This is a genomic window from Dysosmobacter welbionis, assembly GCF_005121165.3.
In the GTDB taxonomy this organism is placed as follows: domain Bacteria; phylum Bacillota; class Clostridia; order Oscillospirales; family Oscillospiraceae; genus Oscillibacter; species Oscillibacter welbionis.
In genome coordinates this window covers 739,485-850,345 of sequence record NZ_CP034413.3, presented here as the reverse complement: position 1 = coordinate 850,345, position 110,861 = coordinate 739,485, and the positions used below count along the sequence as shown (strand labels likewise).

The following is a 110,861-nucleotide window of genomic DNA, read 5'->3' as shown; positions in this document are numbered from 1 at the left end:
AAAAGAACGAGCTGGTCGCCGAAGTCGGCAATACTGTTGTCTCCGGTGAAGAAACTCACAAGCCCGCCGCAGTTCGGAATGGTATTGGATAGTTCCACGAGCGCCTTACCGGCAGAAGCGGAATTGCTGACGGCACCGACATCCATTCCTTTGACAGCGAGAGAGTAATCCTTCATGGCCTTTCCGAACGGAACCAACTGCTCTCCAAACTTGTCCATGTCATTCTCACCGGCAAAGAAGCCGACTACACCGCCGCTGTTCGGCAGCGTTGTGGCCATCTCTGCAAGTGCCTTACCGGCAGTCGCCGCTTTGGAAACAAGGTCGGCGTCCATCCCGCTGATTGCGTTGCTGAACTCCGTCATGCTTTCTCCGAACGGAACGAGCTCATCAGCAAAATCAGAAAGAGAAGAACTACCCGTGAACCAGGATGCAATACCCTGCACAAGCTCGGCCTTCGTAAGCAGCAATATCGCGTCTGTCAATGCCTGCACACCGCTGAACATCGCCGGAGAGATGCTGCTTGCGCCGTCGATAAACGGCTGAACATTTGTCATAAACGCTGCAAGATCACTGCCGATCTGCGGGAACTGACTGGAAATACCACTCATGAATCCACCGACAATGCCGCCGACAAACCCACCGATCGCCGTACCGATCTGCTCCAGCAGCTTACCGCCCTCACCGATCAGCCAGGAAAGGCCGGGGATCTGTGCAAGGGTACCAACAGCAGCAAGAACGATCGCCAGCTCAGCGATAAGAGCACCAATGCCGAGCACACCTATCATAGCGCTTGGGATCAATGCGGCTACCGCACCCAATGCGACCATAATGCCGGACAGCAGACCGATGCCGGCGATGGTTTTCACCAATACACTTGTATCAAGTCCTGCCAGAGCATCAATGATGCCGGAGAAGAATGCCGCGATCACATTGACTGCCGCCTGAATGAGTTCGGGCAGCCGCTCTGCAATGCCGTTCAGCAGGTTGATCAGGAACAGCATAATAGAGTCAACGATTTCCGGAGTATAGTTTGCAAGAGAGGCGAGCACGCCGGACAGCAGTGCTAATGCACCGTCAGCGATTGCAGGGACGCACTCAACAAGTACATCAACCAGCGTAAGAACGACGGCCTTAACAGCTTCTCCAATAGCGGGAGCTCCCTGAGTGATCACGCCGCAGAACGCTATAATAGCCTCACCGAGCTTTTCGGCAACGGCAGGGATCAACGCGGCAATCCCTGTGATGATCGTGCTGAGTCCTGCCACAATAACGGTCACACCTGCGCCAAGAGAAGTAGCCAAGGCGGTAATGCCGACTGCAATAGCCGACAGTCCGGCACCGGCAGCGAGAAGACCTGCTCCGATGGCTGCGGTACCGACACCGATCAACGCAAATGCTCCGGAAAGTGCCAGGATCGTCGGAACAAGAGGAGTCAGCACAAGACCGGCCACACCGATCACGGTGAATGCACCGGCAATCGTCACAAGCCCCTTGGCGATGCTCTCCCAACTCATTGAGCCAAGAGCCAGCAGCACCGGAGTCAGAATAGCCAATGCGCCAGCCGCTACCAGCATGGCAGCAGAGCCAGGCAAAGTACCGTTCATCACATTCAGACCGATGGCAAGCTCTGCAAGAGCGCCGCCCATTGTGACGAGCCCTTTTGCAATCTCTTCCCAGGTCATACCGCCCATCTTTCCAAGGGCATTTGCCACGATCTCAAGTGCTGCACCGACAGCGATCAGACCAATGCCAACACTTATCGTGTTCTTAGGCATCACCTTCATAGCGATAGCCACTTCGGCCAATGCGCCGCCCATAGCGACAAGCCCCTTGGCGATCTGATTCCAGTCAAGGTTTCCGAAGTCGCCCATCGCGGAAGCAAAGATTTTCATAGCAGCGCCAATCCCGATCATCGCGATCCCGGTGGATACCAGACCCTTTGCATTACCGGTCAACTTGGTAAAGACCGTGATCTCCGCCAGAAGAACACCAATGGAGCCAAGCCCCTTCACAAGCTGTCCGAAATCGAGACTACCGAGATCCTTACAGGCAGATGCCAGGATTTTGATTGCCGAGGCAAGGATGACGATTCCCGCCGCTGTTGTCAAAGACTTTCCACTGAACTTTGCGGTGTTCATAAAGAGTGAGACTTCTGCCAGCAGTACACCGACACCAGTCAGCCCTTTTACAAGCCCATTCCATTCAAGTGTTGCAAGGTCTGTACAGACCGATGCAAGGATCTTGATGGAAGCCGCAAAGAGAACCATCTGTGTCGCACCCTTCATCGAAGAACCGCCGCTCATGTTAAGCAGCTTCACCGCACCGACCATCGCCGCCATCAAGGCTGTCACACCGGCAACACCTTTTGCAAGCTGTCCACCATCCAAGTCACCGATCTTTTTCAGAGCTGATGCAAGGATCAGGATGGATGTGGACATGGCGAGCATCACTGTCGAACTCTTCACCGCGCCTTTAACATCTCCGCTGATTTTGGTAAAGACCGACATGGATGCCATCAATTCGGCAAAGAGAACCGTAATAGCTCCCAGTGACGCAGATAACTTCTCACTATCAATAAGAGAAATCGCGACGATAGATGCCGCCAGAATTGCAATAGCACTTGCTATTTTCAGCAAAGTTCCGGCTTTTAACTGCGTCTGATACGCCTCAAAGCATCCACGAACCCCATCCAGAATCCCCTTCACATTGTCAAGAAGACCTCCGACTTCATCAAAGGGCTTCGTCAAACTATTAGTGAATTTGGTTATGGCAATCGCAATACCGCCGATAGAAATTCCGTTCAGCAGGTCGATGATTCCGCTAAAATCAGCGTTACTCACCGCAGTTACGATCTTATTGATGCCGTTGCCGAGCGCATCGAAAATACCCCCGCCAATTTTCTTAGCGGCAATGGATAGTGCTTGGATCAATGCGGCAAATTTCGACACATCGGTATTTCCGCCAATCTTAGAAAACGCATCGGAGATGCCATCTTTCAGACCGACAATAGCGTCTTTGACCTGACCGGCACGCTCTTTCAGCTTCTCCAGGATCGTGTGCAGGAGTTCCAGTCCAGGAACCTGAATATTCTCTTCGGCAGTACCAAAGAGTTCTTTCATAGACTCCTTCGCTTCGTCAAGCGTCGGCAGACCGAGGTATTCACGAACAGACTCGGCAAAATTCTTGATGGCCGTAACGGCACCGCTCACAAAATCAGAGATTTCCTCAATGCCTTTGCCAAAGGCGTCGTTCTTCTTGATCGCTTCGTCAAGCTTGACGAGCCATTCTCCGATAGAGCCGGTCACGCCGAGAACACCGCCGCCTAAGCCGGTTACTTTCCCAAGAAGAGAACCGACCGGACCCAGAATTGCACCGATTGCCCGCTTGCAAATATCAAGAATGGCGAACAGACCCTTGAAGGTGTTCTTCAGGTTTTCGGAAGCAGTGTCACTAAGCATCAGCTTTTCTGTGAACTTCAGCAGTCCTTCCGTCAGATTATGAAGCTGTTCCGCAGTAGTTGGCGGAAAAATATCACGAAAGGCTTCTGTGATCGGCTTGATAACTGTCCCGATCCCCTTGAGCGTGTTCTTGAGAGACTCGATCAGCTCGGTTCTGCCGCCAAGGTCTTTCCATCCCTGAAGTACCGAATTACGAGCATCAGACTGCGTATCAATAAATCCGCCGATCGCCTGACTAAGACCAGTCCACAATTCCTTGGTTTCCTCAAAGTCACCAAAGAGGATTTCCCAGGTATTCGCCCAGCCAGAGCCCGCAGCTTCCTTTAGGGTGTCTATCAACTGTGAGAATGTCTTAACATCCTGTGCAGCAGCGAATGCCTTCTTGCCGATATCGGTCGTTTCATCAGCATAATTACGAAGTGTGCCGACAAGAGCTTCCGTCGTCATCCACTGATCCTGCAAAGAATCGTTAAAGTTATGTGTGGCGTCGATGACATTTCCCTTGACGGTCTTATACATTCCGTCTGCGGTTTTCGTCAAAGTTCCGCACGCAACAGCCGACTCCAAAAGCTGCGTCTTGAATTCCACAGTTGCCATGTTCGCGTTTTCAATGGATTTCCAGTCGATCAGCTTGACATATCCTGCGGACAGGGCCTGCGCAAAGTTATACATTGCACGGGAAGCCTCGTTTGCATTTGCACCAGATACGGCAGCCACATTCGACACGCCCTGGATAGCCATAACAGCATCCTCAAGGCCGACGCCGGCATTCGTGAACTTACCGATATTGGAGGTCATATCCTGGAAAGAGTAAATTGTCTTATCGGAGTAGGTGTTCAGCTCCTGAAGATACTTGTTGACCTCCTCTAACGATGCGCCGGTGCTCATCATGATCGTCTGAATAGAGCCCATCTTGAGCTCGTATTCATCAAAGCCTTGTTTGGGAGGCTCCAATGTAAACGATTCGATCATCCGTTTTCCGGTATTGATGACCGAGTTGGTAATGTTTGAAAGGGCGGTCACCGCCATGACTTCGAGCGCCGAGAATTTCATCCGAACAGTCTCGACGGAATTGCTAAGGGTCGAAAGGTCGCACTTTTTAGCCGCGTCGCCAAGGCCCTTCAGACCTTTAGCCGCACCGTCCAGATCCAAACCCTCTTTGAGTTTGTCGAGCGTGGACAAACTTGTCTTCACACCCGCCTCGAATTGACGGTTGTCGAATCGCATTTCAACAACTCTCTCGTCGATCGTTGTGCTCATGTCTTCGTGACCTCCTTCCATGCGTCATTTGCGATTTGATCAAAAATAGGCCGGATAGCAGGATTGATGTAATCACGTCCCGCTACCCAGCCGCCGGTTCCAGTTCCATGTCCATACTGCAAAATGATGGCGATTGGAACTCCATTTTGAATATTTGAATTGTGAAACGAGATGCTCACAAAACCCTTCTTGTTCGTGATCTCGTAATACCACGATTGGGCCGTTTCTCCAGAGTCAACAGGCGTTGCAGACGCAAGAGCGGCCACTCCGGCTCGGCCATACTGATCGAGGTCTCCGAGATGCACCGTTTCTTTGGCTCTCTCCAAAAACCTCGTCAGCTTGGAGAAGTCGCCCTTTTGTCTGAACGTGATCATGTTTTCCTCCAAATTGCACTTGTTTACTTCTTCAAATACTGAGAACTGCAAAATCCGGTGTATGTGACACCCTTGTAAGTGACCTGAACATAAAGCCACTTTACATTGCCGACAAGTGTGTAGTACCCGTAGTTTGCAACTTTTGTACCTTTGGGAAGTACGGCGAGACTGGCCTTACCGGTTCCTGCACCATTACGGATATGCAGCCCAACATTCGCCGTGACAACATAAGTACCGGCCAAAGTCTTATTGAAAGACCTTGCTGCCTCAGATGCCTTTTTAGCACTTGCGGGCTTGCTTGCCGAGCCATTACTCGGCGGTGTTGCCGTGTTGGAACCTGTCGAACCAGCTTTGGCAGAATACTTGGGGAGGCAATAGCCTCGAATGTATTTGCCATTCACCCGCAAGGTTCTATACCCAACGGCATCACTCATATTTCCTTCGATGACCTTGATGGAATTTCCGGAAACACTCACCACAATGCCAACATGATCAGCGGCACCGGTATTATCACCAACGCCGTTATCTTGCCAGTCATACATAACAACATCACCCGGAGAGGGGACATAGGCATCATTCTCTTCCCAACGACCGATCTTCTTATAAAGATTGATCATTGCTCCGCATCCGCATTCGGTCGGCGCGATCTCTGTCAAGCCGGCCTCAATAAACACAGCGCTCACAAAAGTTGCGCACCAGGCGTCTGTGTATTTCACGGGGTAGCCTCGTGCAAGCGGTTTGTGACTGTTATAGAGGTCGATGATTTTTCTATGCGAGCCATTGCTTTCCTTGCATCCGAGATACTTCTCTGCAATCGAGACTACTTTGGCTCTCAGTTCTTTTTCTGTCATGGTATTACCCCCTTGTATTCCACTGCTTCCGTCGGGCAGCGTTAAGCGCTTTATACTGCGCGGCAACCTCCGCTCTCGAAAGCTTCTGAGGCGGCGACCCCTCCACATTACACACATTGATAAGGGTCAGAAGTCGGTTCAGATGCCATTTCTGGCACTCAAACGGGATACCGTAGGAGATCATCCAATAATAAATGACCTCTGCCGTGACGATTTTACGGCTTCCACCCTTTTTCTTTGCATTGGAGATGGTCGTGGCGGTCATCGGAGCGTCAATGTACTCCGTGACCGTCTTCAAATTTGATGGAGTGATCGCTTTATACACATTCGGGTCGACATTCTGTGTCAGTGTCATGCACCGGATGTAGTCGATCGTCTCTTCTATGGTCATCGCCTTGCGGGACAAGTAAGGCTTGTGCCATTTGGCTTCCCATTTTGAAAGAGAGACCAGCGAATGCTCCAACTGGAGCGTCTGCTCCTTGGTGTTGATAAAGTTTCCGACCCCGTCAAACAATTCGGTAGCCGGCACTGTGATCTTCAGCATCGCCGGTCCTCATTATCATCAGTTTTCAGGAACAGCGGGAGCTTCGGCACTCTGATCGGCCGGGGCTGCCTTTTCCGTCTTGGGAGGAACAATGCCGTTGACGAACTCGCTCGCAGCCTTAGCGTCGGTTGCCAGCTCCATGAACAGGTTGCTGTATGCCTCGGTCTGAGCGAAGGCATCGCGGACTTCCTGGTTCTTAATGAATCGACGGCCATCCGGAGACTTCTCACCGTAAGCGCGCAGAATGATGTCCTTGAAAGTCTCGATGATGACCTTGCCATTCTGCGCGGCAACGATGCGGTTGATCATTTCGACCAGGCCTCCCTCAACAGAGACCTCCAGTTCAGTCACCTCAGCCTGTGTCAGGTTGAAGTAAAAATCCTCCTTGCGAGTGGTACCGTTGTAGTCGGTATAAGCGATGGTTTTCTTAAGCATGATGCTTTCTCCTTTCAAAAATTAAAGAAAGCGGAGCCCTCAGTGAAGAGAGCCCCGCTTTAGAAGTTCTTGTACCGTGAATCAGCCGGCAGCCTTCGTCAGCTCGATGACCTTCTCGGGCATCGGAAGCATGGGTTCGGTGGCCTGGTCGCCATCGGTGCCGTACAGCATCTCCTCCAGCTTCGCAAGCTTGGCCTTGTCGGTCTTGGTGGAGTCGATGACCAGATGCGCGGTCGGCTTGAAATTGGGAACATCCACAGGCGTGGTGCTGATCTCCCAGCTCATGGTGGCAGCCTCGGGGCTGTCGTTCACGGTCTGGTTGTTCTTCTCAGAGGGAGAAGCCTGCGCACCGTACACCAGATGGAGCTTGTAGCCATATTTCGTACCAACCGTATCGTTGCCGATCAGCGTGCGATAGCAGAAGCCGAACATCTTTCGATCCTGCTGGGAGATGGTGACGCCCGGGGCGATCTCAGCGCAGCCGTTGCAGGCCTCGAACTCATCGGGATAGGTGTAAGCCTCGATGGTGGCGCCGAAGTCCTCGGCACTCATCAGGTTCAGGTACTTGATGTTGTCCGCCCATACGGCATTAGGCTCGCCGCCGGAGGGGCTCTCGTTAACGGCGCTCAGGCCGTACCAGGGCACGCCTTTGCCGTATGCATTGTCCTCGCCCATCGGGAACAGGACGCCGTGGTCGACGCCGGTCTCATACAGACGCTTGCCGGCTTCATCCCATTTGATCTTCATAGCTGTTTCCTCCTTGTAAGGTTAGAAATATAGGTTGAACACATCATGGTTCAGGTTTTCTTTGGTATAGTGGCGTTCATGGCTGCACATCGGAAGAAGCGCGATCTTGCTTGGGATCTCGCTGTCAGGATTTCTGTAAATCACAGTTACCTGATACCGGTCGTGAAGCGCATAGGGCTGATTATCAGCAAAAGTAGGTTCAATACGGCTGCGCTCGTAAACGATGCAGTCATAAATCATTTCCTTGCTGGCGGGAGGCTGAAAGTACACACGGCACTTTTCGCCTCGGTCGGGGCATCCAAGAATGTCAGATAGCGTCTTCTGAAGAAGCAGTCTCTCCATTGTAGACACCTCCGATCGTCAGGATCAATCTTGGATAATGGACTTCAACATTGGAGATTTTCCAATTTGCCCCCATAAAGCCAACATACCGCATTCGGTGGAAATTCTGGTTGGCAAACGGATCGGCGACTATGCTGATCTCATTCGCAACATTGATGTCGTCATTGAGCGTTTCCGATGACTGAAGACGCCTGGTGTTACGGGTCAAGTTTCCGAAGTACATCCGCTCCGTGATCTTTTCCACATATACACCAGGCGCCGTTTCCACCGTTTCAGCATAGCCTACCGGTCCGTAAAATTTTGCCATTTTGAATTTTCTCCCTTAGATGCCGTCGTGACCGGCATCCTCGGTCTGGCCGGAAGAGGCCTTCACGGGCTCTTCCAGTGCGATAGCAGACCACAGTCTGGTCAGCGCGCCGGACAGACGAGTCTCGATCAGGTACTTCTCCTGGTTGAAGTCGATGTCGAACTGGTTGAAGCGGGTGATCTCGCCGCCCTTGGTAGAGCCGACGGTATAGTCGCTCAGGTTGACGAAGATACCCAGCAGGTTATGCTTCTTGCCGGTCTTGTCGGTGCGGGCCAGACCCTCGAACTGCTCAGCAGTGTGCAGCTCATTGATGTTCAGCGCGGCAGCCAGATCAGCCTTGGAGTTGTAGATGCGGCGACCGTTGGTGTCGCGGGCCAGCAGCATCACATTCACCAGATGCGGCGTGCAGAAGAAGTCGGGAGTGCCGGTGCCCTTGAACTTCTCGCGGGAGTAAAGGGCAGCCGTGATGATCGCCTCGGCGTAGATGTAGTTCTCGCCGAAACGGGAAGCGGTGCCGGTACCCTGAAGCTCGTTGCGGGCAGCCTCGATGTCCACATCATAGTGAATGGTGTAGAGATCGTCGTCATTCCAGATAGAACGGACATGCTCCTCAGAGATCTTGTGCTCATCCGCCTCATCGCGACCATCACCGATCAGGATAGCAGTAGCGACCTCTTCCAGCAGAGTCTGACGCATCACACCGTACTGGTACTCGACCACATCGAAATCGGTGATATCGATGATGTCATCGCGGTGCATGGAGTCAGTGATGTAGATGGTCTGCGGATCGGTGGTGCGCTTCATCAGCTTCATGTTGCCGGAAGGAACCTTCTTCTTGCCCTTCTGGTACCCATGCGCGCGGATATCATCGCCGCGGGCATCCATGTTGCGGGTACGGATACGGCTGATAGGGCTCTTGTGGACCTTGTTCATGACCACATTGACCCAGCCCTGGTCACGGGTGATGAGCTCAGGAGCGCCGGTGCGCAGATCCTTATACTCGGGGAACAGGGCCTCGATGTCGTCGATACCGTGCTTCAGAGTATCGTTATGCTGCTCGGCGTAGAGCTTCATAGCCCCCTGAAGAGTGCCTACGCTCTTGAGCTTGGCGCTGGCGATGATCTCGGTCTGAGCGGAATGGCTCAGGGTGGTCGCCTGATTGTCCTCAGGCTTCTCGAAAACATTGTGTTTCATAGTCTTATCTCCTCCTTCGGATTTGTCAGAATGTTCGATGTGGCCGTCGTCCTTCTTCTCTTCGCCATCATCGTTGTCAGAATCGCTATGGGCCATAGCATTGGCGAGTAGAGCAACCACAACGGTCTTCTGCTTTTCGGTCAGGCTGTTGATAACATCTTCAACGGTATCGCCATCTCCGGTGTCTTTCTTGTCGCCATCGGCGGACTTCTTGCCGTCATCGGCAGAGTCATCAGCTTTGCCTTCATCTGCATGGGCGAGCGTGATAGGTTCGTTGGCACAGAAGATAACTTCCTGCTCAGCGCCCTCTCCATGAGCAAGATCGACAAAGTCGATGAATGCTCCGGGATTTGCGCCGGCGACCACAAGGCTCAGCTCCTTGATGTCACCATGCATCACATTTCCGCCCTGCTGCTTCAGGCCGTTGGCATAGATGGACAGGGAATCCACATCTCCATGCTGCACGATCAGCTTAGCAGCCTTACCGGCAGCAGTTTCGTTGAATGTGCAGTAAGCGTAAACGCCATCCTCGCGGTTTTCCAGCAGCGCATGGCCCAGAATATTGGTCGGGTCGTCATGCTGGTGATTCCATACGAGGGGGACGGTCTTTCCGTCGCAATGCGCAAACGCATCACGGCGAATGGTGCGGCCATCACTGCACACAAGGTCATTGCGCGTCGCCCAGCCGCTGAAGTCGTACTTAAGTTTCTTCTCCATTTTGATTGTTGTCCTCCTTCGGTGTTGATGCCGGCGTGCTTTCCGCCGGTGCGCTCAGATTGCTGTTGCGCAGCTCGTCCGCCTTTGGGTCGGAAGAAGGCTTCATGCCGATCTTCTGCCGGATCTCATTCGAGGTCATAACCTCATTGCGGGTGAACTTGTCAGTCATCTCAGCGATCTTATCGACAGGCACCAGCTTGAAGGGATCTCGGAAGAACAGGATGGACTGCTTTTGCGACCGAGCAGTTTTTGTGAGGAATTTCCTCTTGATCTCATCAACAATGGCAGAGAGGATTGGCTCAACGATTCGAGTCAGGTAGTTCTGCATCGTCTTATCGTCGGCAGAGCCATCCAGAATGCCCTGGGTCAAACCTAACTGGCTGTAAAGCATACTCGTTAGGTATTCGATCTGGGACATCAGGTTGTTCTCGACGGGGCGATTCAGTTGGACCACATGCTCAGTTCCGTCAGTGTATGCAACACCGTATTTGGAGCTGGCTAACTGGTTCTCGATATCTTGTCGGCGCAATTCCGCCTGTTGACGACGTGCTTCTGTCTTGATGACATACGGCAACTGAATGATGAGGTTCAGCTTTCCGGAACTGTTCTGCTCGTCAATGGCGTCCAGCAGGTTCAGCTTTCGGATAAGCCGCTGCATCGTAGAGTTCGGTTCATTCATGACAGCATAGAAAGGATTCTCCACAATGCCGACGGTACTCTTGGGGACAAGAATATCCTCTTTCTCACCGCGCTGGTCATTGTAGACGCGAACCTTTACATGCTGCGGGAACCATTCAAGAATCTTGCCGGTCCGCATCGTCTCGATGTCAATGCCGCCGGTTTTCTCAGGATCAAAGTTTGTATCGACAGGGATGATAGCAACGCAGCCCTCGTCCAGCATCGACATAACAATGTCCTGCATAAAAGCCCTTCCGGTCTGGTCAACATTGGCTTCTACCGTTAAACAGTTATTAAGCCCACTCTCGATGACCTCCTTGAATCGGTCGCTGCCATCCAGTCGCACATGCTGAACGGTCATAGATGAGACATCCAGCGCAATACGGTTATAGACCGAGGTAATGATCGAACGCTCATTTCCACGGCTGAAGAGTGGACGGTCGGGGCGATAACCGTAACTCGGCCCAATCGACATCCGAGAAACATAAGAATCTCGGTTCATGAATGTATTCCATGCGTGCTTTAGCCGCGTGGCAACTGTCATTTCCATTCGGAACTCATCACCTCCTTCATGGCATAAAAAATTCCGCAGACCGTTCAAAGTCTGCGGAGCATTGTAAATGATTTAGCTCTCCATTTTGAATTCAATAGAGACTCGGTTCGATGATGTCAAGAAGATCGACAATCGACTTGCCATCAAAGAAACCATCAAGCAGCAATTCATCGAAATCGGAATAGTCCTTAAAGCTGTCTCCATACCACATGGTAAATGTAAATATGGAATTCTGAACTTCAGGCTCAACACCACACTTTTTTCCGTTAAACTCAAAGTAGATGCCCGTTCCATTCTCCAAAATAGCGGCTTTCAGTTCATTCAAAGTCATAGAATGTCTTCATTCTCCTTTCTCTCATCATCTGTTAGTTCACGCCGTTCAATGCGTTTCACACTGCCATCCTCATTCCACTCATAGAGATCAATGTGCTCCCCATGTTCGCCAAAAGAATGATGCTTCGGATTTCCGTGGTTGCTCAAATGAATGTCTTTTGCTTTCCAACCATCTTCATCGTAAAAACTGCGTACATCGACCTTTCCGTCATCTCGAACATGATCTGCGATAGAATTCGGGGCAGCTTGCTTTGGGGTGGCGCTATGCCCATAAACAGTTGTCTTTATTATACCGGGTTCTGTGGTTTTTTCAACCATTTGCTTCGGCTTATGACCCAACTCTTCTGGTGTGCGCCTGACACCCCACTTCATTCCTTTTACACCGTAATGCATCAGAAACAAGGCCGGAGATGGCTTGTTGTAAAAATCCATGTTCCACCTCGTTTCTTATTCAAATGCTTCCGGATTCCGCTTGTAAGCGATATAGGCATCCATCATAGCCGACACAGCGTCGATTTTCTGCTCGTACCGCTTCTTCATCAGCTTCCGGTTTCCGTTGGTATCTTCCATGGCGATGCAGTTACCCATGGCATAGGTCATCAGCTCTTCGTCAAAGAGGAGCATCCGGTCTTCGGCCAGCTTCTTCAGCTCACCCAATGGAACGGACTCCGTCTTTGCGCCCTGAATGACTTTCTCAATTCCGAACGGGCCGTTCTCAGCCGCCCAGCGTTCCACAAATTCCTTGGCGTTGTATGGGTCATAGCCAAAGCAGCGGACATCATACCCACACGCAACGATGTACTCGTCCAAGTCCTCATAGACCTGCATAGGGTCCAGAACCGTTCCATCCAAAACGACAAGACTGCCCTCATCCATAAACTGCTCATACTTATTACGCATAGCAGCGGGCAGCTTATTAAGTGTTCTGGAAGTAATGTAGTTTCTGGTCTTCACACCAAAGGAACCGTTACGTAGCGGGAACAAAAAGGTGAACGAACAGAAGTCGTCACCCTGAGAAAGGTCTCCGCCAAGCGCGCAAGCCATCTGCCAGTAATCGCGTTTGCGATGCGGCAGTGTCTCTTCGTAGGTGAAGTAATAGGTATAACCCTCCATCGGCAATCCGAAACGCTTGGCAAGAATATCATTCCTTGCGGCAGGCGCTTTCTCGGCGCGTTCCACATCAAGCTGATAAGTCTCGTAACTTACCGTCTTTCCGATGTTCGGGTTTGCCTTCATCCACATCTCCGGATAGCCGACCTCGTCGACAGAGTCGAGCTTGTACCACCAGATCGAAACATGCGGGTTTGGATAATCCCTTTGAGAATGCTCATAAGCTCCATTTTGATGGTATCGCCGGCGCCGTTACGAACAGTACCCTCCGAACTGGTGGCCACGATCAGATAGTCGTCCACCTTGGAAGCGCCCTGCTCAATAGCGCCGATAACATCCTCGCGAATGTCGCCGGAGAGCCACTCGTCTACGGTTGCGATCTTGCATCGAAGACCTTGCAGCTTGTTGATCGACATGGGGCGGATCTCAATGAGAGAGCCGGTCAGAAAGTTCTCAATGCCTTTCTTGGTCGAGGCCAACTTGACGCGGTTGGCCTGTGAACCAGTCGTGTTCTGGAGCGAGCCTTGTGTCAGAAATTGGAATACGGGGCCGCGGGCTCTTGTGATGGCAGTGCGGATCGGTGACATGACCTCTTCGGCAAGCTTCATGGTCGGAGCTGTCGTGATCTGATGGGTCGTACTTGTGTCTACATTCTCAAAGAATGATTGGATGCACGAATCATAGATCGACTTAGCGGCGCCTCGTCCGACGATCAGGTATTGCTTGTTCACAAGCCGCTTCTTGATCATCTTCTTGACATAGTGCCCACCTCGTCCGTCAGCGTTCGGCTCATAGACCGTGCGCTCCACAAAGTAATACCAGCCGAATACCTGCTCGCCCCACAGCTTGAAGCTGTCAAGGAGGTGAAGATCGGAACCATCCGTCAAGGTCATCTCTGCCTCGCAATACTTGATCCAGCCCTCAACAGCTTTATCATCGTAATAGATTCCTGGATTTGCGATCAGATCGTCGATCCGGTTCATCTCCATCGAAATCTCTTTGCAGACAGGGATCTCACCCCGAATCACTGCTTCACGAAACTTTCCGTAATACCGGGGAACAGCAGTATTCGACAGGGCCATCAAGTATTACCCCGCCTTCTTCTGCAACTGCTGAATTGCGAGAGCAATGCTCAGAGCCGAGCTGCCGACAGCCAAAACCGTTCCGGCGTTGTCAAGCACATCGGAAAGATAGCGGCGGCCTTTGGACACCGACTCCTTGGCAAACAGATCGTTGTACTGCCGTTCCAAAAGCTCGCGGTTGATCTGGTCGCGAAGCTCCTTGTCTGTCTTCTTGCTCAGGTCCATCCGCTCTTTCTTCGTAGCCTTGCGGCTGTCCTGATCCATCTTCTTCGCCCGATTGACAAGTTCAGAAGTGGCATCCACAGCTTTCTTGGTCGACTCAAGCTTGGAGGGCGGGGTCGGCTTTTTAGTCAGATCCTTATATTTGTTTTCCAGAGATAACCGATTGATTGCCTTTCTAAGGTCTTCATCTTTCATCTCTTTCACAGGATCTTTCTTCTCCTGCTGAGCGCGGCGTTTTCCCTCAGAGGTGTAACTGCCGTCCGAATTCTGAAAACGGCGAACACCCCATTTCTGGCCTTTGATGCCATAGTGGCAAAGTTCATCCATTTTGACTTTCCCCCTCTCTTGCAGCATTATCGGCCGCCACGAAAAGCCGCCACTCAAACTCGCTGATCTGACGGTTCATCGCGTCAACAGCAGAGGAAGCGGTAGGCAGGTCGAAAAGCAGCCGAACTTTAAGGTGCATATAAGATTTTACAAGGGCAAGCCGACCGGGGTCATCCTCCAGAAAGTCAGACCACTTTTCATCAGCCCCTGAAATGGCAAAACCTTTCTTTGGGCCAACTCCCATCTGCCCAAGAATGGAAAAGACGGAGTTGATGTGCATGATGAGGTCGGCGTCAAAGTGAGTGTAACTCTCGTCAATTCCGAGAAGCTTCTTCACTGATGTCAGGATGCTTTCAGTCGTATCCATAGATGCACTCCTTACTTGGAAAGGGCAATGTACTTTCTCATACAAAAGCCCTCGACCCCATCAGAAGTGCGAACTTTGTAAAAGTCTTCCGTGGACGCATCCAAGTCAACGCAGACCTGTGCCAGCACGTCAATGACGACCGCAACATCTGCGTTGATGTCGGGCAGCTTACGTACATTCAGATAGAGACAATCCGTAACAATACCGGAGCCAGTGTGCGGCTCATCGACCGCTTCTGCCTCAGTGCAGAGTTCCGTCACATCCTGACGCTTACCGCGAAGCTCCTGAATGATGTCCTGCTTACGAGGATTATTCTGCATAGTCGGTTCCTCCTTTGGTTTAATGTTTCCAGGGGCAAGTATCGTTCCTTGCCCGCTGCGGTGGTTCGGTGAGCAACAGATTTTTGTCACCGTAGTGAATTGCCTGATGCGTCTCATGGGTCGTTGTGATGAGATACTCAGGGTCGAGCAGAATGTCTGTCCGTTCCAGAAGATCTCTCTGCCGAATCGGGTTCAGATGGTGAATGATGACTCGACCAAATATCTCGTGACCTTCGATGCCGAGGTCGCAGCCAAGATCTCTTGCGATCACCGTGTCTCGGATCTTCTTCCATTCCAGCGACCTGTAAAAGACCTGGTTCATATAACGGTCGAAGCCAAAAGTTGTTTCGCCGACGATGCCATCAAGCCGAAGATACTCAAAGCGATCTTCAAAGGTTGGAAGAAGAACAAGTTCTGAATAGCTTTTAATATTCATCCTCTTCATCCTCCTGCCCCTGATAGCTCTTCATAGCCTTGGCCGCCTTAAGGTACAGATCTTCCATCTTGGCGGAGGACTCGATCGCTTCGGCCTTTGCCGCGGCAAGATCCCTCTGCTTCTCAAGCAATTCTTTTTCGATCTGGGCTCTGGTGGAGCCGAGTTTCAGAAAATGGGAAATCACCTGAGAGGAAGCAGTGCCGTTGCGCATTTGCTCTTCGGCAACATCAATGGCTAAGGCGATCAGTTGCTTCTCTCTTGCTTCAGGAGTAAGAGCCGCACGGGATTTAGGTACTTTCTCAGATGATCTTGCGGCCTTTGCCATCCTTGCCACCTCCTCTCGCTGTGTTTGATCATGGTATTCGCTGTGTTTTGCATCACTTATTTGGACTTTGAGACAGGGCTTGAAAGAACCCACAGAACTGACTGGCTGAACAAGTTGAAAGGAGAAATCCCCAAATGAAAGATGGAGGTAGAGAAAGCACTTGCATGACCCGGTCGTGGCAATTCCATGGAAAGAAGAACACATCAGGAGGTGAAATATCAGCCCTGTGGGCCCGTTCAAACCCTGTCTCGTCGCCCAAAACTCCCGCCGGCTGCCCCCAACCCCGAAAAACATTTTTCAAAAATATCCCCCGGAGAATTTTCAAAGACCGCCGCGATGCAGAGGGGGTGCTGTTTTTGCGACCCCCCCTATACCTTTTAGAAAGCAAGGTAATCTCGCTAAGCAAAAGGTGACTTGGAGTTAAAACTTATCGTGTTGTAAAAGCAGAGCAAAAGATAAAGCCTCCCGATTTGAGCGAAAGAGGCTGCTAAAGCCTTTATGCACTCACGGAAGGCGAATCCTTTGTGTCTGCTTTTACTTTTTGTAGATCCCAAGGGGATCGTATTTGATGATGTCGTCAATGGCACGCTCAAGTTCCTGTTCGTTTTCAGCATCTGAAAGCTGATCGGAGGTCCTGGCTATACGGGCCAGATAGGCGCAAGAGTGATAGCCTTTGCCTTCATCAAAGCGATACCAAGCATCGTACTGGGTAAAGGGATCATACGGATTGTCTGTCGTAGTTAGCGCGCATGATTGAGCCATTTTCTCTCACTTCCTTTCATGAATTCAGATACTTTGAAACGGCAGAAGTCGAAATTCCCAAAGCTTCAGCGATTTCAGCATTTGTGTTGCCAGAATTCGCCATTGCTTTGATTCTGCTAATGCGAGCATCGGACAACTGCGTTGTTCTTCTCGGCGTTGCTCGTTCTCTGACAGTTTTCGGTTCGGCATAGCGCAAGATCTCGCTCAAGGTTGTGTCTGAAATTGCACCAGACTGAATTGCAGTCCATTCACCATCGCTGATTGTAATGCGAGTTCGCTTTCCGCTTGCGCCAGTAGAATTTCTGGCATCACTGATAGCAGCACGACGGATCTTGGAAATCTCATCTTTGTCAGTAATGTTGTTTGCCTGAACCTTTGCTTTTACACGAGCATTTGCAATTCGTTGAGCCTCTCGTTCAAGAGGAGCATTCAACTGTGCGACCTTGAGAGCAGCCATAAGGCGGTTCACTTCGGGCTCAAAGGCCTTGGCCGCACTGGCAGAGCGCTTCAGAGTAGGGGTAGCCTTGTATTCAAGACGGGCCTTGTTGGCAAGGTCTTTCATCTTATTGGCATAGTCGGCATAGGCCTCTTCCTGAAGCGTTCCAGAAGACATCGAACGAACATCATCAACCGCGAGGATGCGTTTAACCTTAGTGGTTGCTGCTACCGTCTTTCCGGTACGGGGGTCCACATAAGTTCTGCCGGACTCCTTGTAAACGACTTTTCCTGTCAGAGGATCAATGACACCGCTGCCCTGACGCTCCGGTACCTCAACATCCTGCTTTCTACGGGATAAGAGGGTAGAGGCGCCACCATGGTGACCAGTCTCGTCGTCAAAGCCTTGATACTTCTTCTTGAGCTCGGCGATACCATTGTCTTTCTCAGACTGCCGGTAGTCGAGCTTGTGCTTGGCCGCATCAATGACAACCATGCTGTGTTTGACCGCTCTTGCGATCTCAGGCTCAGTAGCGCCTTTCAGAGTCATGTCAGTAATGAGATTTGAAATCTCACCCATCTGTCTCTGTGTAGCAGCACCCTTTGCAAGGAGCCGAACGCCAGTCTTGCCCTCAGTTGAGTAGTCAGTCTTAGGATCGAAGTCCTTCAAATCCTTAAGGGCGGGGGTAGATTGGATTTTCACCCTCCCACCGGTCGGAATGACAACGACCTGGTCGCCATCAAAGTCAGCACCAGAAAGACGCTCTGCAACCTTAGGGTTGATACCCACAGCATCCCGAATGTTCTTTCCGAGAACGGAAACGGCAGTCGGGTTTTTGTTATTGACCGTAAGCTCAGGGATCTCAAAGGTACCACCATGCGGATAGCGAATTAGCACGACCTTTTCGCCATCACGATAGTTCGGGGCAAAGATCTCGGTCTCTTTCATCGCATTGAGCGGTAGTATGACCTGCGTGCTCTGACGAGGGAGAGCAGCCGCTTTCAGATGGACAGCAGCCGAGTCGCACTCATCCGCAAAGTCTAACAGGAGCTTCCGCTTTACGGTGGGATTGTTCAACGAACAGATCTCCGAGAACTCATCAGCAGCATCAGCGTAAGTCAAATCCAACTGCTTCTTAATAAGCTGGATGGGCTGCTTGGAAAGGAACTGGGAAGAAAGATTTTTACTCATCTTGTCCCAGTCGCCCTCTTCTTTCAGCTTGTTGATCGCAGAAAGCTTCTCATTGCCGTCGGCGTCGATATAGTGACTCTGGCCATTAGCCTTAATCAAGGCCCCAAAAGGGTTGTCGGGATCATCCTGAATTTTCTTCAGAACATCCATCTTAGGTGTTCCGGTATGCTTGTTGGTGTTAAAGACAATGTCTGCGCCATCAGGCATATCGTCAGAATACATCGCCATTCCTTTGAGGTAATGAGTGCCATCTACAAGGATACGAACCTGAGCATAGTGAGAGTCTCCCAAATCAAGGTCAGCAACGCCGCGACGGATCTCAATGACACCGTCTTTCAGTGCGCCACCCTCATCGCCATAAAGGATCTTCACACGGCTGGAATCAATGCTCGCCGGATACTCACGCTTGTCCCAAGACTCGCCACCATCGGTAGAATGGTAGTCGCCAACAGACTTCACCAATTCAAGGTTCTGATAAACCTCTCTCTGGTCAATCTCAGGAACGGAAATAACGGGGGTGATCGTGCGTTTCTTCGGGTCGTTTACCTGGGGAACGCCGACGCCATAGCGGTTATAACCCTCGGTTTCCAAAATGAAAAGAGCCTCTTGAAGAACACCGGTAGAAACGCCAAGCTGCCGCTCAACGCCGGTGCCTACATCAATGGCTCCTTTTTCCGCAAGCTCTTTCTTCAGAATCTCTGCCGTGGCTTGCGCCTTATTCTTATTGGCTGCCGTATTCTCATTCAGCAGTGCGCGAACAGAAGAGTCATTCGCATAACCGAGGATTGAGGCGATCTCATCCAGCGTCTTACCGTCTTCCCGCAAAGAACGGGCACGGTCTGCCTGAAGAGCACGGCGTTCATGCTTTGCGACGCGAACCTGCATCCGCAAGTCAGTCGTCGAAAGATGAAGTTCATCAGCAATCTGTTTTTCAGTTTTGCCGAGCCGCTGAAGCTCTTCAACGCGAGCAAGAAAGTCGCCGCCATGTTGGTAAGGGTTATCACCGGAACCCCACGGATAGCGCCCAGAGCGCCGTTTGACGCCATAGTGCATCAGAATATCTTCCTCTACGAGGTCCATAGCTTAACCCTCCTCTTCTCTAATTTTGTTGATGACCTTATCGGCTGTGATGATCCTGTCCATGATTGGCAGAATATCCTCAACAGTCGGCTTATGGTACAGAATTTGGTCGTGCTGGTAGATACGCAGTTCCATTTCAATGTCGGCTGGACGAATATGATACTCCAAACAGAACAGAGCGGCATAGACCTCCAACTGTTCAATGTGAGCATCAATTTCTCCGGTCTTCAAATCATGGATGCGAAGAAAATTATTTCGGAAACAAATCGCATCGGTCGTTCCGAAACAGTTCGGGGAATAGTAGAGGATCTGTTCCGGCGTCATCTTATAACCGATAGCGTCATTCACATACATGTTCAGAGTCTTCTGAGACTTGGGAAGTTTCTGCCCCAAAAGAATACACTGAGCGGCGAATGCGTGAAGAACAGTTCCTTTCTGTGTTGCCAGAAATCTCACATAGGAGTCCGCGATTTTATCATCGGTGTAATTGATCCAGTGATACTTACTTGCACCAAGGAAGGCGTGCTGACCTTCAAGGTTGGAATGCCTGTTGAAGTTCATTCAATACCTCCTCTTTATTTTCCGGACACACAAAGCGAGAGAATGACATATCGTTCATCTTCTCGACATAGTAGTCCTGATTTGGGCGCTTCTTAGCTGTCGCAGACCTCTTGCATTCGAGGGAGGCCCACTTCTCGCCATAAAGAATCAACAGATCGGGAAGTCCCTGAATTTGGTCCATCTTGAAAACCATGCATCCAGGGAACAACGCTTTCAATGACTCGATTAAACGGTCTTGAAATCCGCTCTCAAGTCTGGAACTTCTGGCCACGAAATGACCTCCTTTCGACAAAAAATAAAATGGAGAGAGGGAAATGTGTAACACATCTCTCTCTTCTCCATAAAAGACCCTGTTTTTTCTGCGGAAGCCAAAAAGGGCATAAAAAAAGCCGAGACACCTTTTCAAGCGTCTCGGTTAAATATCCAGAGGGTCAGCTATTATTTCGCAGATACCGAATGAGTATCCAAATCAGCCACAGACCTCCTGTGCAGAAAGTAAGTATCACATCGAGGATCAGTCCACCAGTGCTACGCTTTCCGTTACCTTTACTCATGCTGTCTGTCCTTTCTCATAAATCCGTTATGTTGTCATCATCAATGTTGTTGCTTTCTTTCAGTGCGATGTTACCTCCAAGACTCGAAGCCAAAGCCGCGACAATGGCAGCAGCTACGCCGCCGATAACCCCAATGAGCTTCAAACGGTTCCTCGATTTTTCAGAGTCCTTATCCGCTACCGCCGCGGCAACTTCCTGCATCTGATCGAGAATATAAGTCTTCTGCTCAAATGTCAGGTCGTCGTTATCCAGCATTTTTTCAAGAGAATCCATCACGCGGTTATACATATCGTAACAACTGCGCATACTCTCTCGATCGTCTTCCATCGCTTCCTGGATGACGCTGCGGTACTCTTTCAAAACATCAAGTGAAGTCGAAGCGAAGTTCGGAAATTGCTCAAGAGCTTTCTTTGCAACTTCGGGGTTCATCTTCGGAACCATTGTCGCAAAAGCAATGACTTTTTCTTTTGTCAAATGTCTGAAATCTGGAATATCCAGTTTCTTGAGAACTTGCTGTTCAGTGTAAGGCCGTGCCACGCTCCGTCCTCCCCTCGTAAGAGTGCAAATAAAAAAGGTGCGCCCCAACGAAGAGACGCACCCTGCAAAAGCGCATCTCTCATTGCTGCGACACAATCCTCTTACCACCACTATGGGTATAACGAGTTAAGAGAGAAACACTTGTTGCCAAGTAATTCTCCCATAGTGAAGCGGATAAGAAGATTTAATTGTGTCGCAAGCTTAGTATATCACACTCGCGCACGAAAAGGAAGTCAGAGTTTTTTGAGGAAAATCAGGCTTTGGCCAAAAACCCACTTTTTCTCGTCACTTATATATTTTTTTTATATTTTTTCTTCACACTAATTAAAGAAAAAAGTGGGAAAGTGGGCAGAAAGCCCGCAAAGCCTTGTGTACCAACGGTTTCAGCCTGCCCACTTTTCAAATAAAACCGGGCAAAAACCCACTTTTTTTGGCCAGAACCGTCTCTACAAGTCTCTCAACCCGCCCAAATATATCAAGTTTCTGAAAGAAAGTGGGCAGAAGCCCGTTTTTCAAAATAAAAGTGGCCACGATTTTTGCGCATGAAAGAGCCCCGAATTCTATCTTAGATTAGACAGAACCGGGGCAAATTCACGCAGTTTTGCTAAAATGCTCTCCGCTGATAAGGGAGATTTTTTGCCATAATCGGGATGTAGTCATATTGATTGAATGACTTTTTGGAGTGTTTCTGAAGAGATTGACCGTACTTTTTAGGCGGCATTCCGTATCGGTTTGGCCAGAGCGCATCATCGTCGAGGACGGCTGATACAGTCACGGTGACAGCTTCCCACGCATCAACAATATCAGCAGCCAACTGATTGATGGCTTCGCTAAAGGCCTCGAATGCCTTCACAATATCTTCAGTAGGAAAGTTAAACATTTTTCTACCTCCATATCCGTCCGGACCGCTTGTCGATCAGAACGACACGACCTTCGATCTCGAAGTCCGCCAAGTCACACACATCCTTGATAGACCTGAGCAACTTCTTAAAGCGAAGCTCCTCGATTTCAAGGTTCATCATGGCCTGGTAGGCTGTCGGATCTGAGTAGCCCTCCGAGTTTTTTCGGTCGCTCATTGGTCACCTCTTTCTTTCTCCCACTTTTCAAGATCACAGCCGATCTCTTTCAGCTTGTAGGTACAGAGCCAGACATCGTCGCCCTGCTCCATCTCATAACGACGGATCAAAGCCTCGATGCCGCGGGAGAAGTTGTCATAGAATTTTTTAAGCCTCTTGTTGCCGAAGCCGAGCTGTTCACGTAGCTCCCACAGAACCAGAGCGTCGATCTCTCGGATATGCTTTCGATCGTACTCTGCGAGCTGTCGCTGTATCTCCATGTCCATAGCCTTTTTCTCGGCAGCGGACATTACGGCTCCGAACACTCTTTTTCCGGCTTTCTTTACTTTCATGAACGGGTCCTCCCATGATCCAGTTTTCTTTTGCGAAGAACATCGGAACTCCGAAGAAAAGAGAAAGGAGAAGGACCGTACCATCCCTCTCCAAAATAACAACCGGCAAAGATGCCAGCACCATCAATACCGCATAGATCTTGTTGCGGATCAGTTCGCGCTTCCACATAATCATTACTCCTTTATCAGTACGATGTTGACGGAATGAACCAGATATGTAGTTCCGTCAATTTTTACCTGAATCTGATCGCCGTCATCATAGTCTTTCCAGCTCTCGATTTTCCCGCTAATGACAGAACCATCGGGAAGAGCCAGGATAGCATTGTCATAGCTGAATGTCGTGTCGATTACTTGTCTATTACAACCCGTCAGGAACATCAGCATCATGGCGACAACGAGGAGGATCGCCGCAAGCATACAAAGCGCTCTCTTAGCTTTCATCTTACTTATCCTCCCCAACAGTATAGAACGGCTTGTCATAAGCGTACATAGTCGCATGACTCTCATCTGGTGCATCCATCTCCAACACAGTCATGATGGCATAGTTTGCGAGATCGAGCAGCGTATCACGAATGGACTCATCCGTAACTTGCTGCTGGTCGCGGTCATTGCAGGAAAGGCGAGACAGGGTCTTGAAGCGGGAGAACTTATCTCCCAGACGGATACGGGCCATAGCGAGACCTTCCTCGACGAAAGTGGTATGGAAGCTGTCGCCATAGTCGTGGTTTTTGCGTGCGTAGAGCTCGTTCAGCCCATCGCAGATTTCCTTATGTCTTAGAACTTTTTCGTTCATTGTGATCCTCCTTAGTCCTTCATAGGCGACAGGCCAAGTCGTGTCCGGTAGTCATTGTGAGAGATCAGACCGCTGGCTCTCATGTTGCGGAGTATCTCCTCGTCCGGCCACGGGAAGACCGAAACAGAAACACCACCATCAGGCGAAATATAAATGGACACAGAGCGGTCACGAGCCGCCATTGCTTCATCAATGATTGAGTGGATTTTTTTCTCATCCATTTTCACAAGCTCCTTTCAAATATCATTTGCTCTGCGATGCAGACTGTGCTCGGCATCGAAGCCCTCCGGATATCGGGCCCGGAGCTTCTCGATGTTGGTCTGCATGACCGTTTCCATGTTCCAGCCGAGAGCGGTGCAAGCCTCCGCAATCATCCAGAGGCAGTCGCCCAACTCCTTTTCCAGATGCTCAGGGTCGAGCTTGTGACCCTGGTACTTCTTCTGGAACAGACCAGAAACCTCGCCAGCCTCGGAAGTCAGGCCCAGGACAGCGTGCATGAGCATATCCTTCTTCTGGTCGTAGGGGATGCTGCATGTCCGTATAGCCAGCTTCTGGTACTCGTTGGGCATCATCCGCTTTTTCTCGTTCTCATAGGCCGTGACAAGGAACTCCACGCACTTGGAGAAATCCTGCTTCGGCCCGTTACACCAGCCACTGTAGCTTGGACACTGGTCTTTGTATTGACAAGACATAATTAAACTTCCTCCTCAAAAAGAATATAAAAAGAGAAGAGCCTGTGTTTCCACAAGCCCTTCCCTCTGGGTAGAGATTAGAATTTCAGCTTTTCGTTGATCTTCGCGATTTGCTTCTCAGCCTTTTTCTGAATCTCGGTGTTCCCGGCTGCGATTGCCAGGTCAAGGATTTCCTGCCAGTCTTCTAACTGGTCAAGCAGCATACCCTTGTACTGGTTATCTGTCATACCCACAGAATCACCACCATCCAGAAGGTGAGAATCGTTGCGTTCAGCCATAGCCTAACAACCTCCTTCCATAATAGGCGATGTACTTTTTGCGCATGATTTCTTTTTTTATGATTGTATCATAACAGCCGGAGTTGTGTCAAATGGCAGTGCCAGTAATCAACGCAGAATAAGGCAGACTTTCAATCCGGTCACAAAGTGTATGCCATTCATCGAGCTTGTGATGCCGACGGGATTTGTAGATATTGGCCAGAACCTCATAGTTCAGCATGACCGTCCGCTTCTGGTTGTAGGAACTGGGGAGAAGCTGGATCATCTGCCACCAAATATCCTTGGCGGGGAGGCCGGTGTATTCCTCAGTCTTCGTCGCTGCAAGATATTTTTCGCGATAGTGATTTAGCACATCAATCGTCATGCCAAGGACTTCCATGGGCCCCGTATCTCTGTGATCGGTTCCTCCGATTTCAATACGGACATCGAGGTCATCAACCAGATGCTCGTGACTGAAGTCATCCAGTGTAAACTCCTTTGCTGCGATTTTGTGCATCGTAGAGCAGGAGTTGGCGACCGTACCGACCTTATAGGTGTCGAACTCTTTCCACCAGTACAGCGGGGCGGTGATGTCGAGATAGACGGTAATCATCCGCATGAACTTGCGATGATCCGTACCAGCGTTGCGGAGGGCCATCATGAGTTGCTTATCGTTGGGGCCAATGCAGAAATTTTGCTGGCATTCTCCGCAACATTTTTCTTTCCCATAAGGACATTCTGGGCCGCTATCACTCTTCTCCCATGAGTTCTTAGGGTTCCTCATGCCTCGAATGGCGTGTTCCCAACCGAGAACTTCGGCGTTTTCAATCTTCAGCATTTGCTTCTCCTTTCCTTAATGCCTCATGGTGCTTTGCCATCTCACAAAGTATCGCGTTCTCCTCATCACAGAATTTGATAGAAGACGGACCAACACGACGAACGCCGTCTTCGAATTCAACAATTCCAAAAACCTGCCCGTTTTGTCCGCCAGGATGACCTCCACGAAGAGGGCTTGCGTCGACAACCTTGCTCCACTGCTCCCAACGGTGAAAATATCCGAGCTTACCATTGACTTCGCAAAGGCGCGTCGGAAACTCAACATTCATTTTAATTCCAGCCATTACAAACCTTCTTTCTGTTGGCCGCGAAGAACTTCAATGCAGTCGCAGTCAACCGTAGCAGCTTCGACATTCATAGCAGAGAGCATCATCTGAAGCTCGTCTATGAGATACTTCTCGCTCTTACCAAGGCCGCCACTTGCGAGAAGACGGATGTAGTTCGTCACCGTGATAGGAACAGGAATTTTCTTACCCATCTGAGCAGCGAGCAACTGAATGTACTTGGCCATCGGATAGGTAGCCACAACGATGGTGGCGCCGGTCTTTTCAGACATTTCGATGAGCATGGTTGTTTTGCCACTTTGCCGTTCGCCGATATAAATTGTGCTCATTTGGAAGTCTCCTTCCTCGTCCGTGCCAAGACCTTCTTTGCCTGAGAAGTGGAGCCAAAGACTCGCTTCGTAACGGCAGCACAGAACCCGGCATAGGGATCATTGTGGTCACCCTCGCCACAAGAAACGATAGTCTTGGTTCCGTCGAGCCAGAACACGATCGTTTTAGGACCACTGAAAATGACCTGCTTTACGCCGAGCGATGCCCTGGGGGCTCCGAAAGTGAAGTTGAGGAAAGCCTTAGCAAGAGCCGCCGGAATGATTGCATCATTGCGCTTCGGCACATCAAAGAGTGAAGGTGTCACATTCTCTTTCTTGAACCAGAAGAGGCCGTATTTGCTTGCATGGTTTTTAAGGCCGGCAAACTCCACTCCGACCCGATCATCTGTAAACTTTTTAATGATGCCGAGTTTCCCGGTGTATTTACCACCGTACTCGTCACCGGATTTAATGCTGACTATTGTATCAATGGGGATCATATTTCTTTCTCCTTTCAAATATCAGTGGTTACTTTTTGTCGATCCTGTTGGCTTTCCGCTCCTCGTACTCAGCATGCTCGATGCGAACCATGCCGTCCGGACCATCTTTGAAATATCCGTTCAGATCAACGACCTCGCCATTGGGAAGAATAAGCTGGAGATAGCCGACGGTATCGAAGTCGCCATTTTTCTCATCGGTCAGAAACTCTTCGACGATGATCTTGAACTTCTTGTCCGCAGGGAAGTACGGAAGCGTGATGGGATACATCTTGTCGATAAGGCGAGTACCGAAGCCGTTTCTGAACGGAATATCAGGGCTTTCTTTGTTGATGAGCTGAACACGGTTGACATCCGAGTAAGTGACCGTACCGTCCTCGGCGACATCCTTAAACAGGCTGCTCATGCGCTTGCACTGGAAGTGCTGGATAGGATCGTTCTCACCAAACTCGACCTTAGTCCAAATATCAGGATCGTCCTCAATGGGGGTAAGGCATTTGCCGTCGATGAGGCGGTTCAGGATGCTCTTGGTGATCTGAATGCTCATACCGGAGTGGCCGTCGCGTTCCAAAGACCGATACGCTCTGAGGGCACTCTCATAGCACGCAACACCGTAATCCCAGTCGTCTTTATCTTCGGCACTTTCGCGTTCTTTCTGAGAAGCAATAGCAACTTCACGAGCCGCCCAATCACTCTCGTCATCCGTAAGGGACAGTACCCGCTCGACATCCTTATCGGTATGGCCGTCCCACTCAGGGGCAGTGGCCACCTCTTTGCAGTGGAACAGGTCCCAGTCCTTGTCCTCGTAATGATAGGTATAGGGCCCCTTTGGCGTGTCGATGCCAACGATGAACCAGCCTCCTCCAAAGGGAGTCTCGCCATCCGAATGCTTGTGGGATTTCCAAGCAAGCGTCGGGAAAGTGTTCACCAAGGCCGTGAAGAGGATGAGCCGCTGATGATAGAGGGAATTGAAAGTGTGGAACCCGTCAGAGAATTCTCCGATATCTTTCTCGGACATCAAGACTGCGCGATCATCCCAATACTCGTTGGCGAAGATCTTCCGGCAGTCAGTCCCAAATGCTTTTGTTATTTCGGGCAGATTCTCATTGACAGCATCGAGGTGGATGCCCTGCTCCTTGCAGAACGAGAGTGCTTTTTCCAAAGGTTCGCCGACGCGGTTCGTCCAAAGAATGATTTTGGCGCCAGCTTCCTGTTCGGCCTTAACCTTGGCGATGTTTTTTTCAATCGGCGCACCGATCTCAGGCCATTTGTTTTCAACCAAAGTGCCATCGAAGTCGACAGCAATAATTTTTGCGTTATTCATAATTTCTCCTTTTCATGTCATGCAGCTTTCGGCATCGGCGCAGTAGACCACCCAACAAAGCGACCCTCATTGAAGTTCTTCTTCTCCTTGAGTGCCTTGCTGATCGCCAGATCAATGCCGGAAAAGCTCTTTAGATGGAAGTAATAAAGGTCACTGAATGGCGTCGTCAGACGGTCGATTCGTCCGGAAGCCTGAACCATGACCTTATAGGAATAGTTCTGCGAGTAGAAGATGATCGTATCAGTGGTAATGCAGTTCCAGCCCTCGCAGCCGGCCGTGTACTGCACGAGATAAACCCATTTGTCGCCGGTCGGGATCTCTTGATGCTTGTGACCGTTCCATTCAGCGACTTCAGTCCCATCGGGGTAACCAAGATTTTTGAGAATATCAAGCTCGTAGTCGAAATTGTAGAAGATGATGACTTTAGGGTGATCTTCCATGATCTCCAGCACGGCCACGCTTCGGGACTCGTCCGAATTTACCACGCGGCGCCAGTTCATACAAAGCTCAGAAGCCGTTTCAATAGGACGGTCTTCCCAAGGGTTCCAGCGGTTTCGAGAAATATCTTTGTAGAGCGGAATGTTGTAGGAAACAGGCACATCCTGATGATGCGATGTGGTGTGCCGCTCGAACTCCATCGTCACGAGAATGCGATTGCGCAGACGGATCAGCCGTCCGGTGTTGAGGTATCGGTCAACCTTTGGATACTTCGACCTCCAGTCATAAACCACATGCTGGTCGATGAAATCGGTCTTGTTCCGGTAGAACCCATTTGCGATGAAGACGGGGATATAATCCTGCCAGGTATCCCCAGGGGTAGCTGAGAGCAAGATCCATTTGTTCACTTTCGCGATTTTCAGGAATGCTTTTGTCCAAGCTCCGTAACCGACGACACGCTGCTCGTCAAATATAAAGAAACTGTTTTTTACATCTTTGTATTTGCCGATGTTGTTCCACGAGTCGATGATGACCTTGTTCTTGTAGTAATTGCAGTCCTCATGGGTGGAGAGCAGGAATGGAGCCAACTCGTCCTCCCATTCACAGGTATCGCGCTTGCGTGCCGTGGTGATGATGTAAATATCAAGCGGATTTTTCATCGGCGCATCAGGAATATCGAGGTTTCCGCCCTGCTGAAGATAGTAATAGGCGAGAGCAGTTCTGGATTTACCGGAACCGACCCCGCCGCATAGAATGCAACCGTTCTTCATTTTTTCAAGGGCGCTGCGCTGATGATCGTACAGACTGATACTCATGACTTAGCCATCCCGATTAACGCTTCAATATCTGAAAGAGACAGCTCAAGGTCACTCCAGTCATAGTCCTCATATCCATCCTCTCCAAGATCTCTTGTCGGAGATACCATTACGGTTGCCGCATAAGCTTCGGGGCAATTCAGCGGATACTCAACACTGATTTCAGTGTGAACAGCATCAGGATAGAGGCCTTCGAGCCATTCTTTTGGCGCGATAAAGTAGAGAGTCATCGTCTCGTACTCATCGCTTTTGTATTGGTCTTCAAGAATGACTTTTTTCGTGTCAAAATCTTTAATGGTCATCGCTTTCACGTTCCTCTCGCAAAATATCCATCATTTGACTGACAACTCGACGAGTATGCCAAACATCGCTAAAATACATGGGCGTAAACCAGTAGTTCTCCAAAGAGTCACCATTTCTGATCGGATCGGTAAGAGAATTGCCGACCTTGACGAACCCGGCGACGCCGAGGAGCGATAACTGAATATAGCACATGAGCGCGACTGTCTCCTCGATGTCCTGAGCCGAGAAGAGAATATGGTTCTGGAAGTTAAAGCCGGCCTTTTCAAGGTCGTTCCGTGCTACATTGGCAGCAGCTATCAAAGTTGCACCACCTCCGCAGCAATCATCGTGAACGGTGATAAAGCCGCTTTTTTCGACCTGTTCCGCAACATTACCCATTGTCGCAAGCGCCATGAAGTGACAAACATTATAAGGAGTAAATATCTGCTTAAGTTCGTCGCTTCCGAGCCTCATCCGCATATAGACTTCACCAAGAAAGTCCTGGTCCGGATTTTTCTCCAACGCGACCGTCATTTCGGCAAGAAGCTCCGGGAATAACGCCTGCTCTTCTTTGCGGTACTTGGCGATGGCTTTCAGATAACGGTCTTCTCGCTCATCATAATGTGTCTTATCAACAGCATTGGAGAATGCGCAGGCCGTCATCAGAACGAAGTCCTTCCAAATGTCCCACGGTCGATTTCGCTCGGACACGAGCTTGTTGAATGTCTCGATGAAATACTTCTTGTCGTCCGCCCTTGGCGAGGAAGCTTTTTTCGGAGCCGGCTTTTGTGGCTCTTTTTGCTGATTTGCTGAAATATCAATTTTCGGTATCTCAGGCGGAATGAACGGCTTTGGCTCATACTTTGGGAGCGACTTAGCCGGTTTCGCCTTATGAACCGCTTTCTTCTTTTTCTTAGGTTTCCAGAAAGGCATGGGGTCCTCCTTTCAAAAAGTTAAAGGGACGCCGGCTACCTCCTAACCAGCGTCCCCGCAATGCTTATTCCTGCGGATACTCGCTCGCAGCATACTTCTCGGCGAACTCATCCTCCTCAATGGTGACATACATCGTCTTGAGGTAGGCCTTCACACCGCTCTTCTCGTTCTTGGTGCCCTCCTGAATGATCCAGTTATAGGGGCGGATGATAAGATCCACATTGCTGATCTCGGCAAAGTCGAGCGCGCCGATGGACTCCTCATCGAGAGGCGTCTGCTTGCGGCGGGTGACCATGACGACCTTGGGCGGGAAGTTCTTGAAGCTCACCGCGACCTGGAGATAGTGGCGAGGCTCGTCACCTTCCTCACGGGGAGGCATCACGCGGATATTCCAGCCGTCTTCGATCAGACGCTGAGCATCGTTGTGGTCCTCGATGATAACGCAGAAATTTCGATCACCGGCACGGTTGTACTTGTCCTCCTTACCGGAAAAGTTCCGGAAGATAATGCGGGCGTTTTCGATGATGATGTTGTCAGTAGCTTTACGACTCATAATTAAGACTCCTCTCAACTGTTAAAACGGATATTGGAATGGACTATAATGGGCTCGTTCACGAGCTTCCTTGTGTGTCAGTTCCTCTTTTTCAATGCAGTGGGTGCAGATGTTTTTCATAGGCTGCGGCTTCTTTTTCCACCGATAAATGTTCTCGCAGTTTCTCAGTCCACATCGCCTGCAAGTAAACCAGCGGAGACCATCTTTTGTGAAGTTTTTCTCCATAGAATTACCTCACATCGAACGGTGTACTGTCTTCTTCATGGGGTTCGCCGGGGCTGAACCAAGGCGGCGTGTCAGAAACATACGGGTCTTCAGAAACGAACCACTCGAAATCGCCATACTTGGAAATATCGGTGGCCGCAGCATCAACGAGAGCATCATAGTATCTCCGGTCAATGCAGTCTTCCTTTCCGAGAATTTTGACCATCTCAGATTCCATCCATAGATAGTCTTTTGTTCCGACGACGGAATCGTACTTGACATTGCCGTTCTTATCGGTGTTTTGACGAACGAGTGAACCTCCACCACAACCGGACTTAATCGGGGTAAACAGTCCGACCTTTCCGATGAACTGCAAAGTATGACCATTATCAAGTACAAGGTTATCCTCGGACTGTATTGCCATGTCCGGATTGTTGATATAGGCCGCGGCTTCATCAGGGCTTCTGTCAATATAAATAGCAGAGGTAACGGACTTCGTCTCACACATATCCTCGAAGGTGATCTCCTCATGCGAGAAGAGCTTCTTGAAGACATATGGGATCTGGAACTGAGTGCCCGTGGCTGTCCACTCGCCGGCGTGTTTACCATCCTTGTACTTGGCAATATAAACGGCATTGTTGACGAGGCACATGCGATCATAAGTCGCTTCGTGCTCGAAAATATAACCGTACATCTTGCCGTAGTCCATGACGAACTGAATGATTTCAGGTGTAGCGTCTGGGATCTTGATAGAGTCCGTCTTGATGTGAGCAACAACAAAGCCCCGTTTCTGAACCTCGTGCTTGAGGTTGATCATAAACAGGGCTCCGCGCTTGGCGACGATATTATCTTTGTTACGGTTGTCATGGAACGGATTCTCGAAGCTGGCCGAAGTCAGGCCGTAAACGGAGTTGATGGCGATTTTTAGCGCCTGTGCCAGAGCATCGGCGGCACTCTCGTCCGTCAGATACTTTGCCAGAGCACCGTTCAGCATCTTACGAGCCTTGTCGAACTCCTTATGCTTAATGGCGACACGAGCATCACGGATCTCACGAAACCGCTTCGTATAGACCGGTCCGAAGAGATCTTCTGCGATGATGCTTGAGGGATGCATAGAAGCAATATCCAGCAGAGCGATATTTCCGTACATACCAGGCTCGGCATAGACATAGCCGCCCTCGCCAACTTCTTCGCCGCGATAAGTAGACTTGCCTTTATCGAACTTGTAACCAGGGAAGATCGGACGGTCTTTCTTGTCAAACGCCGTATAGTTGTCATATTCTTCCGGCCCAAACTTGAACGGCAGATCGTCCATGCTGCAAATCTGACTGGCATCACCCATGTCACGGTAATTGAACTGATCCTGCGGCTTCTTGTTTCCACCGAAGATAATCTTGGCGGTCAAAGTGTTCGTGGTATCGTTGACGGTCATTCCAGCCACATCGGCCAGGATCTCACGAGCTATGAAGTCAGCCTTACGGGCATTGAATACTGCCTCCGTAGCAATGACATCATTGTCACAATACTCGGCAACCTTCTGCCACATGCTCTCCGGAACAGGCTGGTCCCACGGAAGGCCAAGCTCCTGATGGTGGATGCCGAGTTCAATCTCCCACTTCTTCAAGCTCTGTTTTTTCGAGCAGAAGTCGTAAACATCAGTGTAAGAGACATTATAGGCTTCGCCAAAGAAGCAGTTGTTGCTCTTGGATTTCTTTTCGCTGCCGATGATCCGCTGAGACAGGTTGTAAAGCTGCTCATTGGTATAGCCCATCAAGCGAGCATAAAGAATGTGGTTATCATACCGCCGGCAGTTGAAGCCGATGAGTCGGAACTTCATCAGGCCCTCGATGTCTTCAGAGGTCGGGTTGATCATCCGAACCACAGGTTGTGTGCTTCCTGCAAACTTCCAGTTCACGAGGAAAAGGTTCGGAAACACCTCGACATCATAAAAGACGAGGTCAGCGGTTTCGTTCTTGGCCGCAGGGGCGGCATCGGCAGATTTGAACGGCATCTTGTTAACGAGCTTGATGCAATACTCTGCCTGATTGGTGCTGTTGGCGGCAAAGGCCAGGACGGCATTGCGCATATCGGTAACATCGTAAACCATGCCGCTTTCATACGCATCCGTCAGAATCTTGTGGATAAAGTCGATACTGGGCTTAGTTGCAGGGTGGATCTCCTTGTTGAGATTTCTCTTGATTTGAACCCTAAGCCCTTTCTCGCTCTGAACCACCTTGTTGTTTACCATGCTGCTTTCTCCTTTCAATGGTAACCCAGAGCTTATGGTTGCAATAGGTAGGTTGTTGAACTTAGTGAGTTTCCGGCGCAGCGAGCTTTTTCCAGTGAAGACCTTCACCTCAATATGGTCGTCATAGATACGGCTCAGCCTTGTCGGATCGCCGGTGTAAATATAATGTAGATGGATACCCTGACCACCCTTGCTGACCTCGGCATAGGTTGGAGGCCACTTACTCGCCTCTGCCAGGTTCAGGTCAAAGCACTTATTGCCGTTCTCGTCCGGAATATCAAAGTCGATGACGATATGGTTCTCAGGCACCTTGACATAGTGGAGCTTAGAGGTATCCAACTGCGAAAGAGTCTTCGTGACTTTTTTCCATTTCTGCGAGGGCGTTTCTTTAGATGTGGCATATTGAGCAGGACAGTCCGCACAATCTTTGTCGAATGCGGATACTGTTCCATCAAACTGAATCAGCCGAGTTGTGGGCTCCGGCTTATCAATGATGGTCTGTTCCTCAAATTTTTCAGTTCTGAAGCCACTGTAATAGCTCCGAACACGAGTGCCATCTTCCATACTGAAGCGCTCTGTGTAGTCATGGAAATAGTTCTTCAACTCTTCCTTGAACGCTCGTTGGCTGAGGGGGTACGAGACCTTTGCTTCCTCATTATAGGTCTTATACATCTCCCAAGCAGCCTTGAGGGACGTTCCGTCTTCACGCTTGAAGACTGGGTAGGAATCAACGATGTAGTTGTAGAAGTCATTGGAGGCCCCCAACATAGCAATCGGAATATAACCGTCATAGTAAGCTGGATCTTCCAGATAGACCTCTTGACAGTGGTAAGCAATCGGGCCAAGTTCAAACGGGATGTGCTTCATGATGGTCTTGTACTCGTTCGGCTCGACCTTATCTCCTGTTGGGGAAACATCAATCAAACGTCGAATCAGACCGGATTTAGCGTCCGTAATACGAACCGGTTTGTTTGTGCCCATAAAGAGGAAAGCCTTAAAACGGTTGGCGTAAGTTGATTTGAACTTCTCGTTGACCGTCATTAGCTCATGCGAAACAAGGCTGTTAAGTCTCGTATTATCCTCAATACGGGACAGGTCACCATCATGTTGAATAGCAACCAACGGGTTCGTCTTGAACGCCTCCAGCGCAAATGCATTGCTTGAAGAGCCGAGAGCCTTAGCATCGAATACAGAGTAATAACCATCAAAGAGCTGCTGAATGATGTTGAGCACCGTGGACTTACCAGTACCAGCGGCGCCGTAAAGCACCATGAACTTTTGCAGCCTCTTGGAGTCACCGGACACGACTGAACCAATGGCCCATTCGATTTTGTGCCGCTCGGCAGGAGAGTACAGAACACTCATGAGCTTGTCATAAGAGTTCGCCTCACCCTGCTCAAGCGGATAATTCAGCATCTTGCTGGCATAGTCTTTTTTCCCGTTTTGCTGTTTGAAAATATCAGTTTCTCGTCGAGCATATGGAACTGGTCCTTCATCTGCTTCTGGCAGTATTTGTGCCAGGTGTCGATCATTCCGGTTTCCGCGTCCCACATGTGCATGACTCGATAATTGTCATCAAAACGCTTACAGTTTTCCTCGGCGTATCGGTCCAGTTCGCGGTCGATCAGGTCAACCGCATCCTGTTCATCAGTCGACCACAATCCCCGTTCCTCAATCCAGATAGCGTAGAAATCGCCGCCTCTAATCATGAGGTCGCTGCTTTTCTTGATGATAAACTTGGGATAGATCTCGATGATACCACGCTTGCCACTGCGCGTTGCAATCACCAAGAAGTCTAACATTGATTACTCTCCTTCGCTGCGCTCCAACTTCTTTACTCGAACAGAGAGCTGATAGACCTGCTCCTCCAGCTTCCTGCGCTCCACCTCGGTTGCTGCGGCAAGAACCATCGCCCCTACCGCAATCAACTTGAACATCTTCGTGCTGCGAGCCTGCCGCTGCATCTGCTTGCAGAAATTCTTAGACGGCATGACCGTCACGAAAATATCATGCGTGATCGTATTCATGTTAAACTCCCTTCTCTGATGATCTCGTTAAGATAGCAATTCATCTGATACCAGATTTCCATAGACCGCATATCAAACCGAGGGTTACGGATTGTGAACAGACCGCCCTTACCATCCGGTGCGTAGTCATGATCCATAAAACGGTCGAGAATCTCGTCGACCCGAACAGGATCAAACCGAACATCGCTCATGGAACCAAGGCCCAAACTGACAAGCATACTCCAGAACCACTGTCCGGTGCGGTTGCCAATATCAGGGTCTTCCATGATGTGTTCTTCACATCGAATGGCAAGGGCGATCATCATTTCAAGGATGCTGCAAGGCCGAATATCAAGGCAGTTGGCAATTACAGCATCACGATAGCCTTGCTCGCGACCGAACCGATACCTAAGCTCGATGCCATCCTCGGCCCGGTTGCCGTCCATCGGGATTGTGTATGCAAACTCCGTGTCGTGGAGCTTGTAGAACAGTCGCCGGTAGGACTTATTAGAATATCGGTCGTCGACCACGAGCCGGTACATCCACTCGAAATATGGATCATTAAGCTCGTTTTTGGTCAAGGTCAGACCTCCTCGTCATTATTCGGAGGAAAGTTTTTCTTCTTGAAGTCGCTGAAATCACGCAGATCCTTGAGAATCTCGTAGTCACAGCGCTTTGCATCACTCCTTACGAACACCGAATCGTCTTCGTATTCGCCGAAGTGGTCCAGCCCATCGCCGATGATTTCCTCCACATCATCAACGATTTCACCGCACTCATCAGCCAAGATGCCATCAGCGAAGTATGTCAGGCTAACTTTCGTATAGTCTTCAAGTTCTCCGAATTCATCAGGAGAGATGACATACGGAACTTCACCAGGCGTTCCCGAGGGCTTCTCGTCAATCGTTCTGGAGTAGTCCTTATAACCAGCCTCCTGCAAACGCTGAGTGTACTCGGTAATGCTACCCTTATCCATGTTCTTGGCAGCATTTACAAGCGAGACAGTTTTTTCTTCCGTTGTCGGTTTCTCACGCTTGGTGTATGCTGCTTTGACCGAGGCAATCTCTTCCTCGGCGAGTTTTGCGTACTTATCCTTCAGATAGTACCAGGCGCCTGCTGCGCCGATAGTAAGGCCTGCCACAAAGGCAAAGCCGGTAGATGCTTTACTCATCTTCGTCCTCCTCGTCATCTCGGATGCTCATGACGGTCATAGCCAGACCGCCAAAGAGTAAAGCGCCACTCAACAGCAATCCTCCGGTGATGTGACGCTTACGCTTTGTGTCAAGAACATAGTCGAGCATGGAAATGAAATTCGCAATTCCCTCCATGTCAGTCACTCCTTGTAGCTGAGGACTGCTGCTCCGCCCACCAGGCAGAGGCCGGACATAGTCGCCAGGGTATAAGAGAGCAGGGAAAGCATGATCTTCTTCATAATTGTTCCTCCTTTTAATCATAGCTTGAGAAGTAATGGTTTCCGACCTGGAACATAGGAACTCCATAGTCGCTATAATGGCCCGCATTGAAGAACACGACATCGTAGTCAGTACGATTTTCAAGTTCTTCTTCAACGAGCTTTACCAGCTCGTCCATAACATAGCAGCGGGTGATACGGTCGCCGTACATACCTGCATACTGGTTTTTCTGCCAGATGACCTCAGAGATCGTGTCCGGGAAATGCGGATCATCTACACGATTGAGAACGCTGTCAATGACCAGTCGCTGGCCCTGCTCGCATTCTCCCTCGGCTTCCGCCATAGCGCAGAGAGCAAGAAGCTCGATCTCCTCCCTCGTAGCCAAAGGCTCTTGTTCGGGAGTGGGTGCAGGCTCTTCCTCTGGTAAAATATCAGTGGATGGAGCAGGTGTCTCGACGATCAGAGAGAGAGGTTCCGTCTGAATCATAGGCTGTTCCGGAACCGTTTTGGTCGTCGTTGCATTTATCACAAAGTTACAGGATATGAAAATCGCCCCGACGAAGATGAGAAGGCAGATAAGCAATTTTTTCATCGGCTTGTCCTCATGCGAGATAGTCATTCTGGTGGTCGACGATCTTGGAAGTGATGTCGCCGACAACATTGAAGTCCAGAATGAACGCGCGCTTGTACTCGTCCGAATCAGCATCGTGACGACGAATCTCGGTCATACCGAAATCAACAAAGTTGTCGCCGTAAGGCTTCTTGTCGTCATAGATCCAACCGACAACAGCGCCGGCTTTGGTGCGCTTGAAACCGAGCATATCATAAACTTCGTTCAGGAAGAGGTGACCCTGGGACTTGAGCATATCATTCGCCTGAGCCTGACGAGCACGCAGATAGAAGAGGTTCATTTCAGGGTCCTGCTTCCAATCGGAGTGGGTATCATCAAACACTTTTGCGTAAGGGCCGTAGTCAGAGCCATCCCAGTTCTCGTCTGCGACATTCACATTCTGCTTGACCTTCTTTTCCTTGCCCTTGTCGTCCGTAACGGTCTCTTCGATCTCCTGCGCCTTGATGTTGTAGCGCAGCTCCTTTTCAACCTGTTCGCCGAAACGCTCGATTACGCGGTCACGATAATCCTTGAAAGACTTATCGACAGCAGCGTAAGCAGCCGCCAGAGCGATGTTGCGCTTCTTCATGATGTTGTGGCTTGCGAGAATGCTGGCGATAGAAACTGCACCGAGCATGACCGCGGGGGCATACAGCTTTGCGAACTTCACGCCTGTCTGAACATAGGCGATGGCGAGATCTTTCCTGCGATCCTCTGCGGAGTAGGACTCACCAGCCTTGGTGACGCCGTTTTCATTGGCCTCACGAATATCAGCGAGAGAGTTCTTAGACTCCTCGACGATGGCACCTGCCTTAGTGGTAGCCTTGCAGGCCAGAACGGCACTTGCAACAGCACCTACGATGCCGACACCGACAAGAATTTCGGGGCTCTTCTTCTGGAGCCCAAAGCCGACCTTGGAGAAGGTACGCTTTGCGGAAGTCATGATTTCATTAGCTTTCATGGTAATAAATCCTTTCTTAATTGTAGTTTTCAGCTCAGTTTTTGAGCTCTTTCATGTATTCGTAATACTCGGACTCAGTCGGGAACAGCATCCATGTTCCGTCGACGAAGCCTCTGTACCCGCTTGAGACAAAATATCCGTACATGACTGCACCTCTTTTTAGGTGATTTGGATTGCTCTGGGAAGCTGCAAGATGTAGCCGTCCCTCGTTCGGGCAACTCTGGCACTCTGAATATCAGTCCAGCCGTACTTATCAGCCATGTAATTCTGGCAAGTAAGTCCGGCAAGGTCATAGAGATCCAGCACGCTGGCCATGCCATAGTTGGCAATAGCGGATTCCAACTGGTCGAGGACGAGGTCTGCATCTCCACGGTTGTCGAAGATGATGTCATCAAATTCAAACCCGGCAACAGGTCTCGGCCGCTGATTGTAGTTTCTGCGGTCATCTCTGCGAGGATCGTCATAATACCGCTGATACGATACCTTTGATCCGGCGTTCTTCCGAGTGCCGATGCGGCCGGCTTCGCCAAAGAGAACAATGCTGACAACATCGGCGATGGCGTTCTTCAAACCAGGGATAACGACATCCGTGATGATGAAGGTTTTAACATCGCCAACTTCATCAGGCATGAATATGCCGGCAAATTTCTTGACCTCGCTCTGCTTGCGGGTCTTTGCTGTGCCGTTGACAACTTTCTCCACCCGTTTGGAGGGAGGGCTTGTGTTTTCTCTCGCGCTATGCGAGTTATCAGGATATTCAGGCATTAGTGCACCTCCAAAATTTGATAAAAAGAAAAAGGGAAAGCGCCCTGTTATTGGCACTCTCCCTTGTAGAACTCCGCAATTTACTTTTCTTAGTTTTCCTCGGAATCCTCGTCTGCCGAGTCGATTTCGGCCTTGTCGGTCTTAGCGGCTTCCGCCAGCTTCTTCGCAGCGACCTTCTCTTCGATGATCACCCGCAGCTTCTTCGCCCCGCCAATCACAGCGTAAGCAATGAAACCTCCGATGACACCGGCGAGCAGGGCACCAGCATTAGAGCTGTCCTGAGTCTCGTCGACTTCCGTAGCTTCGATTTCCTCGATCTCGTTCATTTTCTTGTCTTCCATAGTAAAATTCTCCTTTTCAAAAGTAATTTTTGTTGTTTGGTTCTCCATAATAGGAGATGCAAAATCTGCGCTTACCAAAGGTAAATAGGCGGGTGGTTGTGACCGACGACAAGGCAAGGCGTTCCATCATCAGCCAACTGTGTGCTGAAATCGAGGTCTATGTAGCCTTTTCCGTTGTCAATGTCCCACCCAAGATGCTCTCCGACCTCGGCCTCGCTCAGACCGATCTCATCGTAGAAATCATTCAGCGAAACACGCATCTCGTCGCGCATTCGTTTGTTCAGCTCATTCATAGCACGCATCAGGCGGTCGCGATCGGACTTGAAATATCGGTTTGTAAGGGGGTCGAAACAGAGAATATCACCACCGCCGGTAATGATGACCTCGCGTTCGCCAAGAGGGTGCTTCGTAAGCGTCTCCTTGGCAACTGCATCACGGATCGCCTGCTCTTTTTTCTCACCGACTACCTCAACAGCCTTCTCTTTGTACTCCTTGAGAGCCGTTTCGGAGATGGAATAAGCCGTTGCAAGGGCAGTGTTGCGTCGAAGATTTGCAGAGCTGGCGCCTACAAGGCAGGCTGTGGACAGCACACCTGTAACAGCAGCCGGAACATAGCACTTCCATGTGGTGGCAACGATCTCCTTGTTGCTCAGACGCCGGTTTTCCTTGATTTCTCTGGCGTCGATGAGCTGCAAAGCCTTTGGCGTTGCTCGAACGGCGGATACAGTGGTGGCGATCATCCCGGCAATTCCGATGCCGGTGAGGATCTCAGGGCTGTGCTTTTTTATTGACTTCTGGGCGTTTTTCAACGCATTGATAATGGTTTGTTTTGTCATTTGAGTTCTCCTCTCTAAATAGTGTCAAGCATTCATCGGCGAAATCAGCGGCAATCGAAAATATCAGTCCTTCATCCGTACCATCTGCGATAGATGAGAAAATCACCATTTTCATGGTGAACTCCTCGATCACATCTTCCGGATCTTCCATAGGATGATCCATAATTGCCTCGATCATCTCCCATGCCGCCCATCTCGAAAAGCAAGATTCTTCAAAGTGATGGCGTGGCCAATAGATTTCGGGTTCATCTGATTCGTTGAGATAGTCGAGAAGTGCTTGTACAGCCGCATCATTTGTCATGAGTTCACCTCGAAAAAAGAGAAGAGCCCTGTTTAGGACTCTTCCTCTTCGTTTCTGGCAGCAAGTGCTTCGTTGACCTTCTCCTCGATAATTGCTTCCTGCTCCTTGTTGTCGGCCCAGCCGGATAACAATGTTCCGATCCCGCCAAGGACGACTCCCGCAAGGGACAGCAGCTTAAAGATATTTCTCTGGTTCATAAAGCATGACCTCCTTTCCATAATAGGCGATGTAGTTTTTGCGGGAAATCAATAATCCCACGCAGATTCTGGTTGAGGGCCGAACTCAGCATCGACGACATAACACGGAATCTCTCCGTTCAGTCCATCATCAACCATAGCCTTTGAGTTATCGAAGTCAATCCAATACATGCTATCAGACAGCAACCAGCCAACAACATCTCCGCCTTCGACATGGCTTATTCCAAGGAAGTCATAGAAATCGTTCAGAGTTACGAACGCGCCGAGAACCATATTCCTGTTTATGTGATACTCTGCTTGCAGGACTTGGCTTATGGTTGCCTGAAAATATCTTTTGGAGAAGCTGTCGTAGAAGAGTCGCTGCTCCTCGTTGGCATCTTCAAACTCCAAAGATGAATTGGAGAAGCCTCCGGTAGCCGTAATAGGAGGCATACTGCTTTTCTCTGCGGCGATGGACTCCATGATCTTCTTGTAAGCATCTTCGCCATACAGTTCCTTCAATTTATGCTTATAGTCAGAATAGGATCGGTTTACGAGCGCATAGGCACTGGCAAGAGACGCCTGCTGCTTCTTATTGAGGGTATTCGCTCCAAAGATGCAGATGATCGTAGCGACGCCAGTGGCCGCAGCCGGTATGTAGCATTTCCAGCATGATTTGACGGCTTCGAGCTTTGTTGCAGCATAAGGGTCGCCGTCGTGATTTCTCCTGCTGTCAGCCTTGATAAGACTATCCGCTTTCGGGGTTGCCTTGACAGCCAAAACCGCGGTTGCCACAACGCCAGCGGCTCCGATGCATGTCAAAATGGTGGGAGACGCCTTCTTCAAGCTTCTCCCGATCTTAGGGTCGAGTTTCATCTGAATTCTCCTTTCATTTCATTGCATTTAAGAGATCTAAAATATCAGCAGCGACCGAACTGGCAGTTTGAAAGATCTCGTGCATCTCTTGGTTCTCTCCTGAGTGATTTGAATAGCGAGCCATCTTCATGGCGAACTCGTTTGTGAATCTGATAAATTCGTCGACCGATCCATCGGAGCGATGATGGAGTCGCTTGCGAATGTAGTTCTCAAGCTCTCTGATCGCCCACTGCTTTGTACTTGCCTCCTTGAACTCTTTTTTCCATTTCCAGAGAAGCGGAGGCGACCATGCATCCATGGTGTACATGTCGCACAAGATCAGTTCAAATTGCTCGATGTTCATGCTTTCTCCTTTCGTCCAAAATAAAAAGTAAAGAAGCAGTATCGGACTCGAACCGATCACCTCTTCACTGGTTTTGTGAAGCGCTCTACCACTGAGCTAACTGTTTCTCCATAATATGAGTTGCAAAATCTGCGAAAAAAGAAAAGAGCCGCATAAAACGGCTCAATTCCTCAGATTCCAATAGTCTTCAATAGTTTGTTAAGTTCTTCTTTTGTAAGGTCCGCATCCAAATCCAGATGGACATGAGTCTTATCGTCAATGACTGTCGTCCGGAACTCATTGAGCTGAATATCTACTTCACAGCCCAATTTTATCCGAAGTACCTTCTTTACGATCCTCGATACAAGTCCTGTCATGAATTTCGATTGAATCTTCATCTCATCCATACTCCTAACCCCTTTCATAGGTATTGGTATCCATAATAGGGGCTGCTGGATTGGCGCTAAATATCACGGCGGTCAAAGACCGTTTCCCAACGCTGCTTTTGCAAAGGCTTCATTTTCAGCGCCCACATGATTTGCCGAATCGTTACAGTTGGCCAGAGCCCGTCCGTACAAGTTCCGGCTCGTTCATCAAAGAATTCCTTGAATTTCGGGTGAACATAGAGGGCATCGGTCAGCCATGCATCCACCTCTGTCCAGAATGTGGACTTTGTTTCGGCATCATACCGCTGTTGGATCACAGCAAGACCTTTATCTCCGATTTCAAACAGTGTGCAGCTATCGTAGACCGGATGGTCGCAAATGTAACGCTTTCCGTACATTGAAAGATAAATTGTAGGCTTTTCATAGTGGTATCGCATCTCCATCTCCAAAACAAAAAGAGGAAAGCCCCTGTTACAGGACCCTCCTCCGTTGATAATGCTTTAGTCGTCAAACATTTTGCATGACGCTTTGCAGTAAGGGTAGGGACCACCGCAAGCTTTACAACCTGCGGGCGGCATGTCATCCCTGAAGATCAGATACTCGTCGCCTCTTTCATCGAGTCCGAGTTCCATTTCGTCTGAACTCTCGTACTCATAATCCAATTCCTCAATTTCCCATCCACAGGACGGGCAGGCATAAATACCGCATCCGCCTTCAGGATCTTCTTTCCGATCCATCACCGCTCCGCACTTGTTGCAGATGGCGTATCCCTTATTCAGGTAGTCCATCAATTCACTACCTGCCGGTTTAATAACCTTTCTACCTTTTCTGCGCACTTTCATTACCTCCTGTTAATCTGGAAGTAGCTGCTATTATACAGTACCCCCGGTATTAAGTCGAGAGATATAAAGAGCTCTTCGGTATCTCCTTTCCATAAAGCGCCCTGCAAAATCTACGAAAAAAGCGAAGAGAGCGTGTTTTTTACACGACTCTCAACGCTGTTGGCTCAACTCTTTCGAGTAGGCTTGAAGCGATTGAACAGATTCTTGAATGTCTGGGATGTAAATGTCCCCGTTTCCTCGAATCTCAGTCCTCTACTCATCCAAACGCCGTAGAACATCAGCGGCAATACAAGTTCCGCCGCAGCAATGCCAATCTTCGCGTACCGATCGAGAGTATTCTCGTCAAGCTGAAACGCTTTCAGTGTCGCGTCTTCGTCATGGGCTGCTTTATCCATGGCCCGACGCTCCGACTTTTCCTCGATTTCAGTTTCCGTTTTGATCTCTTCGATACGGAGCTTGTGCAGTGCTGCGAGGTTCTTGATGGCCTCCGATTTCTCGTCTTTGTTAGATGCCGAGTTGAGATTATTGATCTCGGTTTCGATTGCATCATCCAGCAATTTCTTGATTTCTGCCATATTGCATTTCTCCTTTCAATAAGTTGGCTCCATAATAGGGGGTGTTATTCATGCGGGAGGAAATTCTCGTTGCGAACGCTGAGCGTGACGGTTTTCATGCCAGAAATAGTGCGCACATCTGTGCCTAATTCGAGAAACAGAAATGGTTCGCTCGTCGGGTCAGAACGGTCGATCCGAAGATCGCCGACGGGAATGTACCTTCGCCGAAATATAAGCGTTCCGACTACAAGCCCGATGATAATGCCGACAACAATGCCAATGATGAGTTCCATGTCATACCTCCAAAATGATTTTTCAGATTTTTACCCCGGGCAATTTTCCAGATACCAATTTAGCATCTGATCCAGTTACCCGCGTGCCGGAAAATATAAAAAGAAAGAGCCGTTGTAAGCGGCTCAATCTTCTTTATTTTACAATGTGTTCTTCAAGATACTTGAGTAATCTTTTTGCTTCATCGGTCGATAAAGATACCAACACCCAACGTTCCCCATCCATGATTTCTCGATCTTTACAAGCAATCATAAAAGGTCGTTCGTCGTTATTTTCCTTATCAAACCGAAAATCTAAATTTTCAAACATAGTGTCCATAGAAAAACACTCCTTTCCATAAAGGGGTTTGCTTAATCTGCGGAACTGTCCTCGTAGACCGTCCGTTTTCTCAGAGAAGACCATGGAATGTATCTTTCTTCTCGGCAGACAGGACACCAGAACCGACTGGTCTTTCCACCGACATCGACCAGCTCGTCACTGTCAGCTTCCAGCTTGCTCCCGCAATTCGGGCAGTTGAAGCGATAGCATTGTCTGACCGCCACATTCACAATCCGCATCTCAATCACGCTCCTTACTCAGCAGCCAGAAGAACCGCCGATACAAGTTGTAGTAGACCTCGCGGCAACAGGGGATGGCATACTGCATTTTCAAGGCATTGTAGGATAGACCCTCTGTGACCCCTCGCAAAATATAAGGATAGAGGTCACCGTCCGTACCAATGGCAGCTTGCTCGACCAGTTCCATCCGTTTGGCAAAGGATACGCGAGATTCCGCACACCTTGCAGTTGGATCGCTCCGTACTTGGCCACTCTTGACGAAAATATCAAGGTCGTTCGGACGGCTGCTTAGGCCAAGCAGAGCATTATAGGCTTTCTTCCAAATCGGATACTGGAGGCAGAAATGCTTCAGTTCGTAATACCGGTGCTTGCCAATCCAGTACGGATTTTTCTCAGACAGCTCCGGACGGATTTCCGTTGCCATTATTGTCGTTCTCCTTTCCACAAAAATCCTGTCTCCTCGTAGAGACGCTTTGGGGAGATGTAAAAGTTGATACGGCCATAGCGTGAATCCATCTCCTCGATGGTGGTGACTAATTTTCCGCTGCGAGTGGCTTTGCCAATCGGGAGCCACCCTGAGACGATGCCGGCGCGGACCCATGAAGCATCTTTGCCATACACACGGGCCGCAACAGCCACGGGGACAGACCCCTGAGGGAACTCTTGCTCGTTCATTGGCGTTTACCTCCTTTCAACGGCTATTCTAAGTTAGCAACTGCGCTTTGTTAAAACAACCTCGGTGGTCCAGTCCTGAGCTTGCCATCGGACCATCGTCATTTCGCAGGGATAGTCCTCAAATCCGATGGTTTCGCAGGTGATGAAGCCCTCCAAAACACCGATGATAACTTCAGCCTCGTACTGTTTGTACGGAAATATCAGTTCAGGAAGCTCTCTATGTACGGAACCGCAGCGAGTGCATTGAAGCCGCCGCATTGGGATCTTCCAGGTCTTTCTTTCTTTCGTCCGTACAATCCGAGTAACACGGTCATAGTATTTCAAATCGCCGCCGCATTTGGGGCAGGTTGATACATCATTTGTAATCATATGCATCGCTCCATCAAAAAATAAAGTGTAGGAATATCTTGACAACTCCTACACCATAATATATGATTACAAAGGACAAATCAACTATGGAGGTGAAACTCATGCTTGTAAAATGCCCTGAATGCGAATTGCAGGTAAGCGACAAGGCTCCGGCTTGCCCTCATTGCGGCTATCCAATGAAGCCGTCTGTAAAGCGAAAACCGAGAGCCAAAAACAATAAACGAAGACGCCTCCCGAACGGGTTTGGCCAAATCAGCGAAATAAAAAACCGCAACCTTCGGAATCCCTTTCGGGCGATGGTTACGGTTGGAAAGACTCAGGACGGCAAGCCAATTTGCAAACCGCTCAAGCCTGACTCATATTTCGCGACTTACAATGACGCGTATGCAGCGCTCGTAGAATATAACAAGAACCCTTACGACCTCGGCGCCGCGATCACAGTCAAAGAGCTTTACGACAAGTGGTCGGAAGAGTATTTCAAGACGCTCAAATCGGATGGCAGTTCACGAGCCGTTACTTCAGCTTGGAAGTATTGCTCGGCTGTCTACGATATGCGAGTAATGGATGTCCGTGCCCGCCATGTGAAAGGCTGCATGGACGAGGGTGTTGCCACTGTCAGAGGGAAAGAGCAACACGCCAGCGCATCCATGAAGAACAAGATCAAGTCATTGTTCAACCTGATGCTTGACTATGCTCTGGAATATGAGATCGTCGACAGAAACTACTCGCGCACATTCAAGCTGACTGACGAAACGATCAAAGAGATCCAGAAAGTCAAGAAAGAGCACATACCTTTTACGGACGAAGAAATATCAAAGCTCTGGGAACATGTCGACGATAAGAATTTCGTTGATGTGATACTCATTCAGTGTTATTCTGGATGGCGTCCACAAGAGCTCGGCCTAATTGAGCTTGCCAATGTAGACCTTGAGAATGGCACTTTCAAAGGCGGCATCAAGACCGAAGCTGGTGAAGACCGCGTCGTACCTATCCACTCAAAAATTCGCTACCTCGTGGAGCGACATTACAATAAAGCCAAAGAAATCGGCAGCCCATATCTCTTCAACTGTAAAGACAAGCGCAGCGGCAAGACTGTGATGATGAGCTACCAACGCTATAAGGCCGGCTTTGAGATGATCCGTGACGAGCTTAATCTTAACCCGGAGCATCGTCCTCACGACGGAAGAAAGCACTTTGTCACGGCCGCAAAGAGTGCTGGCGTTGATGAATATGCAATCAAATACATGGTTGGTCACAAGATATCCGACATCACCGAAAAGGTCTACACCCAGCGAGAATTCGACTGGCTTAAGGAAGAAATCGAAAAAATAAAATAGGGTGTATTCTGTGTAGGAATGTCGATGTAGAAATAATGTAGGAATAATATATGACTTACCTACATTTCTACTCTTTCAACCACATCTTACTACTGCTTAAACCATTGAAATAACAGCACTTAGCAGTAAACAATCCGAAGAGATGTTTCTATGGTAAATATAATATATAATATTTATTTAAATATCGTTTTTTTCGATATTAAAAAGGGGAGGCACCATGGGATGAAACTGATGCAGCTGCGCTACTTTTCCGCCGTTTGCCACTTGGGTGGGGTTACCCGGGCGGCGGAGCGACTCCACGTTTCCCAGCCGGCAATTACCGCGGCTATTCAGAACTTGGAAGATGAACTGGGGCTGCTATTGCTGAGTCGGGGTGGTCGGACGTTGGTTCCCACACTGGATGGTGAGGCGTTTTTGGCCCGCTGCGATGGCATCCTGACAGAAGTGGAGGGCCTAACAGCGGATTTTCAGGCCCGGAGCCAGCGCCGGAGCACTCTTTCCGTGGGAGTGCCGCCTATGGTGGCCTTTTTTCTATTCCCCAAGATTTTTGCGGAGTTCACCGGAAGTTGTCCGGAAGTACACATTCGGCTGACAGAAGCAGGATCTGATACAGCACGGGATATGGTGCGCGCCGGTCAGCTAGATCTGGCGATCATCGCCGTGGGAGAAACGCCACCCGCTGCACTGGCCGCTCATCCACTGATGCGGATGTCCATGATGTACTGCACCGGCTACGGCACCCCCATGGCCGGGCGAGAGAAGGCGGAGTTGAGGGAAATTGCAATGGCACCTTTAATCCTATTTACCAGCGGATATTATCACCAGACCCTGCTGCAGACCCGTTTCCGAGACGCAGGACTGACGCCTAATGTGTTGTTCTATTCCAACCAACTGCTGACCATCAAGAGTTTTGTCCGGCAGAATCTGGCAGGGGCCTTTTTATTACCCCAAGTGATCGAGCCCGGGGAGAATATCATAGCCCTGCCGGTGGACCCGCCGTTGCCGCTGAACATCGCGGTGGTATGGCGGCGGGACGTATTCCTTACCCGGGAGATCCGCCAGTTTATTCATTTTATGAGAACCCGCTTTGAGTGACCTCATCATGTTGGGGCATAGAAGGCTGGAACATTGTAATATAGGCGCTTTTTCCCAAAGAAGTACGCAGAACCAAGTCCCTAAAAGCATAGAAAATTAAAAATTATTCCTAAAAAAGTCTAAGTGAAAGGTGGGGAAGTTATCAATAGCTCTGTCAATAGAAGTCGCCGGATGATCAAAGGAGCTTAGGCCCGGCTGATTTCGGCGGCTTTCTTTTTCTCGGAGTTCCCGTCATTTTGCGGTGTCAACCTGGCTCAAGAATAAAGGTGCTTCGAGGCGGGAAACACGGACGTATCCGCTCTGATTTCAAAGATAATGCGGAGTGCAGCAAAGGATTGAAGACTTGGGGCCGTCATAACAAGGTAGCGCCCACAGTTCAGGGCTGTCCGAATGGGAATGGATCATCTGCCATGAGGAGTGAGCACATGAATTGAGAGATCATGAAAAATCAAATGCTTATATTAAACAAAAATTCAAGGGGAAATTGGTCGGCCCCTCTGGTTGCGGCAAGTCGACCACTCTGCGAATGGTGGCGGGGCTGGAGGAGATCTCCAGCGGAGAACTGTACATTGATGGGAAGTTGATGAACGATGTAGCCCCTAAAGACCGGGACATCGCTATGGTGTTCCAGAACTACGCGCTCTATCCCCATATGACAGTGTATGAAAATATGGCGTTCCCACTGAAGCTGCGCAAGCGCCCTAAGAGCGAGATTGACAAAGCTGTACGTGAGGCGGCGGAGATCCTAGACATTACGCAGTACCTGGACCGCAAGCCAAAAGCTTTATCCGGTGGGCAGCGGCAGCGTGTGGCGATTGGCCGCGCTATCGTACGGGAACCCAAGATCCTGCTGATGGACGAGCCTCTCAGCAACTTGGACGCCAAGCTGCGTAATCAGATGCGCGCAGAGATTATCAAACTGCGCCAGAAGATCAATACTACCTTCCTCTATGTCACCCATGATCAAACAGAGGCTATGACTCTGGGGGACCGGATTGTTATCATGAAGGATGGCTTCATCCAACAGATCGGTACGCCTCAGGAGGTTTTTGACCATCCTGCCAATCTGTTCGCGGCTAACTTCATCGGTACGCCGCAGATGAATTTTTTTGATGCGGAGCTGCAAAGGGAAGGAGACCGGTACTCTGTGATACTTGGCGGCATCAAGGTGGAGTTGTCACTTGAAAAGAGTGCTGACTTGACCAAGAAAGGGATTTCTGGACAGCCTGTTACATTGGGTGCCCGGCCCAATCACATCATGTTGGGGAAGGGAGAAGGAGGTTATATCTTGGCCAAGGTAGATGTGTTCGAAATGATTGGGTAATGGGATCCATCTTCATGCTATGGCTGCGGGAAAGAATGCAGTCATCGTCGTTCCCACTATGAATATCAGCGGGAGCTATACGGAGCGGTTTGCTCCCGGGCGGGAACCGGACTTCTGTTTCGGCGGAAATATCTGCCACATCTTCAACACAGAAAGTGTCAATCTGGAGTACTAAGAGTCCAGAAACGCATCAAAATCCCCGGCCTTTTCCTTTATCGAAAAGGCCGGGGATTTTCAACGAAGTTCAGAACAGGAAGCAAACCTGTGGGACACGGGTTTCCATGGACTGAAAGGGAATCGAAAAAGAAGGCCTCAGCCTTTTACCGATCCGGCAGTCAAACTGGCATTCACCTGCTCTTGGAAGATAGCGAATACAATGATGCTGGGCAGCACCGCAATAGTGATGGCAGCAAACATTGCCGTGTAGTTAAAACTGAACTGGCTGGTGAAATAGCTCAGGGACAGGGGCAGGGTCCGGTTGTCTGTGGAGCTGGTGAGTAGCAGAGCAAAGGTAAACTCGTTCCAGCTCTCCAAAAAAGTCAGCACCGCCGCACTGGCCAAGCCGCCCTTGGCGCAGGGCATCATTACCTGGACAAAGGTACGGAAAAAGCCGGCGCCATCAATATAGGCGGCCTCCTCCAGCTCTGTGGGAATAGAGGCGAACGCAGATCGGAGCACCATCAGAGAAATAGGCATATTCAGCGCTGTGTACACCAGAATCAGCGCAATCTTAGTATCATAGAGGCCCAGCTTTGTGATGATATTGTACACGGGACTCATCAGCGCCGTGGTGGGAATCACCATGGACAAGGAAAGAATGGCAAAAATCGTGTTCTTGAAGCGAAACCTCTTCTTGGCGAACACATACCCCGCCATAGCTAGGCAGAACACATTCAGAATCGTTGTGATGGTGGCAACTATCAGGCTATTTGCGAAAAACTTCAGGATCGGGGCGATCTCGAGTGCCTGCACATACCCGTCAAAGCCGAAGTGGGAGGGCAAGGACAGGCCATTGGAAAAGATCTCGCTGTTGGTCTTGAAGGAGGACAAAATGACCCAGATAATGGGGAGCAGCGCCACGCACACACATAGTGCCATGAACAGATAGGAAAATCCACGGGTGACCTTCTGGGTAGGCGTTCTCTTATAATGTGCCAACATTCCGATTCTCTCCTTAGTCTTCCTTATTCATGCCGAAGATCTTGCGGATCAGCGTCATAGTGATGAAGCCCAACAGAATGATTACAACTCCGATTGTATTGGCATAGCCGTAATTGTTGGCCTTCATAGTGGTGTATAGATACAGCGGCAGATTGGTAGTGACTGTACCCGGGCCGCCGCCGGTGGTGATATAGAGCATGGAGAACAGCTGTAGCATGTATGTAGCGGCCATAATGACCGTGGTACCGATCATTTTCTTGACCACCGGGAACATCACCAGACGGTCGATCTGGAAACTGGTGGCACCGTCAATCTCCGCAGCCTCGATCAAGCTCTCATCCGTGCTCAACAACTGAGCCAGGACCAACGTGGTGGTGTATCCTGCGAACAGGAACCAAGTCAAAGTGACGGACGGGAACGCAGTTGCCGTCTCGAACAACCAGTTGTGCTGTAAACTCTCAAGCCCGACCAACTTCAAGAACGAATTTACCGCACCGTATTGGGCATTGTACAAGTTCAGAAAGATCATGGCGATAGCGGACTGGGAGATAATATTTGGAATCATGTAAGTCACACGAACGAATTTCCAGCCTCTGGGTTTTTTATACAGGATGAAGGCTAGTAGCGTACCAAGAGTCACGTGGAAGATGCAATGGATAAAAAGCCACTTGACCGTGTTGCCAAAGATGGGCCAAAAGCGATTGTCCTCCGTAAACAGCTGAACAAAATTGGAAAATCCGACAAAGGTGAAGGTGCGGGGCAGCAGGCGGTAATCGAACAGCGATGTAACGAACACCATTACCAGCGGGATTGCGAAGATCAGGATAAAGAGGATACATGCTGGCGCTAAAAACAGGGCGATCCACCCGCCATTTTTTTGTTTCATCAAATTCCATCTCCTTGTCCAAGGATAGGGAAGATCGGGCTGCCGCTAGGGCAACCCGATCCTTTGTGCGCAGATTGCGGTCACGGGCTTCCGGAGTTTCGTCTACGCCATCTCTGGCGGAAAGATCAGGACACGGCGTTTGCCGCAGCAAAATCTGTGAGGATCTGGCAGAACTGCTCCGGTGTGTAGGTGCCATTGGCCAGGTTGGGCAACTCGGCACTGAAGAGATCTTGTAGGCCGGGAACCATGTTGCCGGTGAAGGTGTTGGAACGTACCGTGCATTCGGAGGCTATGTTCAGAAACTCGCCCAGCAACGGGAAGTTGGTGGTAGCGGTATCAGTGATTTCCACAGAGGCAGCGGCGGGGACCATGCCCTGCATCTCCAGTGCCAGCTGCTGAGACTCGGGGCTGGTGAAGAACTTCACCATGGCGATGGCCGCCTCCTCCAGGGCAGGATCGTCCTGCTTGGTGACAAACATGCCTTCAATGGGGGCGTCATAGACGAAGTTGCCGGGATAGGCAGCCACACCCACGTTCTGATCAAAGCCATCAGGCGTCTTGGAGGTGTCAGAGAAATCACCGATCATCCAGGGGCCGTTGCAGATCATGGCCACGTTGCCTGAGAAGAAGTTGTTGGCCGCGTTCTCATAGGCGCCGCCCACAGCGTCCAGCGTGGTGTAGTTCTGATACCACTTCTGCATCTCGGCGACAGCGTTGACAACCGGCTCAATGTTGTAGTCGGTGGGATACTTGGTGTTCATGAACTCCAGGCCCTCATCGCCGCTGGTGGCAACCATGGCGCCCATCAGCAGCATGGAGACCCAAGCACCGTCAGCGGTGTCCATAGCCAGTGGAGTGATGCCTGCAGCCAGCAGTTTGTCGCAGTTGTCAAAAAACTCATTCCAAGTGGTAGCGGGCTGAATACCAGCCTGGTCAAATAACTCCTTATTGTAGAAGTAGCCAATCAACTGACCTTCATTGGAGGAAGCATAGATCTTTCCATCGCGGCAGTTGGCAGCCTGCCAGGCGTCGTTTTCATACATGGAAGCCCATTCGGGATCCTCGTTCACCACGTCGGTCAGGTCTACAACCAGATCAGCTTCCAGGGCTAAGTCCAGCAAGCTGTATCCGCCACCGTAGACCACGGGAGGCAGTTTGCCGGAAGAGATTTGGACTTGAATTCGATCAGCATAATTGGCATCTCCGGGGATCTCCTCAACCTCAATGCGATACTGGCCCGCATATTCTTCGTTGAAGCGACTGACCAATTCCTCCACCACGGGGGCAGCCGTGTTGGTCCCGATCTGGAAAGTGGGATAGTTGATTACAATCTCATCTTCAGAGGAGCCGCTACCATCATTGGGGGCCTCATCGCTGGTGCCGCCGCAGCCCATCAGACCGAGGAGCATGGCCAGAGCCAGTGTGCAAGACAACCATCTTTTCATCTTCATTATCGTGTTCCTCCTTCGTTTCAGGGGTATAGCTACACCCCTCCTGTATGCTTTCTCAGTATATCACGGAAAAGACTACAAATATTAAGACTCTTTTGCTCTGATTCTGGTATAAATTCGCTCAATTTTTGCCGCCGAAGGCGGAGAGAGAAGAGGGCGGGAGATTTACAGATTTCAGTGTTGAAAAAGGAAAATCCTCATTGTACAATGAACCCAAGAGAAAAGTTAGGCGGCCCGAGGCGGTGAAGGAAATGGCACATAGACGGGGAAATGTCAGGCGGAAGCGGTCTCTCATGGTCAGAATGTTTTTACTGGTCTGTGTGACGATTTTGGGACCGTCACTACTGATGCTTCTGGTGTTCTATCGTACGATCCCTGCTAGAATGGAATCACAGGCCAAGGGAAATGTAAATTTCTACATCAGCCAAGTGACTGCATCTGTTGCCAACACTATGGAATTGGCACAGGACATCGCGTATAATGCCATGATAGACGATAGCCTGTGTGCAAGTATGCAGGATTTGGACATGTATCTGGCTTTGCAGGGACGGGATGACCTGCTTCGGGTCGTGGGGGGAGTGGCGGCTTACCAATCCACTTGGAAACGGGGAGCGGTAAACAGCGTGTACCTTTTTCGCAGGGATGGGGCGTTCACCTTTTACTCCCCCAGGGGGTCCTATGAGCAGGAGCAGCGCCGAATGCAGAGTATCTATGAGGCTGCAAACGAACAATCTTCAGCAGAGACGCTGTTTTCCATAGAGAATACGCCAGAGAACACCGCCTATTTTTTGCTGGACTATAAGAATATCGATACGCTGGAACCGTTGGGCAAGCTGATTATGGAGATTGATGTAGATACTTTACTGAATGCTGGAGACTTGACGGAACTCTATCCAAACACATGCTTGGCGCTCTCAGATGGAGAGGGAAAACTGCTATACGGGGAGGGGGAGGACCTGCAAGAACTTCTGGAGCAGACTGAGGATAACTCTTCCTATCTCCAAGGAACTGCCCCGGGTTGGCAGGGCCGCTTTTACCATGTCAGTCAGCGTGTGGACGATGAGGAGCTGCGGGTGGATATTTTTATACCACTTCCGTCCATGTACGATTTGGTTTGGGAGGGGAGTTGGATTTTCTCAGCCCTGTGTATCGCGATTGTGCTGCTGACGGTTCTGGCGGCTGCGGTCGCCTATCATCGAGTGCTGGGGGATCCGCTGCAGAAAATGGAGGGGATGCTGCACCGGATGGCGGAGTCAGACTATGCCGCCCGTATGCCTGACAGCGGCTATCGGGAACTGGCTGATCTGGAAACTACATTTAACCAGATGGCTGATAATCTGGAGGCATCCTGGAAGGATGCCTATCAAAAGGGCATTCGATTGCAGGAGAGCGAATCACGCCTGTTGGCTGCGCAGATCAATCCGCACTTCATCTTTAATGTGCTGGAGACCATCAATATGCGTTGCGTGGATGCTGGATTGAAAAATATTTCCCGTATGGTTACGGACCTGGCGTGCCTGCTTCGGGGAAATATCGGTGTGGGAAGCAGCCAGAAAATTACATTTGAACAGGAGCTCGGTTACGTCCACTATTATTTGGATTTACAGAGAGAACGATTTGGGGAAAAGCTCTCTTACTCAGTGGAATACGAGGACGAGGACCTTTTGCGGTACCTGGTTCCGCGGCTGACGATCCAGCCTCTGGTGGAAAACGCCATCGTCCACGGGCTGGAACCCCGGCGGGGCTTAGGAAGCGTGGCAGTCCGGCTGTGGGAGGAGACGCAGAATATTTGTGTGCGAATTGAGGATGATGGCGTAGGCTTTGATCCGGAAAATCTGGATCTCGCAAGAGAGGTGGAAAGTGCCGGACAGCACAATCATATTGCACTAACAAATGTACTTCGCCGTCTGCATCTGCTATATGGAGACCGGGCGGATCTGCAGATCCGTTCGAAACCCGGTCAGGGTACCACCGTGCTGCTGACTTTGCCGCTTGATCAAACAAAGGGGTGAGAAACCATGCCGTACACTGTGATGCTTGTGGACAATGAAGCGATAATTCCCCGAGGGCTGATGTGTTTGATTGACTGGAAGGCTCACAACTGCTGTGTGCGAGCAATTGCAAACGACGGAGTAGATGCTGTCCATCAAATTCAGGAGTCCCCACCGGACATTCTGATTACAGACATTCGCATGCCGGAGATGGACGGACTGCAACTTTGCGGCTGGGTCCGGGAACACTATCCGGGCATTCAGATGATTTTGCTTACAGGCTTTCCGGACTTTGAGTATGCTCAACAGGCTATCCAGTGTGGGGTGACGGATTTCGTTCTGAAGCCTACCACGGAGAAGGCGCTCTCCGCTGCAGTGGACAAGGCATGCCAACGGCTTCAAAAGGAAAGCCGTGTGCAGAAGAGCCTCCTGCTGGAACAGCAGGCTCTGTTGGGAGAACTGATTTTTCAAAGCCGACACTCGCTGCTTTACATTCTCAATAAACTCAATGACCTGCACATTGTGCTGCCCAGTTATTATGTTCTGAGCCTGGAGGTGGTTTTCCGGGGAACTTTGGAGGAATGCACAGCGATGCTCCAGCAAGCGCAGGAGGTCATACTGTCCTGCTGCGAGGGGCATACAGTGTTTTTGGTACCGAAGAGCGATACTTGCTGCTATGCAGTTCTCTCATTGCCGGAGGGAATAGACCCCGCTGAACTCTGCACTTCGGCTGTAGAAGCGGTAGAAGGAAAAACGGATTTCCTGCTGACGATCGGAATTAGCCGCCTCCACAAAAATCCACTGAATATGCAGAAGGCGGCCAGAGAGGCGGATGACGCACAGAAATTTGCGTTGTATAGTAGCCAGCCATCCGTCATGCGGTGTGAGGACCTGCCAAAGTTGTCCGAAGACACAGCCAGTGCTCTGTGGGAGCGGTTGCGTTTGGTGGAAAGCGCCCTGGAAAATCACAGTGGTGATGCGGCTCTGAAAAACATGGAGGATCTCTTCCAATTGATAAAAGCACAGAAAATTCCTTTCTCCAGCGTGTGTCAGATCGCCCTTTTATTGCAGAACTTCTGTGTGAGTCTTCTGTTCAGCCACAATCTGCCCGCCGAACAGCTAACGGCTTTGCCCACTGGGAGCATGGAGCTTCTGGAGAACAGTGTGCGGGAGTATGTGACAGAGACCCTGTCCCGGATCGGGAGGACAGAGGAGAATATCGACAGTATCATTTACAAGGTAAAACAGTACATTGACCAAAATTACAGCACCAATCTCTCATTGGATGCGCTGGCAACGATGGTGCATCTAAGTCCCAGTTATTTCAGCAAGCTGTTTAAGCGGGAGATGGGAGAGAATTTGAGTACCTATATTCTTAATACCAGGGTTGAGCGTGCTAAATTTTTGCTGCGGACCACAGATAAAAAAGCATATGAAATCGCGGAGGCTGTAGGTATCTATGACCCGGTATATTTCTCTAAAATTTTTAAAAAGTCAACAGGCCTGAAACCGAAAGAATACCGTGAACGCTCCGGAGCAGATGAAATGGAAAGGAAGATCAAATCATGAGCTTGCAAGTAACAATTGGAACTGCCCCCTGTTCTTGGGGAGTCTGGTGGCCGGATGGAACTCCCTCTGGCACCCCGTATGATATCTTTTTGGACCAGGCGGCAGAAGCTGGATATAAGGCCCTGGAACTGGGACCAGTGGGGTATCTGCCCACAGATATTGGCCAACTGAGGGAAGAACTGGCTCGCCGGGACCTTTCTATCTGCGGCGGAACAGCTTGCTATGATTTTCTCAAGGCACGTTCCTTTGCCGATGTCCGAGGGGATGTGGATGATTTGTGCAAGCGCCTGCAGGCATTCGATGTGCATTACCTGATGACAATGGACGGAACCGCCATGGACTGCAAGACCAAGGCCGGCCTCAAGGAGCAGCAAATCAGGACCTATAAGCTTTTCGGGGAAATGGGCAGTTACTGCCGGGACACCTACGGTATTGAGGTTCTGATGCATCCGGAGAGGCGCTCTCTGATCGAGACCCGGGAGGAGTTGGAGCGACTGATTGATCTGGATCTATGCATTTGCTTTGATAACGGCCACTATGCTGCGGCCAATGGGAATTGGAAGCAGGGCGACCGCAGCGCGTTGGATTTCCTGGAGGCTCATATCGATCATATTCCCTATCTCCACTTCAAAAATGTATCTGGTGAGATCAGAAAGATGGAGATGGAGGGTGCTCTGGCACCAGATGATCCCCGGATGGATGATATTATGTGCGATCTGGAGGATGGGATCATTGATTACGAAGCTTACCGGGATTTGCTGGATCGTTTGAATTTCCGGGGAGTCGGGATCATCGAACAGGATTGCCCCCACGCCACCACACAGGAGGCATTTGAAAAGGCCAAGAAGAATCTGGCCTATCTGCAAAAAATCCACCTCATCCAATAAGGCGAAGTCCGAAAACGGAGAGCGGTCTTCAGAGAATTTCTGAGGACCGCTTCGGCCAAAACAGACAAAAGAGAGCGGGCAAGCAGTTCTGCTTGCCCGCTCTTAATATTCATTAAACGGCACGATGAACAAATTTGCATGCCAAGAGTGTTTTACACCCCTGCAATGGGAAAAGCGACAATGCTCCGGCGTTATGCAACTGTCGGGGAAGGGGATCGATGGGGTGGCTGCCATGGTGCAGCAACGGTTTAAACCGGACCCGTTCACCAACACGCTGTTTCTGTTCTGCGGCAGACGGCGGGACTGCATCAAGGAGTTCTGCAGGGACCGGGATGGATGCATCCTGCTGTATAAGCTATAAGCGGCTGGAGCAGGCGCATACCAACGGCCGCAAAACGAAAAGGAGGTACGGCGGTTGACGCCGCAGCAGTACCGCTGTCTGATGGAGGGGCTGAAGGTGGAGCAGCCCGCCCGGAGGATGGCCTACATATGACAGGGACTTTGCTGATTCACTCGCTCAACGTTGCAACAGAGGGCAGCTTGACCCTATACACCTGCCCGATGTGGCAATGGATGAACTGTCCTGAGATTCTTCGCAGCTGGAGAGCGCGGCAAAGCCGTGTCCTCCTCTGCATTCCTCAAACCACCATTTGATATTTGCAGCGTCCTCCAAATGCTCCGGCTTTGCCTGGTGTTTCCATTCCCACGCGCCAATCTTTCCCGGCACCTCTCAAAATGAGAAATCTCGAGAAGCCCTTAGACTTCTCGAGATTTACTATCTGATACCCTCTTTGACTTTTTAATCCGTCCCAGTATTGACGTATACGACTGCTCCTTCACTTGGCGGCAGAAACAGGAACATTGGAGGGGCACTTGGACAGCGATTCTTCATCGGCGATGATGGTGACATCCTGATGAAGCTGAAGGATGGAGGCTGGGACTTGTGGCGTTACCGGACCGAAACAGCAGGCGCAGAGAGCGTCTGCCTTATCGGGACCGCTGGCAATCAGCAGGATCTTACGGGCCTGAGTAATGGCCTGCATCCCCATAGAAATGGCCTGACGAGGAACATCCTCCTCCCGATCAAAAAAACGGGTGTTGGCAGCGATGGTGCTCTCTGACAATGCTACCTTGTGCGTATATTTGGAAAAGCAGCTGTCCGGCTCGTTAAATCCAATGTGAGCATTGCGGCCGATTCCAAGCAGCTGCAGGTCGATTCCGCCCAGGGATTGGATTAATTGGTCATAGCGGCGGCACTCTGTCTCCAAGTCTGAGGCCATGCCGTTGGGAATATGGACCCGGGCAGGGTTGATATTGATATGGTCGAAGAAATTTTGGCGCATGAAGGCGTGGTAGCTCTGTGGATTGTCCGGCGGCAGATTACAGTACTCGTCCAAATTCACGGCAGTGGTAGCAGAAAAATCCAGATCTCCTTTTTCATACCAAATAATCAGCTGCCGGTAAATTCCGAGAGGTGAGGAACCGGTGGCTAGGCCAAGTACACTCTCCGGCTTCAAAATTACCTGGGCGGATATGATGTTGGCGGCTTTGCGGCTGAGGTCATTATAATCTTTTGCGTGGATGATTTTCATTTTGATAACCTCCAGAAGCCTTATTGGACGGATGGGGCGGTTGTCAACTGGGCCGCCGTTCGGTCAGCCATGGCGTCGCTTTCCTCCAGGGAGAGGAACCCGCGAGCGGCCAGGATCAGTGCTCCTAGCACCGGACTGTACCGAGGTTCATTCAGCACAAAGCTCTCCCGGTCCATGCAGGCGCGGAAGGGAGTCATGATGACTTCTCCAGCACGGAACAGGCCGCCGGAGTACGAGACTGGCACAGTCTCTCCTGCGGAGAAGGTCAACTGCTGCCGAATAGCAGTGGCCATTTCCGTCAGCTCCTCAGCCGCACGGTGGTAGATACCTATGGCTGCTGGGTCTCCCCGCTGTGCAGCCCGCAAGACAACCAGCTGCAGCTTTGCCAACAGCGAGGAATCCTGCCGGACATTTGTCTGCAGATATCCGGAGAAATATAGATCGTGAGTAATGGACAGCTCCTGCCGCAATTCTTCATAGATGGCAGATCGGGGATGCCGGCCATCTGCCTGCTTTACAAATTCGGTGATCATTTGCCGGGCTACCCAGCTGCAGGAACCCTCATCTGCAAAAAACAGAGACCAGCCTCCTACGCGAGAGGCGTTTCCGGCCGAATCTTGGCCATAGGCGACAGAACCGGTGCCGGCTACAATGTTGATGCCGGGCCGGCCGGCCAGACTGCCACACCAGCCTGCCACAGAGTCATTGGAAAACTGAAGAGGGCAGTCAGGCAGGATGGATTGCATGACTTGGGGGAAGAACTCCTCGGTACCGGGAACCTCTCCGTAAACAGTCAGGCTCAGCATGGCGGACGTAATCTGCTGAGAAGTGATGCCGCTGTCTGCCAGCAGGGTCTGAACAGAGCGGACCATCAGGTCCCGGAACCCGTCCTCACCCCAAAATGCAAAGTTGCAGCCGGGAAAAATCCGATGAGCCAGCACTTGGCCGGTGTGGTCTACTAGGAGCCACTCTGTTTTGGTAGAGCCTCCATCACAGCCTAAAAAGATCACGAGAAATTCCTCCTCTTCAACATCTTTGCGGAGCAGCAGGCCAGGACACTGGCCAGCAACGCAAGGAATCCGACCGTGCGGAACATCCAGGCCATGCCAAGATATTCTGATAGGATCCCGCTGAGGGCATTCCCTGCCACGGCACCGATACCCTGACCAATGGCCAGAAACAGAAGGTGCCCCATGGCTAGGTACTCCCCGGGCACAGTCTCCAGCATAAAGTCCACGCAGGCGGGGGTGAAAAGCGCAAAGGAAAGCGCCTGAAACAGGGCTGCAACAAGGATAATATTCAGAGAGCCGGCGCTGGCGAGAGTCAGGGCTTTCAGCGCATAGCACAGCATAGAAACTGCCATCAGGGGGGCTGCTGACAAATGCAGCCTGGAGCGCAGCCGACTGTAGCCAAACATCACAGGCAACTCACTGGTGGCCTGAAGAAACAGGGCGAACCCAACATGCTGCTCTGTTCCTCCGGCAGATAGAATCAGCACAGAGTAGAAGCTCTCCATGGACCCGGAGGCCAGAGTACAAAGAAACAGAGCGGCCAGCATCACCCAATAGACGCGATTGGATCGCAGTGTGCGGAACCCTTGAAGTAGAGTGACCGGCTTCTGGTCAAGATGGCTGGCGGGCGGAGGATTCGGTAAAGACAGGGCAACCACACACATCAAAATCCAGAGCACCCACAGAGCCACGTTGCCTGGACGAAAGCCCCAGCGTGAGACTACCATGCCGAAGATGGCGGCACCGAGAGCGTAAGAGAGAGACCCGCCTGCCCGGGTAGCACCATAGTTCAGGGATGCACCGCCGTTGATCAGACGGAGAGCCCAGGAGTCCACAAAGTTCATCATACAGACGACAGTGATGTACAACCCCATTACCGCTATGGTGGTCAGCCCCATCTGACCGCCACCCCAGGTCAGCAGAAAATAACAGGCGATCCCGACCGCCGTCCCGCCTAATGTCACCTGCTTGGCACAGGAGAACCGGTCATTGAGAAACCCCCATAGGGGGCGGGCTAACGTGGCTGCTAGGGCACCCAGTGTCATTACTTGGCCAATCTGTAGCTTGGAGTATCCAAAGGAGACCAGAATGGGAGATATGTAAGCCACTGTAATGCAGTCTATCAGCATCATAATAGCCTGGAGCAGGAAAAAGCGCCGGTTTAGAGCTTTGGCTGGCATATATCTCCCTCCATCTTGCTGCCCATGATAGAGAAGAAATCCGAGTAGCGCCGATGGGAGGAATCGATCCCTCTGGCAGCGGAAAGCTCCGCGGCCAGCGTCTGCAAAGCAAGAAGAAACTCTAAGGACTGGAGGGCATCTTCTCCGGCATCCAGCAGGTGAAGAGCGTCCGGCTGGCCGGTGTCGCTGGGGGAGATCAAGCCGCAGCAGGCCCCAACTGATTTGGAGAAATTCACTAGGCGCAGCATCCGGTCCCGATCTGGCCCTTGGGACGGCAGCAGGCACAAAAGGCAGGCATCGCCGTCCAGGGCGTTTTGGATACCATGGATATACTCGTCCAAAGGATAGCAGGAAACTGGAAGATAATTGGTCTCCAGCAGCTTCAGCGCTCCTTCCTGCGCGGCTCCGAGACTGTTGCCGCAGCCGAGCACATACAGGTGACGGAACGGCAGGAACACGTTCCGATGCGCGTGGCTCCACGCACGGGAACGGGACAGGTTTTCCGGAGCGTTCCGGCACAGTCGATCCAAGGCCTGAAGCATTCTCTGCCCATAGGACGTGTCTTGGCAGACAGACAACGCTAACAGCATTAATGTCAGCACAGTGGCGGTGACGCCCTTGGTTTTGGCACCGATCCGTTCTGTTCCGATTCGAAGAGGAACGGACAGAGAGGCGGCTAGCCCTACGGGAGAGTTTGCCTGTTCCGTAACGGCAATCACAGCCCTGCCTGCGTTGGTCAGTTGACAGACCAAATCATAGGTATTGGTGCTGACGCCGCTTTGCGAAATGGCAAAATACAGCGGGTGTGCTGCAGTAAGGCGGGCATCCGCTGCCTCGGAGGGGACAAGGCAGGTGACCTCTGTTCCCCAGGCATGCTCTAGAACCGGGCGGGCCATCAGGGCGGCATAGTGAGAGGAACCGGAACCGACCAGAATCACCCGATCCGGCTGAAATCCCCCGAAACGCCGGGAAAATTCTGCGGTGATTTCCTCGCGGGAATCCAGCAGAGCCCGCCACAGGGCGGGCTGCTGGGCAATATATTCTTGAAGCAGCGTACTCTTCATCATTTTTTGATCTTGCCGCAGATCTCCCGGAACAGTACCAAATCAGCCATAGCATCTGCAAAATCGGACTTAGGTGTGGTTCCGTTGGCAATGCAGTCATGGAAATACTGGACCTCATCCTGGAAGGGGTCGCGATAATCAGGACCATAAAGGGTGGTCTTGGTATCCTTCTTTGTGGACTCAATCACTTCAAATGTATGAGGCTGATAACGCAGATAGGGCGTCTCATACTTGATTTTCATTCGACGATCATGCTGATAGATCTCGATGGCGGCGTCGAATTGCACCACATCCTGATCGTTGAGAATCTCATAGACGGCCAAGAAATCATTGTATCGGAAAACAATAATGACATGTTCTCCCTGGACGGAGACAGATTCCACCTCCACAGGCAGCCCTACCAGTTCTCGCACAGCGGCCAGGGTGTGGCAACCGAGGCCTGTGAGCATCACATAAGTGGTGCGCTGCTGATCCGTGCAGTCGTTGCCAAGCGCGCGAGTGATCTGATCCCGGCGGCGGGAGGAACTTTCCGCCTTGACCTCGTCGGAGATGTCGCTGCATAGATAGGGAGGACGGGTCTGATCCATAAAGAAGTCGCCTTCCAGAATAATATCCCGGAAGCGCATGTATTCAATCTTGCGATCATCGCTGGCCAAGAGTTCCTTGCATTTCAGGAAGCCTTGGCTGTAACGGCGCATGTAGCCGACCATGCACACAAGCTCAGGATGAGCTTTTTCAGCGGCGATTAGCTTTTCCAGATCTTCAATACAGAGCGTCACAGGCTTTTCCACAAACACATGCTTTCCGGCCTCAATGGCAGCAAGGGCGTAGTCTGCGTGATACTGGTCAGGTGAGCAGATGAAGACGGCATCTACATCGGGGGCTTTCACCAACATATAGGGGTCTGCATAGGCTTTCGCACGATAAGTCTCCGCAATATGCTTTAGTTGCGTGGGAGACACATCGGATACCGCCGTAATCTGGTAAAGATCGTGAAGGCCGCTGAGAATGGGAAGGTGCATCATCTGAGACACCGTGCCCACCCCGATAATTCCAACTTTGACCATAAAAATGCTCCCTTCTGTTTGTGTACTATGACTTGTATAGCGATAGCATCTTTATTCTATCCAAATCACAGGACGAGTACAATGAAGATTCTCGTGAGATTTCTAGGATTTTTTTGTCCCCAGAAAAAGAGAACAAAAAAATCCAGACATCAGGATGGAATTGTCCTAACAGTGCCGGACGATTTGTGCTATGATTGCTGTGACAGTTGCAGAGGAGGAAAAATCATGAGAGTAGTTGTTGAAAAGGATTATGAGGCAATGAGCCGGTGTGCGACTGACCTGGTGCAGAAGGCCATAGAGAAAGACCCGCAGTGCCTGGTTAGCTTTCCGGGCGGAGATACACCGGTTGGGATGCTGAGGGAGTTCGTGAGCCGCGTCAACAGCGGAATGATTGATCCAACAGGGGTGAAGTTTGTACAACTGGATGACTGGGTAGGTATCGGGCCTCAGGATGAGGGGAGCTGCTCCCACTTTGTGAACACCCAACTGCTGACTCCCATGCACCGCCCGTTTGCCGATAAGTTTCTGTTTGACGGAAGCAGGATTGCTGCCATCGATTGCCAGCTGAAAGAGCAGGATGCCTTCATCCGCCGTTATGGCCCCATTGCCGTGGAGGTGCTGGGCATTGGGATGAACGGCCATTTGGGCTTTAATGAAAACGGGGTGGACTTTTCTCTGCGTTCGCACAGAACGCCGCTGAGCGCGGTGACGAAGGCTGTACAGAAGAAGTACTTCGGTGGCCGTGAGTTACCGCTTGCTGAGGGGATCACACAGGGCATCGCTCAGATCATGGAGTCAGAGCTTGTGATTTTGCTGGCCAGCGGTGTTCAAAAGGCGGAGATCGTTTTCAAAGCCATTACCGGTCCGGTTACCAACGAACTGCCGGCCTCCATCCTCCAGAAGCACCCCAATTGTATCTGGCTTTTGGACCAGGATGCTGCAGGCCTGTTGCCAAGGGAGTTGGTGGAAATGAAAAATCCGTAAAGAGTACAGTAAACAGGCTCCGGTGGAAAACCACCGGAGCCTGTTTTCTCAGTCTAATTTTGGGGGCCTGTGGAAAGCAAGTCGCTTTCCGCCAGAGAAAGCGGATGACCGAAGGCGCCATAGTGGAGACAGCAGTCTGCGGCGAAATGCGCCGCCTGTTCTGCCGCCAAAAGAGCACTACCGCCATTTTCCCAGAAAGTATATAAAAAGGCGGCAATAAAGGCATCTCCGGCACCTAAAGCATCCACAGGCTGAATAACACAGGCATCCGCTTGCCAAAACTGGCCCTGGGAGATTCCACAAGCGCCGCGAGTCCCCATAGTAAAGATTACTTGGGGGATCCCACAGTCGGCGGCATATTTTGCAAAAGTGTGGACTTCTTCCAAAGACCTTTCTCCGGCAGAGAAGAAGGCAAAACGAAGGATCGGCGCAAGTTCCGCCACGTTTGTGTGAGTAAAGCCGTCATTGGAGAAATCCATGGACAGATCTGCCCGGCGGGATAGACCGCCCAGCACCGCGTTGGAAATACCGCTGTGGATACTGGTGTGGATCACATCGAAAGCGGCGGCATATGCCAGATCTTGCGGCGTCAGGTGTAGAGAGAAAAGATTTTGCACGGTCTCTTTGCCATTATTTCCTGAGAACGTGCGGTCTCCATGGTCATCCAACACAATATAGTTACATGCGGATTTGCCCACACCAATACGGACACGGCTGACTTCCACGGATTCCTCCCTGAGGGCGGCCAGGAAATGACGACCTGGTGGATCATCTGCCAGCACTCCCAGGTAGCCTGTATATTCAGCACCGATCCGGCGGGCCAGTACGGACACATTGGCGGCGTTCCCACCGGGATAGAGTTCGTCTCGAAACAAATAGGCGTCAAATACGTTGTCACCCAGTCCCAGCAGTTTCATTATGACACCTCGTTTAAAATTTTACTACGCCCATATAGCGCCGGGAACTCATGGGATGACCGGTGAGATGGGACAACTGTAAACAGAAATCTGAGGCTAGGGAGTGAAGCACTAGAGGCGCAATATACTCTTGTAATTCCTCTGGGATTTCAGTGAGATCCAAGGCGGCGGCGTCTAAGACGGTTAACTTATCGGTGACCCGCTGCAGAAACTTCACAGCCCGCTCTTCTACCGGGCGGCAACGGCCGAGCCCTAGAAAAGCCACAACAGGGGTGTCTTTTCCAATAGCTTCGCAGGCGCCATGGAAGAGTTCTCCGGCGTGAAGAGGAGAGGAATGACGCCATACAGACTCCATAAAAGAGCAGTTGGTGAGAATATAGGCGATGCATCGGTCAAGACCAGCAGAGACCGTGTAAATGAGCTGTTCCGTGCGGTGTTTCCGGGCAAACTCCCGGGCCTGAGGAGCGAAGTCTGAAACCGCACGCTGACATACGGCCTCCAGATGTTCCATAGCGGTTTCCATGCCGGGGAGACAATTACTGCCGTTCAACAGATCCACAAGAGCAAAGGCCAGCTGGTAAACCTCCGGAAAAATGGAGAGCAGCAGAGGATAGGGATTTATCGGATCGTCATAATAGTAAATGGGAAAATCCACCACAGTCTCGATAGCGGAGCCTGGTACTGTGGTAAACGCCGCAGTAAGCGCCCCGCGTTCGTGCGCTAAACGGGCGGCGGAAACGGTCTCCGGTGTTGTGCCGCTTTGAGAATTCAAGATAACCAGGCTGTGATCTCCCAACCGGTGTGGCGGGTTATGGAAGAATTCCGCTGCATTGACAGAGGATACATGGACGGCATTCGTCTCACGATCCAGAATGTACAGAATGGGGTACAGAGTGGCCAAAGAGCCGCCACAGGCCACTACAAAGATGTCCTGAATGGAACGAGTCTCTGCCGCTCTCCGGAGCGCCGCGATCTGGTTCTTGGTGAGAGCTACTTTTTCTTCGTGCATAGTTGCATCCTCCTTAAAATTCCACAGGACGAAGTTCCCGCGCGGAGCGGTAAAGTCCTGATAGGATCTGCATTACGACTAAAGACTGCGCTGCTGTTACCAGAGGCAGCCGATGCTCCCGGATGGAAGATAAAAAATCCTCCAGTTGCGCCCGATTTGCGCTCTGCTCCTCCTCCGGCATCTGATAGCGGGTAGTGACCAAGCGGGCGCCCTGTGTGCCGCTGATTGTATAGCCGCCGGGAAAGAGCTCCGCCCCGGCGGCTGTGCCGCAGAGCGTAACGGTCTCTTCCCGGTCTTCCGGCACGTGAAGGGCCCAACTGATATCCAGACTCAGCACCGTGCCGCTTTGCAGCACAACCTGTCCAAAGGCACCGGTCTCCGTCCGGAGCATGGCGGGGTCCCAAGTGCCCCAACGGTTGGCGGGAGTAGGGGAGTCTCCCGGGCCTCGAAAGATGCCGGCGCAGCAATAGGCCGGGGAAAAATCGTTCAGCAACCACAGAGCCAGATCCAGAGCGTGAGTGCCCAGATCGATCAGACATCCGCCACCCTGGACTGCTGGGTCGAAAAAGTGCCCCCAAGTGGGGATTCCCATCCGCCGGACCATGCTGGCCCGGGCAAAGTAGAGGGAGCCGAAGGCGCCTTCCCGCAGTTGGCGGTAAAGGGCCTGAGCGGCGGGAGAGAACCGGGACTGGTGCCCCACTGTCAACAGGACGCCCATCTGTTCCGCTGTCTCGACCATCCGAACGGCATCCTCAGCGGAGATGGCCATGGGCTTTTCGCACAGCACATGCTTTCTTGCGCGCAGGGCTGCCAGGGCAATTTCTGCATGGCTGTTGTTCGGCGTACAGATACAGACGGCATCAACGTCTTCACGGGCCAAAAATTCCGCCAGATCTCGACAGACTGCGGAGCCCGGAGCACCGTATTGCTGCTGGAACTCCTCAGCCCGGCCACCATAGAAGGCCCGAAGAGAGACGCCTGACATCTCTGCCAGGTTTTTAACATATTTCCATCTGGCAACGCTGCCGCATCCGATGATGCCGACTCCGATTTCTGAGCGCATAGAAGCCTCCTGTCGTAAGCTGCAAATTTGAGTCAAACGTATCATAGAGACACAGGCAAGTCAATGGAATATCTTGTACAAATCTTAGGATGATTTTGGGCGGCAGGTCACTGCTTCGTGGGGAATGAGCCGAGAGATGCCTGCCCGGCCCGTCCAGCCAGATCACCGTTGTCAAGCCGTCTACCAGGATGGCGAAGGTGATCACGCCGTTCCTGGAGGCGGTGCTGGTGGTACTGCCCCGGCTCGTCAACCGCACAAAGATCGGTATGGATATGCGGGCTGCCTCCTGGAATTTTGAGGCCACGCAGCTGATGGCATCAAGATCAACAACATCATCTGCTCTTCACCCAACAGTGTTATACAGTTTCTTACCAGCATAAGCCGAATATAGAAACGAATTACTCTGGTGACTCTTTCTGGCCAAGTTGCCGGTAATTATTTGCGGCAAAAATAGCCCCCACAGACTGCGGAATGTCCTATCCGGAGAAATTTCGGAAGGCTTCCCCCATTCGGCTCTGGTTTGGTTATAATTGCAACGCCCCTGAAAAACCGCTGCAAGGAGGAAACAACAATGCCTGCTCTTGACAAATTCGGCAAGGGCAGGCATTGTATTTTTCTGGAAGAGATTTTATACTGCCGGCTTGGGGCATGCCAAAGCCCACTTCGGTGGGCAGGGAGGGGCTGCAGTCATGAAGACAGTGGTCTGGAATGTCAACGGCTTTGCGCCTGCAAGCGCAAAAGCTTTTGCGCATCCCCGCCAAGTCCAAAGCAGACATTTTCTGCTGTCAGGAAATCAAGATCCGGTGTCCGCTTTCCGCTCCAGGGCGTCTCTGGTTCTGGAACCCGGCCAAACGCCCGGGGACGCGGGCGCACTTGACACTGGCACGGAGGGAGCCAAGCCCCATGCGCTACGGCATGGGCATCGGTCCCTTTGACGATGAGGGGAGGCTGATCCTGCTTGAGTATAATGTAGCCACCTTCTGTTTTTAGGGATAGAGAAGCTGACTAACAATTATTTAAAATGAAACAAGGGAGACGCCTCCAATCCTTTATGAATTTGGCTCTGGCAGTGTGTTTACCAAGCATATTCCGGATTATTTCAGCATCTCCACGCCATAATCTGCATATGAAGCCAAAATTCTACTGCATGGGATCAGTTAAAGTGGATTCCAAAAGACAGCACACCGGATGGGAAGATATCCTCCATCATCCGGTGTACTGTGTTTTTTTAACCGGATGGTAATATGAAGACCTGCTTGAACAGTCGGGTATCCCCATAAACAAGAAAATCTTCGCAGAAAATGTCTCCATAAAACATTGTTTTCAAGGGCTTCCCCTTGTTAATGGAGTACCCAATTCTTCCGAGAGGTCATTTCGACCTGCCCATCTGTGCACAGGGCAAGGTTAAAAATATAACCGCTACTGTAAAACAGTTCATCATAGGTGCCAGAATAGATATCAATGTTTTTCTGGTGACTCCTTAAAATCCATTTACCTATTCGCCTAACAGATCCCAAATATCTCCATCATAAGGCTTGAAATCCTGTATTTTCTTTGAGCTTTCCAAGAAGGCCAGGGCATATCCGATGTGTGCCGCGACACCGGTTTTGAACTGCGATTCATCTACATCGAATTTGGCCGTATGATGACCGGATCCAGTACCCAATGTGGGATCTTTAATACCCAAATTCAAATACATACCCGGCCAAAAGCTCATTACATAGGAAAGTGTCTCTGATCCAAACTTCAATGGCCCCTGCACTACACGATCTTCTCCAAAAATCTCCGTCAATGTCTGCTTTGCAATTTCATAACAATCAGATTGATTGATAAGAGGGACTGCAATACACTCAAACTGATTATATACTGCTTCGCATTCAAAAGCATCGGCAATATTATCAATAATTCGCCGCATTGCCTTGCTGAAAGGACGGTATGCTCTTTCCAAATCAAAGTAACGAACTGTACCGGCAAAATTTAAAGTTCGTCCAATAATATTGGGCCGCTGGGACTCCGTTGACACCCTGCAAATCGAAAAGGTAATTGCATCATTTGGATCTACCGCGCGCATACGAATTTTATCCAATGCTGTTTGAATCGTCTGAAAGCAATCCACAGGATTATTGGCCCAATCCGGCCTTGAACCATGTCCGTCCTTACCCACCAATGTGATGTCAAACATCAGTCCCCCAGCCATCAACGGTCCACTTCGAATCGCAAATTTTCCTGCGGGAATATCACTGTTTAGGTGCATGCCCCAAACTCCATCAATGTCCCAATGGTTCTTTTGCAGATAATCAATGAGATACCGGAGATTGCCGCCCCCTTCTTCACCGCGTTCAAACATGAGCACAATTCGCCCAGGAAAATCCCGACGGGCTGCAAGAATCTTCCCCACAGTGACCAGCATGGCTGCATGGCAGTCATGGCCGCACACATGGGACACGCCGGGGATCTTGCTGACACATTCTTTCTTGCGCAAAAGATTGCACGGATCCTCCTGAACAGGAAGTGCATCCACGTCCGCCCGCAAAAGCACGGTTTTGCCAGGAGCATCTCCCTCGATTACCGCTAAAACACCACCATCTTGCACTTCGATGGGAGAGAGTCCCACAGCACGTAACTCAGTACAAATACGAGCAATTGTTTGAGTTTCCTGCCCGGACAATTCAGGGGATTCATGGAAATCCCTGCGCAGAGCGATGCAAAAATCTTCCCATTTTTTTGCAGCATTCAGAATTTCTTCTTTTGTCATCATAGATCGTGATCTCCTTTTCATTTAGAAAGGCCCATAGTTCATTAACTGTGCAATAAAAAGAAGCGCCATGGCCAAGGCATTCCAAAGCAGGAATAGCTTCCAGAAGTATTTAAACCATTTTCCGTAGGAGATGCTGGTAGCACCAATAAATCCCATCAGCGGAGCAGAATGCGGAAGGATCCAGTTGGAAAAGCCATCGCCGAAATTGAAGGCCAGCACAGCGGTTTGACGAGTCAGCCCCACCAAATCCGCAACAGGGATGAACACCGGCATAACTGCGGCAGCCTGCCCGCTTCCAGAAATAATGAAAACATTGACAACCGTATTGGCAATCAGCATAGCCGGCCCCCGCAGCAACGTGGGAAGCCCGTTCAAAATCGCAGCGCAGCCGTAAATAACGGTGTCCAGAACCAGCGCCTCATCCAGAATCATGCTAATACTGCGGGAAAGCCCCAGTACCAGAGCTGCGGCCAGCATCCCCTTGGCTCCTCGCACAAAGACCCGGACTGTCTCATTGGGATTGAACTTACCAACAATCGCAAGAATCACGCTCATGCACAGATAGATCTGCATATGAACTCGATTGCCCCAGTTCAGGCGAAGGCTGCCATAGATGATCAGGCACAAGCCTAAAATAAAAATCACCAGAATAGCGATCTGTTGAGCCGAAAGATCGGTGTCATAGTGCTTTTCTACTTCTTGATTCTTCTGCACCTGCTCAAGATCGTAAACATAGCTCTTTGAGGGATCCAACCGAACTTTTTTAGCATACCGAGCAATAAAGAGGGCTGTAACAATCCACAAAACAAGCATGCAGATTATCCGGTAAGACAGGCCGGAATACAGCGGCAGTTCTGCAATTCCCTGGGCAACGCCTGTGGTAAAGGGAGTGATCGGTCCAGCAGCAGCACCCACAGCACCTCCTAGCAGCACCAGAGAGACGCCCACAAGCGCATCATAGCCCATGGCCCGGGCGATCATGACAAAAATGGGCGCAAATCCGATGAAAGACACTACACCGCCAGCAGGAGCTGCGATCACGGCAAACACCAGCGTAAAGACCAGTATAAACGCCATGTCCCGCACTTTCCATTTGGCCATTCTGGCTATGATCGCCTGAAGCACTCCGGTGTGCATTACGATTTCATAGCAGCCACCGATCGTCAGCAGGAAGAAAATCATTTCCGCTTGTGCAATCGTACCCTCTACAATAAAGTGTGGAATACGCAGGAGACTGATTTTTTCGCTTTCAATATAATGGAAAGAGTTTGGATCAACGATCTGCCGTCCGCTGGCATCTAAAATACGGTCGTATTGACCCGAAGGAATAAACCAAGTCACGATGACACACAGTATGATGACTCCAAGGACGATCAACATGCCGTCCGGAAAAGCAGGCTTTCGACGAATGGAATTTTTGGGTTGCATAGTGAATCTCCTTTCTTTTATCTCATCCGTTTACGGAACAGGAAATCGTGGAGAAACACCGTTCAGAACGGCGAAAAGATCTTCCACTACCGTAATCCCCATACGATAAAGCGCCTCCTCCGTATTGGCTCCTATATGCGGAGTGGGCAGAAAATTGGGTAAAGACATCAGCGGCATATCCACACCGGGAGGCTCGACGGCAAAAACATCACTTGCTGCCGCAGCCAGCTCATTACGGGACAGCGCTTCATAGAGCGCCACCTCATCTACAATCCCGCCACGTGCCGTATTGACCAGAATTGCAGTGGGGCGACAGACGCCCAGTTCCGCGGAGCCGATCATACCACGGGTGCTGTCATTGAGGGGCACGCTGATGTTGATCAAATCTCCCGCCCTCAGCGCTTCTTTCAAACAATCTGCTTTCTCAATGTCGAGCGTAGCCATTTTTTCCCGGGAAACATATGGGTCATATCCCACAAGGTGGCAGTGAAAACCGACTCCTAGAATCTGTGCAACCTGCTGTGCAATGTGTCCAAGGCCGATCAGGGCCACTGTCTTTCCGCTCAACTCAGTGCCCGTCAGCTCAGGGGGCGCGATCCTGGTGCACTCTCCGGAACGTATCAATTTTTGAGCGGAAACCAGCTTTCGGGCCAACGCAAGGAAAAGAGATACCGCCAGTTCAGCCACCGAGTTGACATTCGCCAAAGGAGTATAGACAACAGCAATCCCTCTCTCCTTCGCAGATGCAATGTCAATATTGTCGTACCCGATCCCGTGCTTTCCGATCACGCGCAGCTGCTTCGCTCGATTTAAAAAATCAGGTCCAATTTTTGTTGTCCGCACCAATGCCGCGCTGACAGCCGGGACATCCTCCCATTCGGAGACAACTTCAGCCCGTGACCGCAGCAGTTCCATTGCTGCCGGATGTATGGGTTCGTTGACAAAAATTTTCATTTGGATACCTCATAAATATTCACATTTCAATTCTGCCAGCTTCTCGTCCACCCAGGGGCGGATATATGTACTATGCTGCTTCATCTCACTGAGAGTGCGGGACTCGTTGGCCATGAGCTTTTCGACCTGCTCCAAAATCTCCTCCGCATCCTCCGGACGTATTACAACAATTCCGTCGCCGTCTCCTGCAAGAATATCACCAGGACGAATAACCTGTCCACCTACAACAACTGCTCCACCGATTTCACCTGGCCCGTTCTTGTAGGGGCCATTGGGCGTAACTCCCCTTGCATATATGGGGAAATTCATCGCCCGAATGGCGTCTGCGTCCCGGATACAGCCGTCCACCACAATGCCGGAAGCACCCCGTATTTTACAGTAACTTACCATCAGCTCCCCCAATATAGAGCGTTCTTCGCAGCCGAAAGCATCAATCACAAAAACGTCTCCTGGCTGAGCCATATCCATGGCCTTATGGAACATCAGATTGTCCCCCGCCGGGACTCTTACAGTAAATGCCTGCCCTAACAGCCGGCGCGGGCCATAGGGCCTGATGGCGGAGGAGAGCGCTGCTGTACGTCCCATGCAGTCGTCAAGATTCGCAACCGGGATATTGCGAAACCGTTCCACCAGACCGGGATCTGTACGTGCGGGATGCGTGTGGATTCTGCAACCAACGGATACCATGAAAATTCCCCCTTTTCTTCAAAGCAATTCACAATCGCTTTAAACAAGTATAAAGCAATTTACATGCCATATCCATATAAGAAAATCCAGCCGATTTCTACCGAAAAAAGGCAAAAATCGGCTGGAACAGTTGCATCATGCAATGGGGACTGTGCATTATGCAATCATCAAAGAGGAATTTCTGTATCAAAATCCCGTAGTTTCCGCCACAAAGTTGAGGGGTGAATACCCAGCAGCTGCGCAGCAGCTGTACGGCTGCCTCCCGTCTGATCCAATGCCTTTCGAATCAGATTGGATTCCGCTTCCTCCAGGGTAGGGAAATGGCCCTCCCTAGAAACAGGCAGCTCTTTTGTGGCCTCATTCTGCGCAAGGGCGCGGGCGTTCTCCCCCGTAATAAGCGGCGGATCAGACAAAATCATCAGGCGTTCAATAAAGTTGGACAGCTGACGAATATTCCCCGGCCATTCTAGGCTTTGGAGAACTTCCAGCGCCTCAGGAGCAAATCCCGTAACGTGTGTATTCAGGGCCTTGTTCTTGTTCTGTAAAAGGGACTGTGCCAGTAGCGGAATATCCTCTCTGCGCCAGGACAAAGGCGGAACCTTTAATTCCAGTACGCTCAGCCGGTAATAGAGGTCTGCCCGGAATGCCCCCTGCTGCACAAGAGTCCTCAGATCCCGATTGCTGGCAGCAAGGATCCGAATATCAACGGGTATCACTTTGTCATCACCGATCCGGACTACCTGACGTTCTTGGATCACCCGAAGCAGACGCGCCTGCATGTTGGGTGGGATCTCACTGATTTCATCCAAGAAAATAGTACCTCCATTTGCTGCTTCAAATAAACCGGTTTTCCCGTTGCTGCGGGCGCCTGTAAATGCACCTTTTACATAGCCGAACAGCTCACTTTCCAGCAACTGTTCCGGTAAGGCAGCACAGTTAATCGCCAGAAAAGGTTCGTTGCGGCGAGGACTCGCATTGTGGATCCCCTGGGCAAACAACTCTTTCCCGGTGCCCGTCTCTCCCAGGATCAAAACCGTGCTGTTGTACTGAGAAAAGCGGCGCGCCATTTGCCGGGCCTGAGAAATAGCCTCCGATTTGCCAATAATATTGGAAAGGCGCCATGTGGCAACATGGCCGTTCAACTCATGAATGCGTTTGGCAGAGCGTTCCAGCATCCGAATATCCGCCATGTCGTGAATGGAGAGTAATATGCCAACAGATTTTCCATCCAGTTGGATCGTGTTGCGCTGCAAAACGACCGGATGGGCCTCCGGATCAGCCAGACCACTTTCATTGGTAAGAGAATCTACAATATGACGATTCGCCAGCAGCTGGTCGGCATTCTGCCCGCAGGCTTCCTCATTTACAGTGCCAATAATGCGCTCTGCAGAGGCGTTGAGCTGTGAAATGATCCCGTCGCGGTCCGTAATAATAAGCCCTTCTTGCGTATAATTCATAACAGCGTGTATTAGCTGATCGTTTTCCGCGCGGTGTACTACAAAATCCAGCAAAGAACGCGCAGTCTGTATGGAAAACTCAACCATTTTTTCATCAACGTCAAACAAAATCCCGATTTTCCCGTTGATTCGCGCCTGCTTCACGCCAGGCGTGGACGAAATGACCACGTCAAAATCGCCTTGGTCAAGATATTCTTGAACCTGCTCTTCAAAGGGGCGGTCGAGAGACAGCACAGCCGCCTGAATAGAATGGGTTGGATTTTGAAACAACTCCAGACTGCGCTGGACAAAATAATTAACATAGGTACTGGCAACTATGAGAATCTTATCGGAAAAAGCAAGTCCCTCCTGAATGGCTCTGGCAAACTCCGTATTTGTAAAAAGCAGTTCCAGAACAGGCACAGAAAGATGCTTGCGCAAATACAGAGCCGTCAGTCCGGTGCTGACAATCACCCGGCTCCCCTGAGCGATCATCCGCTTCGCAATTTCCAAAGCTCCGGACATGGTTCCATAATATACCGGATAGTTAACATCACAACGCTGCATAACCCGTTGGACAGTTTCAATAATCCGGTCATTCGGAATAATATAAAGGACAGAAATATCCATCGCAAATGCACCTCTTTGAATAAAATATCAAGCTGTCTACCAAAAGGGAAGTTTGAATTTTACCATGGAAAGTTCAGTAATATATGGAATTGTTCATGCCATATTCCCGCATATAGATTCTGCATTTCGTATTCCCAAGAATAGATACGGTCTCCTTCTTTATCGTATTGAGGTTCAACATTATCAAAACATTTTCCTGTGTCTGCGGCAGCCTCGTCTAAAAGATATGCGATTAAGCCAACGATCTCTGTAGTGTCTTGCAGTTCTTTTCCGTAATGGCTCTGTTATTGCTTCTGGTACATATGGCGCATATTGTGAAGTATCGAGTAGTTTGCACTTAAGTAGTCTCTAAAATGGTTGAATCCCGTTTTATATTGTGCGCAAGATCAAATCTGTTTCCAATGACAAAAAGGTTGCGCATACTTTGCTCCTTTGAATTTCTCCATACATCTGTTATTAACTGATCCTTATTGCTATATAGCAAAGCAGATATCGGAAATTCTTAATTTTAACAGGTGTGGTGTATATTGCTTTTTATTATATCATCAACAATGGCCCTGCTGACAAGAACGCAAGAAAAAATTCTTTTTAACCTGTAATTAACAAAAAAGAGCACCGCAATCGAATTGCTCTAATTCGATTGTGGTGTTCTCAATTTACCTGCTCAAAGATTTAAATTCGGCATTTTTCTATGCGGAAACACCCTGCTGCTCCGCATGGAAGTCTTCTGCTGCCCTATAAAGAAAGAGTGCCACAAACAGTTCCTCTATCCATTTTGAATCCTAATTCCTATGCTTTTGAAAATGGAGGGAAACACCGCCACAGCCTGAAAGCTTAGTTTGCAGGGCTGGGCATAGCCTTTGCAGAGCCTGTTGCAGTTGTCAGCCATCATCTATGTGTTTTCCTAACAGAGAGCGGTTTCTGGGATTTTATCGATGCAAGTTTTAGTTGATAATTTCCATGTAATTAGGTATGATGGAAAAGAACCATCCGACCTTGTGGTTTGAAGAGAAGCAACTAACCATATAAAAGTATCACAAGCAACTTACACTATACGCGTGGAATCATGCGTGATGTAGGCGGAAGTTTTTGGAGATGCACACGAATCAGTTAAAGATAACTTTGATTCTATATAAAAAATGGATTTTGCCTGTGGAGGAAACCACATCTGGGGGTAGATGTGGCTTCTTTCTTGCGGCCTTTTCACGCCCTGCGTCAGCCTGTCCAAGTGACAGGGTGTCGCGGGGCGTCTTTCTGTCTTTGGAAAGGAGTCAACGAATATGAGCCTGAAATACGCCTGCCCCGGCTGTGGGACCTCTTTGGGCTATGAGGGATTGTGCTGGAAATGTAAGTGCGAGCAGGATCGGCAAGCTGCTCTTGCCTGGACGCCGGAACAAATTGGCGAAAAGCAGAAAAATCTCATTCAGAACATCCAGAGGCTGGCGGAGATGGAGGACCCGGAGTTCACCGACTTCTGGCAGCTGCTGGGGGACCGGGATGCCATCGCCCCGGAGATCCAGCGGGCGGCACTGGCCGCAGAGGTGTTCTGGCCCTGTGAGATCTATTATCACGCTCCCGCCGATGTGCGGGATGGCCTGATTCATGCGCTGTTGTCCGCGGAATATTCCAGCGAGGCCTCCAACCTGATGAGTTGCCTTGCTATGCAGGGAGATGACAAGGCAATGGAGACGCTGCTGGAGCTGGAGCGAAATCCCCGGCCCTGGCGCAAGGGCCTCTATGTGGACCCATCCAGCTATGCGCAGATCGGAGGCTGGACCTTCAACAAGGAGGGCCAGAAAATCCAGCTCAACTTCGACACCTGCTATCCTATGGTCAAGGGAACCGCTGGCGAGAAATCTCCCGTCCGCATTGGCCGGGCGCGGGAGGACACCTGTCCCCACTGCGGCGGGCGTATGGTGGACATGCTGGTATTGGATGGCAGGGATGAGCGGCTCCGGTTCCTGGGGCTGGATGGTATCCTGACCGCCACCTGCTGCCCCAGCTGCGTGGGATTCCTGAAAGGCCCCGCCTTCAACCGCTTTTCTCTGGATGGCGGCGTGGAGGTCTTTCCCTCCGAACTCTTTGACGGGGCGGAGAAGATGGACTGCTATGTCAGTCCCGAGGACTACAAGGCCCTCACCGAAAATCCCTTTGTACTGGGCAAAGCGCCTGTGCCCCTGTTTTACGGCGCGGCCTGTGAGGATGTGAACACCATCGGCGGCTTTGCCAACTGGGTGCAGGACGCGGAATATACGACCTGCCCCCACTGTGGGAAGCCCATGAAGTACCTGGCCCAGATCCAGTGGGATACGGTGTTTGACTGTGCAGAGGGCGCGCTTTATGTGGAGTTCTGCCCGGACTGCCAGATCGTATCCATGCAGCACCAGCAGACCTGAGGGGAGAACCTATATGAGTTTGCCAAAGCGTGACGGCGTACATGGCCGTTATTATCTGATCCATAAGCCGGATACTGACCCTGAGGTGCTGGTGGAAGCGGATCTCTGCATTCAGGATGTGCTGAGCGGCGCCGCCCGTGAAAATCACGCCGCCTACCCGACCGTGGTGCGAAATCATAACGGAACGCCCTTTCTCCCCAATCAGCTGCTGGAGCGGCATCTTTCCCGGCTGCCGCTGAAGGAATTTCCCTGCGAGGATGCGGTTTCCATCTGCGACGCCATGCGGCGGCTGGTGGGCTGGGAAGAGATCCGCTATGAGTTGGAGAAGTACATAGAAAAGCAGGTGCAGGAACGCTGCTTCCTTGTGGGAGAGCGGGAAGATGGCTTTACCGTCTTTCCGCCCTGCGCAGTGCGGCCGGAATTGCGTCCGGAGGATGTGGACGAAGGATTGCTGCGCTTTGCCTGCTATGTGGCTGTCTGCCATACCGTGTATGGGCAGAGTTTTGAATCCCTCACCACCGAACACATTTTCGGCTTGGTTTCCCAAATCCGTCCCGACATGGTAAAGAAACTGAAAACCAACGGCAGCGGCAAATTGCCAAAGGACATCCAACAACGTAAGACGGTGCATTTCACCGCATCGGCCAATGACGCCTTTGCCACCATCCGCATCACCGCCAGGGACTCCACGGAGGAGTGCTATGCTGAAATCCTGGACTACCTGTGCGCGGTGCTGGAGCAGGAGGAATTCCCCCGCAGTTACTCGGTGGAGTGCAGAGGAAAGGAGAAAATCTATCTGCCCATTCCCGGCTTGCCCAAGAAGGGAGTCAATCAGCTCTTTGCCTGCGCTGTGCAACACCCCAATCTGCATCCGGCTATAGAGCGATACGCTCGTCTGGCTATGCGGGAGTATGAGTGGTACCAAAACCTCGCGGATGAAGCCTGCGCCATGCCCGGCTCTTTTGCTGTGTTCGCTCTGGGGCTGGAAGGAGAACAGTGGGCGCCGCTGGTGGCGGAGTATCTGGATCTCTGCGATGACGAGCACTCCTCCCTGCAAGAGAAATTCCTTCATGCCTTGATCCGGAAGTTTGGTTTCCAACCATGGACACTGGGCGTATTGGTACGGGGCGCATTGTCCATGCAGAATCTAAAGCCTGCAAAGGAGTTCCGCAGCCTGATTGCCAACGCGGAAAGCCTGGATGCGCTGCTGACAGTCAAGCGCCGCTTTTCCGCGTATCTCCTGCCGGAAGAGGACAAGGACCCGAAATTCCGGGCCATCGCTTGGCAGAGCCTGCTCTGGGCCATCTGGGGCCCGTCCTCTGAAAACGGCGGCAGCAAGGTCATCAAGACGGTGCCAAAGGAACTGAAAGAGAAATACCAGCAGGTATTTGCGTAAGGAGAACGTCATGAAAAAGAGAACGGTCAAGGACTTTATTGCCCTGTACGCCCAGGAAGATGGGGAAAAGCTGGTGCTGATCCAGAGCGGTACCAGCGCGGACAAAACCTTTCTGGATACTTTCTGGACGGCGCATACCCATGCCCTTGCCATGGCGGATGTCCAGACCGGACAGGTGATCTCCGGCCGATGCTACCTGAGCTGGCCGCTGACGGACAAGGAGCGGGAATCCGGCGGCTATTCCAAGCGGTTTGCCAAGGGCCGGATTTACCGGATCAAAGCCCGCGGCTGGAAAGGCGATGCCCTCAGCGAACCTCAGTGGTATGTCACGGAGATACTGGAGGAAGGCGTACCCTGTCCGGCACTGGAGGAGCTCTGGGCGGAATACACAAAGCCCATTCTTCTGGAGGACGAGGTGCTGGGAACCCTCACGCTGGATCGTGAAATGAGTATGTTCACCGGGACCTGCCGGTGGATGGGAAAAGAAGTCCAGATCTCGCTGGATGTGGAGATTGAAAAGAAAGCGTCCTGGACCCGCGCCACCAATGTGATGAAGAAACTGCTGGCAGATCAGGAAGTCTGGGATAAGTCCCTGCGGGCGATGGCTGCCCAGAAGCTCACCGCTCAGGCCAACGAATGGCTGGCGGACAATGACCAGACCGACCGGGACCCGGAGAAAGATCCCATCACCGGGGATGAGTTCGCCCGGCGCATCATTCTCACTGAGTTTTCGGTCTCCCCCGGCGGGCGTTTTACCGCTTGGTATGAGGACGATGATATGTTCTGGGGCCATGTGGTCACTGTGGATGGAACACTGAAAAAAGGCCCCATTGGTGCGGATATACAGGGGTGATACGGGAAAGGCGGTGAAGTCATGAATCAGGCGGAGACAGCAAAGCTGTCGGAGCTGCTTGAACAGTGGAATGATGCGGACGAGTTCTCCCGATGTATTGAGGCCATCGAAGCTATCCCGGAGCAGGAGCGGGGTTATTTTCTGACCGTCAAGCTGAGCCGGGCTTACAGCAATCTGGCGGTGCTGGGGGATCATAGAGCGCATGGGACCGACGGTGCAGTGGACGGGGCTCTCATCCGGCACGCCATTGACCTGTTGGAGTCCGTCTGCACCCAGGGGGAGAACGACCCCTACTGGAACGCCAGGATGGGCTATTCCTGTCTGATGGCATACCCCTCCGCCGCCACCGCCTATGAATACGCAAAACACTGGCTGGACCTGGCCCCGGAGGACCCGAATGCCCAAAAGCTGGTCCGGGACTGCGAGGAATATCTGGAGGAGGAAAAAGCCTTGGAGATAGATCAGAAAGAGCGGGAGGAGATTATCCGGCGGGAAACTCCCGATGATGGAAAGAGGGTTATATGTAAATGAACAGCGGGCAGATTACGGCTTTTTTACAGGAGCATTGGTATATTGCCTCGGTAATCATCGGTGCAGTGATTTTGATCGGAGCGATCCGCAACTGGAACTGGCTCTGCGACCCCACCGGTACGCGGGATGCCCACCGCCACGGCAGGGGATACCGGCGGGTGGTTTTCTTTTTGTTGGGTGTCCTCCTGATCGTGGTGAGTATCTGGGGATTTGTGCTGAAATTGAAATAGGAGGAGAACGGCTATGATGCCTGAAAAATATCCCACCTGGCTGGAAGGCCATGTGAAAGAGTGGACGGAGAAGCGTCTGCCCACCGTGACACTCTGTTCCTCCACCGGCAAGGAACTGCTGGAGGTTTGGTATTGCGGAGATCTGCTCACGGTGAAGGGAGAGCCCCAATCCTATATCGTAGATGGGGATGAGGTCCCCGGACTGGTGGCAGCCCGTGATCCGGAGAGCGGCGAGGAGTTCGTCATCTTTGACGGTGGGCGGCATGGCTACGACAATCTGTTCTGCGATGTACACGATCCATCCAAGCTGGAGCACCGTCCCCTCAAGCGGTATGGGATCCCTGCCTCCAAGCTGGTGGTGGAGCTGGGTTACAGCGTTGACTATGAGGACGAAAAAGAGGACTTCGAACCGGATGGGGCGGATACCGTGGAACTGATCAACGGTGAGCGGATGCCTTGGGAGCAGGTCAGGCGGGACGGCATTGATTATATCGCCCTTTACTATGTGAACGAGGAAGGGAAGCAAGTCCAGATTTTGGACGCAGAGCTGGCATGAGTATGGTGATTCAATCCTTTGACCATCTGCACGACAACAGGGTCCTGTGCTATTGCGCTGACTTTGAAGCCCATATCCTGCATGTGGATACCCGGACTGAGGCCGGAGAGAACGTATCCGTTCACTTCACCGGCCTGCTGGCCCACTGGTTTGAGAATGTGATCCGGGACAACATCCTCTTCGGCATGGATGAGATCACCGTGGACGGCTTTTTTGAACAGTACAAAGACCTGCTGGGCGGGGCCGTCTCTTACGGCTTTCCCGCCTGTTGCAGCATCGAGGAACTGCGGGAGCGCATGGATCGGGAGCACATCCGGGTATTTGTCATCGACGCTTCCCTTGGGCTGTGCGGATTTGTACTGGCACAGGAGGTGGAGCTGAAATGTCCATAACTGCCTATCAAGTGGAAGCCGTCGGCCATGACCGGACCGGCCGGGACTTCGGCTATGTGAATATCATGTACCGCTATGGTGATAAGAAATCCTGTCCCCGGCCGGATCAATGTGAAAAGCTGGAGGTCATGTGGGCGGACGAGAGCGTCTACGGGCCGCCCGCCCCCGGCAGCAAGGTGGGAGACTTTATCCAGACCTGGCTGGTGGGCTCCTGGAACTGCGGGGTGTTTACCCACCGGGAGATTGCCCAGCGGCTCATAGATACCTTCACTGGTCTGAAGCTCAAGGAACTGGCGTGGTTTGAGAACCCCAGAGAGAAGACGCTGAAAAACGGCAAACCACGTGTGCGCCGGGCCAAGTGGCTGCCGGAGCGAGAGGTCGATCTGGTGTATCTCTACTCCGACTACTATATTGACGCAAGAGAACCTGCTTCTGCCCAAACCCATTTCTTCACCGTCACAAGGATGGACGCCTGGGGCGTGAGCACCTGGTTCATGTGTACCCCGGAGGCCGCCGAAAAACTGATTGCTATGGATTATGACAATCTGGCCGTAAAGGAAACCACCATTGTAGGATAGAGAAAGTAGGTGCCCTATGTACGAAATTGCCTATCTTGGCCGCTGGGAGACTCTCCCGGAAACGGCTGCCGCCATCTGTGACCATGACACTCCCAAGCTGGAGGCGCTGCTTCAAGGTGGCCTGGATTTAGATGTTCCCATCCAGCTCAGCGAATACATCAAGCTGATGCCATTGGAGATCGCGGTTTTTCGGAATGATGTGCCTATGATCCACTTCCTGCTGGAGCATGGGGCTGATTCCAGTCTGGCAGAGGAACAGCCCCTACTGCTCACCGCCGCCCGCTGTTGTGGGCCGGAGGTGGTGAAACTCTTTGTGGGACAGACCGCGCAGCTTACCCCCAAGCAGAAAGAGCGGGCCTTCCAGGAAGTGCGCTGGGGCAAGCGCCCGGAGAATATCCCGGTGCTGGAGCAAGCCGGGATCACAGTGGACAAGTTTGGCGGCGAGGCATTCCGGGCCGCTGTGTCCGAGGGCAATACCAAACTTGCCCGGCTGCTTCTGGAAAAAGGGGCAGACATCAATTACCACAAGCCGGACATGGTGTTTCCGAACGCCTCCACCGCTGTCACCGAAGCTGTCCGACACAAAAATCTTCCCATGGTGCGCTGGCTCATTGAGCAAGGAGCCGACATCACCATTGCTGACAAATACGGCGACCGGCCTTACACCGTGGCGGTGCAGAACAAGAATCAGGAGCTGGCCGACTACCTGAAAGCCCTGGAACCGGAGGAATGGCACAACGAGCAGGAAAAGCTCCGGCAGCTCATGCCCTATAAGCTGCCTGCCCGGCTGGTGGAATACTTGAAGACCGGCCCCCTGCGGCTGGAGTTCCCGGAGCAGAAATGGGTGAAGTGGGCAGAGCTCTACTCTTTCATGGATGTGCAGGAGATGACCTGGAAGCGGAAGAAGCTGCTCTCCCTGATGGCGGCCATGGACAATTACAGCGACTATCTGCTGCTGTGGAGCCCCAGGGACAAAAAGCTGTGGTATCTGGATATCGAGCATGAGGAATTCCACCCTCTGGCCAAATGGGATGACTTCATCGCAGATCCCGGCCGGTATCTGAACGGGATGATTGAGGGCGAGTTTGAGGAGTAAAGCCATGACATCAATAGACTTTCTGAACAAGGTACATAAAAGCCTGGTCTCGCAGGAATATAGCCTCTCTTATTCTCCAGCCAAGTCCAAGAATTATATGCTGTACTGCAATGGCAACTTCATCGGTGGCCTGTTCGATGAGGAGCTGTGCTTCGTCTACGCCGACAGTGTGAGTGAACTGCTGGGACAGCCGGAACCCGTCTACCGTGGCTACTCCAGCACCGCCCAGCACAGGATGCTGGTGATTCCGGAGGAGCACTGGGCAAAGGCACTGAAACTGCTCTATGCCGAGAAATTTGACTGGAGCCGGTTGGTGTACGACATCACATATACCAGCATTGGCGCGGCTGTGGTGGAGGACTTCTACGACGAGAATGCAGTATTCCTGCGCTTCTGCTTTGAAAAGGAACTGCTGAAAAAGAACCCTCTGGATCGACAGGGCCGTATCCTGCGGATGGTCTATCTCAATCAGGATCTGACAGAGGCGGGCAAATATCTATTCCCCAGACTGATGCAGAAGTTTCTCGTTTTTACAGATCGTAAAGGGAAAACCGGTCTGCAAACCATGCTGAAACGGTGGTACACCGCGCTGGAGAAGGAGTACCGCAGCCAGACAACAGAGTAAGGAGGGCGGCAACATGACAGAGGAAAACAGGACCTACATCACCCATCTCAAGGTCACGGATGTCCCGTGGCACCGGCTCACCACCGCCTATGGCCGGGGGACGGATTTTCCCGCGCATCTGGCGGTGCTGGAGCAGATGCGTGATTTGGCGTCCGTCAAAGAGTCTCTCTATGAGCTCACCACCAACATGGAGCACCAGGGGACCCTTTGGCACGCCACGCCTTTCGGCATGGTGTTCCTGAGCCGGATTCTGGGCAAAGCACTCAAAGAGAGCGGCCGGAATCCTGTGGCCCATTTCCTGGCCGGGGAACTGCTGGACTTCTTTGCCGGCATCCTCCAGTGCTTTCGCGATGGGGATGAGATGGAGCACGCCGAGCCGCTGCCGCAGTTCTCCGATCTGCTCCGGGAAGAATATCTGTGGTCGGAAGAATACGACGGGGAAGCGGATGAGATGCGCTACGAGGAGGACGAGGTTTTCCCCGCAGACGAATTTTACAGCTTCTATTATGACTCCTGGCAGTCGGTGGAAGCCTACCGGGATATATTGGAGCAAGTCCCGGCAGAGTTTGCCAAGCCCGCCGCCGCGGTGCTGGAACTGCTGTAAAGGAGGTCACGCCGATGTTTGAAGAATTCTATGAGATGTACGAGCCCGAGGAGCAGGAAGTGGTCGCTCTGATTAATCGCTGCATTGGGGGCGGATATAACAACAGGGGCAACTTTTGGGAAATGACTGTTGTGACGCTGGGCATGGTGTTCTGTGACACCGGCAAGGTCAGCACCAAAGAGGAGCGGCTGGATTGGCCGGTCACCGACGAGGAGCGTAACAGCGAAAAGGGCTGGGGACGCTTTGGCAAGGAGCAGATCTGCCGCCTGAAGATCCGCCGAATGAAGGAAGAATGGGCAAAGGATCTGGTGGCGTGGCCCTGGTGTATCGCCCAGGTGGTCAAGGCCCACGAGGACTGCCCGGAGCTTCAGGCCGTTCTGGACGAGTACCACAGGCCGGTGGTGCTCCAGGATGAGACGCTGGGGGAGCTGACGCTGGACAAGGACTATAACACCTTTGAGGGTGAGATCCAGTGGTGCGGAACGGATGTGTACCTGTCTCTGGAGGTCAATGCGGAGAGCAAGCCCTCCTGGACCCGTGCCCGCAGTGCCGCCAAGAAGCTGCTGGCCGACTGCGAGACCTGGGACAAGGCCATGCGGGAGCTTGCGGCAAAGAACCTGACCGGGCTGGCCAACGACTGGCTCTCCCAGGATGAGGAAAACCCCCGTGACCCGGGAACAGACCCCATCACAGAGGAAGAACTTGCCCGGCGGATCAGCATGACGAGCCTGTCCGTCACCTCCGGCGGCAGCTTCACCGTCTGGTTTGACTGCGACGAGATGTTCACCGACCATGCGGTGACGGTCTACGGCTCCTTGAAAAAGGGCCTCAAAGCTGCCAACATTGAGGGGTAAGGAGGCGCCTATGAAACTGTATGAGTATTGGCTTGGGTTGTATCCCCTTGATTGGGAATTTTGCTTTATGCCAGTCCAAACCTATAAAAACTTCATCACAGAGCAGTATCATAAAAACCCCGCTTTTTACAACATATCAGCGGGTTCTATTGAGAAGGTATTGGCACACATTGACGCCATTTTATCTGCGGCCATGGAGGACTGGAATAAAACCACGAACCATGCTGCCCTGCGTTGCCCCCCAATGATCTTTCCTCTCCCAAAGGGACAGGAGAGCAATGTGGCGGAATTTGCTGTCATTCTCAAGATGGATCATGATGGAGATACAGTAGTCTATTCGCCAATTCTATTACCCCATCTGGAAAACCAATGAGGAGGCATCCCTGTGAAGCTGAACTGTAAACGCATTGATTTTACATATACACCCGGCGAGGAGATATTCAACTTTCCCGAGGAATCGGGGCTGCCCTTTCTCTTCGATGTGGAGGGAGAACTGACCGCTGATTCTGCTGCCATGGATGCGGTAGGAGAAATGCTGGATGAGGCGGAGAGATTGGCGGAAAAGGCCAAAGCTGCCATCAAAGCGGCGCTGGCGGACGAGGGCAGCCCCTACCACGATGCCGTGGTATTTTTCATGGAGTTCCACCGGGACGATGTAGGCCCGGATATTGCGGCGGAACTTTTTCCAGGAACCGACCCGGCCAAGCTGTCCTTTGCCGAGATGGCGGACTTTTTGCGGCTCAAGCGGTTCGGCAGCCTGGTGGATAGCGAGATGAATCAGCAAGTTTTCATTCTGGACCTGTCCTTCAACCCAGAGATCACCGACGAGCTGATGGTGGTCTACTTTGACTTGAACCAGGAGATTTTCTGTATCACCCACGAGAGCTGAGGAGAGAGTTACCTATGGAAAAAGCGACTGCTGTTAACACTTGCTTAGGTGTTTTGATGGGACGGGACTGTATCTATCTGGACCAGGTGAAACAGGATGCTCTGAACAATCTGACCTTTACGGGGGACATCAATGGCCATCTGATCTCCCAGCACAGGGACGAAAAAGACTGGTTTCCCTACACACTCACCTTCCGGCGGGTGCTGGCCTATTTTGCCTGCGAATTGGACACCTATGAAAATCTGGCTGGGATGGGGCATCTGGATGGCAGTTCTTTCGATTTGATTGAGGATAGCACTTGGCTGAAGTCTCTGCCGGTGCGGGAGGACTTTGATAAAGACATCTATCGGCACTACCGGCTGTTTACATACGATGATGTTTACAACATCATTGCGGTTTCTTATGAGTTTGCAGCAGAGTTGTAAATGCCTGAAACATGGAAGACCATTGGAAGGATCTATCAAGGAAGAAGGTATGGTGATGAAACAGAATAAGCATCAGTTGGAGCATCTGCCCATACTTCTGGTTCAGCAGCTCCGCCTGCAATGGTATAAAGACTGCCGGGGCGGAAATGCGGCCGCACAGCGGAACCAGTATCCCAGAGCCATGCGGCTGCCGAAAGACTTCTTCTCGTATTATTCCTTTGGCCTGCCTACACACTTTGTATCGATCTTACAGAGGCCCAATGGATTTCAGATCGATAAGGACTGTCGCAGGCTGATCGAATGGAAGCCGAATGGCTCAATGCGAATTCATCCTTTTGAACTGATTCAGAAGGAGTCCGGACTCCATGTGCGTTACCGCAATGATTGGCACATCGGTGCAATGCCGGAGCGATATACCTACGATGAGACCGGGCAAAAACAGCCCATCAATGAGCTGGCATTGGATTTGGCTCCCGGTGAGTATGGGAGAGCTGTCTGCAATGGGCGGTTCCGGGACTGGGATACAGGAATCTGGTATTATGTGCTGGACATTTTGAATGTGATGCCGCTTACGGAACCCACCGACTCATTGACCAGTTTTACGGACAGAGAGCCTAATAAGATATATACCCGGATCGCCCGGCTGTGGTGACGAAAGACAGGAGGATAGCCACATGATTTCCACAAAAGATTTATCCGGCCTGCCCAATGCGGAGCGTCTGAAAAACTTCTGCAAAGGACTGGCGGCTCTGGACATCATCATGCTGGAGGAGGAATGGAGCTTCATCCGCCACTATACCTACAACCCCGCATGGCGAAAGGGCAAAGAGGCGTTTTTTGCCACTGATGGCAGTGACCGGAGCATGATCGTCATGTTTGCGCCGGAAGGCTGTGTAATCAACGGTGTGGATTCCGAACTCTATGACTGGGAGGAAAAACTTCCCCGTGTCGAAGACCTGACAGATGGGATGCCCTCTGCTTTGCAAAAACTCATGGGCAGCCGAGAGGTCAAAAAGATGAAGAGCACCTTCTGCGTCTGGACGGAGGATGGCTCCACCTGGCACTGCAACCCCATAGACGGCGAGGACGCATCCAAAGATCTGCTCTCCACGATTGATGGCAATCCACAGACCTATGTGGAGTACGGAAAGTGGTTTTATCACGCCGACCTGCCTTTGGAAGCTGTGCGCCAGCTTGCTGACGGGGTGCCGGTGACAAAAGAACTGGCCGCTGCGTTGAACCCTACGCGCAGCGAGAGGGAGGAAATCAAGGCGGGCTTGGATAAGATCGGATATCCAAAGGATCTTTGATTGGCAGCAGACAGGAGATGATTCGAATGATTAAAGAACGCATCCCCATCTCCGGCGACCTCAAAAGCAAGGTCAAGCAGCTGATGGAGTACGCCGGATGGCAGGAAGGGCGAAAAGTGGACATCTCCATTGCGGAGCAGTATTACGCCGACCACGGCGTCCCGATGATGAAGACAACCCAGCGGTTTTACCGTAAATATTTCGGCCTGTGCTGTGAGTGGTACCTGGAGCAGAGAAAACTGAACTGGGCGGCTGATTTTCAATTCGCTTTGTTTCCTTACTTGGTCAACGGAATCAAAAACCATTTGGAAGAAGCCTATTTTCGGGATATGTCCGGCTGTGAACTGGCAGAGATCGAACAGGCGGCCGGTGAAAAATGTCAGCCCATCGGTCATATCGGCTACTACTACCCGGCAGAGGTTTGGATTTCCGAGTGCGGGAAACTGTATGCGAAATATGAATATCAGGATGAGATTGAGTGCTTTCCGGATGTGTTTGCCCTGATTGAGCGGGAACTGCGGCAGTGCAAATTGGATTCCGCTGCCATGAAACCTGTGGAGGCACTGGATGGAAAACTTTGAATCGCTCGAAATAGGAGACTCTATTATGTCAGACTGGGCACAAATTATATCCGATGCGCTGGACATTCTGAAATTTGACGGAGCCGTACAGGACACGCTGGCGGAGCTTCGGCGGAAATGGAGCGGGCAGATCCCGGCGCTGCTGGAGGAACGCTTTGATACGCTCGGCATTCAGTATATGAAATTACCCCACGAAATGGGCGTGGCTGCGCTGGGACAGGAGCTGTCCACTTTCGGCTGGGCGCTGTATGACCTGGACGAGGAGGACGAGTATCTGTTTGTCCTAATTCCAGCGGAAGAACGCAGCGGATGGGAACGCTACTGCAAAAAGCAGGGGCAATATTGTCACCTGATGAAACAGCAAGGACGAAAATGGGGCGACCATGCCAAGGAGCAGGACCCTGGGAAGCTGATGCCTTGCGAGGAATACATACTCCAAGATGAGTACGATTATTTCTTCAACTCTCTGGCAGGAGACTTTGCAGCGGGAGAATGGAAAAGCAGCCATTCGGAGGAATGGAAATACGGCTGTGTGGCAGATCTGCGCTGCCGCCCGCCAAAAGTGACCCGCTCCAAGAGCCTGTACCAGTTCGGGCACCTCGCCTATTCGGATCAAGCCGGAGTGTATGCCGCCTCCGGAGCCTCTGCAAGCGGGCAGATCGGAAAGGTGTTGCTTGGCAAAAACCCCAGTACACTTAATTTTTTTGAGCCTTCTCCCATCGGATACGAGGGGGCGCCCCATTCTCTCCGGTGGGTGGGAAACTCCCTCTGGGTGGGCGATCCCACCAATGCCACACGGATTGAACTCACCGACCGGGGCACCTGTCAGGATGTGAAAAACTGGCCCCTGCCGGAAGATGGATGGAGCACCAAATACCATTGTGGCATCGTGACAGACGGGCTGGGCCGGGTCTACTTTTCCAACGAGTGGTACAAGGGACAGATCTACCGCTGGGAAAACGGCAAGGTAACAAAACACACCTTCTCTCTGGATGGATACGACCATCTCTCCGAGGCCGTTCCCGTTCCCGGCACCAACTGTATCTATATGATACACTCTGTCAGTGGCAAGTGGCGGATGGAAGAATGCCTGCTGGAACTGGACATGGACACCGGGCGGTGTCGCATCGCCCCTCTGCCCGGCCTGGGCGAGGAGCTGAAACTTCGCTGGTTTACCGGGGACTGGTTGCTGGTGCAGGGAAACGGCGAAATCCTCTCCGATGACTTTGCCCAGCTCATCAACATGAACACCCGTGAAGTGCTGCGTATCCGTCCGGGAATGTTCGGCGGGGAGAAAATGCAGCACATTGGAATACTCACCGATGGCACAGTGGTCATCGTCACCCGGCGGGATAGGGTCGGGCCGGTGTTTCGTTATCCCATCGACTTCTGGGGTTTTCTTCGGACGGCAAACAAGCCCAAAAAGCTAGAACCTTGGCGAGAGTACAAAGAAGTGTACCCGAATCTGCCCATCTTTCTTGCGGGCGAAGAACCAGAGCCGCCGAAGGATGGCGCAAACAGCATTTCCGATACCGAAAGCCTCCTGCTTCGCCCTCAGTTTGACCGACTCTCCCCGGAGGAAAAGCGGCCCATAATGGAGCGGCTGGCAGCACAGTATCGCCTGGATTTTGTGCGGATGGAGCACTTTGGCCGCTGGGGACAGCACTGCACCACCGGAATCTTCAAAAAAGATGGCCGGGAGTTCGTCTTTGTCCCCGGCGATACCGTCATACTGGGCTGGGAACAGTTTGCCGCAGGACTGAATCAGGAAAGCCGCGAGGAATTGGAGTACCTGTTCCGGGAATGGGAAATGGAGCGAGACCCGACAGAACTCATTGGAGAGAGCATGGCCCCTGTCCGGCGGGCGGCCATCGGCCCCATGCTGGTGGGCCGGGAGCTGGAGGAGATCAACTGGGAGCCGGTCAAGCTGGATGACCCACGGCTGCGCCCGGAATGGTTGGAAGATTTTCGCCAATTCGCTTTGACTGACAGGAACAGTCTTACTCTGGTAGGCCGTGCCCGTTTCGAGCGGGATGGCGACAGCTGGCAGGCAAGCCTCTATCACGAGGTAGACTATCCGGACTTTCAAAACCGGCTGCAAAAACAGGGTTTCTCCCTGCCCACGGCGGACGAGTGGGCCTACCTGTGTGGCGGCGGATGTCGGACCCTGTTTCCATGGGGAGATGGGTTAGACTACTCCATGCGTCTGCACTGGTTTGAGGACATGGATGAGGATGAGAACCGGCCCTATGACATGGAGGAACCCAACTTCTTCGGCCTGTCCATCGCCTACGATCCCTATATGCGGGAAGTGGTACAGGCTGACAGGCTCACCACCTGCGGCGGCGACGGCGGGTGCAATATCTGCGGCGGGCTGGGACCGTTCCTTGGTTTCCTGCCCTGCTCGCCCCACTGCAAGCCGGAAGTGCAGGAGGATAATGCACTGAACGGCAACTATGACTTTTACCGGCCCATCGTCCGGATACCGCTGGAAAAGAAAGGAGAAATCGAAATGCCTGCAACACAATGGCTGAACAAATATGAATCCATCAAAGACAAACTGGCCTGCAAAACAGACCTGGACGCTCATTTCACAGAGAAAGTGATTGGGAATAGGGAAGTGGATGTGCTGGACATCGGCGCCGTCCATTTTCCCAGCGGAACGATCTTTGCCTGCGATCCGCTGGTGGAGCTGGAGGATACACCGCCCTTTATACAGACGATCCCTGCCGGAACTTATCCCGTGAAGATCTGCGTGGTGCCCAGTGAAAAATACGGCGACCGCTACGCCTGCGTCAAGGTGGAGGTCAGCCGGGAAAAGCCTGTCCGCTATGAGTTGGGGATGACGGGCAAAGAGGATCTGGACGAGGAACTGGATGAGGACGGTTATTTTGGCTTTGGCGTAGACGCCGGGATGGGCTGTGTTGCGGACATCCAGACCCAGGCGGCCTTCAAAACATACTGGGCCAAGCGGCTGGAGGAAGACCCGGACATTGATCCGTACAACGACCTGTTCTGTGACTTGCTGGAGGAAAACGCCAAAGCCTGTCCCAAATATCAGTTGAGCCACGGCGACTGGCTCAACTGGACGGTGCCGGACACGGACTGCAATCTGCCTATCTTCGCTTCCGGCTGGGGTGACGGCTACTATCCCGTCTACTTCGGCTATGACGCAAAGGGAGAAGTCTGCGCCGTGTACGTGCGCTTCATCGACATTGAAGCCAGCTACCAGGAACAGGCGTAAGGGGGTAAGCAGCTATGGAATGGCCGAAACGGGCGCGGACAGCGGACTGGGAAAACGGTGTCCTGACCCTGGATGGAGAGAAGAAGTTTGAGATCCCGGAGCTGACCTTGGCCCTCATGGAACGGCTGGCTGGTTACACCCTGGTAGGCTTCCATGTGAAAGGCTATCCGGTGACGGATGAACTGCTTGCCCCCTTCGCCGAACACAAAAGCATGGTCAACTTCGGCGTGGAAGACGGCGCACTCACTGACGCCTGTTTCCCCGTTTTTTTCGCTATGCCCAAGCTGCGCTATCTGCTGTTGGACGGCAACGCCGCCATCCACGGCAGCGGTCTGTCCGCCCTGCAAAGCTGCAAGCTGGACCTTCTCACCCTCAACCGCACCGGGTTGGACGACGCCGGTTTGCTCCAGGCGGCCTCCATTCCCAAGCTCTCCCACATCCAGATCGACCATACCGCCGTTACATACGAGGGTCTGCTGGCCATCGCCGGCAACAACCGCATCGAGCCGGTGGCCCATGTGCAGTTCACCAAGGAGCAGATGGAATACTTCTCTCAAATCCAGCGGGAAAAGGGCAAAAAGCCCGTCCAGCTGGACGAACAGGCGGCGGTGGAATGCCGCAGGGTGTTGTCTGCCTTCTTTGCTGAAATGACAGAATGGGAGCAGTACATGGAACAGGCCGGGTTTGAAGATGCTGAGGCTGTGCCCCGCCTGCTGGTGATCTGGGAGAAGTATGTGAGCGAAAAGCCCCGTATGGGCTTCCGACCCCTGGGCCTCTCGTACAGCGCCCAGGGCACCTACAAGGGAGAGCAGTTCCTGGACGCGGAGCAGATCACCCGAAACAAGCTCTACATCTACACCAGAGAGAAAAACACCGGCTTTGTCCGCCGCTTCCTCATGAAGCGTGTGGGCGAGGGCTGGAGGATCGACGGGGTGCAGGAGCGACTGGACGGCTGGCAGAGAATAGGACTATAAGCTATCAGGGGGAGGCACAGGTATGAAAGCACAAGCCGGAGGGGTCTATACAGTCTACAATCGATACTTGAAATGCTACACCGCCTGCCAGGTGGCCTATATCGCGCCGCCGGACACGGTGAGCAGGGAGTCCTGGGCAGTGATCCTCTCTCTGGACTGGGCAGGTGACGCCCCTCTGACTGCGGAGGAACTGCCTCATCTCCGCCCGCTCTACATAGATTTCATGTACTGGTCCCGTGACCTTCATCTGCTGCGGGTGCCGGTGGAGGTCCCGCCCCAGTACACGCTGGTGGGTACCCTGCCGCCCTTCACCGACCAGCCCTGCCGCTCCTACGGCGGCTGGAATGACGGTTATGATGTGTACCTCCAGATCCGGTGGCAAGCCATCCCGGAAAAGCGGCGGCGGGCCTTCAAGGAGGCCACGGAGAGCGACGGGGTGACAGAGATCGGCGGTATCCCGGTGAAGGTCAGCAGCCATCGGATCATGGACCAGCACGAGCCATTCGATTCGGCGCTGGAACTAAAGGCGCTGCCCTGCCTCTCCGACCTCATCTGCCAGCGGTGGCACCCGGATCTGCTGGAGTTTTTGCGGGGAACCCCCTTCGTTGATGAACTGACTTTGCTGGACCACGGTCAGAGGACACTTGATCTGCGGGGCACCAGCATCAGAAAGCTGATGTTGGACATGACAGGCCTTCAGGAACTGTGGCTGAGTGAGGATACAGAGCAGCTCCTGTTCCAGAACAAGGGGCCGGACGCCTGTACCATCCATGCCCCCGAAGATGGCAGCGGTCTGACCCTCCAATTTATCGGGGAATACCGCCCGCACACGGAACTGCCGAACCTATTGGAACTGCATGGCATCCAGCTGAAAGATTTTGATCTGAGCGGACTGGCTGCTGTCCATCCCCACCTGAAGGAGCTGAGGCTCTGGGGCGCGCCGGGAAATCTGCAAAACTTCTCTGCTGTGCGAGAGTTCCGGGAGCTGACGCACCTTTCCACCTTCGACCTGTTCGGCTTCGGGGCGGACGACATCCCCACCCCGGAGCAGATGCCGGAGCTTCGCTGGTTCTGGATGACCAGCCTGCCGGAGACGGCAGCAAAAGCGGCAAAGCAGCTCTGGAAAGGTAAGGCGGGAATGGACCTGCGGATCACCAAGCCCCGGAAACCGGAGTGGCTGGCGCAAAACCTGGGCAATCCCTTCCGGGGCTGGGACGGTGCGGAGCATATTCCTGTCAGTGCCGCGAGAAAGGCAGCCAATCAATACCGCAAGACCCGCTCCCAATTGATGAAACTGGCCGCTGAGCCGGGCGAGGACGCCCAGGCCCAGGCGCTGGATGCGGTTGCAGCATACACCCAGACCTTCAACAAGATGGGCTTTATCGAAACCGAGGAGCGGGATGAAATTTACATGGCCCTGCGGGGGATTCTGGACGCACTGCCGGACAACACACTCCAAAAAGATGCCCTGATTGAGAAGTTTGAGCAGCTGCGGGATTTTTGAGGAAAATGAGAAGCATGATAGAGTTCGGCAAGGATCACAGCCCGGCGTGGTTGGAACTGATGTCAGCCTACCAGATTTTTCGGGCAAGGCTGTTTGATTGGAGCCGCGAACCGGATCAGGTAAAGCAAAGAGATCTGCTACTGGAGCTTGGTTCCTGGGAAAATCGGGATCTCAACAGAAGAACGCTGGTGGCGGATCTTCTACGCAGCGCCGAGATGTGGGATGAAAAAGCCCTCCTCTTGGTTCAGAAAGAACTGACCGCGATTGCCCTACAGGAACAGGAGGTGATTGCCGCCTTTGTACGAATGGCATTATCAAAGCTCAAAGGCAGATCAGAGCGGCTTGCCATTGCCGATGAGGTGCTTCGTCTGGTAGCAGAGGAGGAAGGAAAAGCGGAGCCCGACCCTGTTGTATTCCACAACGGCTGCCTGTTGCTGTATGATTTGCACTGTGAAGCAGAGTTCTCGCAGTATGCGGATCGGTATGGGACTTTGATTGAGCAGGCATACGGGTTAGATGAAAAAGGCTTGGCAGACATGAAGAAAACGCTGTCCGCCGGGCCTTAGATAGAAAGGAATGTGCGGGCGCATGAGCCGAATTGTTGATGAACCCTACTTTACATACAGTGCATACAACGCCCTGACCTCCGGCATTCAGGTGAAATGCCCCAAGTGCCACGGCGCAGGTATGGTGACAGCGGATGATGACAACGCCTATTTCCGGTGCCTGAGCTGCGGCCATCAGGAGACCCGTGACCGGACGATCTACCGCTACGATGTCCATAACCAGTGCAAAAACTGCGGAAGATACTATCGGGTGGATATTGAAGATGAGGAAAAGCAGCACTTTTCTGTTCTCCATGTGGCCTGTCCCTATTGTGGGACAACCATGTCGGGAGAAGTTCATAAAACAGCTGAAGCATTTTCCTACACTGCTGAGATTCAGGACGGACGAGAACCTTATTTCGGCCTGGAACTGTGGTTTTTGACCTCCTTCCAGGGCAAACCGGCCTGGGCACTCAACCGGGAGCACCTTGCCTATCTGATCGACTATCTCAGCGCCGACCTGCGGGAAAAGCCGCTGGGAAGAGCGAAAAAGACTCAGGCCGATCATCTCCCCGCCTTCATGAAAACCGCAAAGAATCGGGAGCGGATCGTGAAGCTGCTGAAGAAGTTACAGGAGGGATGAGGATGGAACAGAAAGTTATTTTCAACGGCCAAGTTTTTACTCTGACCCGGTTTTGGGCAACGGAAGAGCCTTGTCTGCGGATCACCGACCCACAGCAGATCGAGATGCCTAAAATGGAGCTTGTGGGGGCCACCCAGATGAATACTGCATTTTCCTGAAAAATCTGACGGAAACAGAGTTGGCACAGATCACATCCCTGGACGGCGCTCCGCTGGATGTGAGAGAAGAACTTCGACAGTTTCTAACAGGAAAGGACAACCCTATGGCACTACAAGATAAGAAAATCATGCCTCCCCCTTGGATGGCCTTCCCGGAGATCGAGCGATACTCCATTGGCTGGCGCATGGGCTATGGGAGGATTACATATACCGATTTGGCGATTGGCTGGACACCCTCTCCCCGGAGGAGCGGACGGAATACCGCGCCCTCTTTCCCGAGCCGGTAACCTGGAAGGGCTGGTGGGAGGACGAGGACAGCGGCGAAGTGCTGGTACACGGTGACTTCCTGGTGGAGGCGTGGCAGCCGGAAGGCCGGCCAAAGTACACCCGCCAGTGGCTCCAGCAGGAGTTTACCGCCGGGCGAAAGCGGGAACTGTGCCTGTTCTGGGGCCATCAGCCTTCCCAGGACGGCCAGCTGACAAAAAGCTACCTCAGCCAGTGGTGGATGGAGGACTTCTATACGACGGCTGCCCCCTACCTCTGCATGGAGCAATACATGATGGCTGCCAAGGCCGAGCTGTTCGGCGACAAAGAGATCCGGGACCAGATTTTGAAATGCAGCGACCAAAAGCAGATCAAGGCCCTGGGCCGCAAGGTGCGGGGCTTTGAGCAGAAGGTATGGGACAAGTTCAAGTACGCCATTGTGCTACTTGGCAACTGGCACAAATTCAGCCAGAACCGCGAACTGCGGGAGTTTCTCCTTTCCACCGGGGACAGCGTGCTGGTGGAGGCCAGCCCCTACGATGCCATCTGGGGCATCCGCCTCGCGGCCAGTTCGCCGGAGGCCCAGGACCCGATGAAGTGGCGCGGACAAAACCTGCTGGGCTTTGCGCTGATGGAGGTGCGGGACGAGCTGCGCAGAGTGACACAGAATGAAATGCTTTGCGATTGGAGTATGGTATGGCAACAATGAAACTCTATGAACTGGTCAACCACTACCACATCGGCACGGAACTGACCTGCGCCGAGGCCGTGTTCATGGCCTGCAATGAGTATTACCATCTGAATTTGTCCGAGGAGACCCGGAAGATGTTCTCTGTCATGGGCTTGGGCATGCAGACCGAGCAGTCCTGCTGCGGTGCTTTCACTGTGGCGGTGGGGATCATTGGGCTGATGACCGCCAAAGAGGGCCAGACCGATGTGAGCAACATGGAGGGCTACCAAATGATTGCTGACTTGACAGACTTCACGCTGGGCATCTATGGAACGCTCCACTGTGTCGAGCTGCAAAAGCTGGAGATCGTGGGGGGTGAGAATCCCTGCCACGCCATTGTGGAGGCGTTGGCCAAAAAGCTGGAGGAGCTGCTGGCGGGCCGCAGGATCTTCCGCCCGGTAAATGCGGGACAGATTGGTTCCTGATATGCTGGAAAGGGGGGGAGTCCATGTCTAAACTATCCCAGGAAGAAGTACAATCACTTCGTAGCAGGATCTGCCACGGAGAGCAGGGACTAATTTCCACTCTGACGCCGGAGCAATTCCTTGCCCTGCTGTCTTACGACTATGATACCGGCTTCGCGGCCGGCAAAGCCTCCGCGCAGAAGGAGATTCTCTGTATGCTGGCGGCGGACGGGATGCCCCCGGAGAAAATTGCCCTACTGCTGCGGATGGAGGCGGAGACGGTGCGGGAGATTCTGGCCGCCAAGCGGGCCCACATTGAGAAATGCAGAAAAAAGCTGGAACAGGAGGTGAAGCCGTGAAGGACCTTTTTCAATACGGAAATCGGCGGGAGGAGGAATGGGAGATCCTGCCCTGGATCCCCGACCCGCGCCCGCCCTTCAAGATCTGGGTCAAACCGGATCAGATCGCGCCCTTTTTTCTCATTCCCCACCACCCTTATGCGATCTCCCTCCTGCTGAAGATCAGCGACGGGTTCCAGGTGGAGGAATTCTGCCGGCTGGGACGGACTGGCAGCAGCAAAGACTGGGAGCGGCTGGTCCGGGGCGTGATCCGGGAGTTCGAGAAAAACAACAGCGGCAGGGATCTGTTTCACTTCGACTCCGACGAGGATGTGTTCTGCGTGTACTCCCAATACATCGACGATTTGATGATGCTGGCCAAACTGATCCGGGCGGCCTGTGCCGATGAAAAAACGATGGGGATGTATCTGAACATGAGCGAGGCAGAGAAAACATGAAAGAGTTGACCACTCAAACAGGAATCATAGTAAAATGCAGGAAAACGGCCATTGAATTTTTCCAAAATGCTCAGTCAGCGGATTCCTTTTCTGCGCTGAAGATTCCAAAGGAATTCCAAGGTATAGCGGTTGAGTTTTATGATTTGATTCTGGAAAACGATCATCTCGCGGCCTTGCTGGGCTGTCGCGGCAATGATGATATTGCAATACAGATAGATGAGGTAACCGGCACCATGACGGGGTGGCATTGGTTCAAATGAGGATAATGGAATGATCGAGTACATCAAGCTCTTTTGGGAGAGCGCACCAGAGGGAGAACCACCGGTCATCCTCTATGAAGTGGATACCGAAAATGAGCGGCTGGTCCTCCGCTCCATCGACATCTTTGCAGATGGACGCACCCGTAATATCCCTGACCTTTATGAAGGCGCTATCGAGATCACGCCGATCCCAACCGTGGAGGAATTGAACGCCCATATCTGGGGCGAGGAGTTCCGCGCCTGCGCCATAGAGAAAGCGGAATTTGAGGCCATCTGGGAGAGCCAATTTTTTGCTTGAGAATGGAGGATCTGCTATGAGTAAGGAACTTGAACTGTATCAAGCATTTATTGACGGCCTTGTGGAGCGGAAAGACAGCATGACCGCCCTTTGGGTCAAGGGCGATGGTTTTCCCAAGACAGAGGACAACAAGGCGAAAAACGAGCTTCTCGCCACACTGACCCCGGAGCAGAAAGGTGTGCTGGCCGATATGCTCCAGGACGAGCATATCGCGGGTATCCACGATACCCTGGCATATATCAATGAGATGATGGATCTGGATGGGCTGGAGCTTCGTCAGGACGGGGAATCCATTCCCAACGATTACTTTGAGAGCCTGCACTATGACTTCATCAGCCGGTGTGACGGCGATGAGTGGCCGGAATAACAGGAGGCGTGACAAATGTATATCAAAAAATACTGGGGCAACTTTATCGGAGGTTCCGATGACAGCCTGAACCTTGTGGCCTTTTTAGAAGACCAGAAGAAAGAGGAGATGCCCCTCAGCGAGATCTTCGCTAAGATCGGGCTGGACAAGCAGAACTGGAACTTCCGCCAGACTGTGGGGTATCTGGAATTCACCCACTCCAATGGCGTGGAGATGGACTTCCACTTCGCCATTGATGTGGTCACCGATCTGGCCGCCATCCTGCTGGAGTGCAGCGTCAGCGGCGGCGTGGACCTCCACGACCTGGACGAGTATAACACCCCCCACCGCCGTATCCGCATCACCGCCACGCCAGAGGAGCATGACGCAATGAACAAGGCCCTGGCGGATTTTGCCCAAAATCCTCTGTCCTATGATCTCCACGAAATGATGGATGACGAGGAGATCCGGGAGATGGCTCGGGATATAGAGGCGCTGCGGAAGGAGCTGTATGAGGCCGCCGGTCGCAACCGGGACTACTATGTAAAGGCAGAGGACATGCAGAATCTGCTCCCAGACTGGGAGGAAGCCAATGGCTGCATCGCCACGAGCCGCATTACGGTGGAGGGCTGCAAGGTTGGCTACTGCTACCGGGAGGAGCCGGACGGCGACTGGGACAGCGGCTGGCGCTTTACCGCCGGTGATGAGAGCGACGAGTACATGGACGACCCCAACAACGCCGGGATCTACGGCCTCAACTCCATCTGCAACGACGATCCCGACATTATTCCCCTGCTACATACGCCCGCCCCCTGCGCCTTTGAGCGGGATGAGAATGGCGTGTTCCAGCAGATCAAAGACTGGAAAACGGATGAGGACGAGGAGGACCCAGATATGGACATTTTAAGGCAGTGCCAGAAGTGGAATGAAAAGAGCGAGTACCAGAAGATCATTGACGCGCTGGAGACCATTCCAGCCCAGGAGCGCACCCCGGAGATGGACAGCGAGCTGGCCCGGGCCTACAACAATCTGGGGGCACCTTCCAACCGTGCGCTGCTCAAAAAGGCCATCGCTCTCTTGAGCCCCCATGGGGAATACTTCGAGGGAGACCACTGCTGGAACTTCCGCATGGGTTACTCTTACTTTTATCTGGATCAGGAGGGCCGGGCTCTGCGATACTTTGAAAAGGCATTGGAGGCTCGCCCTGGTGACGAGGACACCATAGAGCTGATCGACTGGTGCAAGAAGAGCATTTCTCTGCCTCAGTTTTCACAGTGCTTCCGGGAGCGGACAGTGGACTGGTGGGAAACCTTTGCCGAAATGGAAGCCCAGCTGCGCCAGATGATGGACGACGACAAGGATCACACCCGCGGCGCGGAGATCGTGGCCCAAATGGAAGATACTTTGAACTTGGTCTTTGACGAGATTTCCTTCGAGATGGGCTTCAATGGCGAAAAGCATGAGCTGATCCTCACCCCGGAGGGCGACGAGGTCAAGCTGTTTGAGCTGGTCTACTTCCGGAAGCACGCCCCCAAGGAGGTGCTGGAGCACTGGAACATCCTGGTGGGCCGCCAGCCCAGCCAAAACATCGGCCTGCGGACCGACGACGGCTGGGATATCTCCGGGGAAGATGTGCAGATCTGGCTGGAGGAACAGGGCGAAAACAGCTTCGCCATCTCCGCCTACTGCGAAAAGCTGCTGCCCATGCTCCGGGAGGAGGAAGGCCGGGTCTGGTGGATGCTCACCACCCTCACCGACCAGGTGCTGGGCGAGATCCCCACATGAGATACATAGACAGCTTCGATGTGCTGGAGGAGCCCAAGGCAGAGCCGTCCATTCTTATGTCCCAGCTTCCTGACGCGTTGAAGGAGCGGGGCTTGGAACTTTCCACCGATCCGGAAGCCTATCTGGAGAGCTACCTTGGCTACAAAATGGAACCCAACAAGGACCCGGACGCCGACTGGCGGCTGGATGTGATGGCTGGCTCCACCAACTGTGTGCCGCTCATCAACGGCTATCTGAATGCCGACAATGACTTTATGGACGAGCTCCATGCCGACGGCGCAGCGGCGGGCTTCTTCTGCTATCCCCTGGATACCCTGCGGGAGGAGGAAGGAACGGAGAAGATTTTTGACTTCCGGGACAAACTGGAAGAAGTGTTCACCACCGGGGACGGCCCGGAGGTGGTCACCCTCACCGGCGGAGCCACCGGACTCTACTGCGGCTATGTGGACTTCATCGCCTGGGACATCCGGGCGGCACTCCAGATGGCAAAGGAATTCTTCAAGGACAGCGACATCCCCTGGGCCAGCTTCCATACCTTCCGCCGTGAAGCGGGCACTGTGAGTCTGAAAAATCCGCCCGATGAGGAGCCGGACGGTGAGGCGCAGGCCGCCGAGTTGGACGAGACGCCGACGGGCATGGACTATATCCCTTATACCCCGCAGAATGCAGAGGCATTCTTTGCACAGCTCCAGCAGTGGAACGACGAGGACGAGTACACCCGCTGTATTCAGGCATTGAATGCCATCCCGGAGGACTGGCGGAACTACCGCACCGCCTACGCCCTGGCCCGGGCGCTGGAGAACTACGCAATTCTGGGCGACCACAATGAGGGAACCCCCAACTACAAGGGGGACAAGGCTCTGCTTCGAGCCATCGAGGTGCTGGAGTCCGTCCGGGAGGAAGGCCGGGACAAGGCGGAGTGGAATATGCGGATGGCCTACGGATATCAGTATCTCCACGGTCAGGAGGAAGAGGCCATCCCCTATGCCCGGCGGTGGGCGGAGCTGGACCCGGAGGACGAGGACGCTCCGGTGGTGATCCGGGAGTGCAAGGCGGAGATCCGGAAACGCCGGAGCAGCCGGAACAAGAAGGACAAATTCGTGCCGGGTGATACCCCCTTTGAGGGCTTCGACCTCACCAATTTCTGGGACGACAGTATGTATGCGCTGAAAGAGTACGTCAGTGATCCGCCTTCCGATGAGCTGATCGCCAGCGTGGAGGAGGAACTGGGCTACAAACTTCCCGCCTCCTACATCTGGCTGATGAAGCAGCACAACGGCGGCATTCCGGTGAACACCTGCTATCCCTGCGATGAGCCCACCTGCTGGGCAGAGGACCATGTGGCCATCACCGGTATGTTCGGCATCGGACGGGAAAAAAGCTGCTCCCTCTGCGGAAAGCTGGGCAGCCAGTTCATGATCGACGAGTGGGCGTATCCTGCCATCGGCGTGGCCATCTGTGACTGTCCCAGCGCCGGACATGATATGATCTTTCTGGACTACCGGGCTTGCGGCCCCCAGGGAGAGCCTGCGGTAGTCCATGTGGATCAGGAAAACGACTACAAGATCACCCATCTGGCAGACAGCTTTGAGGAATTTGTCCGTGGACTGGAGCATGAAGCCCTCTACGATCCGGATGAAAATGAGGGCGATTTCGAGGAGGATGATGCTGACGGGGAGGAAACCGACCGCACAGGTGTCTTCACCGGCTTTGTTCTCCTGTCCAAGGGAGAATGGGACAAGGACCAGTTCATCCGGGACATGAAGGAAAAATGGGACATCTCTGTGGAGGAGTACGACGCCAGTGAGGAGAAGGATGACGATGCGCTGGTGTTCGAGGTGGGTGATATGCTCGCTGCTGTCAGTCTGGCGACCTATCCCATCCCCGACGGCGAAGCGGAAATAAACGCAGAGAACAACTACATGTGGGAGGATGCCGTCCAAGTCGCACGGGAGCACCGCGCCCATATCATGGTGGCGGTGCTGGGCAAGGAGAAAAAGGTTCTGGAGAAGGGCAAGCTCTTCGCCAAGCTGGCGGCTGCCTGCTGCCGCCAACAATACGCCACCGGTATCTACACCAGCGGCGTGGTGTTTGAGCCCCGCTTCTACGAGGGCTTTGCTGATATGATGAAAGAGGACGAACTGCCCATCTTCAACTGGATCTGGTTCGGCCTGTACCGGAGCGAGGGCGGCTTGAACGGCTATACCTACGGCATGGATGTGTTCGGCAAGGAGGAGATGGAGGTGCTGAACGCTGACGCCGAGCCGGAGAAGCTGCGGGACTTTTTGGCAAGCCTTGCCTCCTATGTGCTGGCGTGTGATGTTACGCTGAAGGATGGGGAGACTATCGGCTTTTCTGCGGACGATAAGCATGCCATCATCCGTAGTCCCGGTGTCTCTCTGCCGAAGGAGCAGATGACACTGAAAATCTCCTGGGAATCCGGCGGGGATGGACCGGAGGGAGGCGGTGAAGACCCGAATGGCGGCGGGGATGACTGCCCGGACGAGGAATGCTTTCAAGACGAGAAATCCAGTGAACCGGAGGTCTACACCGAGGAGGAGATGGAAGCCGTCGAGGGGCACATCCAGCAGTATTTCGGCCCGTTCGAGAATGTGTTCCATGAGCTGGTCTCCCCGGACATCCATGTGGACATCTGCGTGGTACCGCCCTCCCGGGAGCGGGACTACTACACGCTGGTCACTATGGGCATGGGCGCCCACCGGATGAATGTTCCGGAGGAACTGGCGGAATACAAGCTGGAGCGGGCGGAGTTGGCCATTGCACTGCCTGCGGATTGGAAGCTGGATCAGGAGTCCATGAAAGATGAGCGGTGGTACTGGCCCATCCGCCTGCTGAAGTCCCTGGCCCGTCTGCCCATCAACTGTGACAGCTGGTTGGGGCATGGTCATACAGTGGAGAACCGGGAACCCTTTGCGGAAAACACGAAACTGTGCACTGCTACCCTGATCGATCCCCAGGGTACGGAGGACGGCAGTGAGGTCTGCACTCTGCCGGGCGGCGAGGAGGTCAACTTCTATCAGGTCATTCCTCTTTATGCGGATGAATTGGACTATAAACTGGAACATGACGCTGACGCTCTGCTGAACAGGATGAGGGGGATCAGTTTTGTCGTAAATCCCACCCGTCAGGATGCTGTCACTCGTGGCACCCTTTCCAATGATGATTTTGACGGTGAGATGGATGACGCTTCCTATCACCTTGAGAGCATTGAGGAAAAGGAACTGCCTATTGACCCCATCAATGCCTATAACCACATGGCCATCTACCTGCGCTGGTGCATAGAACACGACCTGATGGGCGAGGACTTCTTAAAAGAATACAGCGAAGTGGCCAAACAGGTCAAAGTTGATCCTGCCAGTGTGGATCTGCGGGAGTTTATCCGGGATGAGCTGGACGGCTGTCTGTTCTCTGTGCTGTTCAATCAGCAAGGCCGTGCCTTTGCAGGCTATTACTACGGAGAGGGCGACAGCCCCTACTATCCTGCCGATGTTGACGATAACGCACTCCGTTTCTTCGGCCCGGAGCGGTATCACTCCGAGGAGTTCCGGGACGAAGCCTACCTGTTCATTCCCTTTGACGAGGATTATTATCAGGCTATGGCAAAGGTGATCGGGGAACGCTTTGAAAACTGGCAGGGACAGGACTTTGACGAAGACACGCTGGAGCCCTCCGAGGTGGCGGATGCTTTGATGGAGTATCTGGACTGCGAGTGCACCTATTTCCCATCCATGGCAGATGATGACCCCATCATGTCGGCGTACAGCTATGCCAAACGGGAAAGTGTCAAAGAGGGATTTGTACCGGTGCTCATCAAGGCGGATGACGAAACACTGCTGGAGTGTCTGGTGATGAACGCTGACCCGGAGCATGACGCGGACTGCTACGAATTTGACCTCAAAGCGGTAACGGAGTACCGGAAGAAGATGCTCTCCGCCCCCATCAAGGACAGCAAGGCGGTTCTGGAGGAACTGATCGGCCAGCGCAAAGCAGAGGCCGAAGATGACGATATGGACTGGGAGGAGGAGATTCTGGGCGAGATGGCTGGCGGCTATGACAATGACCGTTTCTCCTGCTACTGGGATTCGGACAGCCACATGACCCACCCCCTCGTTTTGGCCAGGATCCCGGTGAAAAAACCCTGGGAGATCTTCGCCTACCTGCCCTTCGGCAACTGGAATGAGTGCCCCAACACGCCGGAACTGATGGCAGTGGCAAAATACTGGTTTGAGCAGTACGGCGCCATCCCTGCCGCCATGAGCCACGATGAGATGGAGTTTGAACTTCCGGTTCCTGTCCCCAAGGAAAGAGCTGTGGAGTTGGCTGTGGAGCAATATGGCTTCTGCCCGGACATCGTGGATCAGGAGCAGGATGATCCCACCGTGGGCAATCTGGCGGATGTCCTGCGGCAGTCCACTGTCTGGTACTTCTGGTGGGATTGACGGGATTCCTGCACCCTTTGAAACGGAGAATTGACCTATGAATAGTGAAGTATTGGCAATAAAACTCCTGGACCTGGCCGAGGGACGGGAAACTCCCGAAAGCTGGCGGAGCTGGTGGGACGAGCATGAGCCGGAGCTGGAAAACCTGCTGAGCCGAGGCGAATTTTTGAAACTGAAACCTTGCCGGCATGACTTCCGATGGGTCCCGGTGCTGACCAGCCAAAAGGGAGCCATCGCCATTCTGGAAAAGAGCGGCACAGCATTTGAGGTCAGCAATCTCTACCAGGAGCGGTATCTGGCGGAGCTGGACGCTTTCTGCAAGGAGCAGGAGCGAGTACAGCGGAAAAAGCAAAAGGAATTCAAGGCCAACAATCCTGAGCTGTTTTGCCGTTACCCCAAGTTCTCCAAGGCGCTGGCAAAGGCGCTGGAGCCATCTGACGAGATCCAGCCTGCCGCCACGGAGGAGCAGATCGCAAGTCAAGAAAGCGTGCTGGACTTCACGCTCCCGGCCCAGGTGCGAGAGTTCTTCCTGCTGACCGCTGGCATCCAGGTATCCACAGGCGTGATCCTTTCACTTTCCGGGATGTTTGATCTAACCATCCATGGAGAGCGGTATTGTGTGCTGGGCGAGTTCTGGAAAGAAGCGGATGGCGACCAGCTCCTGCTCCGCCCCGGAGAGGAAACCATCTGGTACTACGCCCATGAGCAGGACAAGGTCAAGCGACTCTGCAATGATATGACAGAACTGCTGGAGAAGAAATTGGCGAGGTATCTCAATGAGCAATGAAAATATCGCCTATAAAAAGAAAATAGCGCGGCGGTTGATGGCTGAACTGTAAATCAGCGAAGGAAGAATGAAAATGACATTAGAAGAAATGTTCCGTGATCTCTATGATAAATATGGTAACGATTTTAACTGGTATATGATCCCCTTCGCACAGGCGGACGGGGCATTTGTTGCAGAACTAAACAAAGAAATAGGACAAGACCACTTCTTATACGGCAAAAAAATCTTGGCGGTTGCGAAGTGTGAATCCAATGATGATGTGTTATATGTTCTCAGAAACGGAACAGGAAGAGACATCTACTATCTGTTCCATTTAACTTACTCAGCACATAATGCGGACGGATTTCCCCAGTATGAGGAGTTTGCAGATCTATTTGCAGTAAAAGAATTTATAGAACGATCATATATCGAGGATTATATGTAATTTTCAAATTTCAATTTATTGGGAATCCACCTTACCCGCAGTGGCATCAGAAAGGAGGCGGTACCTGTGTCAACTTGGAGCGGAATCCGAAACAAGCTGGAGAATGACTACCTGTGCCCGACGCTCCGTGGGCACATCCAGTATTTTGCCGCCAGCTACTGGGAAAGCCATGACCAAACAGGCCGGGCAGCCATTCGACTGGACGGCGTGGAGGTGCTGCGAAGTAACTACTATGCCTATGAACAGAACTACTGGAACAGATATCAGGCCCTGCGGCGGGAGGGCATCGGCCAGGACGATCGAACGGCCCCTTTTCGGCTGGCCCATGAAGGGACACTGAACGATGGCTGTTTTGACAACGGTTTTTTCTATGAGGCATTTCATGAATTTGACAACCAGAGCATTGAGAAAAGCCTTGTCAGCAAGAATCCCCTTGTCCGCATCCTCGCCCTTCTGGACCGCAGGCTGGGAAAGCGCCGCCTGCTGGCTTTGGAGGAATCCATGGAGCAGGAACTGGACTGGGTACGGGCTTTCTATGTGATCCGGATGCAGGCCGAAGGGCTGATGGAGAAAGAATAACATTCAGGAGGAACTGCCATGTCACAGATCGCATCCTTTTATCTGCTCAAAGACGGTCAGCGGCAGGAGCTGTCCAACGGTGACTGCTCCGGCGCGGTCTACATGGCCATCTGGGACTGGTGTGAGAGCGAGCTGGATCTGGATGTCCGATTTCCCGCTCCCCAGACGGAGAACACTCTGGACTGCGCTCTGCTGGAGGGAGAGCTGGCGTCTGAACTGCTGGCAACTCTGCGGGAGCAGAGCCTCCCGGAGCTGGCCGCCGAAATTGCCGCAGACTGGGAGCTGCCCACCGAGGCGGTGCAAAGCGGACTTGAAACGCTGCGCTCCCATCTGGAGCTGGTGCAGAGCGACGCTGCCCTGCTGTATGAGATGACTTGACGGGACTATGCCCATGCCAAGGATGCAGGTTAAGAAACGGAGAGAAATACTATGGTGAGAGATGGACTTGTGTTCAAAGATGAGAATGGTCAGGTCATCTTCAACCAGTATAGCTTCTGCGAACTGGTGAAGCACCTGCTGGTGGAGCTGGTGGGGATCTCCTATGAGGAAGCCTCTCAGACAGTGGAACGCGCACCGCTGGCAGAGCCAGTGGCCGATGCCGTGGGAGTGGCGATATTCAGCCATGACCGGCCTTATTACTGGGCCATGTTTTTCTACTATGGGAACGGTTATTGGTGGGAAAAGGGTATTCCAGCGCAGCCAGAGGATATGGATGCCTATGAAGCTTTGGAAAAGAAAATTATGGAGAAATGCCACTTAAAGGAGCCCTTTGAGTGGAAATAGTGGAGGTGTGCAATGCTGGCGGAGGATTTTGACACCATCTTACATAATCTTGGTATGGCGTGGCTGGAACATCCGCTGTTCCATCATGCCCCGGTCGCCATCCGGTTTGAAATCGGCGGAGATGAACCAGTCTATCTGGAATGCACCTATTCGGACGAGAACACCGAGAAACTAACTCCAAACCCCGCCTATGTTCAAGGCGCACTGGAGCGGGCGATTATGATCTACCGGAACCTTCCAGCGCCGCCGGGTATTCTGCGGATTGACGGGTATCCCGAAGAAAAACCTGTCGAGTCCCTGCTGACGGCCATCCAGCAGAGGGCCGCACTTCCTGCCCCGCATGAGCAGGTCACAGCGACCATGATGGACGAGGACGGGGATACATATGCACAAGTACAGTTTTACTGGGATCTCAGCAAAATCAGCTTTCAACCGGAGCGGCTTCTCCAGGAGATCATTCTGGGGGACATCGGCGGCTGGAACGGCTTTGTGTCCAGCGTCTATCTGACCGGGCCGGGGCCATTCCTCTACCATCTGTACGATGACCGTGGGTTGGATATACTGGGCGGCTCACGGGAGCTGCTACTGCCGCTCTATCATCAATTCAATGACTGGATCTTGGAATACAATCTGGAGAAGATTGACCGACTGTTCGCTCCGGCAAAAGAATGACCGTACAGACAAAAAAGGAGGCATCATAATGGGACTTGATATCTACGCCGGAACATTGACCCGGTACTATTCTCACAACTGGAAAACCGTTGTTCAGCAGTGGGCGGAGGAAAACGGATACGCCTTCAACCGCATCACCCCGGACGGGGAACCCGCTGACAACGAGGAGGAACTGTCCCCGGCCGAGGTCCAGGCGGCGGTGGAGAACTGGCGGGATCAGATTCTGAACGCCATTTCTCAGCCGGGCCAGCCCCCTACGCTCCCTGGCCGGAGAATAACGAGAGCCCCTACTACACCGACAAGCCGGATTGGGATGCCTTCGGCGCCATGCTGCTGGCGGCCGCCTGCCATACATACGAGGAACCGGTGCCTCCCACTGTGGAGAAGGACTGGAACTTCGGGGAGCATCCCCTGGTCGCCCGCCTTGCGGCGGACCAGGAGCGGGTATGGTCCCTGTTCCGTGGGGCTACCTGGTGGCTGCCTCTGCCGGACGCCTTCTTCTTCCAAGCACCTCTGCCTACCGACGACACCGCCGCCATCGGCACGGTGGGCGGACTGCGGAAGGAGCTGGAGAAGCTGAACCAGCTGGCGTGGCAGGCCGATGAGGATACCATCCTTGATTGGGCAGACACGGAGGGATACCCGGCAGACGGAACCGTAGGCCCGGATGGACAGTACAGCAAGGCGGACATCTCGGAGCATACCCAGTATGATACCCAGTCCCTTGCCAAGTTCGCCTTCTCCATGTTCTGGCGGGCCATGCGGTTTGCCGAGGAACAGCAGGTGCCCATTTTACTGGATTATTAAGGAGGAGCTTTATGGGATACGATGTCAGTTTTCACCCGATTTCGCCGGAAGAAATGCGGGAATGGTATTTTACCCCGCTTTCCTGGGTACAGCAGGGGCAGGAGGAAAAGGTGCTGGCCCTTGCCGCACAGCACGGAATGGAGGACTTCTATGCGGAAAAATATCTGGATACTCTGCGGGTCGGTGCGGGGACAGAGCCGGATGAATTGTTTGATAAGAGCCACGGCTTTTATATTGCGGTGATCCAGGGCTTTTTCCGGGATTACTATTACACCAGAGGCAGTGCCTTTTCTTTCCTGGTGGAAGAAAAGCCGGAATATGCCCGGTATTTCACCCCATGGGCACAGGTGACACCAACAGCTTTTCCAAATCCGGCAGAAAATCAGATCATTGAAAACTACTGTTCCGGCGTGTACCTGTCTCCAAAGCAGGTTACACAGCTTCTCCGGGATCTGGAGCAGGACCCAAAGGTGCTGGAGGATTTGGAGGGACTTTGGAGTAACGGACAGCTTGCCGTGCTGAAAAAGGCTCTCACTGCCGCGGCGGAACTGGGTGTCGGTCTGCTGGAAGCTACCGAGGTGGTGGAGCCTAACCCTATCCGCCCTAATGAGAGTACAAGCTACTCAAACCTGTACCACTGTGATCGGGATGGGGTGCATCTCTACATAGATACTGTCAGTACTCAATTAGCGGATGTGATTGGAAAAAGTGAGGAACAAGCATAAGCGGTTGGGAGGATTTTATGGAACAAAAACGCCCGGCAGATATATTTCAGGAGCTTCTGGACTACCTGTGGAACGGGCTGGGGCTGGAGGAAAAGGGCTGGAAGCGTCTGAAAAAGGGCAACTTCAAAAGAGAACGAAAAACGGCCTGACCTACCTGATCTGGTTTGAGCGGAGCCGCTACAACTACATAGACTACGAAATCGGCCATGGAAATGTGGAGGTGGGATTCAGCTGCATCATTAAGCAGGGGGATGACTTTCTCTACTCTTTCAAAATAGAACCGATAACAGGCGGTTCGTTCTTCCGGATGCTGACAGAGGACCTGCGGTTGGATACCGGGTTGCTGGACACTTTTCTGCCCTTAATCAAAGCCCGCTACCTTGACTTTATCGACCGCTTTGAGGAGGACCCGGCAGAGGCGTTACAGCCGGTCTGCGCCCCCTTTACCCAGCCGGAGGATTACAGTTGGCGTATTCATGTGGAGGAGCAGGCGGTGGAAAGATACGGAACACCAGAGCAGCTGGCGGAGTACCGCCGTCAGGCGGAATTGCGTGGAACGCCGGAAAGCAAGGTGCGCCGGTGGATGGGGATGCAAATCTTCTATTTCTCCCATGCTGGCGATGTGGACCATGCTTGGGCCGCCAGCCGCTCCGTGGAGGAATTGGACGTGGTCGTGGGAAACCATGTCCAGGCCAAGAAGCAGTATGACACTTGGACGGAGGAGGACGAAGCGGGCTATCAGATCTACCTTCAGGAGCAGGACATGGAAAAGCGGACTTATCGGGCTTGGTATCTAATCGCCAATCCCCGAAAGCTGCCCAAGGAAATCGTTAATCAGGAACTGGCGTTTCGGTTCAAGCTGTTCCCTGACAAAATGGATAAAAAGAAATGAATGGTATTATTATTCTGGTTTGTGGTCTGCTGCTTCTCTTGGCCATAAAACTGCTGATAGAGCGCAACTTCATCGGATTGGTTCTATTTAGTGTGGCTCTTTTTTTGATTTTTGGAGTAACCCCGCATACAAAGTAGCGATCGCCCGTTGTTACATGGTCTGCTGCTATAAGGAGGACAAAAATGAGTAATCAAGTGTTCCGGCAAAACCTGGATGACAAAAAAGGGCCCCAGCCCGGCGGCCCCTATCTCATTCAAATGCTGTTCAAAGAGCCGGTAGACATGCCGGACAAGGATGAGATGACCGCTGTGATGAAAAAGCACATCGGCGCGGTAGAGTGTTTCTGCCGTGATAAAAAGATGGCAGGCTTTGCTGCCCTGGATCATATCGCGGAATTTCAGGACGGCAAATGCCCGGTGCAGCTGATGGTGATGGGATGTGACAAATTCAAGGGCAAGGGCTTCGATGCGTTCCTTATGAGCCAGATGTGGGACTGCCGGGAGGACCGAGAGCGAATCTTTCGGGAGTGCCGGTATCAGGTCGTGGCCACTGATATGCTGGCGGCGGCGCTTCCGGCCCTGGAGAGGGCCAACCTGGACGCCGACTTCGTGGAGGCCCTGGCAGAGCTGTACCCCACCTGTGAGGCGTTCTATTTCCAGAACTGCGGCAAGCTCTTGCTGGCGGAATATGTGCGTTCCCACCAGATCGAGGGCTCGGACCGCTTCATC

At 52.1% G+C, this 110,861-nt stretch carries 132 protein-coding genes, 1 tRNA gene and 3 pseudogenes (2 of these 136 cut by a window edge); 52 read left to right on the top strand and 84 right to left on the bottom strand.

Annotated features, from left to right (window positions below; all coding sequences use genetic code 11):
* From EIO64_RS04560 to EIO64_RS04235, 67 genes are all read right to left on the bottom strand, one after another.
* Positions 1-4,718 carry the 5' portion of a tape measure protein gene (locus EIO64_RS04560; protein WP_136890861.1) on the bottom strand. 2,470 nt of this gene lie to the left of the window's left edge, so only the first 4,718 of its 7,188 coding nucleotides appear in the window; the start codon lies at positions 4,716-4,718; its stop codon lies off the left edge, out of view.
* The gene (locus EIO64_RS04555; protein WP_136890860.1) at positions 4,715-5,092 is read right to left on the bottom strand and encodes an HK97 gp10 family phage protein; all 378 of its coding nucleotides are present in this window, start codon (positions 5,090-5,092) and stop codon (positions 4,715-4,717) included. Before EIO64_RS04555 ends, EIO64_RS04560 begins: the two co-directional genes overlap by 4 nt.
* A 23-nt stretch (positions 5,093-5,115) precedes the next feature.
* Positions 5,116-5,943, bottom strand: coding sequence for a CHAP domain-containing protein (locus tag EIO64_RS04550; protein WP_136890859.1), 828 nt, complete (start codon positions 5,941-5,943; stop codon positions 5,116-5,118).
* Between the two features lie 4 nt (positions 5,944-5,947).
* Complete coding sequence (locus tag EIO64_RS04545) at positions 5,948-6,487, bottom strand: hypothetical protein (RefSeq protein WP_136890858.1); 540 nt, start codon at positions 6,485-6,487, stop codon at positions 5,948-5,950.
* Positions 6,488-6,505: 18 nt separating this feature from the next.
* Entirely contained in the window at positions 6,506-6,922 is a 417-nt protein-coding gene (locus EIO64_RS04540) for a hypothetical protein (RefSeq protein WP_249390802.1), read from the bottom strand.
* Between the two features lie 81 nt (positions 6,923-7,003).
* Positions 7,004-7,669, bottom strand: coding sequence for a hypothetical protein (locus tag EIO64_RS04535; protein WP_136890857.1), 666 nt, complete (start codon positions 7,667-7,669; stop codon positions 7,004-7,006).
* A gap of 21 nt (positions 7,670-7,690) precedes the next feature.
* The gene (locus EIO64_RS04530) at positions 7,691-8,011 is read right to left on the bottom strand and encodes a hypothetical protein (protein WP_249390801.1); all 321 of its coding nucleotides are present in this window, start codon (positions 8,009-8,011) and stop codon (positions 7,691-7,693) included.
* Positions 7,977-8,318, bottom strand: a complete 342-nt coding sequence (locus EIO64_RS04525) for a DUF7253 family protein (protein WP_136890856.1) — start codon at positions 8,316-8,318, stop codon at positions 7,977-7,979. The genes EIO64_RS04530 and EIO64_RS04525 overlap by 35 nt, the downstream gene beginning before the upstream one ends.
* A gap of 15 nt (positions 8,319-8,333) precedes the next feature.
* Entirely contained in the window at positions 8,334-10,229 is a 1,896-nt protein-coding gene (locus EIO64_RS04520) for an HK97 family phage prohead protease (protein ID WP_136890855.1), read from the bottom strand.
* Complete coding sequence (locus EIO64_RS04515) at positions 10,213-11,457, bottom strand: phage portal protein (RefSeq protein ID WP_136890854.1); 1,245 nt, start codon at positions 11,455-11,457, stop codon at positions 10,213-10,215. Before EIO64_RS04515 ends, EIO64_RS04520 begins: the two co-directional genes overlap by 17 nt.
* A gap of 94 nt (positions 11,458-11,551) precedes the next feature.
* Entirely contained in the window at positions 11,552-11,791 is a 240-nt protein-coding gene (locus EIO64_RS04510) for a hypothetical protein (protein WP_136890853.1), read from the bottom strand.
* Positions 11,788-12,225, bottom strand: coding sequence for a DUF7211 domain-containing protein (locus EIO64_RS04505; protein WP_136890852.1), 438 nt, complete (start codon positions 12,223-12,225; stop codon positions 11,788-11,790). The genes EIO64_RS04510 and EIO64_RS04505 overlap by 4 nt, the downstream gene beginning before the upstream one ends.
* A gap of 15 nt (positions 12,226-12,240) precedes the next feature.
* On the bottom strand, positions 12,241-13,029 hold the full coding sequence (locus tag EIO64_RS04500; RefSeq protein WP_249390800.1) for a terminase TerL endonuclease subunit: 789 nt from the start codon (positions 13,027-13,029) through the stop codon (positions 12,241-12,243).
* Complete coding sequence (locus EIO64_RS04495; RefSeq protein WP_249390799.1) at positions 13,026-13,985, bottom strand: hypothetical protein; 960 nt, start codon at positions 13,983-13,985, stop codon at positions 13,026-13,028. Before EIO64_RS04495 ends, EIO64_RS04500 begins: the two co-directional genes overlap by 4 nt.
* Before the next feature lie 6 nt (positions 13,986-13,991).
* Positions 13,992-14,534 (bottom strand): DUF7211 domain-containing protein, encoded by a 543-nt coding sequence (locus tag EIO64_RS04490; RefSeq protein ID WP_136890851.1) that lies wholly within the window; start codon positions 14,532-14,534, stop codon positions 13,992-13,994.
* Entirely contained in the window at positions 14,527-14,901 is a 375-nt protein-coding gene (locus tag EIO64_RS04485; protein WP_136890850.1) for a phage head-tail connector protein, read from the bottom strand. The genes EIO64_RS04490 and EIO64_RS04485 overlap by 8 nt, the downstream gene beginning before the upstream one ends.
* Before the next feature lie 11 nt (positions 14,902-14,912).
* Positions 14,913-15,221: an SH3 domain-containing protein gene (locus tag EIO64_RS04480; protein WP_136890849.1), complete on the bottom strand. Its 309-nt coding sequence runs from the start codon at positions 15,219-15,221 to the stop codon at positions 14,913-14,915.
* Between the two features lie 19 nt (positions 15,222-15,240).
* A complete protein-coding gene (locus EIO64_RS04475; RefSeq protein ID WP_136890848.1) occupies positions 15,241-15,657 on the bottom strand; it encodes a hypothetical protein in 417 nt (138 codons plus the stop codon).
* Entirely contained in the window at positions 15,647-15,982 is a 336-nt protein-coding gene (locus tag EIO64_RS04470; protein WP_181446421.1) for a hypothetical protein, read from the bottom strand. The genes EIO64_RS04475 and EIO64_RS04470 overlap by 11 nt, the downstream gene beginning before the upstream one ends.
* A 534-nt stretch (positions 15,983-16,516) precedes the next feature.
* Entirely contained in the window at positions 16,517-16,744 is a 228-nt protein-coding gene (locus EIO64_RS04465; protein WP_136890847.1) for a hypothetical protein, read from the bottom strand.
* Positions 16,745-16,760: 16 nt separating this feature from the next.
* Complete coding sequence (locus EIO64_RS04460; protein WP_136890846.1) at positions 16,761-19,451, bottom strand: helix-turn-helix domain-containing protein; 2,691 nt, start codon at positions 19,449-19,451, stop codon at positions 16,761-16,763.
* Between the two features lie 3 nt (positions 19,452-19,454).
* Positions 19,455-20,012 carry a PD-(D/E)XK nuclease family protein gene (locus EIO64_RS04455; RefSeq protein WP_136890845.1) on the bottom strand — a complete coding sequence of 186 codons (558 nt, stop codon included), beginning with the start codon at positions 20,010-20,012 and terminating at the stop codon, positions 19,455-19,457.
* Positions 19,984-20,283: a hypothetical protein gene (locus tag EIO64_RS04450; RefSeq protein ID WP_136890844.1), complete on the bottom strand. Its 300-nt coding sequence runs from the start codon at positions 20,281-20,283 to the stop codon at positions 19,984-19,986. The genes EIO64_RS04455 and EIO64_RS04450 overlap by 29 nt, the downstream gene beginning before the upstream one ends.
* Positions 20,284-20,581: 298 nt before the next feature.
* Positions 20,582-21,103 (bottom strand): hypothetical protein, encoded by a 522-nt coding sequence (locus EIO64_RS04445; protein ID WP_136890843.1) that lies wholly within the window; start codon positions 21,101-21,103, stop codon positions 20,582-20,584.
* 604 nt (positions 21,104-21,707) lie between these two features.
* Positions 21,708-21,983 (bottom strand): hypothetical protein, encoded by a 276-nt coding sequence (locus EIO64_RS04440; protein WP_136890842.1) that lies wholly within the window; start codon positions 21,981-21,983, stop codon positions 21,708-21,710.
* A 4-nt stretch (positions 21,984-21,987) separates the two neighbouring features.
* Positions 21,988-22,179, bottom strand: coding sequence for a hypothetical protein (locus EIO64_RS04435; protein ID WP_136890841.1), 192 nt, complete (start codon positions 22,177-22,179; stop codon positions 21,988-21,990).
* On the bottom strand, positions 22,176-22,511 hold the full coding sequence (locus EIO64_RS04430) for a hypothetical protein (protein ID WP_136890840.1): 336 nt from the start codon (positions 22,509-22,511) through the stop codon (positions 22,176-22,178). The genes EIO64_RS04435 and EIO64_RS04430 overlap by 4 nt, the downstream gene beginning before the upstream one ends.
* 174 nt (positions 22,512-22,685) lie before the next feature.
* Positions 22,686-22,952, bottom strand: a complete 267-nt coding sequence (locus tag EIO64_RS04425; RefSeq protein ID WP_136890839.1) for a hypothetical protein — start codon at positions 22,950-22,952, stop codon at positions 22,686-22,688.
* A gap of 1 nt (position 22,953) precedes the next feature.
* Entirely contained in the window at positions 22,954-23,304 is a 351-nt protein-coding gene (locus EIO64_RS04420) for a nucleotide modification associated domain-containing protein (RefSeq protein ID WP_136890838.1), read from the bottom strand.
* 11 nt (positions 23,305-23,315) lie between these two features.
* Positions 23,316-23,525: a hypothetical protein gene (locus tag EIO64_RS04415; protein ID WP_136890837.1), complete on the bottom strand. Its 210-nt coding sequence runs from the start codon at positions 23,523-23,525 to the stop codon at positions 23,316-23,318.
* Between the two features lie 15 nt (positions 23,526-23,540).
* Positions 23,541-23,996 (bottom strand): nucleoside triphosphate pyrophosphohydrolase family protein, encoded by a 456-nt coding sequence (locus EIO64_RS04410; RefSeq protein ID WP_249390798.1) that lies wholly within the window; start codon positions 23,994-23,996, stop codon positions 23,541-23,543.
* Between the two features lie 77 nt (positions 23,997-24,073).
* Positions 24,074-24,274: a hypothetical protein gene (locus EIO64_RS04405; RefSeq protein WP_136890836.1), complete on the bottom strand. Its 201-nt coding sequence runs from the start codon at positions 24,272-24,274 to the stop codon at positions 24,074-24,076.
* An 88-nt stretch (positions 24,275-24,362) separates the two neighbouring features.
* The gene (locus EIO64_RS04400; RefSeq protein ID WP_136890835.1) at positions 24,363-25,091 is read right to left on the bottom strand and encodes a hypothetical protein; all 729 of its coding nucleotides are present in this window, start codon (positions 25,089-25,091) and stop codon (positions 24,363-24,365) included.
* A complete protein-coding gene (locus EIO64_RS04395) occupies positions 25,078-25,374 on the bottom strand; it encodes a hypothetical protein (protein WP_136890834.1) in 297 nt (98 codons plus the stop codon). The genes EIO64_RS04400 and EIO64_RS04395 overlap by 14 nt, the downstream gene beginning before the upstream one ends.
* Positions 25,374-25,703, bottom strand: a complete 330-nt coding sequence (locus EIO64_RS04390; RefSeq protein WP_136890833.1) for a hypothetical protein — start codon at positions 25,701-25,703, stop codon at positions 25,374-25,376. The genes EIO64_RS04395 and EIO64_RS04390 overlap by 1 nt, the downstream gene beginning before the upstream one ends.
* Positions 25,700-26,182 carry a hypothetical protein gene (locus EIO64_RS04385; protein ID WP_136890832.1) on the bottom strand — a complete coding sequence of 161 codons (483 nt, stop codon included), beginning with the start codon at positions 26,180-26,182 and terminating at the stop codon, positions 25,700-25,702. Before EIO64_RS04385 ends, EIO64_RS04390 begins: the two co-directional genes overlap by 4 nt.
* A gap of 28 nt (positions 26,183-26,210) precedes the next feature.
* Positions 26,211-27,503, bottom strand: a complete 1,293-nt coding sequence (locus EIO64_RS04380) for a WDGH domain-containing protein (protein ID WP_249390797.1) — start codon at positions 27,501-27,503, stop codon at positions 26,211-26,213.
* A 17-nt stretch (positions 27,504-27,520) separates the two neighbouring features.
* Entirely contained in the window at positions 27,521-28,756 is a 1,236-nt protein-coding gene (locus tag EIO64_RS04375; RefSeq protein WP_136890831.1) for a DEAD/DEAH box helicase family protein, read from the bottom strand.
* Positions 28,753-29,058, bottom strand: coding sequence for a hypothetical protein (locus EIO64_RS04370; protein ID WP_136890830.1), 306 nt, complete (start codon positions 29,056-29,058; stop codon positions 28,753-28,755). The genes EIO64_RS04375 and EIO64_RS04370 overlap by 4 nt, the downstream gene beginning before the upstream one ends.
* Positions 29,048-29,971, bottom strand: coding sequence for an N-6 DNA methylase (locus tag EIO64_RS04365; protein ID WP_136890829.1), 924 nt, complete (start codon positions 29,969-29,971; stop codon positions 29,048-29,050). Before EIO64_RS04365 ends, EIO64_RS04370 begins: the two co-directional genes overlap by 11 nt.
* A 64-nt stretch (positions 29,972-30,035) precedes the next feature.
* The gene (locus tag EIO64_RS04360) at positions 30,036-30,524 is read right to left on the bottom strand and encodes a hypothetical protein (protein WP_136890828.1); all 489 of its coding nucleotides are present in this window, start codon (positions 30,522-30,524) and stop codon (positions 30,036-30,038) included.
* Positions 30,525-30,753: 229 nt separating this feature from the next.
* Positions 30,754-34,392, bottom strand: a complete 3,639-nt coding sequence (locus EIO64_RS04355) for a DUF5906 domain-containing protein (protein WP_346730076.1) — start codon at positions 34,390-34,392, stop codon at positions 30,754-30,756.
* Positions 34,386-34,778, bottom strand: coding sequence for a hypothetical protein (locus EIO64_RS18975; RefSeq protein ID WP_346730075.1), 393 nt, complete (start codon positions 34,776-34,778; stop codon positions 34,386-34,388). Before EIO64_RS18975 ends, EIO64_RS04355 begins: the two co-directional genes overlap by 7 nt.
* A 3-nt stretch (positions 34,779-34,781) precedes the next feature.
* Positions 34,782-35,003, bottom strand: a complete 222-nt coding sequence (locus tag EIO64_RS04350) for a hypothetical protein (RefSeq protein WP_136890827.1) — start codon at positions 35,001-35,003, stop codon at positions 34,782-34,784.
* Complete coding sequence (locus EIO64_RS04345) at positions 35,000-35,563, bottom strand: hypothetical protein (protein WP_136890826.1); 564 nt, start codon at positions 35,561-35,563, stop codon at positions 35,000-35,002. Before EIO64_RS04345 ends, EIO64_RS04350 begins: the two co-directional genes overlap by 4 nt.
* Positions 35,564-35,565: 2 nt before the next feature.
* Complete coding sequence (locus EIO64_RS04340; RefSeq protein WP_136890825.1) at positions 35,566-36,153, bottom strand: hypothetical protein; 588 nt, start codon at positions 36,151-36,153, stop codon at positions 35,566-35,568.
* A complete protein-coding gene (locus EIO64_RS04335; RefSeq protein WP_136890824.1) occupies positions 36,146-36,310 on the bottom strand; it encodes a histidine kinase in 165 nt (54 codons plus the stop codon). Before EIO64_RS04335 ends, EIO64_RS04340 begins: the two co-directional genes overlap by 8 nt.
* Before the next feature lie 118 nt (positions 36,311-36,428).
* Positions 36,429-36,986 (bottom strand): cell wall hydrolase, encoded by a 558-nt coding sequence (locus EIO64_RS04330; protein ID WP_136890823.1) that lies wholly within the window; start codon positions 36,984-36,986, stop codon positions 36,429-36,431.
* Between the two features lie 10 nt (positions 36,987-36,996).
* On the bottom strand, positions 36,997-37,965 hold the full coding sequence (locus EIO64_RS04325) for a DUF6353 family protein (protein ID WP_136890822.1): 969 nt from the start codon (positions 37,963-37,965) through the stop codon (positions 36,997-36,999).
* Positions 37,966-38,124: 159 nt separating this feature from the next.
* Complete coding sequence (locus EIO64_RS04320) at positions 38,125-38,730, bottom strand: hypothetical protein (RefSeq protein WP_136890821.1); 606 nt, start codon at positions 38,728-38,730, stop codon at positions 38,125-38,127.
* Positions 38,731-38,819: 89 nt separating this feature from the next.
* Entirely contained in the window at positions 38,820-39,071 is a 252-nt protein-coding gene (locus EIO64_RS04315; protein ID WP_136890820.1) for a hypothetical protein, read from the bottom strand.
* Between the two features lie 71 nt (positions 39,072-39,142).
* Entirely contained in the window at positions 39,143-39,907 is a 765-nt protein-coding gene (locus EIO64_RS04310; protein WP_136890819.1) for a DUF6353 family protein, read from the bottom strand.
* The gene (locus tag EIO64_RS04305) at positions 39,840-40,208 is read right to left on the bottom strand and encodes a hypothetical protein (protein WP_136890818.1); all 369 of its coding nucleotides are present in this window, start codon (positions 40,206-40,208) and stop codon (positions 39,840-39,842) included. The genes EIO64_RS04310 and EIO64_RS04305 overlap by 68 nt, the downstream gene beginning before the upstream one ends.
* Before the next feature lie 32 nt (positions 40,209-40,240).
* On the bottom strand, positions 40,241-40,405 hold the full coding sequence (locus EIO64_RS04300; RefSeq protein WP_158629695.1) for a hypothetical protein: 165 nt from the start codon (positions 40,403-40,405) through the stop codon (positions 40,241-40,243).
* Positions 40,406-40,453: 48 nt separating this feature from the next.
* On the bottom strand, positions 40,454-41,260 hold the full coding sequence (locus EIO64_RS04295) for a DUF6353 family protein (RefSeq protein WP_136890817.1): 807 nt from the start codon (positions 41,258-41,260) through the stop codon (positions 40,454-40,456).
* Between the two features lie 13 nt (positions 41,261-41,273).
* Entirely contained in the window at positions 41,274-41,603 is a 330-nt protein-coding gene (locus EIO64_RS04290) for a hypothetical protein (RefSeq protein WP_136890816.1), read from the bottom strand.
* 31 nt (positions 41,604-41,634) lie between these two features.
* Positions 41,635-41,710, bottom strand: a tRNA-Phe gene (locus EIO64_RS04285).
* A gap of 63 nt (positions 41,711-41,773) precedes the next feature.
* Positions 41,774-41,989, bottom strand: coding sequence for a CTP synthase (locus EIO64_RS04280; protein ID WP_136890815.1), 216 nt, complete (start codon positions 41,987-41,989; stop codon positions 41,774-41,776).
* 56 nt (positions 41,990-42,045) lie between these two features.
* Positions 42,046-42,411 carry a hypothetical protein gene (locus EIO64_RS04275; RefSeq protein ID WP_346730074.1) on the bottom strand — a complete coding sequence of 122 codons (366 nt, stop codon included), beginning with the start codon at positions 42,409-42,411 and terminating at the stop codon, positions 42,046-42,048.
* A gap of 57 nt (positions 42,412-42,468) precedes the next feature.
* A complete protein-coding gene (locus tag EIO64_RS04270) occupies positions 42,469-42,810 on the bottom strand; it encodes a hypothetical protein (protein WP_136890813.1) in 342 nt (113 codons plus the stop codon).
* Positions 42,811-42,974: 164 nt separating this feature from the next.
* On the bottom strand, positions 42,975-43,385 hold the full coding sequence (locus EIO64_RS04265; protein ID WP_136890812.1) for a hypothetical protein: 411 nt from the start codon (positions 43,383-43,385) through the stop codon (positions 42,975-42,977).
* Between the two features lie 44 nt (positions 43,386-43,429).
* Positions 43,430-43,657: a hypothetical protein gene (locus tag EIO64_RS04260; RefSeq protein ID WP_136890811.1), complete on the bottom strand. Its 228-nt coding sequence runs from the start codon at positions 43,655-43,657 to the stop codon at positions 43,430-43,432.
* A 133-nt stretch (positions 43,658-43,790) separates the two neighbouring features.
* A complete protein-coding gene (locus EIO64_RS04255; protein WP_136890810.1) occupies positions 43,791-43,973 on the bottom strand; it encodes a hypothetical protein in 183 nt (60 codons plus the stop codon).
* A 32-nt stretch (positions 43,974-44,005) separates the two neighbouring features.
* On the bottom strand, positions 44,006-44,212 hold the full coding sequence (locus EIO64_RS04250; protein WP_136890809.1) for a DNA-directed RNA polymerase: 207 nt from the start codon (positions 44,210-44,212) through the stop codon (positions 44,006-44,008).
* A 1-nt stretch (position 44,213) separates the two neighbouring features.
* Complete coding sequence (locus tag EIO64_RS04245; protein ID WP_136890808.1) at positions 44,214-44,636, bottom strand: hypothetical protein; 423 nt, start codon at positions 44,634-44,636, stop codon at positions 44,214-44,216.
* Positions 44,636-44,887, bottom strand: coding sequence for a hypothetical protein (locus EIO64_RS04240; RefSeq protein ID WP_136890807.1), 252 nt, complete (start codon positions 44,885-44,887; stop codon positions 44,636-44,638). The genes EIO64_RS04245 and EIO64_RS04240 overlap by 1 nt, the downstream gene beginning before the upstream one ends.
* Positions 44,888-44,920: 33 nt before the next feature.
* Entirely contained in the window at positions 44,921-45,256 is a 336-nt protein-coding gene (locus tag EIO64_RS04235; protein WP_136890806.1) for a DUF6431 domain-containing protein, read from the bottom strand.
* Positions 45,257-45,342: 86 nt separating this feature from the next.
* On the opposite strand from EIO64_RS04235, the gene EIO64_RS04230 reads away from it, so the two are divergent.
* From EIO64_RS04230 to EIO64_RS04220, 3 genes and pseudogenes are all read left to right on the top strand, one after another.
* Entirely contained in the window at positions 45,343-46,593 is a 1,251-nt protein-coding gene (locus EIO64_RS04230; protein WP_346730073.1) for a site-specific integrase, read from the top strand.
* 222 nt (positions 46,594-46,815) lie between these two features.
* Positions 46,816-47,688 carry a LysR substrate-binding domain-containing protein gene (locus EIO64_RS04225; RefSeq protein WP_025545771.1) on the top strand — a complete coding sequence of 291 codons (873 nt, stop codon included), beginning with the start codon at positions 46,816-46,818 and terminating at the stop codon, positions 47,686-47,688.
* A gap of 484 nt (positions 47,689-48,172) precedes the next feature.
* Positions 48,173-49,187, top strand: a pseudogene (locus tag EIO64_RS04220) (ABC transporter ATP-binding protein); the annotation flags it as partial.
* A gap of 137 nt (positions 49,188-49,324) precedes the next feature.
* Here EIO64_RS04220 and EIO64_RS04210 read toward each other — a convergent pair.
* From EIO64_RS04210 to EIO64_RS04195, 4 genes are all read right to left on the bottom strand, one after another.
* Complete coding sequence (locus EIO64_RS04210) at positions 49,325-50,173, bottom strand: carbohydrate ABC transporter permease (RefSeq protein WP_025544226.1); 849 nt, start codon at positions 50,171-50,173, stop codon at positions 49,325-49,327.
* A gap of 13 nt (positions 50,174-50,186) precedes the next feature.
* Entirely contained in the window at positions 50,187-50,813 is a 627-nt protein-coding gene (locus tag EIO64_RS04205; protein WP_249390891.1) for a carbohydrate ABC transporter permease, read from the bottom strand.
* Positions 50,776-51,069 carry a hypothetical protein gene (locus tag EIO64_RS04200; protein WP_249390928.1) on the bottom strand — a complete coding sequence of 98 codons (294 nt, stop codon included), beginning with the start codon at positions 51,067-51,069 and terminating at the stop codon, positions 50,776-50,778. Before EIO64_RS04200 ends, EIO64_RS04205 begins: the two co-directional genes overlap by 38 nt.
* 115 nt (positions 51,070-51,184) lie before the next feature.
* The gene (locus EIO64_RS04195) at positions 51,185-52,510 is read right to left on the bottom strand and encodes an ABC transporter substrate-binding protein (protein WP_119311474.1); all 1,326 of its coding nucleotides are present in this window, start codon (positions 52,508-52,510) and stop codon (positions 51,185-51,187) included.
* Between the two features lie 302 nt (positions 52,511-52,812).
* On the opposite strand from EIO64_RS04195, the gene EIO64_RS04190 reads away from it, so the two are divergent.
* From EIO64_RS04190 to tnpB, 4 genes are all read left to right on the top strand, one after another.
* Positions 52,813-54,522, top strand: a complete 1,710-nt coding sequence (locus tag EIO64_RS04190) for a sensor histidine kinase (protein ID WP_158629694.1) — start codon at positions 52,813-52,815, stop codon at positions 54,520-54,522.
* Positions 54,523-54,588: 66 nt separating this feature from the next.
* Positions 54,589-56,070, top strand: a complete 1,482-nt coding sequence (locus EIO64_RS04185; protein WP_249390796.1) for a response regulator — start codon at positions 54,589-54,591, stop codon at positions 56,068-56,070.
* A complete protein-coding gene (locus tag EIO64_RS04180) occupies positions 56,067-56,957 on the top strand; it encodes a sugar phosphate isomerase/epimerase family protein (protein ID WP_119311471.1) in 891 nt (296 codons plus the stop codon). The genes EIO64_RS04185 and EIO64_RS04180 overlap by 4 nt, the downstream gene beginning before the upstream one ends.
* A gap of 193 nt (positions 56,958-57,150) precedes the next feature.
* Positions 57,151-57,318 (top strand): IS66 family insertion sequence element accessory protein TnpB, encoded by a 168-nt coding sequence (gene tnpB / locus EIO64_RS04175; protein WP_158629693.1) that lies wholly within the window; start codon positions 57,151-57,153, stop codon positions 57,316-57,318.
* Between the two features lie 475 nt (positions 57,319-57,793).
* Here the strand turns inward: tnpB and nagB are convergent, their stop codons facing one another.
* From nagB to EIO64_RS04150, 5 genes are read right to left on the bottom strand one after another with little or no spacing between them, the layout of a single operon-like run.
* Entirely contained in the window at positions 57,794-58,549 is a 756-nt protein-coding gene (gene nagB, locus EIO64_RS04170; RefSeq protein WP_025544221.1) for a glucosamine-6-phosphate deaminase, read from the bottom strand.
* A 20-nt stretch (positions 58,550-58,569) separates the two neighbouring features.
* The gene (locus EIO64_RS04165; RefSeq protein ID WP_025544219.1) at positions 58,570-59,559 is read right to left on the bottom strand and encodes an N-acetylglucosamine kinase; all 990 of its coding nucleotides are present in this window, start codon (positions 59,557-59,559) and stop codon (positions 58,570-58,572) included.
* Entirely contained in the window at positions 59,556-60,740 is a 1,185-nt protein-coding gene (locus EIO64_RS04160; RefSeq protein ID WP_136890802.1) for an MFS transporter, read from the bottom strand. The genes EIO64_RS04165 and EIO64_RS04160 overlap by 4 nt, the downstream gene beginning before the upstream one ends.
* The gene (locus tag EIO64_RS04155) at positions 60,722-61,807 is read right to left on the bottom strand and encodes an SIS domain-containing protein (RefSeq protein WP_119311467.1); all 1,086 of its coding nucleotides are present in this window, start codon (positions 61,805-61,807) and stop codon (positions 60,722-60,724) included. Before EIO64_RS04155 ends, EIO64_RS04160 begins: the two co-directional genes overlap by 19 nt.
* Complete coding sequence (locus EIO64_RS04150) at positions 61,804-62,871, bottom strand: Gfo/Idh/MocA family protein (protein ID WP_119311466.1); 1,068 nt, start codon at positions 62,869-62,871, stop codon at positions 61,804-61,806. The genes EIO64_RS04155 and EIO64_RS04150 overlap by 4 nt, the downstream gene beginning before the upstream one ends.
* A 225-nt stretch (positions 62,872-63,096) precedes the next feature.
* On the opposite strand from EIO64_RS04150, the gene EIO64_RS04145 reads away from it, so the two are divergent.
* Positions 63,097-63,855: a glucosamine-6-phosphate deaminase gene (locus EIO64_RS04145; RefSeq protein ID WP_025544214.1), complete on the top strand. Its 759-nt coding sequence runs from the start codon at positions 63,097-63,099 to the stop codon at positions 63,853-63,855.
* A gap of 53 nt (positions 63,856-63,908) precedes the next feature.
* Here the strand turns inward: EIO64_RS04145 and EIO64_RS04140 are convergent, their stop codons facing one another.
* From EIO64_RS04140 to EIO64_RS04130, 3 genes are read right to left on the bottom strand one after another with little or no spacing between them, the layout of a single operon-like run.
* On the bottom strand, positions 63,909-64,772 hold the full coding sequence (locus tag EIO64_RS04140) for a PfkB family carbohydrate kinase (RefSeq protein ID WP_136890801.1): 864 nt from the start codon (positions 64,770-64,772) through the stop codon (positions 63,909-63,911).
* Positions 64,773-64,785: 13 nt separating this feature from the next.
* Positions 64,786-65,781, bottom strand: coding sequence for an SIS domain-containing protein (locus EIO64_RS04135; RefSeq protein WP_119311465.1), 996 nt, complete (start codon positions 65,779-65,781; stop codon positions 64,786-64,788).
* A gap of 13 nt (positions 65,782-65,794) precedes the next feature.
* Entirely contained in the window at positions 65,795-66,844 is a 1,050-nt protein-coding gene (locus EIO64_RS04130; protein ID WP_158629692.1) for a Gfo/Idh/MocA family protein, read from the bottom strand.
* A 188-nt stretch (positions 66,845-67,032) separates the two neighbouring features.
* Between EIO64_RS04130 and EIO64_RS04125 the strand changes: the two genes are divergently transcribed.
* A complete protein-coding gene (locus EIO64_RS04125; protein WP_136890800.1) occupies positions 67,033-67,224 on the top strand; it encodes a hypothetical protein in 192 nt (63 codons plus the stop codon).
* 1,115 nt (positions 67,225-68,339) lie between these two features.
* Here EIO64_RS04125 and EIO64_RS04120 read toward each other — a convergent pair.
* The 5 genes from EIO64_RS04120 to EIO64_RS04100 all read right to left on the bottom strand — a co-directional run bounded on the left by EIO64_RS04120 (position 68,340) and on the right by EIO64_RS04100 (position 74,737).
* Complete coding sequence (locus tag EIO64_RS04120; protein ID WP_025544210.1) at positions 68,340-69,602, bottom strand: amidohydrolase; 1,263 nt, start codon at positions 69,600-69,602, stop codon at positions 68,340-68,342.
* A gap of 21 nt (positions 69,603-69,623) precedes the next feature.
* Complete coding sequence (locus tag EIO64_RS04115; RefSeq protein ID WP_119311463.1) at positions 69,624-71,030, bottom strand: YfcC family protein; 1,407 nt, start codon at positions 71,028-71,030, stop codon at positions 69,624-69,626.
* A 30-nt stretch (positions 71,031-71,060) separates the two neighbouring features.
* Complete coding sequence (locus EIO64_RS04110; RefSeq protein ID WP_025544209.1) at positions 71,061-71,984, bottom strand: hydroxyacid dehydrogenase; 924 nt, start codon at positions 71,982-71,984, stop codon at positions 71,061-71,063.
* Positions 71,985-71,993: 9 nt separating this feature from the next.
* Positions 71,994-72,671: an RraA family protein gene (locus EIO64_RS04105; RefSeq protein ID WP_025544208.1), complete on the bottom strand. Its 678-nt coding sequence runs from the start codon at positions 72,669-72,671 to the stop codon at positions 71,994-71,996.
* A 167-nt stretch (positions 72,672-72,838) separates the two neighbouring features.
* A complete protein-coding gene (locus EIO64_RS04100) occupies positions 72,839-74,737 on the bottom strand; it encodes a sigma-54-dependent Fis family transcriptional regulator (RefSeq protein ID WP_025544207.1) in 1,899 nt (632 codons plus the stop codon).
* 1,280 nt (positions 74,738-76,017) lie between these two features.
* Here EIO64_RS04100 and EIO64_RS04095 point away from each other — a divergent pair.
* From EIO64_RS04095 to EIO64_RS03885, 43 genes and pseudogenes are all read left to right on the top strand, one after another.
* Entirely contained in the window at positions 76,018-77,133 is a 1,116-nt protein-coding gene (locus EIO64_RS04095; RefSeq protein ID WP_119311462.1) for a hypothetical protein, read from the top strand.
* A gap of 13 nt (positions 77,134-77,146) precedes the next feature.
* Positions 77,147-78,529: a DUF6138 family protein gene (locus tag EIO64_RS04090; protein ID WP_119311461.1), complete on the top strand. Its 1,383-nt coding sequence runs from the start codon at positions 77,147-77,149 to the stop codon at positions 78,527-78,529.
* A gap of 10 nt (positions 78,530-78,539) precedes the next feature.
* Positions 78,540-79,382, top strand: coding sequence for a DUF2262 domain-containing protein (locus tag EIO64_RS04085; protein WP_025543907.1), 843 nt, complete (start codon positions 78,540-78,542; stop codon positions 79,380-79,382).
* A 21-nt stretch (positions 79,383-79,403) separates the two neighbouring features.
* Positions 79,404-79,913 (top strand): hypothetical protein, encoded by a 510-nt coding sequence (locus EIO64_RS04080; RefSeq protein WP_119311460.1) that lies wholly within the window; start codon positions 79,404-79,406, stop codon positions 79,911-79,913.
* The gene (locus EIO64_RS04075) at positions 79,910-80,143 is read left to right on the top strand and encodes an Imm17 family immunity protein (protein ID WP_021747696.1); all 234 of its coding nucleotides are present in this window, start codon (positions 79,910-79,912) and stop codon (positions 80,141-80,143) included. The genes EIO64_RS04080 and EIO64_RS04075 overlap by 4 nt, the downstream gene beginning before the upstream one ends.
* A 13-nt stretch (positions 80,144-80,156) precedes the next feature.
* A complete protein-coding gene (locus tag EIO64_RS04070) occupies positions 80,157-80,699 on the top strand; it encodes a hypothetical protein (protein WP_119311459.1) in 543 nt (180 codons plus the stop codon).
* A gap of 2 nt (positions 80,700-80,701) precedes the next feature.
* A complete protein-coding gene (locus tag EIO64_RS04065; RefSeq protein WP_249390795.1) occupies positions 80,702-81,091 on the top strand; it encodes a hypothetical protein in 390 nt (129 codons plus the stop codon).
* On the top strand, positions 81,082-81,669 hold the full coding sequence (locus EIO64_RS04060) for a hypothetical protein (protein WP_119311457.1): 588 nt from the start codon (positions 81,082-81,084) through the stop codon (positions 81,667-81,669). The genes EIO64_RS04065 and EIO64_RS04060 overlap by 10 nt, the downstream gene beginning before the upstream one ends.
* Positions 81,670-81,685: 16 nt before the next feature.
* Complete coding sequence (locus EIO64_RS04055) at positions 81,686-82,765, top strand: ankyrin repeat domain-containing protein (RefSeq protein ID WP_119311456.1); 1,080 nt, start codon at positions 81,686-81,688, stop codon at positions 82,763-82,765.
* Positions 82,766-82,769: 4 nt separating this feature from the next.
* Positions 82,770-83,390 (top strand): hypothetical protein, encoded by a 621-nt coding sequence (locus tag EIO64_RS04050; protein ID WP_136890799.1) that lies wholly within the window; start codon positions 82,770-82,772, stop codon positions 83,388-83,390.
* A gap of 13 nt (positions 83,391-83,403) precedes the next feature.
* A complete protein-coding gene (locus tag EIO64_RS04045) occupies positions 83,404-83,994 on the top strand; it encodes a hypothetical protein (protein WP_119311454.1) in 591 nt (196 codons plus the stop codon).
* A 14-nt stretch (positions 83,995-84,008) separates the two neighbouring features.
* Entirely contained in the window at positions 84,009-84,848 is an 840-nt protein-coding gene (locus tag EIO64_RS04040) for a DUF2262 domain-containing protein (RefSeq protein WP_119311453.1), read from the top strand.
* Positions 84,849-84,858: 10 nt separating this feature from the next.
* Positions 84,859-85,221 (top strand): hypothetical protein, encoded by a 363-nt coding sequence (locus EIO64_RS04035; protein ID WP_025543914.1) that lies wholly within the window; start codon positions 84,859-84,861, stop codon positions 85,219-85,221.
* Positions 85,222-85,233: 12 nt separating this feature from the next.
* The gene (locus tag EIO64_RS04030) at positions 85,234-85,737 is read left to right on the top strand and encodes a DUF2004 domain-containing protein (protein WP_025543915.1); all 504 of its coding nucleotides are present in this window, start codon (positions 85,234-85,236) and stop codon (positions 85,735-85,737) included.
* A gap of 14 nt (positions 85,738-85,751) precedes the next feature.
* Positions 85,752-86,162: a hypothetical protein gene (locus EIO64_RS04025; protein ID WP_025543916.1), complete on the top strand. Its 411-nt coding sequence runs from the start codon at positions 85,752-85,754 to the stop codon at positions 86,160-86,162.
* Positions 86,140-86,814 (top strand): hypothetical protein, encoded by a 675-nt coding sequence (locus EIO64_RS04020; RefSeq protein WP_249390794.1) that lies wholly within the window; start codon positions 86,140-86,142, stop codon positions 86,812-86,814. Before EIO64_RS04025 ends, EIO64_RS04020 begins: the two co-directional genes overlap by 23 nt.
* 22 nt (positions 86,815-86,836) lie before the next feature.
* Complete coding sequence (locus EIO64_RS04015; RefSeq protein WP_136890797.1) at positions 86,837-87,472, top strand: hypothetical protein; 636 nt, start codon at positions 86,837-86,839, stop codon at positions 87,470-87,472.
* A 26-nt stretch (positions 87,473-87,498) separates the two neighbouring features.
* On the top strand, positions 87,499-88,053 hold the full coding sequence (locus EIO64_RS04010; RefSeq protein ID WP_136890796.1) for an SUKH-3 domain-containing protein: 555 nt from the start codon (positions 87,499-87,501) through the stop codon (positions 88,051-88,053).
* 25 nt (positions 88,054-88,078) lie between these two features.
* Positions 88,079-91,297: a DUF4241 domain-containing protein gene (locus tag EIO64_RS19175; protein ID WP_394802906.1), complete on the top strand. Its 3,219-nt coding sequence runs from the start codon at positions 88,079-88,081 to the stop codon at positions 91,295-91,297.
* A 14-nt stretch (positions 91,298-91,311) separates the two neighbouring features.
* On the top strand, positions 91,312-92,271 hold the full coding sequence (locus EIO64_RS04000; protein ID WP_119311451.1) for an NTF2 fold immunity protein: 960 nt from the start codon (positions 91,312-91,314) through the stop codon (positions 92,269-92,271).
* A 22-nt stretch (positions 92,272-92,293) separates the two neighbouring features.
* Positions 92,294-93,775 carry a hypothetical protein gene (locus tag EIO64_RS03995; RefSeq protein ID WP_136890795.1) on the top strand — a complete coding sequence of 494 codons (1,482 nt, stop codon included), beginning with the start codon at positions 92,294-92,296 and terminating at the stop codon, positions 93,773-93,775.
* A gap of 14 nt (positions 93,776-93,789) precedes the next feature.
* Positions 93,790-94,341 (top strand): hypothetical protein, encoded by a 552-nt coding sequence (locus EIO64_RS03990; protein ID WP_119311449.1) that lies wholly within the window; start codon positions 93,790-93,792, stop codon positions 94,339-94,341.
* A 22-nt stretch (positions 94,342-94,363) separates the two neighbouring features.
* A complete protein-coding gene (locus EIO64_RS03985) occupies positions 94,364-94,963 on the top strand; it encodes a hypothetical protein (protein WP_136890794.1) in 600 nt (199 codons plus the stop codon).
* A 2-nt stretch (positions 94,964-94,965) separates the two neighbouring features.
* Positions 94,966-95,121 (top strand): hypothetical protein, encoded by a 156-nt coding sequence (locus EIO64_RS03980; RefSeq protein WP_429835524.1) that lies wholly within the window; start codon positions 94,966-94,968, stop codon positions 95,119-95,121.
* Positions 95,122-95,260: 139 nt separating this feature from the next.
* Positions 95,261-96,094 carry a riboflavin biosynthesis intermediates N-glycosidase gene (gene ybiA, locus EIO64_RS03975; RefSeq protein WP_346730072.1) on the top strand — a complete coding sequence of 278 codons (834 nt, stop codon included), beginning with the start codon at positions 95,261-95,263 and terminating at the stop codon, positions 96,092-96,094.
* Positions 96,082-96,540 carry a C-GCAxxG-C-C family protein gene (locus EIO64_RS03970; RefSeq protein WP_249390793.1) on the top strand — a complete coding sequence of 153 codons (459 nt, stop codon included), beginning with the start codon at positions 96,082-96,084 and terminating at the stop codon, positions 96,538-96,540. The genes ybiA and EIO64_RS03970 overlap by 13 nt, the downstream gene beginning before the upstream one ends.
* A gap of 23 nt (positions 96,541-96,563) precedes the next feature.
* Positions 96,564-96,878 (top strand): hypothetical protein, encoded by a 315-nt coding sequence (locus EIO64_RS03965; RefSeq protein WP_021747672.1) that lies wholly within the window; start codon positions 96,564-96,566, stop codon positions 96,876-96,878.
* Positions 96,875-97,315, top strand: a complete 441-nt coding sequence (locus tag EIO64_RS03960; protein ID WP_021747671.1) for an immunity 51 family protein — start codon at positions 96,875-96,877, stop codon at positions 97,313-97,315. The genes EIO64_RS03965 and EIO64_RS03960 overlap by 4 nt, the downstream gene beginning before the upstream one ends.
* Positions 97,312-97,575 carry a hypothetical protein gene (locus tag EIO64_RS03955; RefSeq protein WP_021747670.1) on the top strand — a complete coding sequence of 88 codons (264 nt, stop codon included), beginning with the start codon at positions 97,312-97,314 and terminating at the stop codon, positions 97,573-97,575. The genes EIO64_RS03960 and EIO64_RS03955 overlap by 4 nt, the downstream gene beginning before the upstream one ends.
* A 10-nt stretch (positions 97,576-97,585) precedes the next feature.
* Positions 97,586-97,873, top strand: a complete 288-nt coding sequence (locus EIO64_RS03950) for a DUF6881 domain-containing protein (RefSeq protein ID WP_025543926.1) — start codon at positions 97,586-97,588, stop codon at positions 97,871-97,873.
* Positions 97,874-97,889: 16 nt separating this feature from the next.
* Positions 97,890-98,240: a DUF6547 family protein gene (locus EIO64_RS03945; RefSeq protein WP_136890793.1), complete on the top strand. Its 351-nt coding sequence runs from the start codon at positions 97,890-97,892 to the stop codon at positions 98,238-98,240.
* A 15-nt stretch (positions 98,241-98,255) separates the two neighbouring features.
* Entirely contained in the window at positions 98,256-100,004 is a 1,749-nt protein-coding gene (locus tag EIO64_RS03940) for an immunity protein Imm33 domain-containing protein (RefSeq protein ID WP_249390792.1), read from the top strand.
* Positions 100,001-104,464: a suppressor of fused domain protein gene (locus EIO64_RS03935; RefSeq protein WP_249390791.1), complete on the top strand. Its 4,464-nt coding sequence runs from the start codon at positions 100,001-100,003 to the stop codon at positions 104,462-104,464. The genes EIO64_RS03940 and EIO64_RS03935 overlap by 4 nt, the downstream gene beginning before the upstream one ends.
* Positions 104,465-104,501: 37 nt before the next feature.
* A complete protein-coding gene (locus EIO64_RS03930; protein WP_021747666.1) occupies positions 104,502-105,251 on the top strand; it encodes an SMI1/KNR4 family protein in 750 nt (249 codons plus the stop codon).
* Positions 105,252-105,324: 73 nt separating this feature from the next.
* Positions 105,325-105,675, top strand: coding sequence for a hypothetical protein (locus EIO64_RS03925; RefSeq protein ID WP_036629434.1), 351 nt, complete (start codon positions 105,325-105,327; stop codon positions 105,673-105,675).
* A gap of 66 nt (positions 105,676-105,741) precedes the next feature.
* The gene (locus EIO64_RS03920; protein ID WP_036629432.1) at positions 105,742-106,254 is read left to right on the top strand and encodes an SF0329 family protein; all 513 of its coding nucleotides are present in this window, start codon (positions 105,742-105,744) and stop codon (positions 106,252-106,254) included.
* A gap of 18 nt (positions 106,255-106,272) precedes the next feature.
* Complete coding sequence (locus EIO64_RS03915) at positions 106,273-106,632, top strand: hypothetical protein (protein WP_021747663.1); 360 nt, start codon at positions 106,273-106,275, stop codon at positions 106,630-106,632.
* A gap of 51 nt (positions 106,633-106,683) precedes the next feature.
* A complete protein-coding gene (locus EIO64_RS03910) occupies positions 106,684-107,037 on the top strand; it encodes a hypothetical protein (RefSeq protein ID WP_119311443.1) in 354 nt (117 codons plus the stop codon).
* Between the two features lie 12 nt (positions 107,038-107,049).
* The gene (locus tag EIO64_RS03905; protein ID WP_119311442.1) at positions 107,050-107,709 is read left to right on the top strand and encodes a DUF3885 domain-containing protein; all 660 of its coding nucleotides are present in this window, start codon (positions 107,050-107,052) and stop codon (positions 107,707-107,709) included.
* A gap of 28 nt (positions 107,710-107,737) precedes the next feature.
* A pseudogene (locus EIO64_RS03900) lies at positions 107,738-108,516 on the top strand (hypothetical protein).
* An 11-nt stretch (positions 108,517-108,527) separates the two neighbouring features.
* The gene (locus tag EIO64_RS03895) at positions 108,528-109,241 is read left to right on the top strand and encodes a hypothetical protein (RefSeq protein ID WP_119311440.1); all 714 of its coding nucleotides are present in this window, start codon (positions 108,528-108,530) and stop codon (positions 109,239-109,241) included.
* Between the two features lie 17 nt (positions 109,242-109,258).
* Positions 109,259-110,133, top strand: a pseudogene (locus EIO64_RS03890) (spondin).
* Positions 110,134-110,315: 182 nt separating this feature from the next.
* Positions 110,316-110,861: the 5' portion of a DUF4261 domain-containing protein gene (locus EIO64_RS03885; RefSeq protein WP_119311438.1), read on the top strand. 333 nt of this gene lie beyond the right edge of the window; only the first 546 of its 879 coding nucleotides appear in the window; it begins with the start codon at positions 110,316-110,318; its stop codon lies beyond the right edge, outside the window.

Bases quoted from the DNA above. Each gene is read 5' to 3' on its own strand.
- EIO64_RS04555 (WP_136890860.1), bottom strand. From the start codon at position 5,092: ATGATCACGTTCAGACAAAAGGGCGACTTCTCCAAGCTGACGAGGTTT.
- EIO64_RS04550 (WP_136890859.1), bottom strand. From the start codon at position 5,943: ATGACAGAAAAAGAACTGAGAGCCAAAGTAGTCTCGATTGCAGAGAAG.
- EIO64_RS04545 (WP_136890858.1), bottom strand. From the start codon at position 6,487: ATGCTGAAGATCACAGTGCCGGCTACCGAATTGTTTGACGGGGTCGGA.
- EIO64_RS04540 (WP_249390802.1), bottom strand. From the start codon at position 6,922: ATGCTTAAGAAAACCATCGCTTATACCGACTACAACGGTACCACTCGC.
- EIO64_RS04535 (WP_136890857.1), bottom strand. From the start codon at position 7,669: ATGAAGATCAAATGGGATGAAGCCGGCAAGCGTCTGTATGAGACCGGC.
- EIO64_RS04530 (WP_249390801.1), bottom strand. From the start codon at position 8,011: ATGGAGAGACTGCTTCTTCAGAAGACGCTATCTGACATTCTTGGATGC.
- EIO64_RS04525 (WP_136890856.1), bottom strand. From the start codon at position 8,318: ATGGCAAAATTTTACGGACCGGTAGGCTATGCTGAAACGGTGGAAACG.
- EIO64_RS04520 (WP_136890855.1), bottom strand. From the start codon at position 10,229: ATGGAGAAGAAACTTAAGTACGACTTCAGCGGCTGGGCGACGCGCAAT.
- EIO64_RS04515 (WP_136890854.1), bottom strand. From the start codon at position 11,457: ATGGAAATGACAGTTGCCACGCGGCTAAAGCACGCATGGAATACATTC.
- EIO64_RS04510 (WP_136890853.1), bottom strand. From the start codon at position 11,791: ATGACTTTGAATGAACTGAAAGCCGCTATTTTGGAGAATGGAACGGGC.
- EIO64_RS04505 (WP_136890852.1), bottom strand. From the start codon at position 12,225: ATGGATTTTTACAACAAGCCATCTCCGGCCTTGTTTCTGATGCATTAC.
- EIO64_RS04500 (WP_249390800.1), bottom strand. From the start codon at position 13,029: ATGAAGGCAAACCCGAACATCGGAAAGACGGTAAGTTACGAGACTTAT.
- EIO64_RS04495 (WP_249390799.1), bottom strand. From the start codon at position 13,985: ATGGCCCTGTCGAATACTGCTGTTCCCCGGTATTACGGAAAGTTTCGT.
- EIO64_RS04490 (WP_136890851.1), bottom strand. From the start codon at position 14,534: ATGGATGAACTTTGCCACTATGGCATCAAAGGCCAGAAATGGGGTGTT.
- EIO64_RS04485 (WP_136890850.1), bottom strand. From the start codon at position 14,901: ATGGATACGACTGAAAGCATCCTGACATCAGTGAAGAAGCTTCTCGGA.
- EIO64_RS04480 (WP_136890849.1), bottom strand. From the start codon at position 15,221: ATGCAGAATAATCCTCGTAAGCAGGACATCATTCAGGAGCTTCGCGGT.
- EIO64_RS04475 (WP_136890848.1), bottom strand. From the start codon at position 15,657: ATGAATATTAAAAGCTATTCAGAACTTGTTCTTCTTCCAACCTTTGAA.
- EIO64_RS04470 (WP_181446421.1), bottom strand. From the start codon at position 15,982: ATGGCAAAGGCCGCAAGATCATCTGAGAAAGTACCTAAATCCCGTGCG.
- EIO64_RS04465 (WP_136890847.1), bottom strand. From the start codon at position 16,744: ATGGCTCAATCATGCGCGCTAACTACGACAGACAATCCGTATGATCCC.
- EIO64_RS04460 (WP_136890846.1), bottom strand. From the start codon at position 19,451: ATGGACCTCGTAGAGGAAGATATTCTGATGCACTATGGCGTCAAACGG.
- EIO64_RS04455 (WP_136890845.1), bottom strand. From the start codon at position 20,012: ATGAACTTCAACAGGCATTCCAACCTTGAAGGTCAGCACGCCTTCCTT.
- EIO64_RS04440 (WP_136890842.1), bottom strand. From the start codon at position 21,983: ATGTTTAACTTTCCTACTGAAGATATTGTGAAGGCATTCGAGGCCTTT.
- EIO64_RS04435 (WP_136890841.1), bottom strand. From the start codon at position 22,179: ATGAGCGACCGAAAAAACTCGGAGGGCTACTCAGATCCGACAGCCTAC.
- EIO64_RS04430 (WP_136890840.1), bottom strand. From the start codon at position 22,511: ATGAAAGTAAAGAAAGCCGGAAAAAGAGTGTTCGGAGCCGTAATGTCC.
- EIO64_RS04425 (WP_136890839.1), bottom strand. From the start codon at position 22,952: ATGAAAGCTAAGAGAGCGCTTTGTATGCTTGCGGCGATCCTCCTCGTT.
- EIO64_RS04420 (WP_136890838.1), bottom strand. From the start codon at position 23,304: ATGAACGAAAAAGTTCTAAGACATAAGGAAATCTGCGATGGGCTGAAC.
- EIO64_RS04415 (WP_136890837.1), bottom strand. From the start codon at position 23,525: ATGGATGAGAAAAAAATCCACTCAATCATTGATGAAGCAATGGCGGCT.
- EIO64_RS04410 (WP_249390798.1), bottom strand. From the start codon at position 23,996: ATGTCTTGTCAATACAAAGACCAGTGTCCAAGCTACAGTGGCTGGTGT.
- EIO64_RS04405 (WP_136890836.1), bottom strand. From the start codon at position 24,274: ATGGCTGAACGCAACGATTCTCACCTTCTGGATGGTGGTGATTCTGTG.
- EIO64_RS04400 (WP_136890835.1), bottom strand. From the start codon at position 25,091: ATGCTGAAGATTGAAAACGCCGAAGTTCTCGGTTGGGAACACGCCATT.
- EIO64_RS04395 (WP_136890834.1), bottom strand. From the start codon at position 25,374: ATGGCTGGAATTAAAATGAATGTTGAGTTTCCGACGCGCCTTTGCGAA.
- EIO64_RS04390 (WP_136890833.1), bottom strand. From the start codon at position 25,703: ATGAGCACAATTTATATCGGCGAACGGCAAAGTGGCAAAACAACCATG.
- EIO64_RS04385 (WP_136890832.1), bottom strand. From the start codon at position 26,182: ATGATCCCCATTGATACAATAGTCAGCATTAAATCCGGTGACGAGTAC.
- EIO64_RS04380 (WP_249390797.1), bottom strand. From the start codon at position 27,503: ATGAATAACGCAAAAATTATTGCTGTCGACTTCGATGGCACTTTGGTT.
- EIO64_RS04375 (WP_136890831.1), bottom strand. From the start codon at position 28,756: ATGAGTATCAGTCTGTACGATCATCAGCGCAGCGCCCTTGAAAAAATG.
- EIO64_RS04370 (WP_136890830.1), bottom strand. From the start codon at position 29,058: ATGACCATTAAAGATTTTGACACGAAAAAAGTCATTCTTGAAGACCAA.
- EIO64_RS04365 (WP_136890829.1), bottom strand. From the start codon at position 29,971: ATGCCTTTCTGGAAACCTAAGAAAAAGAAGAAAGCGGTTCATAAGGCG.
- EIO64_RS04360 (WP_136890828.1), bottom strand. From the start codon at position 30,524: ATGAGTCGTAAAGCTACTGACAACATCATCATCGAAAACGCCCGCATT.
- EIO64_RS04355 (WP_346730076.1), bottom strand. From the start codon at position 34,392: ATGCTGAATTATCCGCTTGAGCAGGGTGAGGCGAACTCTTATGACAAG.
- EIO64_RS18975 (WP_346730075.1), bottom strand. From the start codon at position 34,778: ATGTTAGACTTCTTGGTGATTGCAACGCGCAGTGGCAAGCGTGGTATC.
- EIO64_RS04350 (WP_136890827.1), bottom strand. From the start codon at position 35,003: ATGAATACGATCACGCATGATATTTTCGTGACGGTCATGCCGTCTAAG.
- EIO64_RS04340 (WP_136890825.1), bottom strand. From the start codon at position 36,153: ATGAGTAAAGCATCTACCGGCTTTGCCTTTGTGGCAGGCCTTACTATC.
- EIO64_RS04335 (WP_136890824.1), bottom strand. From the start codon at position 36,310: ATGGAGGGAATTGCGAATTTCATTTCCATGCTCGACTATGTTCTTGAC.
- EIO64_RS04330 (WP_136890823.1), bottom strand. From the start codon at position 36,986: ATGAAAAAATTGCTTATCTGCCTTCTCATCTTCGTCGGGGCGATTTTC.
- EIO64_RS04325 (WP_136890822.1), bottom strand. From the start codon at position 37,965: ATGAAAGCTAATGAAATCATGACTTCCGCAAAGCGTACCTTCTCCAAG.
- EIO64_RS04320 (WP_136890821.1), bottom strand. From the start codon at position 38,730: ATGCCTGAATATCCTGATAACTCGCATAGCGCGAGAGAAAACACAAGC.
- EIO64_RS04315 (WP_136890820.1), bottom strand. From the start codon at position 39,071: ATGGAAGACAAGAAAATGAACGAGATCGAGGAAATCGAAGCTACGGAA.
- EIO64_RS04310 (WP_136890819.1), bottom strand. From the start codon at position 39,907: ATGACAAAACAAACCATTATCAATGCGTTGAAAAACGCCCAGAAGTCA.
- EIO64_RS04305 (WP_136890818.1), bottom strand. From the start codon at position 40,208: ATGACAAATGATGCGGCTGTACAAGCACTTCTCGACTATCTCAACGAA.
- EIO64_RS04300 (WP_158629695.1), bottom strand. From the start codon at position 40,405: ATGAACCAGAGAAATATCTTTAAGCTGCTGTCCCTTGCGGGAGTCGTC.
- EIO64_RS04295 (WP_136890817.1), bottom strand. From the start codon at position 41,260: ATGAAACTCGACCCTAAGATCGGGAGAAGCTTGAAGAAGGCGTCTCCC.
- EIO64_RS04290 (WP_136890816.1), bottom strand. From the start codon at position 41,603: ATGAACATCGAGCAATTTGAACTGATCTTGTGCGACATGTACACCATG.
- EIO64_RS04280 (WP_136890815.1), bottom strand. From the start codon at position 41,989: ATGGATGAGATGAAGATTCAATCGAAATTCATGACAGGACTTGTATCG.
- EIO64_RS04275 (WP_346730074.1), bottom strand. From the start codon at position 42,411: ATGGAGATGCGATACCACTATGAAAAGCCTACAATTTATCTTTCAATG.
- EIO64_RS04270 (WP_136890813.1), bottom strand. From the start codon at position 42,810: ATGAAAGTGCGCAGAAAAGGTAGAAAGGTTATTAAACCGGCAGGTAGT.
- EIO64_RS04265 (WP_136890812.1), bottom strand. From the start codon at position 43,385: ATGGCAGAAATCAAGAAATTGCTGGATGATGCAATCGAAACCGAGATC.
- EIO64_RS04260 (WP_136890811.1), bottom strand. From the start codon at position 43,657: ATGGAACTCATCATTGGCATTGTTGTCGGCATTATCATCGGGCTTGTA.
- EIO64_RS04255 (WP_136890810.1), bottom strand. From the start codon at position 43,973: ATGGACACTATGTTTGAAAATTTAGATTTTCGGTTTGATAAGGAAAAT.
- EIO64_RS04250 (WP_136890809.1), bottom strand. From the start codon at position 44,212: ATGCGGATTGTGAATGTGGCGGTCAGACAATGCTATCGCTTCAACTGC.
- EIO64_RS04245 (WP_136890808.1), bottom strand. From the start codon at position 44,636: ATGGCAACGGAAATCCGTCCGGAGCTGTCTGAGAAAAATCCGTACTGG.
- EIO64_RS04240 (WP_136890807.1), bottom strand. From the start codon at position 44,887: ATGAACGAGCAAGAGTTCCCTCAGGGGTCTGTCCCCGTGGCTGTTGCG.
- EIO64_RS04235 (WP_136890806.1), bottom strand. From the start codon at position 45,256: ATGATTACAAATGATGTATCAACCTGCCCCAAATGCGGCGGCGATTTG.
- EIO64_RS04230 (WP_346730073.1), top strand. From the start codon at position 45,343: ATGGAGGTGAAACTCATGCTTGTAAAATGCCCTGAATGCGAATTGCAG.
- EIO64_RS04225 (WP_025545771.1), top strand. From the start codon at position 46,816: ATGAAACTGATGCAGCTGCGCTACTTTTCCGCCGTTTGCCACTTGGGT.
- EIO64_RS04210 (WP_025544226.1), bottom strand. From the start codon at position 50,173: ATGTTGGCACATTATAAGAGAACGCCTACCCAGAAGGTCACCCGTGGA.
- EIO64_RS04200 (WP_249390928.1), bottom strand. From the start codon at position 51,069: ATGGAATTTGATGAAACAAAAAAATGGCGGGTGGATCGCCCTGTTTTT.
- EIO64_RS04195 (WP_119311474.1), bottom strand. From the start codon at position 52,510: ATGAAGATGAAAAGATGGTTGTCTTGCACACTGGCTCTGGCCATGCTC.
- EIO64_RS04190 (WP_158629694.1), top strand. From the start codon at position 52,813: ATGTTTTTACTGGTCTGTGTGACGATTTTGGGACCGTCACTACTGATG.
- EIO64_RS04180 (WP_119311471.1), top strand. From the start codon at position 56,067: ATGAGCTTGCAAGTAACAATTGGAACTGCCCCCTGTTCTTGGGGAGTC.
- tnpB (WP_158629693.1), top strand. From the start codon at position 57,151: ATGCAACTGTCGGGGAAGGGGATCGATGGGGTGGCTGCCATGGTGCAG.
- nagB (WP_025544221.1), bottom strand. From the start codon at position 58,549: ATGAAAATCATCCACGCAAAAGATTATAATGACCTCAGCCGCAAAGCC.
- EIO64_RS04160 (WP_136890802.1), bottom strand. From the start codon at position 60,740: ATGCCAGCCAAAGCTCTAAACCGGCGCTTTTTCCTGCTCCAGGCTATT.
- EIO64_RS04155 (WP_119311467.1), bottom strand. From the start codon at position 61,807: ATGATGAAGAGTACGCTGCTTCAAGAATATATTGCCCAGCAGCCCGCC.
- EIO64_RS04150 (WP_119311466.1), bottom strand. From the start codon at position 62,871: ATGGTCAAAGTTGGAATTATCGGGGTGGGCACGGTGTCTCAGATGATG.
- EIO64_RS04145 (WP_025544214.1), top strand. From the start codon at position 63,097: ATGAGAGTAGTTGTTGAAAAGGATTATGAGGCAATGAGCCGGTGTGCG.
- EIO64_RS04140 (WP_136890801.1), bottom strand. From the start codon at position 64,772: ATGAAACTGCTGGGACTGGGTGACAACGTATTTGACGCCTATTTGTTT.
- EIO64_RS04135 (WP_119311465.1), bottom strand. From the start codon at position 65,781: ATGCACGAAGAAAAAGTAGCTCTCACCAAGAACCAGATCGCGGCGCTC.
- EIO64_RS04130 (WP_158629692.1), bottom strand. From the start codon at position 66,844: ATGCGCTCAGAAATCGGAGTCGGCATCATCGGATGCGGCAGCGTTGCC.
- EIO64_RS04125 (WP_136890800.1), top strand. From the start codon at position 67,033: ATGGCGAAGGTGATCACGCCGTTCCTGGAGGCGGTGCTGGTGGTACTG.
- EIO64_RS04120 (WP_025544210.1), bottom strand. From the start codon at position 69,602: ATGATGACAAAAGAAGAAATTCTGAATGCTGCAAAAAAATGGGAAGAT.
- EIO64_RS04115 (WP_119311463.1), bottom strand. From the start codon at position 71,030: ATGCAACCCAAAAATTCCATTCGTCGAAAGCCTGCTTTTCCGGACGGC.
- EIO64_RS04110 (WP_025544209.1), bottom strand. From the start codon at position 71,984: ATGAAAATTTTTGTCAACGAACCCATACATCCGGCAGCAATGGAACTG.
- EIO64_RS04105 (WP_025544208.1), bottom strand. From the start codon at position 72,671: ATGGTATCCGTTGGTTGCAGAATCCACACGCATCCCGCACGTACAGAT.
- EIO64_RS04100 (WP_025544207.1), bottom strand. From the start codon at position 74,737: ATGGATATTTCTGTCCTTTATATTATTCCGAATGACCGGATTATTGAA.
- EIO64_RS04095 (WP_119311462.1), top strand. From the start codon at position 76,018: ATGAGCCTGAAATACGCCTGCCCCGGCTGTGGGACCTCTTTGGGCTAT.
- EIO64_RS04090 (WP_119311461.1), top strand. From the start codon at position 77,147: ATGAGTTTGCCAAAGCGTGACGGCGTACATGGCCGTTATTATCTGATC.
- EIO64_RS04085 (WP_025543907.1), top strand. From the start codon at position 78,540: ATGAAAAAGAGAACGGTCAAGGACTTTATTGCCCTGTACGCCCAGGAA.
- EIO64_RS04080 (WP_119311460.1), top strand. From the start codon at position 79,404: ATGAATCAGGCGGAGACAGCAAAGCTGTCGGAGCTGCTTGAACAGTGG.
- EIO64_RS04075 (WP_021747696.1), top strand. From the start codon at position 79,910: ATGAACAGCGGGCAGATTACGGCTTTTTTACAGGAGCATTGGTATATT.
- EIO64_RS04070 (WP_119311459.1), top strand. From the start codon at position 80,157: ATGATGCCTGAAAAATATCCCACCTGGCTGGAAGGCCATGTGAAAGAG.
- EIO64_RS04065 (WP_249390795.1), top strand. From the start codon at position 80,702: ATGGTGATTCAATCCTTTGACCATCTGCACGACAACAGGGTCCTGTGC.
- EIO64_RS04060 (WP_119311457.1), top strand. From the start codon at position 81,082: ATGTCCATAACTGCCTATCAAGTGGAAGCCGTCGGCCATGACCGGACC.
- EIO64_RS04055 (WP_119311456.1), top strand. From the start codon at position 81,686: ATGTACGAAATTGCCTATCTTGGCCGCTGGGAGACTCTCCCGGAAACG.
- EIO64_RS04050 (WP_136890799.1), top strand. From the start codon at position 82,770: ATGACATCAATAGACTTTCTGAACAAGGTACATAAAAGCCTGGTCTCG.
- EIO64_RS04045 (WP_119311454.1), top strand. From the start codon at position 83,404: ATGACAGAGGAAAACAGGACCTACATCACCCATCTCAAGGTCACGGAT.
- EIO64_RS04040 (WP_119311453.1), top strand. From the start codon at position 84,009: ATGTTTGAAGAATTCTATGAGATGTACGAGCCCGAGGAGCAGGAAGTG.
- EIO64_RS04035 (WP_025543914.1), top strand. From the start codon at position 84,859: ATGAAACTGTATGAGTATTGGCTTGGGTTGTATCCCCTTGATTGGGAA.
- EIO64_RS04025 (WP_025543916.1), top strand. From the start codon at position 85,752: ATGGAAAAAGCGACTGCTGTTAACACTTGCTTAGGTGTTTTGATGGGA.
- EIO64_RS04020 (WP_249390794.1), top strand. From the start codon at position 86,140: ATGAGTTTGCAGCAGAGTTGTAAATGCCTGAAACATGGAAGACCATTG.
- EIO64_RS04015 (WP_136890797.1), top strand. From the start codon at position 86,837: ATGATTTCCACAAAAGATTTATCCGGCCTGCCCAATGCGGAGCGTCTG.
- EIO64_RS04010 (WP_136890796.1), top strand. From the start codon at position 87,499: ATGATTAAAGAACGCATCCCCATCTCCGGCGACCTCAAAAGCAAGGTC.
- EIO64_RS19175 (WP_394802906.1), top strand. From the start codon at position 88,079: ATGTCAGACTGGGCACAAATTATATCCGATGCGCTGGACATTCTGAAA.
- EIO64_RS04000 (WP_119311451.1), top strand. From the start codon at position 91,312: ATGGAATGGCCGAAACGGGCGCGGACAGCGGACTGGGAAAACGGTGTC.
- EIO64_RS03995 (WP_136890795.1), top strand. From the start codon at position 92,294: ATGAAAGCACAAGCCGGAGGGGTCTATACAGTCTACAATCGATACTTG.
- EIO64_RS03990 (WP_119311449.1), top strand. From the start codon at position 93,790: ATGATAGAGTTCGGCAAGGATCACAGCCCGGCGTGGTTGGAACTGATG.
- EIO64_RS03985 (WP_136890794.1), top strand. From the start codon at position 94,364: ATGAGCCGAATTGTTGATGAACCCTACTTTACATACAGTGCATACAAC.
- EIO64_RS03980 (WP_429835524.1), top strand. From the start codon at position 94,966: ATGGAACAGAAAGTTATTTTCAACGGCCAAGTTTTTACTCTGACCCGG.
- EIO64_RS03970 (WP_249390793.1), top strand. From the start codon at position 96,082: ATGGCAACAATGAAACTCTATGAACTGGTCAACCACTACCACATCGGC.
- EIO64_RS03965 (WP_021747672.1), top strand. From the start codon at position 96,564: ATGTCTAAACTATCCCAGGAAGAAGTACAATCACTTCGTAGCAGGATC.
- EIO64_RS03955 (WP_021747670.1), top strand. From the start codon at position 97,312: ATGAAAGAGTTGACCACTCAAACAGGAATCATAGTAAAATGCAGGAAA.
- EIO64_RS03950 (WP_025543926.1), top strand. From the start codon at position 97,586: ATGATCGAGTACATCAAGCTCTTTTGGGAGAGCGCACCAGAGGGAGAA.
- EIO64_RS03945 (WP_136890793.1), top strand. From the start codon at position 97,890: ATGAGTAAGGAACTTGAACTGTATCAAGCATTTATTGACGGCCTTGTG.
- EIO64_RS03940 (WP_249390792.1), top strand. From the start codon at position 98,256: ATGTATATCAAAAAATACTGGGGCAACTTTATCGGAGGTTCCGATGAC.
- EIO64_RS03935 (WP_249390791.1), top strand. From the start codon at position 100,001: ATGAGATACATAGACAGCTTCGATGTGCTGGAGGAGCCCAAGGCAGAG.
- EIO64_RS03930 (WP_021747666.1), top strand. From the start codon at position 104,502: ATGAATAGTGAAGTATTGGCAATAAAACTCCTGGACCTGGCCGAGGGA.
- EIO64_RS03925 (WP_036629434.1), top strand. From the start codon at position 105,325: ATGACATTAGAAGAAATGTTCCGTGATCTCTATGATAAATATGGTAAC.
- EIO64_RS03915 (WP_021747663.1), top strand. From the start codon at position 106,273: ATGTCACAGATCGCATCCTTTTATCTGCTCAAAGACGGTCAGCGGCAG.
- EIO64_RS03910 (WP_119311443.1), top strand. From the start codon at position 106,684: ATGGTGAGAGATGGACTTGTGTTCAAAGATGAGAATGGTCAGGTCATC.
- EIO64_RS03905 (WP_119311442.1), top strand. From the start codon at position 107,050: ATGCTGGCGGAGGATTTTGACACCATCTTACATAATCTTGGTATGGCG.
- EIO64_RS03895 (WP_119311440.1), top strand. From the start codon at position 108,528: ATGGGATACGATGTCAGTTTTCACCCGATTTCGCCGGAAGAAATGCGG.